Genomic DNA, 111,750 nt, shown 5'->3' with positions numbered 1-111,750 from the left:
CGGCGATCCCCGCGCGGTCCCGGCCCTGGCCCACCTCCTGGCCGGCCCGGCCGCACCGGTGGACCTGGGGGCCGAACTGACCCACCTGGGCGCCGCCGCGGCCCCGCTCGCCCCCATGCTGCGACAGCGGCTCGCCCGGATCCCGCCGGCCTCCACGACCGCCGCCCGGCTCGCCGGACCCCTGCTCACCGCGCTCGCCGCCGTCGGGGACCGGGACGCCGTTCCGGAGGTGCTGCGGCTGCTGTCGGACGCGCCCGGCGGACCGGGGCCACAGGACGCCGTCGCGGGCCAGGCCATCGCGGCGCTGGAGGCGCTGGGCGCCACCGCACAGGCGATACCGGTCCTGCGCACCCTCCTGCACACCCGGCACGCCGCCGCGGCGGCCGGCGCCCTGTGGTCGGCGCAGCGGGATCCCACGGCCGTACTCCCCGTGCTGCTGCGGGAGTTGACCCAGGGTGCTCCGGACAGTCGGCCGCCGGCCGCCTCGCGGCTCGCCCGCCTGGGTCCGGCCGCGCGCCCCGCCCTGCCCGCGCTGCGCCGCGCGGCGGCCCGGTCGCGGCCCGCGCCGGAGCGGGTGGCGGCCGCGTGCGCGCTCTGGCGCATCGACGCCGATCCGGAGCCGGTGCTGCCCGTCTTCCGGGACGCCTGGCAGCAGGACCCGCGCACCCGCCGCCGCATCGCCCGCTGTCTCACCGAGATGGGCCCGGCCGCCAGGCCGTTACGGCCCCTGGCGGAGGCCGAACTGGCCGCCCCACGCCGCCATTCGGCCCAGCCGGGCGCAGGGGGCGGCCAGGGCATACCGGAGGACGAGGACCTGCTGAGCGCGTGCCGGGAGGTGCTGGCGGCGGTGTAGGGGGTGTCACGGGCGGTCACTCGCCGAGAAGTCGGCCCTCCTTCGAACCGCCGGTTGCAGACCGGATTTGAGCCAAGGTGCCGTCAGCCGCATGGGCACTCCGGACCGGCGTGCCCGGGCGCGGTCAGACCATCCGCCCCCACTGCGGTCCGAGTCGCGCCCACTCGGTGTCCCAGGCGCGCATGCGGCGGCGTTCCAGGCGGCCGCGCAGGGCGAGGCCGCCGACGAAGGGGACGGCCGCGGCGCTCACGCCCACCAGGCAGCCGATCAGGACGCCCCGGAAGGTGGCCTCGGAGGCGGAGGTGGGGCGGCCGACGAGACGGCCGTGCGGGTCGGTCCAGACGGTGACCGGCGCGCCGGGCCTGCTGCCGGGCTCCACCCGGACCTGTCCGGTGTGGGCGGAGCCGTCGGGCACGGTCCAGCGCACCCTGGCCCAGACCCGTTCACCGGAGGAGGCATGGCTGTGCACGGGGGCCCTTCCCGGGACCCGCTCCACCACGTGGGCCACGACGGGCCGCCAGTCCGTCCGCTCCCGCGCGAGTCCGCTCTCCACCGACCCGTCCGCGATGAGGCCGGCCGCGACCCCGGCCAGGACGGTCAGCAGCCAGGCGCCGAGCACCACCCACGCCTCCACCACGTCGGCCCGGCGTTTGAGCGGGTTGCGCCGCCAGCGCCACAGCCACACCTTCGGACCACGGAACGCCTTCAAAGGCATCCTCCTCACGAGCGCACCGACCGGCCGGACCGCCCTCCCATACGCGGGAGACCGCTCCGTTGCTCACGACGAGCCGTCTCCCCGACGGTCGCACGAGCGTGCCCTCCCGCGCAGGCGCATGCCGCAACGAACCTCCGCCGATCTTCCCCGGCCGTCGGCGACACCGCTGTGACCTGCGGGAACACCCGATCCAGGGATGACTGTCAGTGGCGGGGTGCAGACTGGCCGATAACCGACGACTACCTGTCTCACGACTACCTGGACGAAGGCGTCCCGGAGGTGATCGGCATGACCGAGGTACTGCTGGCAGTGGGCACCCGCAAGGGCCTGTTCATCGGGCGGCGCAGGGGCGGCGGAGCCTGGGAGTTCGACGACAGCCCGTATTTCAACGCGCAGGCGGTCTACTCGGTCGCGATCGACACCCGCGAGGACCGGCCGCGGCTGCTGGCGGGCGGCGACAGCGCGCACTGGGGCCCGTCGGTCTTCCACTCCGACGACCTCGGCCGCACCTGGACCGAACCGCCGCAGCCGGCCGTCAAGTTCCCCAAGGACACCGGCGCCTCCCTGGAGCGCGTCTGGCAGCTGCACCCGGCCGCCGCCGAGCCCGGCGTGGTGTACGCGGGCACCGAACCGGCGGCGCTGTACCGCTCGGAGGACCGCGGGGAGAGCTTCGAGCTGGTGCGGCCGCTGTGGGAGCATCCGACGCGCTCCCAGTGGGTGCCGGGCGGCGGCGGTGAGGGACTGCACACCGTGCTCACCGACGCGCGCGACCCCAGAGCGGTGACCGTGGCCGTCTCCACGGCCGGGGTGTTCCGCTCCACCGACGGCGGCGCGAGCTGGGCCCCGTCCAACTCCGGTGTGTCCGCGGTGTTCCTGCCGGATCCGGACCCGGAGTTCGGCCAGTGCGTCCACAAGGTCGCGCGGGACGCGGCCGACCCCGACCGGCTCTACCTGCAGAACCACTGGGGGGTGTACCGCAGCGACGACGCGGGCGCGCACTGGACCGACATCGGCGCGGATCTGCCGTCCACGTTCGGCTTCGCGGTGGCCGCCCATCCGCGCCGGGGCGACACGGCGTACGTCTTCCCGATCAACGCCGACGCGGACCGGGTGCCCGCCGACCATCGCTGCCGGGTCTTCCGCACCGCGGACGCGGGCCGGACCTGGGAGCCGCTGTCCAAGGGCCTGCCGGAGGAGGATCATTACGGCACGGTGCTGCGGGACGCCCTGTGCACCGACGACGCCGATCCGGCGGGCGTGTACTTCGGCAACCGCAACGGCGAGGTGTTCGCCTCGGCCGACGACGGCGACAGCTGGCAGCAGCTGGCCGCGCATCTGCCGGACGTGCTGTGCGTGCGGGCGGCGGTGATCGGCTGAGACACGCGTGCGGGGGCGGGGGGCGTCCGGGCCGGGCTTCGGCCATCGGTTGATCACCGGGCCGGGTACGGCAGTAGGGTGACGCCCGTGGCTCCACGACCCTTGCATGAAATCGTCGAACCGGGCTGGGCGAAGGCCCTCGAACCCGTCGCGGACCGGATCGCCGGGATGGGCGACTTCCTGCGCACGGAGATCGCCGCGGGACGCACCTACCTCCCGGCCGGACCGAACGTCCTGCGGGCCTTCCAGCAACCCTTCGACGACGTACGGGTCCTGATCGTCGGTCAGGACCCGTATCCTACGCCGGGGCACGCGGTGGGTCTGTCGTTCTCGGTCGCGCCCGACGTACGCCCGCTGCCGCCAAGCCTCATCAACATCTTCCGGGAGCTGACCAGCGACCTGGGGGTGCCCCAGCCGTCCAACGGCGACCTCACGCCGTGGACCGAGCAGGGGGTGCTGCTGCTCAACAGGGCGCTGACCACGGCTCCGCGCAGTCCTGGCGCCCACCGCGGCAAGGGCTGGGAGGAGGTCACCGAGCAGGCGATCCGAGCCCTGGCGGCGCGCGGCAAGCCGCTGGTGTCCATCCTGTGGGGGCGGGACGCCCGGAATGTGCGTCCGCTGCTGGGCAGGCTGCCCGCGGTGGAGTCCGCGCACCCGTCGCCGATGTCGGCCGACCGCGGCTTCTTCGGCTCGCGTCCGTTCAGCCGCGCCAACGACCTGCTGATCCAGCAGGGTGGGCAACCGGTGGACTGGCGACTGCCGTGACCGCCCCCGGCCGCCGACGGTGGACCCGAGTGGCGTTCACCGACGGCCTGTTCCGTTACCGATCGCGGGCGACCGAGCGGCCGGCCGGCTCACCCTGCCGGGTGAACCGCCCTGCGCTCTCCGCGTTCCCGGTACCGGGCCTGCGAGGTCCCCGTAAAAGCTGATTGTTCTCCCTTGTCCCCGCTTTGTCGGGCATGTTCTCGGCACATGCCCGCAACACGTGTCCCCGTCGAGCACCTCATCAGACAAAACCGGACGGATACCGCTCACCTGCACCCTCCCCGAACGGAGTAACCCGGTAAGCCAGTAACATGCGGCGCCATGAGCACCCCCACTGGGCCCGCGTCCGGCCTGCCCGTACGAATGCCGCGACCCCGCCAGCCCGGACGGCACCGCCGACCGGAACCGCTGGTGGCTCCCGAGGGTGCGCCCGCGCTCGCCCTCGCGGTGCCCGGTGCGCCCAGCGCCGCCGCTCGCGCCCTCGCCGAGGAGGTCGTGAGCATCGCCCGCTCCGAGCTGCCCGGTCTGGACGCCCGGATCGGCTACCTGGACGGGGACGACAGCGAGTACCCCACGCTCCGGTCCGTGCTCGTGCGCGCGGCCGAGGAGCGCACGGCCCGTTATGAGCAGGCCGTCGCCGCCGGGGTCGAAGGGGTCAAGGAGCCCGACGGCCCGGTCGCCGTGGTGGTCCCGCTGCTGGCCGGTCCGGACAGCGCCCTGCTCCGGCAGATCCGCCAGTCCGTGATGGACAGCCGGGTCGCCGCCGAGCTGACCGACGTCCTCGGCCCGCACCCGCTGCTCGCCGAGGCGCTGCACGTGCGGCTGTCCGAGGCGGGTCTCGCCCGGGCCGACCGCGCGCGCCTGTTCACCGTGGCCACCGCGGCGGACGGCATCGTCCTGGCGTCCGTGGGCGGCGAGGAGGCCGTGCAGGCGGCCGGGATCACCGGCATGCTGCTCGCCGCGCGCCTGGCCGTGCCGGTGATGGCGGCGGCCCTGGACCAGGAGGGCTCGATCTCCTCCGTCGCCGAGCAGCTGCGTTCCGCGGGCTCGCAGCAGCTGGCGCTGGCGCCGTACCTGATCGGTCCGGAGATCGACCCGGCGCTGCTCGCGGCGGCCGCCGAGGAGGCGGGCTGCTCCACCGCCGAGCCGCTCGGCGCGTACCCGGCGATCGGCAAGCTCGCCCTCGCCAAGTACACGACGGCGCTGGGCATCGCCCCGCAGCAGGCACAGGGCGCGCCGGTGCGCTGACCCGTGCCTGTACCACCGGCACCCCGTACGACCCAGGGCCCGCTCCCCACCCGGAGCGGGCCCTTCGCCCTGCCCGGTGGCTTGACCGTGTTCTGTCCGCTGCCGGGGAGGAGACGGCCGTCCTGGAGCGCGGCCGCTCAGCCGAAGACGACGCAGGAGGCCGCGGTGACGGGCACCGAGCCTTCGTAGCGGGGCAGCCCCGTGGCCCGGTCCACGGCGAACCAGGTCACGTCCCCGGAGCGCTCGTTGGCCGCGTAGAGGAAGCCGTCGTGTTCGGCGAGCGCGCGCGGCCAGTGCCCGCCGCAGGTCACGGTGCCGATCAGCCGGAGGATCTCGCCCTCGACGGCGAGGACCGACAGGACGTCCTCGCCGCGGGTCGCGGTCCACACGAAGCGGCCGTCGGGGGAGACCACGATCCCGGACGGATAGGCGTCGCCGGCGGGTGCCGCGGGCAGCACGGGGACCTCGGCCAGCGGCCGCAGGGCGCCGTCCTCGGCGTCCCAGCGGCACACGGTGACCGTGGGGGTGAGTTCGTTGACGACGTAGGCCAGCGTGCCGCCCGGGTGGAAGGCCAGATGGCGGGGCCCGGAGCCGGGGCGCACGGCGACCTCGCGGTGCACGCTGGGAGCGCCGTCCGCGAGGGTGCAGACGCGTACCGAGTCCGTTCCGAGGTCGACGCTGACGGCCCACCGGCCGCTCGGATCGGGCTGCACCTGGTGGGCGTGCGGGCCGCGCTGGCGCCGGTCGTGCGGGCCGGATCCGGTGTGCTGGAGCCGGCCGGACGGCTTGGCGGCGAGCGAGCCGTCCGGGCGCACCGGTACGGCGGTGACGCTGCCGCAGCCGTAGTTGGCGGTCAGCACATGGCCGGCGTACAGGCCGAGGTGGGTGGGTCCGCTGCCGTCGACCTGCACGGGCGGCCCGGCGAGTTCCGGCCGGTCGCCGTCGACCCGGTAGGCGGCGACGGCGCCCTCGGCCGTCTCGCTGACCGCGTAGAGCGTCCGTCCGTCCGGCGACAGGACCAGGTAGGACGGGTCGGGCAGGTCGTTCACCGCGGTGCCCAGGAGGAGCGCGCCGCCCCCCGGGGCGATCTCCGCGGTGACCAGGCCGGGGCCGCCCGCCGCCGTGAACGAGCCGATGAACGCCCGGCGTCCGCCGGGCCTGCCGTGCTGTGCCACCGCTGTCCCCTCTCGGTCGAGCCCGTCCGGGGCCGACGGTAGCAGCCGAGCACGGCCGGTCTAGACCAAGAGGGCCGGGCGTGGCCGGAGTTCTTTGCCGTCGGGCCCTTGCGCCGCCCGGCGTCACACCAAGAACCCGCCCATGACCTCGAGCGATCCCGCTCAGGCGCCCACCAGAGGTGAGCCCGTGGGGGCCCGCAGGGGCTCGGCCAGGTCGGCGAGGGCACGTTCGAGGCCGTGCAGGTGGGCCAGGGCGGGCTCGGCCGGCGATTCGGCGGGGCCGCCGAGGGCGTCCGGGCGCCCCTCGGTCAGCGCCTCGACGGCGGCCTCGACGCGCCAGCAGGCCGCCGCCAGCCGGGCGTCGTGGGAGGCCACGGGGTCGGCGGCGACCGCCACCAGGCCGCGGACCTCGCGGGCGCAGTCGTCGAGGAGGGCGAGGACCCGGCGGGCGCGCCGCTTGCGGGCCGGCATCGGGTTCAGCGGGTGCACCAGCGGGGCCACGGCGAGCCGGACCCGGCCGAGCAGCTGCTCCAGTTCGGCGACGCGGGGCGCCGGGTCGGCCGTGGCCGAGCCCGCGAGCCGGGCGGCGGCCTCGGCCGTGCAGGCGTGGACGCAGCGCAGGGCGCGCCCGATCCAGGCGTCCGTGACGGCGTGCGTGGTGACCGGCAGCACCAACAGCACGGCGAGCGCGGCGCCGAGCGCGCCCACGCCGGTCTCGGCCAGCCGCAGCCCGAGCAGGCCGGGGCTCAGGACGCCGAACAGGCCGTAGAGCAGTTCGGCGAGCAGGGTCACGCAGAGCATCATCCAGGTGTAGGAGACGGCGGCCGTGTAGAAGATGCCGAAGACGGCGACGGCGATCAGGACGGCCGTCGGGAGCGGGGCGCCGCCCATGGGGACGGCGACGAGGAAGCCCAGGCCGATGCCGATCACGGTGCCGAGGACCCGGCGGAAGCCGCGCACCAGCGTCTCGCCGCGCGAGGCGGTGTTGACGAAGATCCACCAGGTGGCGCCCACGGCCCAGTACCAGCGCTGTCCGGACACCAGCTGGCCCACGACCAGCGCGAAGCCCGCGCCGGCGGTCGCCTGGACGGCCTGCCGCGTGGTCACCCGGGCCAGACCGCGCCCGGCCGGCGGGGCCGGTACGACGGCCGGGGGCAGCCGGCGCTCGTAGCACCACACGCCGAAGCGCACCGCGGCGGCGCTGAGTACGGACAGCAGGACGGCGGCGTACAGCTCGGGCAGCTGTGCCGGGGTGGCGTGCACGAACTGGGCCACGAAGAAGGTCATGAAGGCGAACACGCCCAGGCTGTGCCCGCGCGGACCCCAGCGGCGCGCGTACACCCCGGCGCCGACGACGGCCAGGAAGACGAAGTCACGCGCGACGGGCAGGGCGTGCAGCTCGGCCGCGGCGGCGAGCACGGGCACGCCCACGACGGGCAGCAGCGCCGTGGTGACGGCCTGCCCGCGCACGGTCGCGTCGGTGACGGTGAACAGGGCGAGCAGCGCGGCGAGGCCACCGGTCACCGCGCCGACGAGGGAGTGCCCGGCGAGGTAGCAGACGGCGACCGCCAGGCCGATGCCGAGGACGGCCCGCGCGGCGAAGCGCAGCCGCGCCCGCCTCGGGTCCGGAGCCACGAACATCCTCTTCAGCACTGATGCCCTCCCCTGGAAACGACGTGGTACATCGCACACAAAAGGCGCCGCGGGGTTCCGCAGCGCCATCGACGTGTCCATGAGAGCATCCCCGGGGTCACTGGCTCAAGTGAGACCGGAATCGCTGGTCCATTGGCCCAGCCGTATGGGTCACCGCCAAGGTCACCGGAAGGCCAACGGACCAGGTCGGACGGCACACGTGCCGGTGCGTGCGCTGAGCCATTGGTACAGTCGTCCATCATGGCCGTGGACGAACTCGACACCCGCATCCTGCGGCTGCTCCTGGAACAGCCGCGCACCAGCGTGCGCGAGTACGCCCGCATCCTGGGCGTCGCCCGCGGCACGCTCCAGGCCCGGCTCGACCGCATGGAACGGGACGGCGTCATCACCGGCACCGGTCCCTCCCTCTCCCCCGCCGCGCTCGGCCATCCGGTGCTGGCGTTCGTGCACATCGAGGTCACCCAGGGCCATCTGGACGACGTCGGGGACGCGCTGGCCGCCGTACCGGAGATCGTGGAGGCGTTCTCCATCACGGGCGGCGGGGACCTGCTCGCCCGGGTGGTGGGCCGGGACAACGCCCATCTGGAGGACGTCATCCAGAAGCTGATCAGCCTGCCGGGCGTGGTGCGCACCCGCACGGAGGTGGCGCTGCGCGAGCGCGTCCCGCACCGCCTGCTGCCCCTGGTGGAGTCCATCGGCCGCGCGGCCCGCGCCTGACCGTGGGCATGCTGGACCGCATGAGCGACCTCGGCACCCTCTCGGTCATCTTCGATCTCGACGGAACGCTGGTGGACAGCGAACCGAACTACTACGAGGCGAGCCGGCAGACCCTGGCCGGGCACGGCGTCCCGGACTTCACCTGGGCGGACAACGAGGCCTACGTCGGCATCGGCAACCAGGACGCGACACGGCTCTGGAAGGAACGCTACGGCCTGGCCGTACCCGCCGAGGACCTGCTCGCCGAGCTGAACCTGTGCTATCTGGACCTGGCCCGCGCCCGCACACCGGTCTACCCGGAGATGCGCAAGCTCGTGGAACTCCTGGCGGCCGACGGTGTGCCCATGGCGGTCGCGTCGGGGTCCTCGCCGGAGGCGATCGAGGCGATCCTCGAGGGAACGGGCCTCGGCGCGTATCTGCGTACGGCGGTGTCCGCGGAGGAGGTGCCGCACGGCAAGCCCGCGCCCGACGTGCTCCTGGAGGCGGCCCGGCGGCTCGGCGCGGACCCCGCCGACTGCGTGGTGCTGGAGGACGGGGCACCGGGCGCGGTCGCCGCCCACGCGGCCGGCATGCGCTGCATCGCGATCCCGTACGTGGCCGCCCAGGCCGACGCCCCTGGGTTCGCCACGGCGACCCTGCTGCTGCGCGGCGGCCAGACGGAGTTCACGGCCCAGTCGGCGTACGCCTGGCTCCGGGCCACGGCGCGGTCCCGCTGACCGCACGTACAGGCCTTCGGCCTCAGATCGCCGTTCACGCCAGGGACGCTCCTGCGGTGCGCCGGGCGCGGTGGCTGCCTAGCGTGATCCCATGACCACAGACCGGGCCGGACCGGCCCCGCACGACCGGCGGTGGCAGGCGCTCGCCGTCTGTCTGACCGCGGCCTTCATGACCTTGCTGGACACGTCGATCGTGAACGTGGCGCTGCCCTCGGTGGAGCGCGGACTGGGCGCCAGCACGGCCGAGCTGTCGTGGGTGATGTCCGGATACGCCCTCACCCTCGGTCTGGCCCTGGTCCCGGCCGGGCGGCTGGGCGACATGCGCGGGCGGCGCCGGACCTTCCTGACCGGGCTCGCGCTGTTCACGCTCGCCTCGGCGGCCTGCGGGCTGTCCACCGGCGCGGCCTGGCTGGTGCTGTTCCGGCTGGTCCAGGGGGCGTCGGCGGGACTGATCGCGCCGCAGACGTCGGCGCTGATCCAGCAGATGTTCCAGGGCCCGGAGCGGGCCCGCGCGTTCGGGCTGATGGGCAGCACCATCGGCATCTCCACGGCGGTCGGCCCGCTGGTGGGCGGCCTGCTGATCCAGGCGGCCGGCGGCCCGGAAGCCTGGCGCTGGGTGTTCTACGTCAACCTGCCCCTCGGGGTCGCCGTGTTCTGCGCGGGACTGCGGCTGCTGCCCCGCTCCCCCGGCTCGCCGGGCAGGCGCGAGTGCTTCGACGTGCCGGGCGTCCTGCTCCTCGGCTCGGGCGTACTCGCCCTGCTGCTGCCGCTGGTGCAGGACCAGCAGTGGCACGGCCGGCTCAAGTGGGCCCTGCTCCCGGCCGGCGCCGGGCTACTGGCCGCGTTCTGGGCGTGGGAGCGGCGCCAGGTGCGCCACGAGCGGGCTCCCCTGGTCGATCTGCGGCTCTTCCAGCTGCGCTCCTTCTCGCTGGGCGCGCTGCTGAGCCTGGTGTACTTCGGCGGCTTCACCACGCTGTTCTTCGTCTACACGCTGTTCCTGCAGAACGGCCTGGGCTACGGCGCGCTCGCTGCGGGCCTGTCGTCCATGCCGTTCGCGGCGGGCTCGGCGCTCGGTGCGGCGGCCGGCGGCCGGCTGGTGGTGCGCTTCGGGCGCAGGCTGGTCATCGCGGGGCTGTGCACGGTGGCGGCCGGGATGCTCGGCGCCGTCGCGGCCGTGCACTGGGTACCGGGACGGGGCGTGGCCTGGGCGGCCGCGCTGCCCCTGCTCGTCGCCGGGATCGGCTCGGGACTGACCATCTCCCCCAACACCACGCTCACCCTGTCCCTCGTGCCCGTCCGGCGCGGCGGCGCCGCCGGCGGGGTGCTCCAGACCGCCCAGCGCATCGGGTCCGCGGCCGGCGTCGCCGTGGTGGGCTCGGTGTACTTCGCCCACCTCGCCCACCACGGCGCCCCCGCCACGGCGCTCCAGTACGGCCTGCTCACGTCCGTCGCCATCATCCTGCTGGCCCTGTCCCTGGCCTACGCCGACCTGCGGGAACGCCGGGTCCGCCCACAGCTGGAGCCGGCGCGGGAGAGCGTGTAGGGGCTGGCTTACGGCCTTAAGGGTTCTCGGGCCTCAGGATCTCCGTCGCGGCTTGCCCCGCTTGGGGGCCTGCTTGGACCCCGCGGTGCGCGTGCCGCCACCCGTCGCGCGGGCGCGTGGCGTGCGGCCCGCGCTCTTCGGCGCCGACTTCTGCCGGGTGCCCTTCGATTCGGAACTCTTCGGTTCGGAACGCTTCTGCTTCTGCTCGGCCGGAGGCTGAGCACGGCCCCGGGTGCTGTTCACGGTGCGGCCGCGGACGATGCCGATGAAGTCCTCCACCAGGTCGGTGGTGGCCTCCTCCGGCCAGGACAGGGCGATGCTGGACTGGGGGGCGTCCGTGACCGGACGGTAGGTGAGGTCCTTGCGGTGGTAGAGGCGGGCCAGGGACTGCGGGACGACCAGCAGGCCGACGTTCGCGGCCACCAGCTCGATCGCGTCCGGTGTCGTCGCGGGGCGTTCGAAGGCGGGCTCGCCGGGCGGGCTGTCCCAGTCGAAGACGTCGTCCAGGGGATGGAAGAGCACCTCGTCGGCGAGGTCGGCCATGGTCACCTCGTCCGCGGCCGTGATCAGGTGGTCCTTGGGGACGACGACCACCGTGGTCTCGGTGTACAGGGGGATCGCGCTGAAGAACGTACGGTCCACGGGGAGCCGTACGAGGCCCGCGTCGGCCTCGCCCGCGCGCAGCACGTCCGGCGCGTCCGCGGCGGGAACCTGGACGAGAGTGAGCGGGATGTCCGGCAGGCGCTCGTTCCAGATCCTGACCCATTTGGCGGGCGTCACTCCGGGTACGTACGCGAGCCGGAACGACGGTGATTCCTCCGAGCCTGTCACCAGGCCAGGTTACCGGCCGTGGTCGGCCGCCCCGCACACGGCCGATACCCTTGGCCTCATGAGTTCGCAGCAGAGCACCCAGACGATGAAGCCCGCGACCGCGGCGAAGAAGCTGGGTGTGTACCTCCCCGCCACCCCCGCCTCGTTCCAGGAGGGCGTCGTCACGCGCGCCGAGCTGAACGAGCTGCAGGCGAACCCGCCGGAGTGGCTGAGCGAGCTGCGGCGCAACGGCCCCCACCCGCGTCCGGTGGTCGCAGCGAAGCTCGGCGTGTCGATCGCCGGCCTCGCCCGGGGCGGCGTGACGGAGCCGCTGACCACCGAGCAGATCGAGGCGCTCAAGCAGGAGCGGCCCGAGTGGCTGGAGAGGGAGCGCGCCACCCAGGCCGAGGTCCGCAAGGAGGCCGCGCGGATCAGGCAGCTGAACAAGGAGAAGCAGGAGCGCGCCGCCCGCCGCGACTGACCTTCCTCGCCTTCCGGGAATGGCCTTCCGGGAATCGCCTCCCGAGAACCGTTTTTCCACAACGCCCTCCGGCTACCCGGAGGGCGTTGTCGGTGGCCTGCCCGGCACCGGGCGGGCCGCCGCTCCCCCGCGTCGGCGGCCCGCCGGACTCCCGTCCGCCGCAGGCCGGTGCCGTCGGGTTGCAGTGTGCACCGGCCGGGGGCCGGGAGAGTATGCGTACAAGTACGTACGCGGATGGAGAAGAAGGGCCGCCGCGAGAGACCGGAGAGGAACAGGTGGCGCTGGAGAGGGCCTACGAACGGATGACGGCGGTCGCGGTGGCGGCGCTGCACGAGCGGGAGCCCGCGCGTCTGTGGCCGATGCTCGCCGGCGCCCTGGCGGACCTGTGCGGCGGCGAGGCGGTCCTCCACAAACTCGACGACTGGAGCGAGGACACGGGCACGATCGGTGCGGCGCCCGACGCCGTCGCCGCCGAGCTGGAGCGGCTCGGGGAAGCGGACCTGGCCCTGCTGCGCGGGGGCTACCCGTTGGCCCAGCACTACGCGAGCGGAACCGACCGCACGCCGGTCACCGCGCGGCGGGCGGCGGGGCGCGGCTGGCCCGACAGCGCGACGGCCCGCCTGCTCGACGCGGCGCTCGGCGTCGACCATGTGCTGGGCGTGCCGCTCCCCGAGAGCACCACGCCGATCACCGGCTGCCTGGTCTACCGCACCGGCACGGACTTCACCGACGACCATCTCGCGATGGCGGAGCGGGCGCAGCCGCTGCTGGCCGCCGTCGAGCGGCAGCGGCAACTGCTTCAGGAGTGGCGGCGCCGGCTCGGCGGGGGCACTGCGCCGGACGAGCGGGCGGCGGACTGCGCGCTGACGCCCCGCGAGACGACCGTCCTGCTGCTGCTCGGCGAGGCGCTCACCGCCGACGCGATCGGCCGCCGCCTCGGCATCTCCGTCCGCACCGTGCACAAGCACGTCGAGAACATCTACCGCAAGCTAGGCACCCGCGACCGTCTGGGCACCGTACTGAGGGCCCAGCAGCTCGGTCTGGTGCCGTCTTCCGGGTCGGCCTGAGCCCGGCCTGGCCGACCCCCGCACGGCGAGAGACCCAACGCGGCCTGCACCAAGCTCCCTTCGCCGACAGTGAGTCGCCGAACAGCGGCGTCACGCGCGCCCTTGGACGGACGCTGATGACACAAGGCCGTCTGCGCCGCACCGGCCCGTCGGCGTCGGCCCCGACCGCACCGGCGCGACCCCGATCAGCCCAGGAAGCTCAGCCGTACCTTGCGGTCGGTGTTGTCCTTGTTGGTGTCGACCAGGCAGACCGACTGCCAGGTGCCCAGCTCCAGGCGGCCGCCGATCACCGGGAGGGTCGCGTGGGGCGGGACGATGGCCGGGAGGACGTGGTCGCGGCCGTGGCCGGGGCTGCCGTGGCGGTGCTGCCAGCGGTCGTCGGCGGGCAGCAGGGTGTGCAGGGCGGCGAGGAGGTCGTCGTCGCTGCCGGCGCCCGTCTCGATGAGGGCGATTCCGGCGGTGGCGTGCGGGACGAAGATGCTGAGCAGACCGTCACGGCCCGCCGCCGCCTCACGCAGGAACTCCTCGCAGTCGGCGGTGAGATCCACCACGCGTTCCCGGGAACCGGTGGTGACGTGCAGCAATCGAGTGGTGAAGGCTTCTGGCATGCCCCCATCCTGACCCATACGCCGGGTTTCACACCCTGCGGCGCGGGCGGTTCGACGAGACGGCCGGTCCACAAGGCGAGACGCCGTTGACCCTGGCCCGACCATCTGGCTACTTTCTGCCGCATGTTGCGTTCAGCCCTGCTCACCACGCGCGGTCACATCGACCTGCTGCGGGTGGCCTCCGCCGCGTGTCGCAGCGGCCGCTGACGCCTTTCTCCGCTTCTCTTCGGGCTCCGCTGCCCCACCCCTGACCCCCTGACCCGGCCTTCTTTCCGAGGCGGGCATGACGCGTCTCGGGCCGGCGGGCGAGCCGGATCCCGCTTCCCCGTTCCCGTTCTCCCGTCCGTGGAGCACCCATGAGCATCAGCCATGCCCCTCCCAGCTCTCCGGAGCCGGATATTTCCGGTATATCCAAGCCTGACGGCACTGGATCAGAGCGATCCGACGGCGCCTCCGCCGGCCCGAAGGCCCTCGACACCCAGTCCCTCGATCTCCAGCCCGTCGTCCCCGCCTCCACCCGGCGCCTGCGCGTCCCCCGCTGGCTGCGCCGTACCGCGGGCCCGGTCCTGCTCCTCGCCCTGTGGCAACTCCTCAGCGCCACCGGCGTCCTGACCGCCGACGTGCTCGCCTCGCCGGGCAGGATCGCTCAGGTCGGCTGGGATCTGGTCAGCGACGGTTCGCTGCCGTCGGCGATGGGGACCTCGCTGCGGCGCGTGGCGTTCGGGCTGCTGTTCGGCACCGTGACCGGCACCGGACTCGCCCTGGTCTCGGGGCTGTTCCGGATCGGCGAGGACCTGGTGGACGCGCCGGTGCAGATGCTGCGGACGGTGCCGTTCGTCGGTCTCATCCCGCTGTTCATCATCTGGTTCGGCATCGGCGAGGCCCCGAAGATCGCCATCATCACGCTCGGTGTGACCTTCCCGCTCTATCTCAACGTGTACGCCGGGATCCGCGGGGTCGACGCCCAACTCATCGAGGCCGGTGAGTCGTTGGGGCTCTCCCGGTGGGGTCTGATACGGCACGTCGTGCTGCCGGGCGCGCTGCCCGGCGCGCTCACCGGACTGCGTTACTCGCTCGGCATCGCCTGGCTCGCGCTGGTCTTCGCCGAGCAGGTCAACGCCGACGCCGGAATCGGCTTCCTGATGGTGCAGGCCCGGGACTTCCTGCGCACCGACGTGATCGTCGTCTGCCTGATCGTCTACGCCTTCCTCGGCCTGCTCGCCGACTTCATCGTCCGCTCCCTCGAAAGGCTGCTGCTGCAATGGCGACCGACGTTCACCGGCCGGTGACCGAACACGCCGTCCACGTCGAGGGACTGACCCGCGCCTTCGACGGCCGTACCGTCATCGACGACCTCCGACTGGACATCGCCCCGGGCGAGTTCGTCGCCCTGCTCGGCCGCAGCGGCTGCGGCAAGTCGACGCTGCTGCGCATCCTGGCCGGCCTCGACCGCGACATCCAGGGCACCGCGCTGGTCCCGCGCCGCAGGGCCGTCGCCTTCCAGGCGCCCCGGCTCATGCCCTGGAAGAAGGTGTGGCGCAACGTGCTGCTCGGCCTGCCCGGCAAGCCGGAACGCGCCCTCGCCGAACGGGCGTTGGACGAGGTCGGCCTCGGCCACCGCAGGGACGCCTGGCCGAAGACCCTCTCCGGCGGTGAGGCGCAGCGCGCCTCCCTCGCCCGCGCCCTGGTGCGCGAGCCCGATCTGCTGCTGCTCGACGAGCCGTTCGGCGCCCTCGACGCGCTCACCCGGATCAAGGCGCAGCGACTGGTCGGGGAGTTGTGGCAGCGCCGTGGCTGCGCGGTGCTGCTGGTCACGCACGACGTCGAGGAGGCCGTGCTGCTCGCCGACCGGGTCCTGGTGATGGACGGCGGCCGTATCGCCCACGAACAGCGCATCGACCTCGACCGGCCGCGTGAGATCACCGACCCCCGCTTCGCCGAGCTCCGCGCCGGCCTGCTCGAACGGCTCGGCGTCAGCACCGCCGCCGAAGCCGCCTGACCCCCCTGGCCCCCCGCACATGAACGGAACCGCCATGCGACGACGACTCGTCCCCGCCGCCCTGCTCCTCCCCCTCGCCCTCCTGCTCACCGCCTGCGGCGGGAACTCGGCCGCCGACACCAGCACGGGCACCGGCACGGGCACCGACGGCAAGGGGTCGGTCACACTCAACGTCGGTGACCAGAAGGGCGGTTCGGAGGCCATCCTGCGTGCCGCCGGTGAGCTGAAGAATCTGAACTACAAGATCAAGTGGTCGACGTTCACCTCCGGGCCGCCCCTGCTGGAGGCCGTCAACGCGGGCGCCGTCGACATCGGCGGCGTCGGCAACACCCCGCCCGTCTTCGCGGCCGGGGCCGGCTCGAAGATCTCCGTGGTGGCGGCCTGGCACGGCACCTCCAGGGGCGACACGATCCTCGTGCCGAAGGGCTCCAAGCTGACCAGGACGGAGCAGCTGAAGGGCAAATCCGTCGCCGTGGCCCAGGGTTCGTCGGCGCACTACCAGCTGGTCGCGTCCCTGAAGGCGGCCGGGCTGACCCTGTCGGACGTCCACGTCAAGTACCTCCAGCCGGCCGACGCGCTCGCCGCGTTCACCTCCGGCAAGGTCGACGCCTGGGCGGTGTGGGACCCGTACACCTCGCAGATCCTCCAGGCGAAGCAGGGGCGCGTCCTGACCACCGGTGAGGGTGTCACCAACGGGCTCACCTTCCAGGTGGCCGCGCCGGCCGCCCTCAAGGACCCCAAGAAGGCCGCCGCCGTCAAGGACTACCTCGACCGGTTGCGGCGGGCGACGGCCTGGGCCGACGACCATCAGCAGGCGTGGGCCAAGGTGTGGGCGAAGGACACCGGGCTGCCCTACGACGTGGCACTCGCCTCCGTGCGGCGCACCAACTCCACCCGCGTCGCCGTCGCCGTCGACAAGCCGCTCGTCTCCTCCGAGCAGCAGATCGTCGACGCCTTCGCCGGGTTGAAGCTGATCCCGAAGAAGGTGGACTTCGGCGACTTCGTGGACACGCGGTACAACGGCGGGCTGCCGCCGTCGACGACCCCGGCCAAGGGCTGAGAACCGAGCGCTGAGAACCACGCTCCGAGAAAAGGAGAACAGCGGCATGACCGTACGACTGCACTGGTTCCTGCCCACCGGAGGCGACGGCCGCACCCTGGTGGACCGCCACGCCTACGGCCCGAACGACAAACGCAAGGTGACCGGGGTACGGGCCCCGGACATCGCGTACCTCGCGCAGATCGCCAAGGCCGCCGAACGGCTCGGCTTCGAGGCGGTGCTGACGCCGACCGGTACCTGGTGCGAGGACGCCTGGCTGACCACGGCCGCCCTCGCGCAGCACACCGAGCGGCTGAAGTTCCTGGTGGCGTTCCGGCCCGGGCTGATCTCGCCGACGCTGGCCGCGCAGATGGCGGCCACCTACCAGCGGGTGACGCGCGGGCGGCTGCTGCTCAATGTGGTGACCGGCGGCGACTCCGCGGAGCAGCGGCGCTTCGGCGACCATCTCGACCACGACAAGCGGTACGCGCGCACGGACGAGTTCCTGTCCGTCGTGCGCGGGGTGTGGCGCGGGGAGCCGTACGACTTCCACGGCGCCCATTACCAGGTCGAGGGCGGACTGACCGCGCTGCCGCCCGACCCGGTGCCGCAGCTGTTCTTCGGCGGTTCCTCGGCGGCGGCCGGACCGGTGGCCGCCCGGCACGCCGATGTGTATCTGACCTGGGGCGAACCGCCGGCCCAGGTGAAGGAGAAGATCGACTGGATCCGGTCGCTCGCGGAGCGCGAGGGGCGCACGGTGCGCTTCGGGATCCGGTTGCACACGATCTCCCGGGACTCCTCGGCCGAGGCCTGGGCGACGGCGGGCCGGCTGCTCGACGATCTCGACGCCGACACGATCGCCGCCGCGCAGGCCGCGCTCGGCCGCAGCGAGTCGGTGGGGCAGCGGCGGATGCTCGAGCTGCACGGCGGCTCCCGGGACCGGCTGGAGATCCACCCCAACCTCTGGGCAGGGGTCGGTCTGGTCCGCGGCGGCGCCGGCACCGCACTGGTCGGCAGCCACGCCGAGGTCGCCGACCGCATCGAGGAGTACCACGCCCTCGGCGTCGAGCACTTCGTCCTCTCCGGATATCCCCATCTGGAGGAGGCGTACTGGTTCGGCGAGGGCGTCGTCCCGGAGCTGTCCGCCCGCGGCCTGCTGGAGCGTACGGCGACCCCGGCGGCCGGGAACGGAAGCGGGAGCGCAGCGCCGCTACTGGTATCCAGCGGACGCTGAACCGGGTGGGCGGGGTGCCGGGCTCCGGGACAACCCGCGAGCCACGCCACAGCTCCCGGCTCCCGGCTCCCGGCTCCCGGCTCCCGGCTGCGGGCTGCGGACTGCGGACTGCGGACTGCGGGCTGCGGGCTGCGGGCTGCGGGCTGCGGGCTGCGGGCTGCGGGCTGCCAAGCTCCCACCTCCTGGCTCTGCGCTTCCAACTCCTCACTCCCGGGCTTGCCGGCCGCGGCTCACGGCCCCCAGCCCGCGGCCACCGGCCACCGTCTCCCCGGCCCCGGCCCCCGGGAAGATCCACGCCCGCGTCCCGGTTAGTAGAAAGGTGAACGAATCGCGTGAGGTCGAGGTCGTCGTCATCGGTGCTGGTCAGGCCGGGCTGTCCAGCGCTTTTCATCTGCGGCGCGCCGGCTTCGAGCCGGGTCGCGACTTCGTGGTCCTCGATCACTCCCCCGCACCGGGCGGCGCCTGGCAGTTCCGGTGGCCCTCGCTGACGTACGGCAAGGTGCACGGGATGCACGCGCTGCCCGGAATGGAGCTGACGGACGCCGATCCCGCGCGGCCCTCGGCGGAGGTGATCGGCGAGTACTTCGACCGGTACGAGCGCACCTTCGACCTGCGTGTGCGCCGGCCCGTGGACGTGCGGGCGGTGCGCGAAGGAGCCGGGGGGCGGCTGCTCGTGGAGACCTCGGACGGCGCCTGGTCGACGCGGGCGCTGATCAACGCGACCGGCACCTGGGACCGGCCGTTCTGGCCGCGTTACCCCGGTCAGGAGACCTTCCGCGGGCGGCAGCTCCACACCGCGCAGTACGCCGGGCCGGAGGAGTTCGCCGGCCAGCGGGTCGTCGTCGTGGGCGGCGGCGCCTCGGGCACGCAGCACCTGCTGGAGCTGGCCCCGTACGCGGCCACCACGACCTGGGTCACCCGGCGGCCTCCGGTGTTCCGCGAGGGACCGTTCGACCAGGAGGCGGGCCGTGCGGCCGTCGCGCTGGTCGAGGAGCGGGTGCGCCAGGGGCTTCCGCCGCGCAGTGTGGTCTCGGTCACCGGGCTGCCCCTGAACGACGCCATCCGGCAGGGGCTCGCGGACGGTGTCCTGGACCGGCAGCCGATGTTCGACCGGATCACTCCGGACGGCGTGGCATGGGACGACGGCCGGCACGTCACCGCCGACGTCATCCTCTGGGCGACCGGGTTCCGGGCCGCACTGGACCATCTGCGTCCGCTGCGGCTGCGGGAACCGGGCGGCGGTATTCGGGTCGAGGGCACCCGGACCGTGGCCGACCCGCGTGTCCATCTCGTCGGCTACGGCCCGTCGGCCAGCACCATCGGCGCCAACCGGGCCGGCCGCGCGGCCGTCCGGGACATCAGGCGGCTGCTGGCGCAGGACCAACCGGTCGCCGCGTGACGTCCCGCCCGCTCAGCCCGCCGAGGACGGCGGCGCGACCGGACTCGGCCCCGGTTCCCGGTCCCGCCCCGTGCGCCGGTGGAGGGCGTTGAACTCCGCCACGTTGCGCAGGTGCGTCGCGTAGTCGGAGGTGAAGCGGGTGTCTCCCGGCCTGACCGTGACGAAGTACAGCCAGTCGCCCGGCGTCGGATCGAGCGCGGCGCGCATCGCCTGCTCCCCGGGATTGTCGATCGGTGTGGGCGGAAGGCCCATGCGCTGATAGGAGTTGTAGGGGTTCTCGATGCGGGTGTCCTCCTGGCTGGTGCGGAGGGTGCTGCGGCTCAGCGCGTAGTTGATCGTCGAGTCCATCTGCAGCGGCATCCCGCGCTCCAGCCGGTTGTGGACGACCCGGGCGACCTTGCCCATGTCCGCCTTGGTCGCAGCCTCGGCCTGGACGATGCTGGCGATGGTGACGACCTGATAGACCCGCATCGCGGTGCGCTGCGCCCCGGCCGCGACCGGCGCCACGTCGAACTTGGCCTCCGCCGTGTCGACCATGGAGCGCAGCAGGGACTCGGGCGTCGCTCCCTTCCGCAGGGGATAGGTCGCCGGGAAGAGGTAGCCCTCCGGGTTGCCCGCGGCGTCCCGCGGCAGCTTCAGTCCGGCCCTTCCGACGGACCTGCGCGTGCTTCCGTCGGGCAGTCCGAAGGCCCTGTCGATCGCGTCGTACACCTGGCCGGCACGCCAGCCCTCCGGAACGACGAGCGTGGCGGTCCGCGCCTGCCCGGATCCGCCGTTCAGCGCCAGCAGCGGCACCGCCACGGCGGTGCCGGTCGCGACGGCGCCGGCCAGGACGAGGGCGAGCCTGCCCCGGCCTGTCAGCCGGATCCTGCTCCGCGGCGGAATCTTCGTCTGCATGCCGGAACGGTAATACGCATATCGCCACAATCCCGGCATCTCTTCAGCTTGCCCACCGCAGCGTCAGCTCGCCGGTTCCCCCTCGGCACACCCCTCCGCTCGCGCTCAGCTCGCCGGTTCCAGTTGTGCGTCCCGGCGCACCAGCGCGGCGTACCGCCCGTCCCGTTCCAGCAGTTCCTCGTGGCTGCCGCGTTCGGCCACGCGTCCGGACTCAAGGACCACGATCTGGTCGGCGTCGCGGATCGTGGACAGGCGATGGGCGATGGTGATCGTCGTCCGGTCGGCCGACAGGGCGTCGATCGCCTCCTGGACGGCGGCCTCCGTGCGGGTGTCGAGCGCGCTGGTCGCCTCGTCGAGGATGAGGACCGGCGGATCGCGCAGGATCGTGCGGGCGATCGCGAGGCGCTGCTTCTCACCGCCGGAGAAACGGTGGCCGCGTTCGCCGACGACCGTGTCATAGCCGTCCGGCAGCGCGGCGATGTGGTCGTGGATCTGCGCGGCTCTGGCCGCGGACCGCAGTTCGTCGTCGGTGGCGTCCGGCTTGGCGAAGCGGAGGTTGTCGGCGACCGAGGCGTGGAAGAGGTAGGTCTCCTGCGAGACGACGCCGACCGCGCGGGCGAGGGTGTCGAAGTCCAGGTCCCGGACGTCGACGCCGTCCAGGGTGACGCGGCCGCCGGTGACGTCGTAGAGCCGGGGCACGAGATAACCGAGCGTGGACTTGCCGGCGCCGGTCGGACCGACGACGGCGAGGCTGCCGCCGGCGGGCACGGTGACGTCGATGCCGTCGAGGACGGGGCGGACCGTGTCGTCGTTGTCGTAGCGGAACTCGACGTTCTCGAAGCGGACTTCGCCCTTGACCTGGCCGAGGTGGACCGGCCGTTCCCGCTCGGTGATGTCGATGGGCAGGTCGAGATACTCGAAGATGCGCTGGAAGAGCGCGAGGGAGGTCTGGATCTGGACCCCGGTGGCGAGCAGGCTCACGGCCGGGCGGAACAGGCCCTGCTGAAGCGAGACGAAGGCGACGATGGTGCCGAGCGAGACCTTGGGGCCGCCGAACTGGAGGGCCAGGCCCGCCGTCCAGTAGATGACGGCGGGCATCGCGGCCATGACGATGGTGATCACGGCCATGCGCCAGCGCCCGGCCATGTTCGACTTCACTTCCAGGTCGACCAGTCGCTCGGACTCCTCGGCGAAGGACGCGGTGAGCGAGTCGGAGCGGCCCATGGTGCGGCCGAGCAGGATGCCGCTGACCGAGAGCGACTCGGTGACGGTGGCCGCCATGGCGGCCATCTGCTTCTGCCGCTGCGTGGTGATCTTCTTGCGTTCGTTGCCGACACGGCGGCTGATCCACACGAACACCGGCAGCAGGAGCAGCGAGACGATCGTGAGCCGCCAGTCGAGGGCGACCATCGCGACGATCGTGGCGACGACGCTGGTGGCATTGGAGACCAGGGAGGTGGCGGTCGAGGTGACGGTGGCCTGCATGCCACCGATGTCGTTGGCGATCCGGGACTGCACCTCGCCGGTGCGCGTGCGCGTGAAGAACGCGAGCGACATGCGCTGCAGCCGGCCGTAGACGGCGGTGCGCAGGTCGTGCATGACGCGCTGGCCGACGGTGGTCGAGATCAGCGTCTGGAGCACGCCGAAGACGCTGGAGAGGACGGCGCTGAGAATCATGCCGAGTGCGAGCAGGCTCAGCAGGCCGGTGCGGCCGTGCGGGATCGCGACGTCCAGGGTCTCCTTGAGCAGGAACGGCGTGGCCACCGACACCAGCGAGGAGGCGCCGACCAGCAGGCCGACGATCGCGAGCCGCCCGCGGTAGGGACGGAAGAGCTTCAGGATGCGGCGCACCTGCCGGGGCTGTTCCTTGGCGTCGGCAGGCGGGGTCCAGGACGGGGCACGGTCGGGATGCATGGGCTCCTACGGAGGTGAACGGCGCCGGTCGGAGGTCGGCCGACGATGACGAACGGATCGTAGCTCATTGTTACCTATACTCACAATGAACGGCATCCTGATATTGTTCCCGCATGACCACCCCAGATTCCGACGGCCTGCTCGCCGAGCAGTTGCTGCGGCTGACCCGCCGGGTGCACCGCATCCAGAAACGCCATCTGGAACGGAACGACGTGGGTGTCACCCCGGCCCAGTCCCGGTTGCTGCGCACCCTGGCCCACTACCCCTCGCCCCCGCGCATGACCGATCTCGCCGAGCGCCTGGAAGTGGTGCCCCGAGCGGTGACGACGCTGGTCGACGGGCTGGAGGCGAGCGGGAAGGTACGGCGGGTACCGGATCCGGCGAACCGGCGGGTGACCCGCATCGAGCTGACGGACGAGGGCCGTACGACCCTGCGCGAGCTGCGCGGCGCCCGCCGCTCGGCGGCCGAGGAGATCCTCGCGCCGCTGACCGAGAAGGAGCGCCAGGTGCTCGGCGTCCTGCTGGAGACCCTGATCGAAGGCGACGGCGGAAAGAGCTGCTGAACCACGGCGGGCCGCGCACCACCCGGTGCACGGCCCGCCGGCGTGGGTCGACGCACTCGCGCACCCTTGTCACGACCGTGTCGATCGCAGTGCGCGCCACGCACTCCGAACGCACCGTACTCAGCAGCGCTCGCGGTCCTCCGTCAGCACTCCTTGAACCGTGGTCAGCGAACGGTCGTAGCAGCCGTCGGAGCCGTACAGCCGGTAACGCTCGCTCGATGTGCCGACCGCGTGCCGCTGGTCGCGCGGGACGTTGACCGTGTAGGCCGCGTCGCCACTGTAGGTGTCGTCGAGCCGCGACCACGCGGTGCGCCGGCCGTCCCGCAGTTCCACGAACGACGCTCGGTCGCCGAGGGTCAGCACGGTGCGCAGCCGGTCGTCCGTGCCGATGGTCGTGGCGCCGTTCATGGTGTACGTCCGGTCGGTGTGCGTCATCCGCGCGGGACCGTCTCCATGGACGGCGACCGTCTGGTCGTCGGTCCAGGTCGCGTCGAGTCCGTCCGTGTTCTCGCCGTCGGTCCAGCGGTGGACGGAGGTGTTGGCGAGCGTCCGGGTCACGGTGGTGGTCACGCGGCCGTGCGAGGTGTCGAGGTATCCGGAGACGGTGAGCCGGTGTCCGGCCCGGGTGTCGACACGGTTCTCAGAACCGGGCGTGTAGGTCGAGGTGTTGGCGATGTCCGTGGCCTTGTCCTCGGTCAGCGCTCCCGTCACCTGTGCGCGGTGGGAGTCCTGCCAGACCAGGACGTTCACCGGCGCGCTCCATCCCGGCTGGCCCGCGGGCACGCCGACGACGGAGACCTCGACGCGGTGCGGGCGGCCGTCGTCGAGCAGGCCCGCGAAGGGCGTGAGGTCGTAGGTGATCGGCCGGACGTCGAAGGCGCCCGGCGCCGGGATCACATACCAGAGGAACGGGTCGGACCAGCCGCCGGTCCACACGTTCGGGAACGGCGCGGCGATCCCGGCGAGTTGCCCGTCGACCTTGATCTGCACCTCGCGGTAGGGCCCGTGATCGGCCTTGCAGGAGTACGACGCCGGATCGGCCACGGTCAGATACCAGAACTCCTCGCAGCCGCCACCGGATCCGGTCGCGTAGACCTCGGCGAGGATCCGCTCGCTGTTGCGCGGCGTGGTCAGGGTCGTACCGTCGGGTGTGTCGGCGAGGGTGAGCACCCGGTCGGGGGTCCGCTCCGCGGGGCGGCCCGCGTAGAAGGTGAGGGTGACGTGCACGTCGATCACGCCGGTGTAGGTGTCGTCGACGACGTTGCCGATCAGCATCTCGACGTCCTGCGGGCTGCGGAACGTGTCGCTGTAGCGGGTGACGTCCTTCTCGACGTGCCACTCGATGCCGTCGGGCGAGGGCTCCGGGGTGGAGGTGCGCAGGATCTCGGCCCCGCCCACGTGCAGATAGCCGAGGCGGTCGTACTGACGGCCCTTCACCTTGCCGTCGAGTCGCAGCACGACCTTGCTCCAGCGGTCGCCGCAGCCCTGGGGCGGGGTGTACGCGCCACGGTACGGCGTGAAGTCGCGGAACTGGGCGTCGGCGAGGGTGACCTGGCAGGACTTGGTGTGCGGCCGCTCGACGGGCGGCGCCGCCGTGACCGGATCGTGCCAGTCGGTGCCGAACTCGGCCGGGACCTCGGCCGCTTGGGCCGCGGCTCCCGTGCCGAAGAGCGCGCTTGCCAGGAGGGTCGCCCCGGCGAGCATGGACATGACTATCCGTCTTCTCATGGCCGGTGTTCTACGGGGAGTCGGGGCCGGCCGCAATGACGCCTCCGGCAGAAGGGCGCGATCGGCGCCGGCCGGGCCGCGCGCGTCCGGCCGTGGAAGCTCCGTCAGGAGTGGAGGTGTCCGTGCGTCAGGCGCGCAGTTCCGCCCGGTCGCCCATCACCGCCACCGGATGCCGGGCCGGGTCGAGGGTGCGCAGCAGGAACTCCATGGCCTCCTTGGACAGGCTGACGCACGCGGACGTGCCGTCCCCGTGGTCGAGGTGCAGCCAGATGCCACCGCCCTTGTCGTCGCCCTCGGGGTGGGTGGGGTCGTGCGGCGGGGTGCCCGGGACACGGTTGTAGTCGATGGCGATGACGTAGTCGAAGTCGTGCTGATGCGCCTCGTCCCAGTCGTTCGGCGGCGCGTAGGCCTCCTCGTCCTGGTCGTACGGCAGCCTGGTTCCGGGGTCGGCGAGCACGCCACCGGCGTCGGAGAGGCCGAACACGCCGACGGGGCTGCGCTCGTCACCCAGATGATGGTCCGTGGTCCAGCCGTTCCGGCCATTGTGCGCGGCCCATCGGGCCACCGACCGCCACCGCGTGCCCTCCCGTGTGTACAGCACGGCGGTGGAGTCGGGCGCGTCCTCGCCTTCGCCGTACACCGCGAGGACCTGGCCGGAGTCACGGGGGATGTCCTGCAGCAGCCGGTCACCGATGCCCGGGATACGCGTCGGGTCGGTGGTGGGCGCGGTCGGCGCCGCCGGGCTCCGGGGGACCTGGCCGCGCGGGCCCTCCCCACCGGGGCGAGCCGGTCCGGACGCGTGGCTGCCGCACGCCGACACAGTGGCCAGCAGAGCCCCAAGAGCCGTCACCGCAACCGTCATTCGCCGCACGCCGTGGATCTTCACCCGGCCATCCTCGCATCACGTACCGGACGATAGTGCGATCTTCCAGACATTCGGGTGACGGCCGTCATGCGCGCGGTCGACCGGCCGGACAGCTGACCGGGGCCGCCCGGCCGACGCATCCGCGACGGCGCCGGAGACGGTGACCGGTGGTCGGTGGCCGGTGGACTTCGGCCGCCGCCGGGAAAACCGTTTGAAATTCACCACCCGGCGAGGCGAACCTTTCACGGCCTGTCACCGCTTCTCGCCGCCTCTCCTCCCCTTCCCCTTCCCCTCCCGCTCTCGCTCACCTTCCCTCTCCTCCCTCTTCCCTCCCTGACACGAGCCACTGGGACGCCATGCAGATTCAAGACCTTCCGTACTCCGATCCGGGCGTCCCGGACGCACGTTCGGGCCCCCGGTTCCTGTGGTGGCTCTGGCGGAACCAGCTGGGCGGACAGCTGAAGTCGCTCGCCTGGGGCCTGCTGCACTTCGTCTCCGTCTCGGCCCTGCCCTTCTGTGTCGGCCTCGCCGTCCAGGCGGTCGTCGACCGCTCCGGCACCCGGCTCGCCCTGACGGGTGGTCTGATGCTGCTGTGCGGCACGGGCATCGCCCTCGGCGACACCTTCCTGCACCGGGCCGCCGTGACCAACTGGATCACGGCGGCCGCCCGCGTCCAGCAGTTGCTGGCCCGCAAGGCCGCCGAGCTGGGCTCCGCCCTGACCCGGCGGGTCGCCGCGGGCGAGGTGGTGGCGGTCTCCACCGGCGACGTCGAGAAGATCGGCTGGTTCGTCGAGGCGGTCTCCCGGTTCACCGCGGCCGCCCTGACGGTCGTCGTGGTCGGCGTCGGACTGCTCGTCTACCAGCCCGCCCTGGGGATCGTCGTCGCCGTCGGACTGCCCGTCGTGGCGCTCGCGGTGCTGCCGCTGCTGCCCCGGGCCACGCGCCGCGCCGACGTGCAGCGCGAGAAGGCGGGCCGGGCCACCGAGCTGGCCTCGGACACGGTCGCCGGGCTGCGCGTGCTGCGCGGCATCGGCGGCGAGGAACTGTTCCTCGACCGCTACCGCCGCGCCTCGCAGGAGGTGCGGCACGCCGCGGTGCGCAGCGCCCGGATGTGGTCGCTGATCTCCGCCGTCCAGGTGCTGCTGCCCGGGCTGCTGCTCATCGCCGTCGTCTGGCACGGCATCCAGCTGGCCCGCCAGGGCCGGATCACCGTCGGCGAACTCGTCACCGTCTACAGCGCGGTGATGGTGCTGAACTATCCGCTGCGCCACTTCGAAGAGATCGCGATGGCCTACTCCTTCTCCCGCCCCTCGGCCAAACGGGCGGCCCGCGTGCTGTCACTGCAGCGGTCCACGGCCACGACGGGCACCCGCGAGGCGGAGGTGCCGGGCGGCGACCTGTACGACCCCGTCACCGGTCTGCTCGCGCCGGCCGGCCGTCTCACCGCCGTGGTCTGCGGTGATCCGGACGCCGCGGGCAGGCTCGCGGAGCGGCTGGGCGGCCACCCGACCGAGCCGGGCCGTTCGGTGCTGCTCGGCGGAGTCGCCCTGGACGAACTCCCCCTGGACAGCGCCCGCACCGCCGTCCTGGTCCAGGACAAGGACCCGGTCCTGCTGTCCGGCACGCTGCGCGACCTGCTCGACGTGCCCTCCTCGGGATCCGTGCGCGCCACGGACGCGCTGGCCGCGGCGCAGTGCGACGACGTCCTGGAGGCGCTCGTCCAGGGAGCACCGGCCGCCGCCGGCCCGATGGACGCCCATATCACCGAGCGCGGGCGCTCCCTGTCCGGCGGGCAGCGGCAGCGACTCGCGCTGGCCCGGTCACTGGTCACGGATCCCGGGGTGCTGGTGCTGGACGAGCCGACCTCCGCGGTCGACTCGCACACCGAGGCACGGATCGCGGACGGACTGCGCCAGGTGCGCTCGGGGCGTACGACCGTGGTGTTCACCTCCTCGCCTCTGCTGCTCGACCGCGCGGACCGCGTCGTCCTGGTCCACGGCGGCGAGGCGGTGGCGGTCGGCGCGCACCGCGAACTGCTCGACAGCGAACCGCGGTACCGGGCCGTGGTCACCCGGGAGACGGACGACGAACTGGCCGCGGCGGACGAGAGCGCCCTGGTGGGCGCCCGCCAGGAACTCGAAGCGATGGAGGAGCGCGCATGATCGGCGTTGCGCCACCGGCGTACGACCCGGCGGCCCCGACGACCGCCGCCACCCTGCCCGTCGGCAAGGCCGCGACCGTGCGCGCCTATGTCGCCGAGCTGTTCCGCCGGCACCGCCGGGCGTTCCTGCTGCTCATCGGCGTCAACACGGTCGCCGTGATCGCCTCCATGGTGGGTCCGTACCTGCTCGGCGGCCTGGTCGAGCGGGTGTCCGACCGGTCGCGGGAGCTTCATCTGGGCCTGACCGCAGGCCTGTTCGTGCTCGCGCTGGCCGTGCAGGCCGTATTCACCCGGCAGGTGCGGCTGCGCGGCGCGATGCTCGGCGAGCGGATGCTGGCCGACCTGCGCGAGGACTTCCTGGTGCGGTCGGTCGGACTGCCGCCGGGCGTGCTGGAACGGGCCGGCACCGGCGATCTGCTCTCCCGCATCACCACCGACATCGACCGCCTCGGCAACGCGATGCGTGAGGCCGTGCCGCAGCTGGCCATCGGGGTGGTGTGGGCTCTGCTGCTGCTCGGCGGGCTCGTCGTCACGGCGCCCCCGCTGGCGGCCGCCGTGCTGCTCGCCGTGCCGGTGCTGGTGGCCGGGTGCCGCTGGTACTTCAAGCGGGCGCCCTCGGCCTACCGCTCCGAGGCCGCCGGGTACGCCGCCGTCGCCGCCGCGCTCGCCGAGACGGTGGACGCGGGCCACACCATCGAGGCACACCGGCTCGGGGACCGGCGGGTCACCCTCTCCGAGCGGCGGATCAAGGAGTGGACCGCATGGGAGCGGTACACGCTCTGGCTGCGGTCCGTGCTCTTCCCGGTCATCAACGCCGTCCACGTCATCGTGCTCGGTTCGGTCCTCATGGTCGGCGGCGTGTTCGTCCTGCGCGGCTGGATCGGGGTCGGGCAGCTGACCACGGGCGCGCTCATCGCGCAGATGCTCGTCGACCCGGTGAACCTGATCCTGCGCTGGTACGACGAGGTGCAGGTGGCCCAGGTGTCGCTGGCCCGCCTGGTCGGTGTGCGGGAGATCGAGCCCGACGCCGGGGACGCCTCGCTGGCGCCGGACGGGCGGGACGTGCACGCCGACCGGGTGCGCTTCGGCTACCGGGAGGGCGTCGACGTGCTCCGCACGGTGTCCCTGGAGGTGGCCCCGGGCACCCGGCTGGCACTGGTCGGCCCCTCTGGCGCGGGCAAGTCCACCCTGGGCAGGCTGCTCGCCGGGATCTACGCACCCCGCGACGGCCGGATCACCCTGGGCGGCGCGGAGCTGTCCCTGATGCCGGCGGAACGCGTCCGCTCGCACGTCGCCCTGGTCAACCAGGAACACCATGTCTTCGTCGGCTCCCTGCGTGACAACCTGCTGCTGGCCCGCACCGCAGCCTCGGACGGCGAGCTGTGGGCAGCGCTGGACGCGGTCGACGCGGACGGCTGGGCGCGGGCCCTGGACGACGGCCTGGACACCGAGGTCGGCTCCGGGGGGCTGGCGCTGACCCCGGCGCAGGCCCAGCAGATCGCGCTGGCCCGGCTGGTCCTCGCCGATCCGCACACGCTGGTCCTCGACGAGGCGACCTCGCTTCTCGACCCGCGCGCGGCCCGGCACCTGGAACGCTCCCTTGCCCGCGTCCTGGACGGCCGCACCGTGGTCGCCATCGCCCACCGCCTGCACACCGCGCACGACGCCGACGTGATCGCCGTCGTGGAAAGCGGCCGCATCAGTGAGCTGGGCAGCCATGAGGAGCTGGTCGCGGCGGACGGCGCGTACGCCGCGCTGTGGCGGTCCTGGCACGGCTGAAGCTCCGGCGTGGTCTGGACGACCGGCACGGAGGCGCCGCACCGCCCGCTCACACCGGCCACCGGCATCCGGGCCGGTCACGGGGTGGGCGTTCTCGGCGGGGCCTGCCGACGCTCCCGGCAGCGGGGCTGAGGCCGGACCTGCCGGCGCCGCGGGCAGACGGGCCGCGCGCCCCGGCCGGGAAGCCAGATCTGGCGGCGCTGCGGGAAGACGGGGAAGACGCACCGCGCCCGGCGAGCACGCAGGCGCGTCCGCCGGTGCTTCTGGCAGCCAGGCCATGGCCCGCGGGCGCCTGTGAGGCCCGCAGCGGTGCCGGTGTCCTGGCCCAGGTAGTGACCCACGCTCGTGCCGGTGCCCCGGCCCCGGCGGTGACCCGCGCTCGTGCCGTTGCGCGGTCCCGACCAGGGGTGGAAGTCTGGAGAACGGCACAGGCTTGGGGAACGCCCCGCAGCCGCCCGGTTGGCGGCGTGTGACATCCGGGCCACGCGTGCCGGCGACCCACCGCCGCTTACGGTGGCGCACGGCCGTCCTCACCACCTGGAGGTACTCGTGGACAGCGTCGACGGCTGGGGGGACGACGTCTACCAGCCCGATCCCGATCCCATGGAGGTCCGGGAGGACACGGGTGTGCTCGACGTCGAGGACACACTGGACTTCGACGGCGTCGAGGAGCCGCTCGACCGCGGCTGGTCCCCTCCCGAGCGTCCTTGGGCGGTGAACCACGTCGGGGTGACGGCGGCCGAGCGCCAGGCGGGCGAGACCCTCGACCAGCGACTCGCGGAGGAACTGCCCGATTCGGTCGCCCCTGACGGTGACGACATCGGCGACCACGACACCGACGGGGAACTGCTCGACAACGAGGTCGGCAACCGCCGCTCCGGCCGGCTGGTGGCCCCGGACGAGGGAGCGCACGAGGACGAGGAACCCGCCCTCGTCGCCACCGACGTCGGCATCGACGGCGCCGCCGCCTCCGCCGAGGAGGCCGCGATGCACGTCGTCGACGAGGACTCCCTGCCCGGCTGATCCGCACTGCCCCTGCCCGCACGCCCCGCACCAGGAGCCGCCATGCAGCAGGACAAGCACCCCGACTACCACCCCGTGGTCTTCCGTGACCGCGCCGCCGGCTACGCGTTCCTGACCCGGTCCACCGCGCAGAGCGAGCAGACCATCGAGTGGGACGACGGCCAGAGCTACCCGGTGATCGACGTGGAGATCTCCTCGGAGAGCCACCCGTTCTACACCGGCAAGGCCCGCACGGTCGACACCGAGGGCCGTATCGCCCGCTTCGAGCGCCGGTACGGCGGAGCCGAGACCGGCGAGGCCACCTGATCCGCCGCCCGGCCGGCCGCTCCGGCACGGGCGCCTCAGATCACGTTGAGCGCCGCCGCGCAGCCCACCCCGCCGAGCAGCATGAACACGGGCATCAGCACCTTCAGCTCCACCCAGCTCCCGGCGCGGAAGCGCATGACCTTCGGCGGGCCGACGGGGTACCAGCGCTTGCGGCCCAGGGGGATGGGCCACAGGATCGGGCAGCCCGAGACCGTCAGCGCGTCCCCGATGTCGTGCACCAGCGCGCCGAGCACGATCGGCAGCCCCAGCCACAGGTACTCCTGGCCCGGCGCGGTGAACAGCCAGTCGGAGCCGTTGCCCGGCTTGTCCAGGACGCCCGCGAGGATCCACGCGGTGGCCGCCGCCAGCAGCCAGACCAGGACGTCGCTGCTGGAGCCGCGCGCCGCCCGCCACAGCAGGCCCTCGATCGCCAGCACCATGTGCACGAACAGGATCGCCAGCACCGCCCACCGGCCCCCCGCGATCGCCAGCGCCGAGCAGCCGGCGCCGATCAGCACCGCCCACACCCAGGTGTGCGTCAGCGTGCGGTGCCCTCCGGAGCGACGCGGGTCGCCCTTCATCCGGGTCGCCTTGTAGACGCCGTACGACAGTTTGTCCACGATCTCGCAGATCCAGCGGGAGAGCGGCCCGAAGGCACGGGAGATCGTGGCCGCCTTGTGGTCGAGGTCCGGGGCGAGCGCGGCACCGGCACAGATCAGGGCGCCGGCCAGGAGGACCGGCCAGGGCATCGCATGCCCGGCCGCGGCGGCGGCCGCTCCGACCCCGAGCCAGGCCGCGGCCCCCGACAGTGAGTGTGCTGGTCCCATCATGGCCGCTTTCCGCCCCATTCCTCGTGTACCGCTGTCCAGTTGACCTGGTGCGCTGACCTTGCGTCGGCGCCACAGCGTAGCTGCCGCGATCTTCGTGCCCGCAGCCGATTCCCCTCTCGGGGAGGAGGCCAGGCAAGATGGGTGCGTGACCCTCATCGATCAGCTGCCGCCGACCGCCGACCCCGACGCCCTGTACGAAGCCTTCGAGTCGTGGGCGCAGGAACGCGGCCTCACCCTCTACCCGCACCAGGAGGAGGCGCTGATCGAGGTGGTCTCCGGGGCGAACGTGATCGTCTCGACGCCCACCGGCTCCGGCAAGAGCATGATCGCCGCGGGCGCCCACTTCGCGGCACTGGCCCGGGACGAGGTCACCTTCTACACCGCCCCGATCAAGGCGCTGGTGTCGGAGAAGTTCTTCGAGCTGTGCAAGCTGTTCGGCACCGAGAACGTCGGCATGCTCACCGGCGACGCCTCCGTGAACGCCGACGCTCCCGTGATCTGCTGCACCGCCGAGGTGCTGGCCTCCATCGCGCTGCGCGACGGCAAGCACGCCGACGTCGGCCAGGTCGTCATGGACGAGTTCCACTTCTACGCCGAGGGCGATCGCGGCTGGGCCTGGCAGATCCCGATCCTGGAACTCCCCCAGGCGCAGTTCATCCTGATGTCGGCCACTTTGGGTGATGTGACCTTCTTCGAGAAGGACCTCACGCGCCGCACCGGCCGCCCCACCTCGGTGGTCCGCTCGGCGACCCGTCCGGTGCCGCTGTCCTACGAGTACAGGCTCACCCCGCTCACCGAGACGCTCACCGATCTGCTGGAGTCCAAGCAGGCCCCGGTCTACATCGTGCACTTCACGCAGGCGCAGGCCGTGGAGCGGGCGCAGGCGCTGATGAGCATCAACATGTGCTCGCGCGAGGAGAAGGACCAGATCGCCGAGCTGATCGGGAACTTCCGCTTCACCACCAAGTTCGGCCGCAACCTCTCTCGTTACGTACGGCACGGCATCGGCGTGCACCACGCCGGCATGCTGCCCAAGTACCGGCGCCTGGTGGAGAAGCTCGCGCAGGCCGGTCTGCTGAAGGTCATCTGCGGCACGGACACGCTCGGCGTGGGCGTCAACGTGCCCATCCGCACGGTGCTGTTCACTGCCCTCACCAAGTACGACGGCAGCCGGGTGCGCACGCTGCGGGCCCGGGAGTTCCACCAGATCGCGGGCCGGGCCGGGCGCGCCGGCTTCGACACGGCGGGGCTCGTCGTGGCGCAGGCGCCGGAGCACGTCATCGAGAACGAGAAGGCGCTTGCGAAGGCGGGCGACGACCCGAAGAAGCGGCGCAAGGTGGTGCGCAAGAAGGCGCCGGAGGGCTTTGTCGGCTGGACGGAGAACACCTTCCAGAAGCTGATCGAGTCGGAACCGGAGCCGCTGACCTCGCGTTTCCGGGTGACGCACACGATGCTGCTGTCGGTGATCGCCCGTCCGGGCAACGCGTTCGAGGCGATGCGTCACCTCCTGGAGGACAACCACGAGCCGCGCAAGCAGCAACTGCGCCACATCCGCCGGGCGATCGCGATCTACCGCTCGCTGCTCGACGGCGGCATCGTGGAGAAGCTCGACAAGCCCGACGCCGAGGGCCGCATCGTCCGGCTCACGGTCGACCTCCAGCAGGACTTCGCCCTCAACCAGCCGCTGTCCACGTTCGCGCTCGCCGCGTTCGAACTCCTCGACCCCGAGTCGCCGTCCTACGCCCTGGACATGGTGTCCGTCGTCGAGTCCACCCTGGACGACCCCCGGCAGATCCTCGTCGCCCAGCAGAACAAGGCGCGCGGCGAGGCCGTGGCCGCGATGAAGGCGGACGGCGTCGAGTACGAGGAGCGCATGGAGCGCCTCCAGGACATCACCTACCCGAAGCCGCTGGAGGAGCTGCTCTTCCACGCGTACAACACCTACCGCAAGAGCCACCCGTGGGTCGGCGACCATCCGCTGTCGCCGAAGTCCGTCGTCCGGGACATGTACGAACGGGCGCTGTCCTTCACCGAGTTGGTGTCCTTGTACGAGCTGGCGCGCACCGAGGGCATCGTGCTGCGCTACCTCGCCAGCGCCTACAAGACCCTCGACCACACCATCCCGGACGATCTCAAGTCCGAGGATTTGCAGGACCTGATCGAGTGGCTCGGCGAGACGGTGCGCCAGGTGGACTCCAGCCTGCTGGACGAGTGGGAGCAGCTCGCGAACCCGGAGGAGATGACCGCCGAGGAGGCCCAGGAGAAGGCCGACGAGGTCAAGCCGGTCACCACCAACGCGCGGGCCTTCCGGGTGCTCGTCCGCAACGCCATGTTCCGGCGTGTGGAGCTGGCCGCCCTCGACCAGGTCGAGGAACTGGGCGAGATGGACGCCGAGTCCGGCTGGGACGCGGACGCCTGGGGCGAGGCGATGGACAAGTACTGGGACGAGTACGACGACCTCGGCACCGGTCCCGACGCCCGCGGCCCCAAGCTGCTGGTCATCAACGAGGAGCCGGCGAACGGCATCTGGCGCGTCCGCCAGATCTTCGACGATCCGAACGACGACCACGACTGGGGCATCAGCGCGGAGATCGACCTCGCGGCCTCGGACGCCGAGGGCCGAGCCGTCGTCCGGGTCACCGACGTGGGCCAGCTGTGAACGTTTCCCGACCGGTTGTGAGCCAAGGAGATTCCCGTCGATGACGAACCCGGCCGAGAAGCTGGTCGACCTGCTCGACCTGGAGCAGATCGAGGTCAACATATTCCGTGGCCGGAGCCCGCAGGAGTCGCTGCAGCGGGTCTTCGGCGGCCAGGTGGCGGGCCAGGCGCTGGTCGCCGCCGGCCGCACCACGGACGGCGACCGCCCGGTGCACTCGCTGCACGCGTACTTCCTGCGACCGGGCCGGCCCGGCGTGCCGATCGTGTACCAGGTGGAGCGGGTCCGTGACGGCCGGTCGTTCACCACACGCCGGGTCACGGCCGTGCAGCAGGGCCGCACGATCTTCAATCTGACCGCCTCCTTTCACAAGCCTGAGGAAGGACCGTTCGAGCACCAGCTGCCGTCGGCCCGTAAGATGCCGGACCCTGAGTCGCTGCCCACGGTCTCCGAGGAGGTCCGCAAGCATCTGGGCGCGCTGCCGGAGCAGTTGGAGCGGATGGCGCGCCGCCAGCCCTTCGACATCCGCTACGTCGACCGGCTGCGCTGGAACGCCGAGGAGATCGAGGGAGCCGAGCCGCGCAGCGCCGTGTGGATGCGCGCGGTCGGACCGCTCGGTGACGACCCGCTGGTCCACACGTGCGCGCTGACCTACGCCAGCGACATGACCCTGCTGGACGCGGTCCGCATCCCGGTCGAACCCCTGTGGGGCCCGCGGAACTTCGACATGGCATCGCTGGACCACGCCATGTGGTTCCACCGGCCGTTCCGCGCGGACGAGTGGTTCCTGTACGACCAGGAGTCGCCGATCGCCACCGGTGGCCGCGGCCTGGCTCGCGGGCGTATCTACGACCGTCAGGGCCGGCTGCTCGTCTCGGTCGTGCAGGAAGGCCTGTTCAGGGCCCTGTGACGCACTGGCGCGGCAATCGGCGGGCGGCGTTCGCCGCCGAAGTCCGCGGCCGAGCGGCTCAGAGCCGCGCGGGGCGGGGACTTCTCCGCCGCAGCCACTCCCGCAGACCGCGGGTGGGGCGGCTCGGGGCACGCTCGGCCCGGCGGTTGTCCCGGTGGGGCCGCGGAGGCGGCGCAGCCGACCGCATCACCGGCGCGCCATGCCAGGCGAACGCCCGGCTCACGGGTTCGCTCGCCGGCTCGGGAGGGTCCGGCAGCGGCTCGGGCACCCGTGCCGCCGACGGGTTGTCGCCGGGTGCCGCCGAGGGAGGTGCCGCCGGCGCCACAGGTCGTGTGACCGTGGGAGCCATGGGCGGAATGGGCCGTGCGACCGCTCGGCGGACCGGCGCGGCCGCACCGCGGGGAAGGGGACGCGGGGCCGGTGTGAGAGCGCGTGCCTCCTGCAGCACATGGGCCAGGTCGCTGCGCAGCCACTCGATCTCGTCCGCGTCCTGCGCGGTCGTGATCCGCTCGGCGAGATGCGCGGCAGGCGATCCCGGAGCACCCTGGCCGGGTGGTGCGAGCCGGAAGCGGTGCAGATAGGCGCGCTCGTAGGGATCCTTGACGACGTCGGCGATCTCGACGGGCGAGAGGAAGGCGGCCACGGCTCCCGCCCGCACCCACGGGTCCTCGGCCTGGCGCAGCAGGAACCCGAGGTGTCGTCCCCGCCAGTTGCGGGCGCGCAGGTCCACCCCGGCCTCCAGCTGGCCGCGCAGATTCTCGGGCGTGCGCCCCTTGAGCAGGTGCACGTTGCTGCTGTCGGAGACGAACTGCCGCAGGTCCTCCGCCAGATAGAGCCAGACCACGGCTCGATAGCGGTTCAGGTACCACTTCACCGGCACGAGCAGGCCCAGACGGGCGAGGCGGCTGAACCGCCCGACCGGGATCTCCATGAGCGCGGCGCCCTCGGTGGTGCCCACCACCCGCACTCGCCCGCGCAGCGTCTCCGGGTGGTCCTCCTGTGCGCGAAGACGGTCGATCTCGGTCCGCTCCACCCTCCGGATCCCTCCCCCGCCCTCGTCGGGCACGGTCCGGACCAGGCCGAGGTGCACGGCGAGCTCGAACTCACCCCGCTTGAGGCCGAGTTCCCGAGCGGCATGGCTCGGCGTGCAGGTGGCGGAGCGGGGCTGACTGCAAGTGCTGGACGACATGGTCGTACTCCCCCGTGGAGTCATCGGCGCACACCCTGCGTGTGCGCCGTGCACCCACCGTAGCCGTAACCCCGCACAGCGTGTCAGCCCTGTGGATAACTCCGCGGGAGGACAAGAATCCGCTGGTCAGGCGTCTGCGATGGGGGTTCTTTCCGGTTGCCTGGCGTCGACGCCGAGGTGTTCGCCGACGCGATGGACGAGCAGCGTCATCTCGTAGGCGATCTGGCCGATGTCGGCCTCCGCCGCGCTGAGCACGCACAGACAGCTGCCGGTGCCGGCCGCGGTCACGAACAGCACCGCGTCGTCGTACTCGACCATGGTCTGGCGTACCCTGCCGGCGCCGAAGTGGCGTCCGGACCCCTTCGCCAGGCTGTGCAGCCCGGACGCGACGGCGGCCAGATGCTCGGCGTCCTCCCGGCGTAGTCCCGTGCTCGCGCTCGTGACCAGGCCGTCGTTCGACAGGACCAGCGCGTGCCGCACGTCGTCCACTCGCTCGGTCAGGTCGTCCAGGAGCCAGTCGAGTCCCTGGTTCTGCGCCATCTCCGTCTCCCCGTGTGATGTCTCCCCCTGGCTGGAGGAACTCTCCGCCAGCCTTCCCCAGCTCCGGCGTACGGGCAAGCAGGATGGGCGCATGGCACAGAAGATGACCGACGAGGAATGGCGAGCGTTCGTCTCGCACGGCACCAGGACGGGCAAACTGTCCACCGTTCGCGCCGATGGGAGCCCTCATGTGGCCCCGATCTGGTTTCTGCTGGACGGTGACGAACTGGTCTTCAACACCGGGAGGGAAACGGTGAAAGGGCGCAATCTCGCCCGCGACGGGCGCGTGGCCCTGTGCGTGGACGACGACCGGCCGCCGTTCCACTTCGTGGTGCTGAACGGCCGGGCACGGCTGTCGGAGGACCTGGACGAGCTGCGGCACTGGGCCACCCGGATCGCCGCCCGGTACATGGGCGAGGACCGCGCCGAGGAGTACGGCGCCCGCAACGGCGTTCCGGGTGAGCTGCTGGTCCGGGTGCCGGTCGACCAGGTGGTGGCCGTGAAGGATCTGGCGGCCTGAGGGGAGGGTTCAGCCGACCGAGTCCAGCAGCCGGGCGGTGTGCATCCGCCCGGCGTACTCCACGAGCCGGATCAGGACTTCCTTGCCGGAGTCCCGGTCGCGGGCGTCGCACAGCACCACCGGGGTGCCGCGGTCCAGATCGAGGGCGCGGGAGACGTCGTGGGCGCCGTAGTTGCGGGCCCCCGCGAAGCAGTTGACGGCGACCACGAACGGGATGCGCCGGTGCTCGAAGTAGTCGACCGCGGGGAAGCAGTCCTCCAGGCGCCGGGTGTCCGCGAGGACGACGGCGCCGAGGGCGCCCTGGGACAACTCGTCCCAGAGGAACCAGAAGCGGTCCTGTCCCGGCGTGCCGAAGAGGTAGAGGGACAGACCGGAGCGGATGGTGATGCGCCCGAAGTCCATGGCGACGGTGGTGGTGACCTTCTGGTCCACGCCGTCGGTGTCGTCCACCAGTTGCCCGGCCTCGCTGAGGAGTTCCTCGGTGCGCAGCGGCCGGATCTCGCTGACGGCCCCGACCAGGGTCGTCTTGCCGACCCCGAACCCGCCGGCGACCAGTATCTTCAGTGCCAGGGCGGAGGTGTCGCCGACGGCGTCGGAAGTCTCGGTGAGCATGATCACTTCTCTCGGGAGGACCGGCTGCGGTCGGCGTCCGTGTGCTGCGGGCGCGAAGGCAGCATCATGGCAACGGAGCGGCGTCTCGGGGTGGTGGGACCGAAACGCACCTGATCTGACCGGCCTGCGTCCGGTCGGGGGCGAAAGGAGCCCGGACCGGGTCGCTGCGCGGCGCACGGCGGCTTCGGAACGGTCATCTACAGCGCTCGCAGTCCCTCGATGACCTCGCGGAGAATCCGCTCGTCGGGCAGGTGCGCCGGCGGCACGGGACGGCTGATGACCACGCAGCCGAGTTCCAGGAGATCGCCGAGGAGCACCCTGACCACGCCGACCGGAAGGTCAGCGTCCGCGGCGAGTTCGGCGACGGACTGCGTCTCCGTGCGGCACAGCTCGATCAGGGCCCGGTGTTCGGGGCCGAGCGCGACGTCGTCGAGTGCCGGTGCCGCGGGGTCGAGGGTGACGAGGGCGATCAGGTCGAAGCGCACCCCGGTGGGACCCGGCTGGGTGCGCCCGCCCGTCATCGCGTAGGGGCGCACCAGTGGTCCGGCCTCGCCGTCGTACCACTGGCTGCCCGGCGGCTCCCAGGGGCCGCTCTGGTTCTCGTTCATCGGCGCCGCCTTACGGGGTCATCCGGCCGCGGGCGGCTGCGCGACGACGCGCGGCGGCGTGTAGAGGTGCTCGCCGACCCGCTTGACCAGGCGGGCCATCTCGTAGGCGACCAGTCCGATGTCGGCGGTGACGGCGGTGAGCAGGGCCAGGCAGGAGCCGTCGCCGGCGGCGGCGACGAAGAGGAACGCGTCGTCCATCTCGACCATCGTCTGGCGGACGCCCCCCGCTCCGAAGTGCCGTCCGGCGCCCTTGGCCAGGCTGTTGAAGCCGGAGGCGACGGCGGCGAGGTGCTCGGCGTCCTCCCGGGCGAGGCCGGTGGAGGCGCCGACGGCCAGCCCGTCGTTGGAGAGGACGACGGCGTGCCGTACCTCGCTGACGCGCATCACCAGGTCGTCGAGCAACCAGTCCAGTTCGCCGGAGCGCTGTCCGGCCCTCGTGTTCGGGTCCTGGATCATGCCGGGTCTCCTTCGCTGCTGTGCGTGCCCGTTCCGGGAGCGGGGGTGGCGCCGCGGCCGGGCCGTCTGCCGCCGCCGCGGACCCATCCGTCGCGGTAGGCCGCCATGCGGTCCCGTACCAGTTCGGGGGTGCGCCGTTCGTCGTCGTGCCGTGCGGTTTCCGGTGCGGGTGTTTCGGGGCGCTGCTTGCGGAGCTGGGGGGCGAGGTTCGCCTGACGCACCCGGCGTGGGAGGTCGTCGGTGTTCTGGGAGTCGCCGGGCGGTCGGTGCAGCCGCAAGGTGGTGACTCCGGGGGGCGGGGTTTCGTCGGCGATTGTGTGCGGGCCCGGCGGGTCGGCGGCGCCGTGCGGGCCGGGAGCGGTGGCCGCGAGGGCGGGCCGGTCCGACAGCGCGGCGACGGCCTCCTGACGCTCGCTCATGCCGGGCACACGCGCGTACTCGCGTTCCCGCTCGTGACGGGCCTGCTCGCCGTGGTGGGAGACGTGTTCGACCGCGCCGCCGTGCAGCAGGGCGGTCGGCAGCAGGACGACGGCGGTGGTGCCTCCGTAGGGGGAGGTCCGCAGATGCACCTTGACGCCGTGCCGGGAGGCGAGGCGGCTGACCACGAAGAGTCCGAGCCGGTCGCTGTCGAACAGGTCGAGGGCCTCGGACTGCTCGATACGGCGATTGGCCTCCGCGAGGGTCTCGGGGCCCATGCCGAGCCCCCGGTCCTCGACCTCCAGGGCGTAGCCGTTGCCGACGGGCTCGCCGGTGACGCGCACGCGTGTGTGGGGAGGCGAGAACTGCGCGGCGTTCTCGACGAGTTCGGCGAGCAGGTGGGTCAGGTCGGCGACGGCGGCGCCGATGACATGGGCCTCGGGGAGCTGACGCACCTCCACGCGCGCGTAGTCCTCGATCTCGGACACGGCGGCCCGTACGACGTTGGTCAGGGACACCGGCATGCGCCAGGCCCGCCCCGGCGCGGCGCCCGAGAGGATGATCAGGCTCTCGGCGTGCCGCCGCATGCGCGTGGTGAGGTGGTCCAGCCGGAACAGGTCGCCCAGCTCGTTGGGGTCCTCCGAGCGGCGCTCCATACTGTCCAGGAGGCTGAGCTGACGGTGCACCAGCACCTGGCTGCGGCGCGCCAGGTTGACGAAGACGCCGGAGATGCCGCTGGCGAGTTCGGCGCGTTCCACGGCGGCGTGCAGGGCGGCGCGGTGGACCGTGGTCAGGGCCTCCGAGACCTGACCGGTCTCGTCCTCCGCGGGCGGTCCTACGGGTGCCTCGGCCTGGATGTCGATCTCCTCGCCGGCGCGCAGTCTGCGCATCGCTTCGGGGAGTTTGCGGCGGGCGATCTCCAGGGCGTCGTTGCGCAGGCTGACGAGTTCGATCACGAGGCCGCGGCCGATGCGGACGGAGATGACGAGGGAGGCGGCGACGGCGACCAGGCCGAGGAGCACGGCGGCGCCCGCGGTGCTGAGCAGGCCGCGCGTGAACGGGTCGGCGCGGCCCGCGACGGCGCGGCCGGTGTCCGCCGCGATGCCCTGCATCCCGTCCCGCACGCGCGCGTGGGCGGCGTTCCAGGCGTCCGCGTCGGCCGCTCCGGCACCCGGTCCCGACGCGATGATCTTGTCCTCGGCGGTGCGGAGGGCGGTGTAGGAGTCGCTGTCGGCCAAGCTCTGCCAGGCGGTGCGCTGGGCTTCGGGCAGGTCGGCGACGGCGGCCTCGGTGAGGGTACGGCGCGCGGCGACGGCGGCGTCGAACAGGCGGAGGCGTTGGCCCTGCAGCCGCCCGCTGCCGATCAGGGTGTCCTCCTGGGCCAACGCCTCGGCGGCCCGGCCGAATTCGAGCAGCACGCGCGCGTCGGAGCCGATGTCGGCGCGCTGGATGCCGCTGAGGGCTCCGTCCACGGCGAAGGCCGCGTCGATGGTCTTCGTGTACTGCCCGTACGCCGTGTCCCAGCCGGCTCGGCGGTCGAGCACGGAGGTGCGCAGGGCGCGCAGGTGCCCGGCACCGGTGACGAAGGCGCTGAGGCGCCCGGAGACGCCTGCGGGCAGGTCCTCGCTGTCGGCGACGGTGTTGTCGCCGCCGAGCCGCAGCTTGGCCACGGCCCGGTCGGTGCGGGCGGCCAGACCCCGCAGGTCGCTGCCGTCGGCGCTCGGCGCGGTGGCGTGACGCACGGCCGCGGTGCGCTCGGCCTCGAGGGCGGTGACGGCCGCGGCCAGCGGGGTGCGCAGTTCGGCGTCGACGCGCTGGGACTGCCGCAGCCGGGCGACGTCCTGGGCGGTGGTGACGGTGGCGTACCCCCACAGGGCGAGCAGGGAGACGACGGGCACCATCAGCAGGCTGACCACCTTGGCGCGTACGGTGCGGGGGCGCAGGCGCAGGCGGTCGCCACGCGCGCGTGGCATGGCGGCGGATGTGCCGAGCGGGCGGCCGGCTCCCTCGGCGGCGGGCGGTCCGGCGTGTGCGCGGCGGCCGCGCGGCGGGTGCGCGGGGGCGCCGGCTTTCGGGCTGGTACGGGGTGGGCGCATGGCCTCCTCGCTCGGGACGTGGGTCGGGGCGCTCTCTCCGGGCTCCCGCTAGCGGGCGATGCTTTCGACGGGCCGCTGGGCGGACGCGGAGGCCTCCCGCTCGCCCGCCGTGGGTGAGAGCGCGACGAAGGCGGAGGTGATGAACAGGTAGGACCCGAGGCCGACGGCGAGGGGGAAGATGAACTGCATCGCCGTGGCCCCGGGCAGGGGCTCGCCGGAGGGGTCGACACGCACGCTCACCGCGAACATCCCGGTGTAGTGCATGCTGCTGACGGCCGCTCCCATGAGGAGGGAGGCGACGGTGACCGCGAGGGGCGACTTGATGTTGAGGCCGGCCCACAGGGCCGCGGTCGCCGCCACGACGGCGATCAGCACCGACACGCCGACGAGAAGCGGGTCGTACCTGATGTCGCCGTGGAGCCGGACGGCCGCCATGCCCAGGTAGTGCATGCTGGCGACGCCCAGCCCGGTGGTGAGGCCGCCGACGATGAGCGCCCGGTTGCGGTCGCGGCTGTAGCCGACGGTGAAGACGCCGGCGCAGACGACCGCCATGGCGACCAGGAGGCTGAGGATGGTCAGCGGCACGTCGTAGCGGATGTCGGTACCGCTCACGCGGAAGCCGAGCATGGCCACGAAGTGCATGGTCCAGATGCCGGTCCCGATGGCGGAAGCGGCGGTGATGAGCCAATTCCGGCGTGAGCGGCCGGTGGTGGCGAGCGCGCGGACGGTGCAGCGCAGACCGAGAGCGGCGCCCGTGCACGCCATGACGTACGACAGCACGGGGGTCAGCCAGCCGAAGGCGGCGTGGTCCAGGTGTCCCATGGCCAAGGGACGCTAGGGGGGCACGGGCGCACACAGGGGGCGCATTTCGAAAGCTGTTGGAATATGACACCGGATGCGACGGAACGACCGGGTCCGGCCCGAACATGTGCGCCTATGGATCCCCCGTGACGGTGAGGAATCATGCGCAACATGAGCGACGACCACACACATGTGCAGAAGTTCTTCACCGCACGCGCGACCGACTGGGACACCCGGTTCCCCGACGACGGCCCCGCCTACACGGCCGCGGTCGCCGACATCGGGCTGCGGACGGGCGACCGGGTGCTGGACGCGGGGTGCGGCACGGGGCGCGCTCTGCCACCGCTGCGTGCCGCCGTGGGCCCCTCCGGGGTGGTGCTCGGCGCCGACCTGACCCCGGCGATGCTCGACGCCGCCGTACGGGCCCGCCGGCACCGGGAGGGGCGGCTGCTGCTGGCGGACGTCACCGCGCTGCCGCTGCGGTCGGCGGCGCTGGACGCCGTGTTCGCGGCCGGCCTGATCTCCCACCTGCCGCGGCCGGAGCAGAACCTGCGCGAACTGGCCCGTGTCGTACGGCCCGATGGCGTGCTCGCGCTGTTCCACCCCATAGGACGGGCGGCGCTGGCGGCGCGTCAGGGCCGCCGGATCACCCCGGACGACCTGCGCGCCGAGCACAACCTGCGTCCGCTGCTGGCGCGTTCGGGGTGGCGCCTGACGTCGTACGTCGATGAGAACACGCGTTTCCTCGCGGTCGCGGTGCGCGGGGACCGCTCGTCATAGCGTCGAGGGCCGGCCGGGTCAGTCCGTGCCGGCGACGGCCGCCGCGAAGGCGTCGGGGTTGTCGAACATGACGTTGTGCCCGGCGCCGGGCACCGTCACCACGCGCACTCCGGCGGCCTCCAGGGTCTCCCGGCCCGGCAGTTCGCCGCTGTGCTCCCCCTGGAGGTAGACCCGGTCGACGGGCAGCTTCTCCAACAGGGTGCGCATCACCGGGTCGGAGCCCCGGCACAGCCCGACGGCGCTGCGGTGCAGGGCTCGCGGGTCGGCCAGCCGCATGGTGGCCGCCCACAGCGGGCCGACGCGCTCCAGCACACGCGCGTACTGCACGTCGACGAAATCGTCCTCTTCATAGGAGGCGATTGCACCGCTGCCGGCCGTGAGCGGCGGGAAGGCGTCCAGGTTGGCCTCGGTGAGGACGAGCCGGGAGACGAGGTCGGGCCGCCGGTGGGCGAGCACGATGGCCACGGCGCCGCCCATGCTGTGCGCGATCAACTCCGCGCCGCGGACCCCGGCTTCGTCCAGGGCGGCCGCCACGGCGTCGGCGTGCTCCTGCAGCGTGTAGCCGAACGTGCCGGGCCGGTCGCTCAGGCCGTGTCCCGGCAGGTCGATGAACAGGCTGCGTCGGCCCGCCAGTTCGGGCCGGGCCGCGATGTGGGCGTGATACACGGCGGACATCGAGCCGAGCCCGTGCAGATACACCCGCGCCGGCTCCGCCCCCGGCGCCTCGGTCCAGCGGATCCGGCTGCCCTCACGGTCGAACACGGCCTGCTTCACATCACCCTCCCCTGCCGTCCTGCGACACGGCGACTATACATCGGTCTCGAGGTATGACGACGAAGGAGTATGACATTGCCGAAGTACCTCGCCCTGCGCGAGACTGCGGTCGTGCTCGAACTCGCCATCCTCGGTTTCCTCTACGACGCCCCGCTGCACGGATACGTCCTGCGCCGGCACATCGCGGCCCTCACCGGGCATGTGCGACCGGTCGCCGAGAGCACGCTGTACCCGGCGATCAAACGGCTGGAGAAGGCTGGCCTGCTGGTCCGGGCCACCGAGCCGGGCGCCGTGGCGGCACCGCGGCATGTGCTGAGGCTGACCGAGGAGGGCAGGCGAGAGCTGAAGCGCCGGCTGGCCGAGCCCGCGCAGCGCGAGATCACCGACGAGAACCACTGGTTCACGCTGCTCGCGTTCCTGCGGCACCTGGAGGACCCCGTCGCCCAGGCGGCCGTACTGCGCCGCCGGCTGGCCTTTCTGCAGGAGCCGGCGAGTTTCTTCTACGACGGTGACCGGCCGCTTCGCGCCGAGGAGCTGGACGACCCGTTCCGGCGCGGTGTCCTCACCATCGCGCGTGCCACGAGCCGGGCCGAACTGGCCTGGCTGCGCGACACCCTGGCCTCACTCGGCGACGTCGGCCGCTGACGCGCCCGTGTGCCGCACCGGGCAGCCGCGCAGCCCGGGAACCGGCCGGGTGCCCAGGTCGGCCACCCGGTAGCCGTCCGGGTAGCCCTTGACCTCCCAGTTCTGACGTGCGAAGTGCGGCGAGCGGCGCGGTGGCAGCAGCCGGACGAGCCGGCCACGCGCGCGTACGGCCCGGCGCACCGACGCCGTCGTCGCCGCGCCGGGCGGGGTGTAGCGGAACGCGCGCAGCAGCGGCTCGTCGAGCAGGGCGAGCGTCGCGGTGCGCAGCAACGGTGCCAGTGGGCGCGGATACCAGGACGCCATCAGAGCGAGTGTGGCGTCGGAGACCCGCCGGGACCGCTCGTCCCAGGCGAAGTGCTCCTTCTCGTACGCGTCGAGCAGGTCCTCGAACTCCTCGTAGGTAGCGGGGATCCCGGGGATGCCCATGTGCCGGCCGAGGGTGCGGTAGTACTCGGTGGCGGCGACGATCTCATGCCGGGACAGGCGGCGCCAGCCGTAGGCGTCGATCCAGCGCCTGGGCATCACCACGAAGGTGCTCAGCACGTACCGCATGTCGTCGTCGCTGATGTCGTAGCTGCGGTGCATCTGGTTGATGCGGCGGATCGCGGTACGCCCCTCCGCGCCGGCGAAGCCGTGCTCGACGACGGTGTCGAGGAGCAGCACGGTGTCGTCGTACCGCTTCTGGGTGCGCTCGGTCAGCTCCGCCGTCTCGGCGAGCAGCCGGCCGATGCTCGGCACGGCGTAGGTGCGGTACAGGGCCAGTTCCAGTGCACGGGTGTAGTCCCAGGGAAACTCGAACGCCACACTGAGCCGGTAGATCTCCAGCGCGTCCGCCACCGGGTCCAGCCGGCGGATCTGCCCGAGCCGCTCGAAACGCTTCACTGCGTCGTCCCCCTTCTGCCGCAGAAAGTCCAACTCTACGTTGAGAGGGAGCAGATGAGCGATCGACGACGACCCCGTTCGGGGGGAGGGCGGTCCGCGTGTTCGGCCTGATACGCAAGTACGCCACGAGACTCCGCACCGCCGCGCACCCGCAGCCGGCGGGCACTCGGCAGAGGCGCGCGCACAACTTGTTCGAAGCCGCGGCCGCCTATGTCGTGGCCCGCGCGGAGGACGATCAGGACCGGATCGAGGAGGCGGCGGGCTGGGTGCCGCCGGAAGCGCTGTCGTTCGGGGTGAGCGAACTCGCCTGCCGGGCCGTCGTCGCGCTGGCCCGGGAGCGCGACCAGTCGCCCGCGTCGGTGGCCCGCGATCTGCTCGGACTGCCCACGGGCTGAGCGGACAGGCCCTGGTCCCACCGTGGTCGTTTCGCCCCCGTCCAGGCGGAAACCTGCAGGTCCGCGTGGTGTGAGGAGTCGTGACAAGCGGCTTGCGCTCGCACTAGGGTGCGCGCCGTTGGACGAACCACTGGGAGGCAGGGATGGCCGGAGCCGACGACGAAGCCGGCGCCGCCGCGGACGATGCGCTGTACGTGCTGACGGCGGTGCTGCTGACGCCGGCGCAGTTTCCGAGCGTTCTGGGCGACGACTATCCGGAGGCGTGCGCGGCGCTGGGTCTCGCGCCCCTCGCCGACGGGTACGGCCTGGTGCTGGGCCAGGACGGCACGGGCGCCCGCTGGACGGTCGTGATCGACGACGTCTCGCTGGTCGCCGTGGCGATCGCGTCCTGGGACTGCGGCATGGAGTACGAGCTGTCCCCGGACGAGCGCGCGGTCGTGGCCGCCCTGCCGGGCTGGCCGCTGGCCGTCGCCGTCGCGGCTCCCGGTGTCCCCGCCCCGCACGACCCCGGTCCCGAGGTGGCGGACCGGCCCGCGCTGAGGCCGCCGGACACGAGCTCCTGGGGACCGGCCCAGCGCCGGCTGGGCGCCGACGAGATAGCCCTGCAGTGGGCGCAGTGGCGGGAGCAGATCGACGACGCGCAGTTCTCCACGCCCGACGGGGACACGCCGGAGGCGCGGGAGAAGGCCGAGGAGTCCTCGCCGGAGGGCGAGCGGGCCGTGCCGCAGAGCGGCCACCGGGGAGTCAGGCGGGTGCTCGCGGAGGCCCGCGCCTATGTCGACTCGCCGCCGCCGCTCGGCCGGGTGCGCTCGTCGTTCGCCCCGGGGGACGCCCGTACGCTGCGCGCCGACGGCCCCGGCTGGTCGATCGTGGCCCGCACCGACGACATCGCCTTCGTCCTGCTCGACGAAGAGCCCGGCGAGGTCCTGCCGGTGGGCCGGGGGCCCGAACTGCCGGGCCTGCTGGAGGCACTCGACAAGATGGCCGTACGGCCCCTCTAAGTCGGCCGGGGCCCGGCTCGCCGCCCCCCGGCGAGGCGAGCCGGGCCCCGCGGCTCGTCCACGGCGGACGGCGTCCGGGGTCCGGGGCCGGCATCGCAGCCGGGCGACGGCCGTGCGGAAGCAGCGCCTCGCCTCGACCGGACGACTCTCGCGGCGAACCGGTGCCTCCCTCGACCGGGCGACGCCCGAGGCGAACCGGTGCCTCCCTCGACCGTACGACGTCTGCCAGGAACCGGCGCCTCCCGCACCCGGCGACGACCGCCGGCCACCCGCGGGCCGGACCGCCGCCCCCGCCCAGACGGCCGCCCGGCGTGCAAGGAGGCGTGAGGGCCCGGCAGGGCCGCCCTCTACGGCGTCCGCCGCCCCCTCAGCGGCCCAGCTCCTTGCGGGTGACCCTGCGGAGCCTGCGCCGCTGCGCGGGGTCCAGCGCCAGATACCCGGCCACCGGAACACCCACCACGATCAGGAACGCCACCCACCAGGGCAGCCAGATCAGCAGGAGCAACCCGACCGCCACTCCCCCGACGGCGATCTTCGCTGTGTTGGACATGAGCGTTGCCTCCTTCGCGGCCTCTGCCGCTCTCTGCACTGGAAACGGCCCCCCGCTCCCCGCGGTTCCGCATTCCGCCCCTGAGACATCCCCGAGACCCGCCCCCTAGTGGATGAGGCCGCCCCCCGCGGGACGTCCGGACGCCGCCGCTCCCTCACGGACCGTCGCACGGCGTCCTCACGTACGCCATGAAGCAGGGCCACCACTCGAACAGATTGTGAAGTGCCCCGATCACGACGCCGGCATTCCGCTGACCGCCCTCCCGACGTGCTGCACCCCGTGATCCGATGAGCGGCCGACACCGGCCGTTGATCCCGACACCGTGCGGCGTTCCTCATGGGGCCCAGACCTGGCCGCTGTCAAGGAACTTGTCCCCCGGGAGGCCCGATGTCCACCCCTGATTCCGGCCGGCGCCGCATCCCCCGTTCCGTCGCCACTGGTCTGCCGCTGGCTCTGGCCGCGGTCCTGGTGGCCGCGGGAACGGCGACCGCGGCGCTGTCCCGGGGCGCCCGCGTCGTCCGCACGGCGACGCTCGGCGAGATCCCGCTCGGCGCGTTCAGCAACGCCCTGCTGCCGGGCAGCGTCGACGACGACCACGGGGTGAAGCTCGGCGGCATCGGCAGCGACATCTACCCGGCGGGCCGCAAGGGCGAGTACTGGACCGTGACCGACCGCGGCCCCAACGGGCAGATCAAGGTCGACGGCACCAAGCGCCGCACGTTCCCAGTGCCGGGATTCGATCCGGCGATCGTCAAGATCCGGGTCTCGGGAGACACGATCCAGGTCGTCGACGCGATCCCGCTGACTACGTCCTCCGGCAAGGCCGTCACCGGGCTGCCCGACCAGCAGGGCCGGGACGAGGCGCCGTACACCTACGACGCGAAGACGCCGCTGCCGTACGACCCGAACGGGCTCGACACGGAGGGCATCGTGCGCGCCGCGGACGGGACGTTCTGGCTCGTCGACGAGTACGGTCCCTCGCTGATCCACGTCTCCGCGCGCGGGAAGGTGCTCACCCGCTACGTGCCCAAGGGCCTCGGCCTGACCGGCACGGACTATCCGGTGGTGGAGGCGCTGCCGTCGGTCTTCCTGCACCGCAAGGTCAACCGGGGGTTCGAGGGGCTGGCGCAGCTTCCCGACGGCGACCTGGTGATGGCCCTGCAGAGCCCCCTGTCGCTGCCGGACACGGACACCGGGGACGCCTCACGCACCACGCGGCTGCTGCGTTTCTCGCCGCGCGCGAAGGCCGTCACCGCCGAGTACGCCTATCGGTTCGACCCGGTGAACGTGGTCGACCCGGGCGAGGACGACACTTCCGAACTGAAGATCCCCTCGCTGGTGGCCGTGGGCGGCGACCGGCTCCTCGTCGAGGAGCGCACGGACAAGGCGGCCCGGCTCCAACTGGTCCGGCTGAAGCGCACGTCGAGCATTCTGGGCGGCCCTTGGGACGACGGCTCGACCTCGCCGTCCCTGGAGCAGCTGGACGATCCGGCGTCCGCCGGAGTGCCGTTGCCGGCCAAGCGGCTCGTGGTGGACCTGAACACGGTCGGCGGCGTGCCGCAGAAAGTCGAGGGCATCGCGCGCGTGGACCACGACACGCTCGCCCTCGCCAACGACAACGACTTCGGGATGACCGACGGCGCGGGCGCCTTCGACGCGCAGGGCCGGCTCGTCGACAGCGGGATCAGGACGACCGTGGTGGACGTCCGGCTGCCCAGGGGTCTGTGAGCAGTCCGAACGAGAGCTGACCGCAGGGCCGGGGCGGCGACGGGTGCCGCCCCCCGGCCCTCGGTGCGCTCAGCCCCGGGCGCCGAGCAGGTGGTCCATGGCGAGCTGGTCGAGACGCTCGAAAGCCATCCCGCGCGCGGCGGCCGCATCGACGTCGAAGTCCTCGAAGGCGGCGCGGTCGGCGAGCAGCGCCTCCAGGCCGTCCGCAGCCGTCGGCTGGGCGAGCTGGTCCAGGCGTGAGGCGCGCAGGGCCTCCTGGACCTCGGGGTCGGCGCGGAAGGCGGCGGCGCGCTCCTTGAGGATGAGGTAGTTGCGCATGCAGCCCGCGGCCGAGGCCCACACACCGTCCAGGTCCTCGGTGCGCGGCGGCTTGAAGTCGAAGTGGCGCGGGCCTTCGTAACCGGCGCTCTCCAGCAGGTCGACCAGCCAGAACGCCGCCCGCAGGTCGCCGGCGCCGAAGCGGAGGTCCTGGTCGTACTTGATGCCGGACTGGCCGTTGAGGTCGATGTGGAACAGCTTGCCCGCCCACAGGGCCTGCGCGATGCCGTGCGGGAAGTTCAGGCCCGCCATCTGCTCGTGCCCGACCTCGGGGTTGACGCCGTACAGCTCCGGGCGCTCCAGGCGCTCGATGAAGGCCAGCGCGTGGCCGACGGTGGGCAGCAGGATGTCGCCGCGCGGCTCGTTCGGCTTCGGCTCGATGGCGAAGCGGATGTCGTAGCCCTGGGCGGTGACGTACTCGCCCAGCAGGTCGAAGGCCTCCTTCATGCGGTCCAGGGCCGCGCGCACGTCCTTCGCGGCGCCGGACTCGGCGCCCTCGCGCCCGCCCCAGGCGACGTACGTCTTGGCGCCCAGTTCGACCGCCAGGTCGATGTTGCGGATGGTCTTGCGCAGCGCGTAGCGGCGCACGTCGCGGTCGTTGGCGGTGAACGCGCCGTCCTTGAAGACGGGGTGGGTGAACAGGTTGGTGGTGGCCATCGGCACGGTCATGCCGGTGGCGTCCAGGGCCTGCCGGAACCGCTTGATGTGCGACTCGCGCTCGGTGTCCGAGGACCCGAAGGGGATCAGGTCGTCGTCGTGGAAGGTCACTCCGTGGGCACCCAGCTCGGCCAGGCGCTGCACCGTCTCGACCGGGTCGAGGGCGCCGCGGGTGGCGTCACCGAAGGGGTCCCTCCCCTGCCAGCCGACGGTCCACAGACCGAAGGTGAACCTGTCCTCGGGGGTGGGCTGGTAGCTCATGCGACGGCTCCTTGCTGCGTGGCGGCTATTTCGTCATGGCCGTTTACAAATTAGTATGCGCTCGCGTCCCTGGGAAGAGCCAAGATGTCTTTGTCCCGCAGAGTCGTAGAAAGTCACGAAGTCGCGGAACGTCGCGGAAAAGGGAGAGCCCCATGTCAGCAGCCGAGGGTCCGCTCGTCGTCGGCGTGGACACGTCCACCCAGTCCACGAAGGCACTGGTCGTCGACGCGGCCACCGGCCGCGTGGTGGCGAGCGGCCAGGCGCCGCACACCGTGTCCTCCGGCGCGGGCCGCGAGAGCGATCCGCGCCAGTGGTGGGACGCGCTGTGCGAGGCGCTCAGCCAGTGCGGCGACGCGGCGCACGAGGCCGCCGCTGTGTCGATCGGCGGCCAGCAGCACGGACTGGTCACGCTGGACGAGCGGGGCGAGCCGGTACGTCCGGCGCTCCTGTGGAACGACGTCCGCTCGGCGCCGCAGGCCCGCCGCCTGGTGGAGGAGCTGGGCGGGCCGAAGGCCTGGGCGGAGCGCACGGGCAGCGTGCCCGGCGCGTCGTTCACGGTCACGAAGTGGGCGTGGCTCGCCGAACACGAGCCGGAGTCGGTCCGCGCGACGAGGGCGGTCCGGCTCCCGCACGACTACCTCACCGAGCGCCTGACCGGGCAGGGCACGACCGACCGCGGCGACGCCTCCGGCACCGGCTGGTGGTCGTCCGGCACGGAGGCGTACGACCCCGAGACCCTCGCGCACGTGGGGCTCGACCCGGCGCTGCTGCCCCGGGTGGTACGGCCGGGTGAGGTGGCCGGCACCGTGCGCGACAGCCACGACCTGCCGTTCTCCAAGGGCACGCTGGTCGCTCCGGGCACCGGCGACAACGCGGCGGCGGCGCTCGGTCTCGGCCTGCGGCCCGGCACCCCGGTGCTCAGCCTCGGCACGTCCGGCACGGTCTACGCCGTCTCCCGGCGCCGCCCGGCCGATCCGACCGGCACGGTGGCGGGCTTCGCCGACGCCCACGGCGACTGGCTGCCCCTGGCCTGCACCCTGAACTGCACGCTCGCTGTGGACCGCGTCGCGGCGCTGCTGGGCCTGGACCGCGAGGCGGTGGAGCCCGGCGGCTCGGTGACCCTGCTGCCGTACCTGGACGGCGAGCGCACCCCGAACCTGCCGAACGCCTCCGGCCTGCTGCACGGCCTGCGCCATGACACGACTCCCGGGCAGCTGCTGCAGGCCGCGTACGACGGCGCCGTGCACGCCCTGCTCGGCGCGCTCGACCTGGTCCTGGACGAGGACGCGGACCGCAGCACCCCGCTGATACTGATCGGCGGCGGGGCCCGGGGGACGGCCTGGCAGCAGACGGTACGGCGGCTGTCCGGCCGGCCGGTCCAGGTCCCCGAGGCCAGGGAACTCGTCGCCCTAGGGGCAGCGGCACAGGCCGCCGGCCTGCTCACCGGCGAGGACCCGGCCGCGGTGGCCCGCCGCTGGAACACGGCCGCGGGCCCCGTGCTGGAGGCCGTGGAGCGGGACCAGCGGACGCTGGACCGGATCACCGGGGTACTCTCCGACGCGGCCCCGCTGCTGGACCGGGGGACGCAGACCACATCGCGCGCCTGAGACCGGGCGGCAGACACGGAGGATCGACGCCAGGCATGACCGCACCGCCGCACGAGGCACACCCGCCGGCCGCCGGCCGCGCCCTGCCGGACACCCAGCAGGGCATGCGCCGGCGCAATCTGGCACGCGTGATGCACGCCGTGAGCGCCGAGGGCTCGCTGTCGCGGGCCGCGGTCGCCACGCGCATCGGGCTGACCAGGGCCGCCGTGTCGACGCTGGTGGACGAGCTGATCCGGTGGGGTCTGCTGGAGGAGCTGGGCCCGGAGCGGCCGGGCCGGGTGGGCCGGCCCGGTTCCGCGCTCGCGGTGTCCGGCCGCGGTCCGGCGGGGATCGGCGCGGAGATCGGCGTCGATCATCTCGCGGTCTGCGCGGTGGACCTGCGCGGCACGGTGCGCGCCCGGGCGGTGCGGCACACGGCGAACCGGGGCCGGGCGCCGGAGCCGGTGATCGGGGAACTCACCGAGCTGGTGCGCCAGGTCGTCGCGGAGGCGGAGCGGGAGGCCCTCTGGCCCGCCGGGCTCGCGGTCGCCGTGCCCGGACTCGTGGCGCGCGACGGCCGCACCGTCGTGCGCGCCCCGAACCTCGAATGGCAGCACACCGACCTCGGCGCCCTGCTGCCCGGAGAGTGGCCGCTGACCGTGGGCAACGAGGCCAACTTCGGCGCGCTCGCGGAGCTGTGGCTCGGCGAGGGCACACCGCGCGACTTCCTGCACGTGTCGGCCGAGATCGGCATCGGCGCGGCGGTCGTGGTGGACGGCGGGCTGCTGCACGGCACCCGCGGCTTCGCGGGCGAGCTGGGCCATGTGCCGGTACGGCCGGACGGGCCGCCCTGTGCGTGCGGTGGCCGCGGCTGCCTTGAGCAGTACGCGGGCGAGGAGGCGGTGCTGCGCGCGGCCGGGCTGGAACCGCGCGAGGACCTGGTGGGGCTGCTCGCCGGGCGCGCCGAGCAGGGCGACGAGAGCGTACGGGCAGCCCTGCGCGAGGCCGGTACGGCGCTCGGCATAGCCCTCACCGGGGCCGTGAATCTCCTCGACCCCGAGACGGTGGTCCTCGGCGGCGCCCTGGCCGGACTGTCCCCCTGGCTGCTGCCGTCCCTGGAGACGGAACTGACGAGCCGCACGGCGGGCCCCGCGTGCCCGGTCACCGTGTCCCGACTGGGCTCGCAGGGCCCCCTGCTGGGCGCCGCGCACTCGGTCGTCCGGGGCGTACTGGACGACCCTGCGCTCGTCGCGGAACACGCCTGACGCCTCGAGCCCCCGCGACCTCCGACCACCGGGCCTCGATGCCTGCCGGGCCCCGGTGCCTGCCGACGCCCGGTGTTCACCCGATCGGGTGGCCGGGTTTTCCACAAGCGGAGGCTTCTCCACGGAACCGGTGCGTGCTCTTCTGCCCAACCCGCCCGCGCCGTACCGTGATTCACGCGAGGCACGGCCGACGCTCCGTCAGTGTCGCCCTGCCTCGAGCGGTTGACGGTACTTCACACGCATCGGGTGGCAGTGGGCTGACAGACATCGGGGGACGCACATGCACGAGGAGACGACCGGGACGCTGCGCCGCGATGCCGTCGGCCTGCGCGAGGTGCTGTTCCAGAGCGTGACGGCGATGGCGCCGGCCGCAGCGGTGGCCGCGTCGATTCCCGCCGGTGCCGCCTTCGCGGGCGGCAGCCTGCCGCTGGCGGTGCTGATCGCCCTGGTGGCCTGTCTGTTCACCGCGTCGTGCGTGGCCGAGCTGGCCCGGGAGCTGCCGGCCGCCGGCTCGGTGGCCACGTATGCCGCGCACGGGCTGCACCCCGCGGTCGGATTCCTCGTCGGCTGGGGTTACGTCTTCGTGGAGATGCTCGTCCCGCCCCTGCTGCTTCTGCAGCTGGGCTTCACGGCGGCGGGCACGCTCCACGAGGAGTGGTCGTCGTATCCGGCGGACCTGTGGTGGCCGTGGTCCCTGGCGGGCGCCGGTGTGATCGCCGTCGCCGGCTATCTCGGCGTCCGGGCTTCGGCCCGCTTCGGCACCGTCCTCGGCGTCTTCGAGATCCTCGTCTTCCTGGTGTTCGCGGCCCTGCTCATCGGCAAGGCCGGTGACGCCAACACCCTGTCGGTCTTCGGCACTTCGCACACCGCCGACGGTCACGCCGGGATCAGCGGCGTGTTCGCCGGGTCCGTCTACACGGTGCTGGCGTTCGCCGGGTTCGAGGCCGCGGCGCCGCTCGCCGAGGAGACCCGGAACCCGCGGCGGACGATGCACCGCGCGGTCCTCGGGGCGGCTCTGGGCATCGGCCTGTTCTATGTGATCACCACCTATGCGATGACGGTCTACTTCGGCCCCGACCGCTTCGCGAAGTTCGGTACGTCGGGCGCTGCCTCCTGGGACGGAGTGGCCCGGGCCTCCTTCGGCCTGTTCTGGGTGCTGGTGTTCCTGGCGGTGGTCAACTCCACGATCGCCAACGCCAACGCGTGCGCCAACGTCTCCACCCGTACCGCCTTCGCTCTGGCCCGCATCCGGGTCCTGCCCCGGCTTCTCGCCACCCTCCACCCCCGGCATCGCTCCCCCGTCGCCGGTATCGCGCTGCAGACCGTGGTGGCGGTCGCGGCCGTGCTGGGGCTCGGGTTCGGCTACGACCCGGTGACCGCCTTCCTGCTGCTCGCCACGGTGATCGTCACGGTCGTCGTCGGCGTCTACATCGTCGTGAACCTCGCCTGCGCCGGCTACTTCCTGCGGGACGGCCGGGCCGCCTTCGCGCCGGTACGGCATCTGCTGTTCCCGGTGCTCGGCATCGCGGCCTTCGTCCCGGCCCTGCTGACGGCCGCCGGCCTCCCGGTCTTCGACTTCGTCACCGCGCTCACGGCCCCGGTCTCCTACGCCGGTCCGATCGTCGCAGTCTGGATGGCGGTGGGCGTGGTGGTGCTGATCCTGCTGATACGGCGTCATCCCGAGCGCATAGCCGAGACCGCCCGGGTGCACCTCGACGCGTACGACCCCGCCGGGCCACGGCGGGACGGGACCGTACCCCGGTGACCTGCGGGCGCACCGTCCGCTGCTCCCCCTCTCCCCGGCCTTCCGCCTTCCCGCCTTCCCGCCTTCCCCGCAGAAGGGACCACCTCCGCGATGACCGACCCCCGCATCCTGACCGTGCGCCCGGAACCGGACGCCTACGCCTGGACGTTCGGCGGTGCGCCTCCCGTGGCGCGGATCGCGCCCGGCACGGTCCTCGACCTGTACACGGAGGACTGCTTCGCCGGCCGGGTGCGGTCCGAGAAGGACCTCGTCTCGGAGGTCTGCGAGTTCCCGTTCCTCAATCCGCAGACCGGCCCCTTCCACATCGAGGGCGCCGAACCGGGTGACACCGTGGCCGTGCACTTCGTGTCGATCGAACCGGCCCGCGACTGGGCGGCGTCCACGACGGTCCCGCTGTTCGGCGCGCTCACCTCCACGCACACCACGGCCTCGCTGCAGCCGCCGCTGCCGGAGCGCGTCTGGATCTGGCAGCTGGACCGCGCGCGGCGCACCGCCCTGTTCCAGGCGCGGGACAGCGACATCGAGGTCGAGCTGCCCATGGATCCCATGCACGGCACCGTGGGCGTGGCGCCCGCCAATCTGGAGGTGCGCTCGGCCCTGGTCCCGGACGCGCACGGCGGGAACATGGACACGCCCGAGATGCGGGCCGGTGTCACCTGCTACCTGGGGGTCAATGTCGAGGGCGCCCTGCTCAGCCTCGGCGACGGGCACGCCCGGCAGGGCGAGGGCGAGACCTGCGGGGTGGCGGTGGAGTGCGCCATGAACACCGTGGTGGTCGTGGAGCTCCTCAAGGACGTCGCCACGCCGTGGCCCCGGCTGGAGTCGGACACCCACATCGTTTCCACCGGCTCGGCCCGCCCGCTGGAGGACGCGTTCCGGATATCGCAGCTGGACCTGGTGCAGTGGCTGGTGCGCGACTACGGGTTCAGTGAGCCGGACGCATACCAATTCGCAACCCAGGCGGTCGAGTCGCCGTTGGCCAACGTGTGCGACACGAACTACACGTGCGTGGCCAAGATCCGCAAGGAGTGGCTGCCGGCCCGGGAGACATACCGGGGCGTGCACGCGCGGCTGCGGGAGACCGCGCAATCCCTGCGGAGCTGACACCGGCGGCGTTCCCCGGCGCCGCTCGGCCGGACCGCTGTGCCCAGGCCCCTCACGCCGCCGGCCCGCCCGAGCACCCCACCACTCGCGCGAGACCACAGCTCCCGACGTCCACACCACTCCCCCACCCCCACACCGAAAGGCACCCGCCGATGGACCTGGACCCGGCCGGACCCGTACAGCGAAGAGAGCCGGCCCAGCCGGCGACCGCGCCACAGCCGGCGAGCCCGGCACAGCCGCGCCTGAGCAGGCGCCGGCTGCTGAAGGGCGCGGCGCTCGCCGCCGTTCCCTACGCACTGCTGCCCGACCCGAGGGCCGGTGCGCAGACCGCGTCCGTGGACTACCCGCCCGCCGAGTGGCAGCCGGCGAGCAGTTCGAACTACACCGCCTCCGACCGCCCCGGCACCTACACGGTCGACCGTGTGATCATCCATGTCACGCAGGAGACGTACGCCAACACGCTGGCGATCTTCGGCAATCCGGAGAAGAAGGTGTCCGCGCACTATCTGGTCCGCTCGGCGGACGGGCACGTCGCGCAGTGCGTGCACGAGGCCGACATCGCGTGGCACGCGGGCAACTGGGACTACAACACGCGCAGCATCGGCATCGAGCACGAGGGATGGGTGGACCAGCCCGCCTACTTCACAGACGCCCTCTACCAGGAGTCGGCGAGACTCACGGCGGCTATCTGCGACACCTACGGCCTCCCCAAGGACAGGGAGCACATCATCGGCCACTACCAGGTGCCCGGCACCGACCACACCGACCCCGGCCCGAACTGGGACTGGGTCCGCTACCTGAGACTGGTCAACTTCGCCTAGCCGGAAGACGATGGGCGCGGGACCGACATCACTGTTTCACCGTCCGGGGAGGCCGAAGTGACCGATCCGTGGGTGGCCCTGGAGCCGGGGGCCGACCCCGTCGAACGGGTCCGTGCGCTGCGCCGCGCGCACGAGACGTTCACCACGGTGGGCACGGTGCCGCGCCCGGTGCGCTCGGTGGTGGCGGAGTCGTGGCGGCGCAGCGCGCGGGCCGGTGTCCTTCCGGACGGCACCGCCGGCGTGGAGCTGACCGACGGCGACCTCGGCGCGTACCGGGCGGAACACCCGCTGGCCAGGGTGATGCCGCTGTTCCGGGAGCTGATGGGCACGTTCGCCGCCGACGGCGAGCACCTGCTGGCGGTGTGCGACGCGCACGGCAGGCTGCTGTGGGTCGAGGGGCACCCGGCGACCCGGCGCCGGGCGGACGGGATGAACTTCGTGCCGGGAGCGCGCTGGTCGGAGAGCGCGGTCGGCACCAACGCGCCGGGGACCGCGGTCGCGGTGGACCGGCCGGTGCAGGTCTTCGCCGCCGAGCACTTCATACGGCGGGTGCAGCCGTGGACGTGCGCGGCGGCGCCGGTGCACGATCCGCGCACCGGCCGGGTCCTGGGCGCCGTGGACATCACCGGCGGGGACGGGCTGGCGCATCCGCACAGCCTCGGGTTCGTGCAGGCGGTGGCGCGCGCCGCCGAGACGCAGCTCGCGTTGCTCGAACCGTCCGGCAGCGCGCTCGGCACGCCGCTGCTCGGCGCGCTGGGCCGGGACGAGGCCGAACTGGTCCTGGACGGCAACCGGATCCGGCTCAGCCGCCGGCACAGCGAGATCCTCGTGCTGCTCGCCCGGCACCCCGAGGGCCTCAGCGGCGACGAGCTGCTGTGCGCGCTGTACGCGGACGAGTCGGTGACACCGGTGACGCTGCGGGCCGAACTGGCCCGGCTGCGCAGACTGCTGGGCCCGGGGCTGCTCGCCTCGCGGCCGTACCGGCTGACCGCCGCGGTCGAGTCGGACGCCACCGTGGTGGAACGGCGGCTGCGGGCGGGGGCGGTGACGTCGGCGGCGGAGGCGTACACCGGTCCGCTGCTGCCCGGTTCGCAGGCGCCGGCGATCGTACGGCTGCGGGAGCGTCTCGCCGGAGAACTGCGCTCGGCGCTCATCGCGCACCGCGATCCGGACCTGCTGGCGGACTGGGCGCACGCGCCGTGGGGCGAGGACGACCTGGAGGTGTGGCGGGCGCTCGCCGCGGTGCGGCCCACGGCGCAGGTGCGGGCGCGGCTCGCCGCGCTGGAGGCCGAACTGACGGCGCCGCCCGGCCGGACCCGGGGAAGGACCAGCGACGCAACGTGGTTGCAACGTCCGCCCGCCTAGCCTCGCCGACGGGAGCTGCCCAACGGCGGGCGGCACTGCACCGGGAGGCAGACCAGCATGACTCGTTACGCGGCGCCGGGCACCGAAGGCGCGATCGTCTCCTACCAGTCGCGCTACGACCACTTCATCGGTGGCGAGTACGTGCCGCCGCTGCGCGGGCAGTACTTCGAGAACCCGTCGCCGGTCAACGGGCAGCCGTTCACCGAGATCGCGCGCGGCACCGCGGAAGACGTCGAGCGGGCACTGGACGCGGCGCACGAGGCCGCGCCGGGGTGGGGCCGTACGCCGGTGGCGGAGCGCAGCGACATCCTGCTGAAGATCGCCGACCGCATGGCGGCCAACCTCGAAGCCCTCGCGGTGGCGGAGAGCTGGGAGAACGGCAAGCCGGTGCGGGAGACGCTGGCGGCCGACATCCCGCTGGCGATCGACCACTTCCGGTACTTCGCCGGGGCGATCCGGGCGCAGGAGGGGTCGCTCGGCGAGATCGACGACGACACGGTGGCCTACCACTTCCACGAGCCGCTCGGGGTCGTCGCGCAGATCATCCCGTGGAACTTCCCGATCCTGATGGCGGCGTGGAAGCTGGCGCCGGCGCTGGCCGCGGGCAACGCGGTGGTCCTCAAGCCGGCCGAGCAGACCCCGGCCTCCATCCACTACTGGGTCAGCCTGATCGCGGACCTGCTGCCGCCCGGTGTGCTGAACATCGTCAACGGCTTCGGCGTGGAGGCGGGCAAGCCGCTGGCGTCCAGCCCGCGTGTGGCGAAGGTGGCGTTCACCGGGGAGACCACGACCGGACGGCTGATCATGCAGTACGCCTCGGAGAACATCAAGCCCGTCACCCTGGAACTCGGCGGCAAGTCGCCCAACATCTTCTTCGACGACGTGTGGGCGCACGACGACGACTTCCGGGACAAGGCGCTCGAGGGCTTCACCATGTTCGCGCTCAACCAGGGCGAGGTGTGCACCTGCCCGTCCCGGGCGCTGGTCCAGCGCGGCCACTACGCGGAGTTCCTGCAGGCGGCCGTGGAACGCACCCGGCAGATCAAGCCGGGCCACCCGCTGGACACGGACACGATGATCGGCGCCCAGGCCTCCAACGACCAGCTGGAGAAGATCCTGTCCTACCTGGACATCGGCCGGCAGGAGGGCGCGAAGGTCCTCACCGGCGGTGAGCGCGTCGAGTACGACGGCGAACTGAAGGGCGGCTACTACGTCCAGCCGACCATCTTCGAGGGCGACAACCGCATGCGGATCTTCCAGGAGGAGATCTTCGGCCCGGTCGTCTCGGTGACCTCCTTCGACGACTTCGACGACGCCATCAAGATCGCCAACGACACGCTGTACGGCCTCGGCGCGGGCGTGTGGACCCGTGACGCCAACACCGCGTACCGCGCGGGCCGCGCGATCCAGGCGGGCCGGGTGTGGACCAACTGCTACCACGCCTACCCGGCGCACGCGGCCTTCGGCGGCTACAAGCAGTCCGGCATCGGCCGCGAGACGCACAAGATGATGCTGGAGCACTACCAGCAGACGAAGAACCTCCTCGTCTCCTACTCACCGAAGAAGCTGGGCTTCTTCTAGGCCACAGCAAGGGGCGCCTGACCTGGGCCTGTGCCCGTCAGGCGCCCCTCGCCGAGCCCCCTCGGAGGGCGGCGCTCGGCCCGCGCACCGCTGTCAGTTGTTCTCGGTGTCGAAGGTGCGCAGCAGGTCGGCGGCGACGCTCACCGCGATGGTCGCCGGTTCCTTGCCGGTGATGTCGGGGAGGCCGATCGGGGTCTTGATCCGGTCGATGGCGGTCTCGTCGTGGCCTCCCTCGGTGGCGAGGCGCTTGCGGAACCTCGCCCACTTGGCGGCCGAGCCGATCAGCCCGATGGAGCCGAGGTGGCTCGTGCGCAGGGCGGCGTCGCACAGTGCGGCGTCCTCGGCGTGATCGTGGGTCATGATCAGGACGTGGGCGCCGCGCGGCAACTCCTCCAAAACCTCCTCGGGCAGCAGCGGCGTGTGATGCACGTGCACCTGTGCCACCGCGTCCGCGAGCACGTCGAGCCGCTCCTTGGCGAGGACGTCGGAGCGGGTGTCGATCAGATGGAGGTCGAGGTCGTGACGGGCCAGGATGCGCGCCAGTTCCAGCCCGACATGACCGACGCCGAAGATCGCCACCGCGTGTACGACCGGCAGCGGTTCGAGCAGCACCGAGACCGTGCCGCCGCAGCACTGCACGCCGTGCTGGTTGGTCACCTTCTCGTTCAGGGCGAAATCCATCAGCTCCGGCTCCGGCTTGGACGCGGCGATCATCTCCCGGGCCCGGTCGATGGCGACGGCCTCGACATTGCCGCCGCCGATCGAGCCCCAGGTCCCGGTCCGCCCCACGACGAGTTTCGCACCGGCGTCGCGCGGGGCATGGCCGCGCACGGTGGCGACGGTCACCAGCACGCCGGGCTCCCGGCATGCCCGCAACCGTGCCACCGCTGCGATCCACGTCATGTCAGGCACCGTTCAGCGCTTGTGCGTCGGTGCGGACCCTGCCGTTCCTGCCGCCCTTCACCTGCCCGTTTCCAGGATGGCCGTTGACGGCGAACCCGTCCACGGCGTGGCCGTTGCGGGAGGCACCGTCCTGGCGAGCCGCCTGGATCGCCCAGTACACCGCCTCCGGTGTCGCGGGCGAGGCCAGCTCGAGGCTGACCCCGCTCGGCCCGAACGCGGCGGCGGCCTGGCGCAGCGCCTCGCGCACCGAGAACGCCAGCATCAGCGGAGGCTCGCCGACCGCCTTGGACCCGTAGACGGCGCCCTCCTCGGTGGCGTTCTCCAGCAGGGTGACGTTGAACTCCTCGGGCATCTCCGAGAAGCTCGGCAGCTTGTAGGTGCTCGCGGCCTGGGTCAGCAGCCGGCCGCGGTGCGGGCCGTCACCGGTGTCCCAGCGCAGGTCCTCGAGCGTCAGCCAGCCCGCGCCCTGCACGAAACCGCCCTCGACCTGGCCGATGTCGATCAGCGGGGAGAGGCTGTCGCCGACGTCGTGCACGATGTCCACGCGCCGGATGCGGTACGCGCCGGTGAAGCCGTCCACCTCGACCTCGGTCGCGGCGGCGCCGTGGGCGAAGTACTTGAACGGCGAGCCCCGGAACGTCTTCGCGTCCCAGTGCAGACCCTCGGTCCGGTAGAAACCGGCCGCCGACAGCTGGACGCGCTGGAAGTACGCGGCGCGCACCAGGTCGTCCCAGGCCAGCTCCTTGTCGCTGCCCAGGGCGCGCGCGACGCCCTCGACGATGCGCACGTCCGAGGCGTTGCCGCCCAGCTGGGTGGCGGCCACCTGCAGCAGTCGCTCGCGCAGCTGCTCGCAGGCGTTCTTGATCGCGCCGCCGTTGAGGTCCGCGCCCGAACTGGCGGCGGTGGCGGAGGTGTTGGGCACCTTGTCGGTCCGTGTCGGGGCCAGGCGGACCTTGTGCAGCGGGATGCCCAGCGTGGTCGCGGCCACCTGGAGCATCTTGGTGTGCAGGCCCTGGCCCATCTCGGTGCCGCCGTGGTTGATCAGGACGGAGCCGTCCTTGTAGATCAGCACCAGCGCGCCGCCCTGGTTGAAGGCGGTGAGGTTGAAGGAGATGCCGAACTTGATGCCGGTGACCGCGAGGGCCCGCTTGGTGTGCGGGTGCGCGGCGTTGAAGGCGGCGATCTCGCGCTTGCGGTCGGCGATGCCGGCGTTCTCCTGCACCTGCCGCCAGACGGTGGAGATCCGTTCGGGCTGCGTGACCGGCTGGCCGTACGGCGTCGTCTGGCCCTGACCGGGCCGGTAGAAGTTGCGTTCCCGCAGCTCCATGGGGTCCAGGCCGAGCAGCGGCGCGCAGCGGCCCAGGATGTCCTCGATGACGAGCATGCCCTGGGGTCCGCCGAAGCCGCGGAAGGCGGTGTTGGAGACCGTGTTGGTCTTGGCGATGCGGCCGGCGACGCGGGCGTTGGGAATCCAGTAGGTGTTGTCGATGTGGCACAGCGCTCGCGCCAGCACCGGCTCGGAGAGGTCCAGGCTCCAGCCGCCGTCCGCGGTCAGCGTGGCGTCCAGGGCCTGGATACGGCCGTCCGCGTCGAAGCCGATCTTCCACCGGGCGTGGAACCCGTGCCGCTTGCCGGACATGGTCAGGTCCTGGGTCCGGTTGAGCCGGAAGCGGACGGGCCGGCCGGTCAGCTTGGCGCCGAGCGCGGCGACGGCCGCGAACCCGTGCGGCTGCATCTCCTTGCCGCCGAAACCGCCGCCCATGCGCAGGCACTGCACGGTCACCTCGTGGGCGGGCACGCCGAGCACGTGGGAGACGATCTCCTGGGTCTCCGACGGGTGCTGGGTGCTGCTCTGGATGAACACCTGCCCGTTCTCGTCGACCTGGGCCAGCGCCGCGTGCGTCTCGAGGTAGAAGTGCTCCTGGCCGGAGAACTGGAACTCGCCGGTGAACACGTGCGCGGAGTCGGCGAAGCCCGCGTCGGTGTCGCCCTGCTCCATCACGGGCTGGGCGCCGTGGTAGCTGCCGGCGGCCATGGCGTCCTGCAGCGTGACCAGGGAGGGCAGTTCGTCGATCTCCACCTCGACGGCGGCGGCTCCGAGCCGGGCCGCCTCGAGGGTCTCGCCGAGCACCCACGCGACCGCGTGGCCGTAGAACATGACCTCGTCGGGGAACAGCGGCTCGTCGTGCTTCATCCCGGCGTCGTTGACGCCGGGCACGTCGGCGCCGGTCAGCACCCGGACCACGCCGGGCACGGCGAGCGCGGGCTCGGTGCGCAGCGCGGTGATCCGGCCGTGGGCCTTCATCACCTGCACGGGGTAGGCGTGCAGGACGTCCTTGGTGCGGTGGACCAGGTCGTCGGTGTAGAGCGCGGTGCCGGTGACGTGCAGGGCGGCGCTCTCGTGGGGCATCGGGACGCCGACGACGGGCTTTTCGGGGCGTTCGGACAGATGGCTCATGACGAGACCGCCTCGTTGGTGTGCGCGTACAGCTTCAGCAGGCTCTGGCCGAGCATCGCGGAGCGGTACTCGGCGCTGGCGCGGTGGTCGTTCATCGGCGTGCCCTCGGCCCGCAGCACCTGGGCCGCGGCCTCGACGGTCTCGGCCGCCCACGGCTTGCCCTCCAGGGCGGCCTCGGTGCCGAGGGCGCGGATCGGGGTGGCGGCCACGCCGCCCAGGCCGATGCGTGCCTTGCGCACGATGCCGTCCTCGATGTCCAGCGCGAAGGCGACGGCCACGCTGGAGATGTCGTCGAAGCGCCGCTTGGCGATCTTGTGGAAGGCCACGACCGGGGACAGCGGCTTGGGGATGCGCACCGCGCGGATCAGCTCGCCGGGACGGCGCACGCTCTGCCGGTAGCCGGTGAAGTAGTCCGCCAGCGGCACCACCCGTTCGCCGTCGGCGTCGGCGAGCACCACCGACGCCTCCAGCGCGAGCAGCGCGGGCGGGCTGTCACCGATGGGCGAGCCGGTGCCCAGGTTGCCGCCGAAGGTCGCGCTGTTGCGGATGAGACGGGATGCGAACTGCGGGAACAGCTCTGCCAGCAGCGGGACGCTGCCGTCGAGGCGGCGTTCGATCTCGGTGAGGGTCAGCGCCGCCCCGATCTCGATGTGGTCGGACTCGACGCGCAGTTCCCGCAGTTCGGGCAGCCGGTCGACGGCGATGACGCAATCCGCCCTACGGGAACGGATGTTGACCTCGACACCCCAGTCGGTGGAGCCGGCGACCACCGCGGCGTCGGGCCGCTCGCGCAGCAGCCGCAGCGTCTCCGCCAGGGTGCTCGTGCGCAGGAACGTCCCGCCGTCCTGGGTGTACGCGGTGGCGACCGGCGCGGGCGGGGCCTGCTCGCGACGCCGCGCCAGCGGGTCGTCGTCGGTGGGCGTGCCGACGGCGAACGCGGCGTCGCGGATCGGGCGGTATCCGGTGCAGCGGCACAGGTTTCCGCTCAGGGAGTGCAGGTCGAACCCGTTCGGGCCGTGCTCGGCGTCCTCGCCGCCGGCCGGGTCCGCGTGCGCGCAGCGGTCCGGCCGGTAGTACTCGGCGGCCATGCTGCACACGAATCCGGGCGTGCAGTAACCGCATTGGGAGCCGCCGCGGACCGCCATCTCCTCCTGCACCGGGTGCAGGGTGGGCGCCGTGCCGGCTTCGCCCGGGGTGGCGAGCCCCTCGGAGGTGACGATCTCCTGGCCGTCGAGCGCCGCGACCGGGACCAGGCAGGCGTTGACCGCCACCCAGTCGGTGGGCTTGTTCACTCCGGGCCGGGCCACCAGGACCGAACAGGCGCCGCACTCGCCCTCGGCACAGCCCTCCTTGGTGCCGGTGAGGCCGCGCTCGCGCAGGAAGTCCAGCACTGTGGTGTGGGGCGCAGCCGGTGCGATCGGTGCTTCTTTCCCATTGACCGTGATCCGCGCTTCTACCATGACGGGCCTACATTTCGGGACGCGAGGGGCCGATTCATCATGTTCGCCAATTTTCAGGCACTTTCTGTGTTCAGACGCGCCGCGGGAGAACAGCAGGCGCGGGACGGCACGCGTCAGAGACGTGCCGGAAGGTGGTGACGGGAGACCCGGAATGTGCCGCGCAGGGGCACATCAGAAAACGGCGCGTTCAGCAGCCGTGCGCGATCCGACCCGGAACCCAGGCGGTGAGCTGGGCGAGGCGACCGAGATCAGAGCTGGTGTTCATCCGCTGGTCGCCTCCTTTCGGTAGTTAGGGATCGGCTATCGCAAGCTAGTGGCTGGGGCCACCGAGGTCAAGAGGTCGGGCGGCCGACCCGGCATGCGGGACTGAGGAGGCTGGTGCGACGGCTCGCGCCTTCTCGGGGTACCCGTCCGTGGCACGTCCCGTCCCTCTCCGCCGGGGCGGTTTCCGGCCGGGCGGGTGATGCTGGTGGCGGGGAGCCCTGCGAGGAGGCCAGGAGGCGCGGCGAGGTGATGGCCGTCAACCCGATGAACAGCGCCTCGGTGCTGGCCGCCTTCGGCGCGCTCGGCGTCCTGGTGGTGATCTTCGCGGAGTCCGGTCTGCTGGTCTTCGGCTTCTTCCTGCCCGGGGACACCCTGCTGTTCCCGGCCGGCGTGCTGTGCGCGGGCAGCGCGGACCAGCCGCCCCGGCTGGCTCTGTGGCAGGTGCTGCTGTGCGCCGCGGTGGGGGCGGTGGCCGGCGGGCAGGTCGGGTATCTGATCGGGCGGCACGGCGGACGGGCGCTGCTGGCCCGCACCTCCAGCCGGCGGGTGAAGGGGGCGGCCGCCCGGGCCGAGGAGCTGCTGGCCCGGTACGGCCAGGGGAAGGCGCTGGTCATCGGCCGGTTCGTGCCGTTGCTGCGGACGGTGCTGCACCCCGTGGCCGGCGTCCTCGACGTGCCCGTGCGGACCTTCACGCTCTGGCAGACCGTCGGCGGGCTGCTGTGGTCGCAGACGCTCGTCCTCGCCGGTTACACCCTCGGCACGTCCGTCCCGCACGTCGAGGACTATCTGCTGCCGCTGGTCGCCGTGGTCGTCGTCCTGTCCCTGCTGCCCCTGCTCCTGGAGGCCCGCCGCGCCCGCCGCGAGCACCGCCAGGAGTCCCGCTGACGGCGCCACGCCTTCTCTTTGGCCCGGGCCCGCCGCGAACGACGGCAGACGCTCCGCAGAGGGCGTGCCAGTCGCACCCGTCGCTCGTTGCCCGAGCCGCCGCGAGCGCCGCCAGACGCTCCGCAGAGGACGCCACGCCCAGCCGCGCCCGCCGTCCTCGCCGGGGCCCGTCGCGCGCGCCGCCAGGCACCCCGCTGAGAGCGCCACACCCAGCCGCACCACGCCGCCATTGACCCGGGCCCGCCGCGCGCACCACCAGGCAGCCCGCTGAGAGCGTCACACCCAACCGCGCCACGCCGCCATTGACCCGGGCCCGCCGCGCGCGCCACCAGGCAGCCGGCTGAGGGTGCCACGCCCAGCCGCGCCCAGTGTCCTTGCCCGGGCCCGCCGCGAACGCCGCCAGGCGCCCCCGCTGAGAGCACCACGTCCAGCCGCACCCCCGCCGTCCCGGGCCCGCGGCGGCACCGTCGCCGGGACCGGGTCACACCCCCGTCACCCGGTGCGTCACCCGGCCCCCGACGGCCGTGAGCAGCACCGGAAGCTGGGCCAGGTCGGTGTCGGCGACCTTCAGCGGGTCGTCGGCCAGGACCGTGAGGTCGGCCCGCCCGCCGACGGTGAGGCGGCCGGCCAGGGTCTCCTCGCCCGCGGCCCAGGCGGGGTTGACGGTCATGCCCTGGAGGGCCTGCAGGGCGGTCAGGGCCTGGTCGGGACCGTGCGGCGGCAGGGAGAGGTCGGCGGGACGGCGGTGCCGTGCGCCGGCCATCACCTGCAGCGGCGGGTACGGCGCGATGGGCCAGTCGGAGCCGAGCACGACCCGCGCCCCCGCCTCCCAGAGGTCACGGCAGCGGAACGCCCGCCCGGCACGCTCCGCGCCGAGCCGCCGCGACCAGTTGTCGGTGTGGTCGGCGCGGGTGAACTCGCAGCAGTGCGTGGGCTGCATGGAGGCGGCGACGCCGAGCGGCGCGAACCGCCGTACGGTGTCGTCCGGGACGGTCTCGATGTGCTCGATCCGGTGCCGTACCGCGCCCGCGCTCTCCGTCTGCGCCTTCTCGACGGAGTCGAGCACGTGCCGCACCGCCGCGTCGCCGATCGCGTGGGTGGCCGTGGGCACGCCGGCCCGGTGCAGGGCCGTGACGACGTCGGTGTAGCGCCGGGGGTCGGGCCAGTGGGCGTGCGCCGACTCGCCGTGGCAGTCGGGGGTCTCCAGCCAGGCGGTGCCGTTGTCGATGGTGCCGTCCATGAACAGCTTCACGCCCGCCACCCGCCACAGAGCGCCGCCGGTGCCCTGGAGCCGGATCAGCTCGGCCACGCCGGCGTCGTCCGCCTCGGGCCGGCACCAGGGGGCGATCCGCAGGCGCAGGGGGAGGGCGTCCTCGGCCTCCAGCGCGGCGTAGACGGCGAGGCTGTCGCCGTTGGCGTCCATGGCGTGGCCGCCGGTGAGGCCGGCCGCGGCCATGGCGCTGAGCACCTCGGCGGTACGGGCCCGTACCTCGGCCTCGGTGGGGCGGGGTGCGACGGCTTCGACGAGTTCACAGGCGGCGTCCTCCAGCAGCAGGCCGGTGGGCCGGCCCTGCGCGTCGCACACGATCTCGGAGCCCTGGTCGAAGTGCCGGGGCCCGTCGACGCCGGCGAGTTCGAGCGCGCGCTCGCTGGCCAGCGCCGAGTGCGCGTCGAACAGGTCGATGAGCGCGGGGATGCCGTGAAGGACCTCTCCGAGGGCGGCGCTCGTGACCGGGGCGGTCCCGAAGGCGTTGGGGTCCAGGCCCCAGCCGCGCAGCCAGGCGCCCGGCCGCAGCGCGCGTGCCGCCGCGGCCAGGGCGGTCCGTACGGCGTCCAGGTCGCGGCAGCCGGAGAGGTCCACGCCCATGGTGCGCTCGGCGCCGGACACCGGGTGCAGATGGCCGTCGGTGAGGCCCGCGGTCACCACGGCCCCGCGCAGGTCCACGACCGTGCTGCCGGGACCGGCGAGGGCGCGGGCGTCCCGGTCGTCACCGAGGAAGCTGATCCGCCCGTCCCGCGCGGCGAGCGCGGTGTGCGGAAGGAACTCGCCGGTGCCGGGGTCGAGCAGCCGGGCGGAGAGCAGGACGAGGTCGGCGGGCACGGGGGCTCCTTTTCAGCGGGAAACGGTAGGGCGGGTCGGGTCAGGCAGCGGGGTCCAGGGCCCCGTAGGACGGGCCGGGTCGGCGGCGGCATCCCGGGCACCGGCGGGGCGAGCCGGGTCAGGCGGCCGGATCAAGAGCACCGGCGGCGCGCGCCGCGCCAGGCAGCTGGATCCAAGGCACCGACGGGGCAGGCCGGGCCAGGCCCCGGAGTCCAGGACGCCGGTGGCGCAGGACGGGCCAGGCCGCGGAGTCCAAGGCACCGGCGGGCAGGCCCGGGCCACGCCCCGGAGTCCAGGACGCCGGTGGCGCAGGCCGGGCCAGACGACCCCAGCCAAGGCACCGGCGGGGCGCGCCGTACCAGGCGGCCGGATCCAAGGCGCCGGCGAGACGGGCCGAGCCAGGCGGCCGGATCCAGAGCGCCAGCGGGGCGCGCCGAGCCAGGCGGCCGGATCCAGAGCGCCAGCGGGGCGCGCCGGGCGAGGCCGCCGGATCCAGGGGCGGCGCAGGCCGCGCCAGGCGGCTGGATCCAAGGCACCGGCGGGGCAGGCCGGGCCCAGGCCGCGGAGTCCAGGACACCGGTGGCGCGGGCCGGGCCAGGCCCCGGAGTCCAAGGCACCGGCGGGACGGGCCGCGCCAGGCCGCCGGATCCAGAGCACCGGCGGGGCGCGCCGCGCCAGGCGGCCGGATCCAGAGCGCCAGCGGGGCGCGCCGGGCGAGGCCGCCGGGTCCAGGGGCGGCGCAGGCCGCGCCAGGCGGCCGGATCCAAGGCACCGGCGGGGCGCAGGCCAAGGCGGCCGGATCCAGAGCACCGGCGGCGCGCGCCGCGCCAAGTGGCCGGGCCCAGGGCGCCAGTACGCCGGGCCAGGCTGCGGAGTCCAGGACGCCGGTGCCGGAGCCGCGCCAGCCCGCGAGGGCCAAGGCACCGGCGGCACAGGCCACGTCAGGCGGCCGCGTCCGCGGTACCGGCGGCACAGCCCGCGTCAGGTGGCCGGATCCAAGGCACCGGACGGCAGGCCCAGTTCCCGTTCCGCGGTGGTCACGGGCATGCGCAGTACCGCGGCCGGCCGTTCAGGCGTGACGGTGTTGGCGTGGGCGCCCAGGCCGTCGAGGACGACGAGGATCTGGACGGTCGCGGCCAGGGGGTCGTCGGCGCGGAACTCGCCGGCGGCGACCCCGGCCCGGATCAGGTCCTCGAGCCGGCCGCGCCAGGCGGCCTCCTGCTCGGCGACACGGGTGCGCAGCACCGGCCGGTAGCGGCTGAGGTGGCGGGCGTTGATCCACAGCCGGCTGACGGCGTCGTACGCCTCTCCCGTGGTACGGGCGAGGAAGCGGGCGAGGCGGCCGGTGGGGCTGCCCTCGGGGCGCTCGGCGGGCAGCAGCCGGTCGAGTTCGGCGGTCGCCGCGCTGCCGAACGCCTCGGCGACGAGGTCCTCGGCGGAGGGGAAGTAGTGGCTGATCAGCCCCGGGCGCACCGCGAGTTCCTCGGCGATGCGGCGCAGGGTGATGCATTCCAGGCCCTCGGTCAGGGCGATGGCGGCAGCCGTGCCGACGATCTCCGCCCGGCGGGCGGCGGGGTCTTTGCGAATCCGTGTGCGCTGAACGCTTGACGACATACCGGCGATGCTATTGAGTGTGCGACCAATAAGCAACTGGTCAGGCGCCCAATAAGCGTCCGGGCCGGTCCCCCAGCTCCCGGAGGGCCTCATGGCGTCCACGCTCCCCGACCCGATTCCCGACGCACACGCGCACCGCGCGGCCGCGGACGCGCACACCTCCGGCGGCTCCGTCCGTTCCGGACGGGCCGGCGGCATCGAGGCGCACGGCATCGACCACATCCCCGACGCCGAGCGGCGCGGGCGGCCGCGCGAGCTGTTCTCGGTGTGGGCGGCCGCGAACGTGAACTACCTCAGCCTGGTGGTCGGCGGCGCGCTGGTGCTGATGGGGCTGAGCCTGTGGCAGGCGCTGGCGGTGATCGTCGCCGGGAATCTGTTCTGGCTGCTCACCGGGCTGCTCGCGGTCTCGGGACCGGCGGCGGGCGCGCCGAGCGAGGTCATCACGCGGGCCATGTACGGGGTGCTCGGCAACCGGGTCAACAACGCGGTCACCGGCTGGATGATCTCCGTCTGCTACTTCGCGCTGAACCTGGCGGCCGCCGCGACCGCGGCCTTCTCGCTGGTCGCCCGGACCGGTCTGCCGGTGAACACCGCGGTGAAGGCCCTCGTCGTGGTGGTCATCGCCGCGCTCACCCTCGCCATCAGCGTCTGGGGCCACGCCGCGATCATCCGGCTCTACGTGCCCATCACCCTCGCGCTGACCGCCGTCTTCGCCGCGGTCGGCTTCGTCGTCGTACGGCACGCCGACTTCGGCTACGTCCCGGACCGGCCGCTGACCGGCACGCCGCTGTGGGCGGCCCTACTGGCCGGTGTGGCGCTGATCGCCTCGGGCCCGCTGTCGTACACCACCAGCGCGGACTTCTCCCGCTACCTGCCGCGCACGGCGTCCGCCAGGGCGGTGGCCGGATGGACGGCGCTCGGCGGATTCCTGGCCAGTGTCCTGGTCTGCGGCATCGGCGCGCTCGCCGCGACCGCCGTCGACATGAGCGACCCGGAGTCCTCGCTCCAGCGGCTGCTGCCCAGCTGGTTCCGCCCGCTGTTCCTGCTCGCCCTCGTCCTCGGCACCGTCGCCCTGAACGCGCTGACCGCCTACAGCGCCGGTCTCGCCCTGCAGGCCGTCGGCATCCGCATCCGGCGCTCGCGCAGCGTCCTCGTCGACGGCACCGTCTCCGTCTGCCTGACCCTGTACGCGCTGCTCGTGTCGGACTTCCTCGACACGGTCGGCAACGTGCTGCAGCTGACCGTGGTGCTGCTCGGCCCGAGCACGGCCGTCTACGCCACCGACATCGTGCTGCGCCGCAACCGCTACGACGGCCTCGCCCTCGGCGACGAGTCCCGCACCGGGCCCTTCTGGTACGCGGGCGGCTTCAACCCGGCCGGGGTGCTGGCCCTCGGGGCGGGCGTGGCCGCGGCCGCGGTGTGCGTCGACAGCGTCTACACCGGGCCCGTCGCCGCCGCCCTGGGCGGGGTCGACCTGGCCCTGCCGGCGGGCCTGGTCGTCACGTCGGCGGTGTACGCGGTACTGGCGCGCCGGACCCGCGTCACCGGCTGACGCCCGGCCGTGCGCCACCTCGACGGCCCGGTGGTGAACCTCTTCAGCCTCCCCTGCCGCCTCCCGATGTCCAACCAGGCCTTCTGGACGGTCCGGTGACGATCCGTGAGACTGGACCGCATCCGATGGCCCCGCGCCCCGGCTCTCCAGGACGGTGACCCATGGACGACGAAGTCCCCCGCGTCGAACTCACTCCTCAGGCCGCGGACCTGGTCCGGCGGCTGCACGCCGAGCACGGTCCGCTGATGTTCCACCAGTCCGGCGGCTGCTGCGACGGCAGCGCGCCCATGTGCTACCCGGACGGCGAGTTCCGCACCGGCGGATCCGACGTGCTGCTGGCCGAGCTGACGGTGGACGGCGTGGCCGAGCCCGTCACGTTCTGGATGTCCCGGAGCCAGTACCAGGCGTGGCGCCACACCCGGCTGATCGTGGACGTCGTGCCCGGACGGGGCAGCGGCTTCTCACTGGAGGCACCCGAGGGGGTGCGTTTTCTCACCCGTTCTCGCGTAGTCGACGCCTAGTCGGCCCGGCGGTCGCCGCACTCTGGTCCACTGCCCCGTACAACCCGTACGACAGCCCGTACGGCAGGGACAGTTGACGAGACATCAGGGAGCACGGTGACCAGACCTCGCAGGCGTGCGGCAGCGGGCAGAGCGGTTCTCACGGTGGTCACGGCGTTCGGTGTGCTGGCCGGTGCGGCCCTCGCGGGGGCGGCACCGGCCGGCGCCGTACCGGACGGCAGACGGATCGCACCGGGCGTCACCTACCGGCAGTTCGACGTCGCCGCGGGCGCGGGCACGGCACACGCCCATCTCCTCACGGTCGACCTGGGCGATCCGCACGTCCGCGTGGATCTGCTGCATCCGGGCGCGGTGGCGGCCCGGGCGACCGTCTCCCGGATGGCGGACGCGGCCGGGGCGGTCGCGGGCGTCAACGGCGACTTCTTCGACATCAGCGAGAGCCAGCACCCGGGCGTGGACGCCACCGGCGCGAGCGTCGGACCGGCCGTCGCGGACGGGCAGGTGCTCAAGGCGGCGGTGCCGGACGGCCAGCGGTTCGGGCCCGCGCTGCCACCGGGCGCCCGTACGCGGGACGTGCTCGGCGTGGGCACCGACCGGCGGGCCCGGCTGGACCGCCTCACCCTCACCGGCAGAGTGACCACACCGGAGGGCTCGTTCCCGCTGCAGGGCCTCAACCAGTACGCGCTCGCGGAGGACTCCGTCGGCGCCTTCACCTCCCGGTGGGGCAGCGTCTCCCGGACGCGTGCCGTCTGCGGCACCGACACCGAGCGGTCGGCGCCGTGCAGTTCGGACGCCTACGAGGTGACGGTGCGGGGCGGGCGGGTGGCCTCCACCGCCGACGCACCGGGTAGCGGCCCGATCCCGGCGGGCACCACGGTCCTGGTGGGCCGGGAGGAGGGCGCGCAGCGGCTGCGCAAGCTGTCCGTCGGTGACCGGGTGACCGTGACCCACACTCTGGTGGCGGCCTCCTCCGGCGTGCCGTACACGTTCGCGATCGGCGGTTTCCCGGTGCTGAGGGACGGCCGGGCGCTGCCCGGCCTGGACGACGCCGCCTCGACGGTGCGCACGGCCGTGGGCGTGGCCGACGGCGGACGGCGGCTGCTCATCCTGGCGCTGGACGGCGCCGCCGCCTACCGGACCGGGATGACGGTCGCGGAAGAGGCGGACACCATGCGCTCGCTGGGCGCGTCGGACGCGTTCAACCTGGACGGGGGCGGCTCGACGGAGCTGGTCGCCCGCGAGGAGGGCGCGAGCGGCGTCACGGTCCGCAACCATCCGAGCGGTGGCGCCGAGCGTCCGGTCGCGAACGGCATCGGGGTGTTCTCGGCCGGCTGAGCTTCACGGCCGCAGGCTGCTCACCAGGTCGGCGGTGGTGGCGATGCCGCTGTGGATGGTGGGCGCCAGACACGTACCGGCCAGAAAGAAGCCGAGCAGCACGCAGACCACGGCGTGGGACAGCTTCAGCGCGCAGTTACGGACGAAGATCACGGCCAGGACCAGGAGCAACAGCACCGCAGAGACGGGAATGACCACCGGGAAACCTCCTCCGCCACGCCTCGTGAGCGGCGTTCGGCCGCAAGTCTGACGCAGCGGAGGGTTCGAGCGGGCGGCTGACGTGTCCCCCGAACGTGTGGTGTCACACGGTGGGGTGGGCGTCGAGGAAGGCTTCGAGGCCGGCCAGGTCGTCGGTGTTCAGATAGTCGACACCGGCGGCGAGCAGTTCCGTCCACAGGGCGTCGCGGGCCGGGCCCGCGGCGTCCGGGGCGGACCAGAACCGCACCTGCTGCCCGCGGGCGTGGGCGGCGGCGGTGATCCCGTGCAGCTTCTGCCGTTCGGCGTCGGGGAAGGCGCCCTCTCCCGTCCAGGTGAAGTTCTGCGTCCAGTTGTCGCTGATCAGCGGGATGAAGGTGGCGGGGGCGGCGCTGCGGAGGTCGGTGAGCCGGCCGTCGTAGAAGGCGCGCCGCTCGTCCTGCGCCTCCATGGGGACGCGGGCGGCCCGGTCGCCGGAGACGACGGCGGTGACCGGTCCCGGGTGCACCCGGCCGTGCGCGTACCGGGTGAACAGGTGCGGGTAGCGGCGCAGATGGCGGTCGAGTTCGAGGTACGTCGACGAGCCCTCGGTCTTGATGTCGATCAGGAGCTGCAGCGGCCGGCGCCACCCCCGGTACACCGTGCCGTGGTGGGCGCGGACGCGGGCGGCGAGCGGGTCGAGGTAGAGGGACTCCAGGGTGCGGGACGGGTCCAGCTCGGAGCTGTCGTGGCCGATGAGGAGCTGGTCGCCGACGAGGAAGATGTCGGCCTCCACGCTGCCGAAGCGGTGGTCGAGCGCGTCGGACAGCGGCCGGGGGTGCTCGTAGTCGTTGTGGGCGTGGGCGTTCCACAGCGGGCGCGGGCCACGCGGGGCGCCGCCCGCCCAGGCCTGTGAGGCGGGCAGGGCGACCGCGCCGGCGAGGGCGGCGCCGAGGGTGGTGAGGGCTCTGCGGCGGGTGGTGAGGGCCATGCGCTGCCTCCCTTGAGGTGCCGGATGGGACCGAAGGGAGTATGCGGTGCCTCACCGCCCAACGGGCAGCCTCTCGCGGGGAGTTGGCGCGTTGTTCACTTCTCGGCGAAAGGGCGCGGAAAAGCCCGCCCCGGGCGGGGCGGGCTTCACGCAGTCCGGCGTCAGGGCGCCTGGAGGCCGACCAGTGCGGCCAGCGCCTCCCGGTGGGCTCCCGCCGTGCCGTGGGCGATCGAGTCGGCCTTGGCCCGCTTCAGATACAGGTGGATCGGATGCTCCCAGGTCATCCCGATCCCGCCGTGCAGTTGCAGCGCCTCCTCGGCGGCGTGGACGGCGACGGGAGCGGCGTAGGCCTGGGCGACCGCGACCGAGACGTCCGTGTCCTCACCGGTGGCCAGCGCGTCCGCTGCGGCGCGGGCGGCGGCGCGGAGGTTGACGACCTCCAGCCACAGCTGGGCGAGCCGGTGCTTGAGCGCCTGGAAGCCGCCGACCGGCCGGTTGAACTGCTTGCGCTCCTTCAGATGGCGCACCGTCTCGGTCAACGCCCAGTCGGCGACGCCGAGTTGCTCGGAGGCGAGCAGTCCGGCGGCGGCCCGCAGGGCGCGTCGTACGGCGGGTTCGGCGTCGCCGACGCGGCGGCCGGGCGCACCCTGAAGGCGCAGGGTCGCCAGCGGCCGGGTCAGGTCGAGGGAGGTCTGCGGGAGGACCGTCACGGCGTTCGCGGCCACGGCGTACAGGCCGCCGTCGTCGGCGGGGACGAGCAGGACGTCGGCCACGGCCGCGTCGGCGATGCCGGTCAGCTCCCCGTGCAGCGCGCCGTCCTCCAGCCGTACGGTCTTGACTGCGGCGCCCGAAGCCGTGTGCAGGCCGACCGCGAGGGCGCCGATGGCGCGCCCGGCGGCCAGCTGTCCGAGCAGCTCCTCGTCCCGGCAGGCCAGCAGGGCCTCGGTGGCCACGACCGCGCTGGTGAGGTACGGCACGGGCGCGACGGCCCGGCCCAGCTCCTCCAGGACCACGGCGACTTCGCGGGCGGAGGCGCCCTGGCCGCCCTGCTCCTCGGGCACCAGGAGTCCGGCCAGGCCCATGCCCTCGGCGAGGGACTTCCACAGGGCGAGGTCGTGCGGGGTGTCCGACTCGATGCGGGCGAGGACGTCCGCCGTGGAGCAGTGGTCCGTGAGCAGGTCGCGTACGGCGGCCCGCAGCGCCTCTTCCTCCTCCGAGTACAGCAGGTCGGTCATCGGGCGAGGTCCTTCCAGGCGACGTCCTTGTCGGTGCGCGGCTCGGCCGGCAGGCCGAGGACCCGCTCGGCGACGATGTTCAGCAGGACCTCGCTGGTCCCGCCCTCGATGCTGTTGCCCTTGGCGCGCAGATAGCGGTAGCCGGCGTCACGGCCGGTGAAGTCGACCAGCTCGGGGCGGCGCATGGTCCAGTCGTCGTACAACAGGCCCTCCTCGCCGCGGAGTTCGACCTCCAGGCCGCTGATCTCCTGGTTGAGACGGGCGAAGGCGAGCTTCATGCCGGCGCCCTCGGGGCCGGGCTGGCCGACGGCGAGCTGCTGGCGCAGGCGTTCGCCGGTGAGCCGGGCGACCTCGGCCTCCACCCACAGCTTCAGCAGCCGCTGGTGCAGATCGTGGGTGCGCAGCTCGGGGCGTTCGCGCCAGGTCTTCGCGACCGGGCCGATCATGCCGCCCTCGCGGGGCAGCCGCATACCGCCGATGGCGACGCGCTCGTTGTTCAGCGTGGTCTGCGCGACCCGCCAGCCGTCGCCGGTCTCGCCGAGGCGGCGGGAGTCGGGGATGCGGACGTCGGTGAGGAAGACCTCGTTGAACTCGGCCTCGCCGGTGATCTGCCTGAGCGGGCGGACCTCGACACCGGGGTCGGTCATGTCGCAGATGAAGTAGGTGATGCCCGCGTGCTTGGGCACGGTCGGGTCGGTGCGGGCGATGAGGATGGCCCAGCGGGCGTTGTGCGCCCCGGACGTCCACACCTTCTGCCCGTTGACGACCCACTCTCCCCCCTCCTCACGCACGGCCCTGGTCCCGAGCGCGGCCAGGTCGGAGCCGGCGCCCGGCTCGCTGAACAACTGGCACCAGATCTCCTCGCCGATCCACAGCGGGCGCAGATAGCGCTGCTTCTGCTCCTCGGTGCCGTACTTGAGGATGGTCGGCGCGGCCATGCCGAGCCCGATGCCGTTGCGCCGCGCGTCGTTGTCGGGGGCGCCGGCGGCCTCCAGTTCGGCGTCCACGACGGCCTGCAGGGAGCGCGGGGCGCCCAGTCCGCCGAGCCCTTCCGGGTAGTGGACCCAGGCGAGGCCGGCGTCGAAGCGGGCGCGCAGGAAGTCCAGGCGCTCGGTGTCGGCGGGCGGGTGCGCGGCCAGCAACTCCCTGGTGCGGCGGCGCAGTTCCTCGGCGTCGGTCATGCCGCTCCCTCCATCACCACGGCGATCCGGCCGGTGGAGCGGCCGTCCGCCACCTTCTGCACGGCCGCGGCGGCCTCGCCGAGCGGCACCCGCTCGCTGACCAACGGCTTGATCGCGCCGCGGGCGGCCAGGTCGGTCAGCTCCTCGTGGCAGCGCAGGACCAGCTTGGGGTTCTTGGTGTTGTACAGGCCCCAGTGCAGGCCCATGATCGAGTAGTTCTTCACCAGCGCGTGGTTGAGGGCCGGGCTGGGGATGGTGCCGCTCGCGAAGCCGACGACGACGATCCGGCCCTCGAAGGCGACGAGCTTGGCGGACTGGGCGTAGGCCTCGCCGCCGACCGGGTCGTAGATCACGTCCGCGCCCCGGCCGCCGGTGGCCTCCTTGACGGCCGCGATCACGTCCTCGCTGCTGCGGTCGACCACGACGTCGCAGCCCAGCTCGCGCGCCACGGCGGCCTTCTTTGCGCCGCCGACGACGCCGATCACGGTGGCGCCGGCCGCCTTGCCGAGCTGGACGGCGGCACTGCCGACACCTCCGGCGGCGGCGTGCACGAGCAGGGTCTCCCCCGCCTCCAGCCGGGCCCGGCGGTGCAGGCCGAACCAGCCGGTCTGGTAGCCGATGTGCAGCGCTGCGGCCTCGGCGTCGTCCAGCGACTCGGGCGCGGGCAGCAGGGCGCGGGCGTCGGCGAGGGCGTACTCGGCGAAGCCGCCGTACGGCAGCGCGGGGTTGGCGATCACCCGGCGGCCGTCCTCGGTCTCGCCGCAGATCTCCACGCCGGGCGTGAACGGCAGCGGCGGACGCACCTGGTACTGGCCGCGGCACAGCAGCGCGTCCGGGAAGTTGACGTTGGCGGCCCGCACGCGCAGGCGCACCTGGCCGTCACCGGGGGTGGGGGGCTCCACCTCCGCCAGGCGCATCACCTCGCTCGGCTCGCCGTTCTCGTGCACTTGCCATGCCTGCATGCGGGGCCTCCACGGGACTGCTTCGTCTGACCGGGTCCGCCTGCATACTAAGCGGTCGCTTGCCCATCAGGGAACACTCAGCCCGGTCACGTGCACGGCATCACGTCCGGGACGCCGGCCGGGCCCGGACATGCATCCGCTCGCCCTGCGGCCCGAACAGGCTGAGGAACTCCGCCGGCCCCTCCCCCGTCGAGCCGAACCAGTGCGGCACGCGCGTGTCGAACTCGGCGGCCTCCCCCGCCGTCAGCACCACGTCGTGCTCGCCGAGGACCAGCCGCAGCCGGCCGGAGAGCACGTACAGCCACTCGTAGCCCTCGTGCGTGCGCGGCTCCGGTTCGAGCCTGCGCTGCGGCTCCAGAACCTTGAAGGCCTGCAGGCCGCCGGGCTGGCGGGTCAGCGGCCAGTGGGTGCGCCCGCCGTGGACGATCGGCTTGGACCGCACCCGCGGGTCCCCCACCGGCGGCGCGCCGACCAGCTCGTCCAGCGGCACCTGGTGGGCCTGCGCGATCGGCAGCAGCAGTTCGAGGCTGGGCCTGCGCAGGCCGGACTCCAGCCGGGACAGGGTGCTGACGGAGATGCCGGTGGCCTCGGACAGGGCGGCCAGCGTCACCTCGCGTTCCTTGCGGATGCGCCGCAGCCGCGGCCCCACGTCCGCCAGTACGTCGTCTGTGCTCATGCCCTCCATTGCAGAATCGGCAAATGCGTTTGTCAATGCGGCAGGCTCGGAGCGACCGTCGCGTCATGAGTGAGAACACCGAGAGCAACAGGTACGACGTGGTCGTCGTCGGCGGTGGGGCCGCCGGGCTGTCCGCCGCGCTGGTCCTCGGCCGGGCCCGGCGCCGCACGCTGGTGGTCGACGCGGGCGAGCCGCGCAACGCACCGTCCGCGCACATGCAGGGCTATCTCTCCCGCGACGGCATGTCACCGGCCGAGTTCCTGGCAGTCGGGCGCGAGGAGATCGCCCGCTACGGCGTGGAGCTGGTCCGGGACCGGGTCGTGGACGCCGGCCGGGACGCCGGCGGCTTCACGGCGCGGCTGGCCGGCGGACGGCCGGTGCGGGCCCGGCAGCTGGTGATCGCCACGGGCCTGAAGGACGAGCTGCCCGAGGTCCCGGGGCTGGCCGAGCGGTTCGGCCGGGACGTGATCCACTGCCCGTACTGCCACGGCTGGGAGGCCCGCGATCTGCCGACCGGGGTGCTCGCGACCTCGCCGCTGAGCGTCCACCAGGCGCTCATGGTCACCCAGTGGTCCAAGGACGTGCGGCTCTTCCTGCACGAGGTCGGCGAGTCGGAACTGACGGACGACGACCTGCGCCGGCTGGCCGCGGCCGGGGTCGCGGTCGTCCCGGGAAAGGTCGCGGAACTCGTCGTCACCGACGACCGGCTCACCGGGGTGCGGCTGGCGGACGGCACGGTCCACGACCGCGAGGTGCTGTACGCCGCCCCGCGCGCCGTGCCGAACAACGACCTGCTCCTGCGGCTGGGCGCCGAGCTGCGCGAGACCCCGTTCGGCGCGTACCCGGTGATCGACGAGCGCGGCCTGACGACCGTCCCCGGTCTGTGGGCGGCGGGCAACGCGAGCGGCTTCGCCGAGCAGGTGATCAACGCGGCGAGCCGGGGCTACCGGGCAGGGGCGGCGATCAACGGGGAGCTGCTGATGGCGGATCTCGACTCCGTCCGGGTGTAGCCGCCGCTCCCCCGGTGCACGATGACTTCATGTTGCTCACCCGGCTCGCCCAGGTGTCACGGGAAGTCGCCGCGACAGCGGCCCGGTCCCGCAAGACCGCGCTGCTCGCGGAGCTGTTCCGGGAGGCGGAGGCGGACGACGTGCCGGTCGTCATCCCGTACCTGGCCGGGCGGCTGCCGCAGGGCCGGCTCGGCGTCGGCTGGAAGGTGCTGAGCAGGCCGGTGCCGCCCGCCGCCGAGCCCTCCCTCACGGTCCGCCAGGTCGACGCGCTGCTCACCGCGCTGGGCAAGGTGTCCGGGCCGGGCTCGCAGGCGGAGCGGGTCCGGCTCGTCGGCGAGCTGATGGGCGCCGCCACCGAGGAGGAGCAGCGCTTTCTGCGGGGGCTGCTCACCGGCGAGGTACGGCAGGGCGCCCTGGACGCGGTCGCGGTGGAGGGCCTCGCCCAGGCGACCGGCGCCGACCCGGCGGCCGTACGCCGGGCGGTGATGCTCGCCGGGTCGCTGCAGACGGTCGCCCAGGCCCTGCTCGCCGAGGGACCCGGGGCGCTGGAGCGGTTCCGGCTCACCGTGGGCCGGCCGGTGCTGCCGATGCTGGCGCACAGCGCGTCCTCGGTCGCCGAGGCGGTCCAGAAGCTGGGCGCCTGCGCGGTGGAGGAGAAGCTGGACGGGATCCGGGTGCAGGTCCACCGGGACGGCGACACGGTCCGGGTGCACACCCGCACCCTGGACGACATCACCGGCCGGCTGCCCGAAGTGACCGCCGCCGCGCGGGAGTTGCGGGGCGAGCGGTTCATCCTGGACGGCGAGGTGATCTCCTTCGACGCGGCCGGGCGGCCGAGGTCCTTCCAGGAGACGGCGGGCCGGGTCGGCTCGCGGACGGACGTGGCGAAGGCCGCCGAGGAGACCCCGGTCTCCCCCGTCTTCTTCGACGTCCTGTCGGTCGACGGCACCGATCTGCTGGACCTGCCGTTCGCCGAGCGGCATGCGGAGCTGGCCCGGCTGGTGCCCGAGCCGATGCGGGTGCGGCGCACGGTCGCCTCCGGTCCGGCGGACATCCCGGAGGCGGAGCGGTTCCTCGCCGAGACCCTGGGCCGCGGTCACGAGGGCGTGGTGGTCAAGGCGCTGGACGCGCCCTACAGCGCGGGCCGGCGCGGCGCCGCCTGGCTGAAGGTCAAGCCGGTCCACACGCTCGACCTGGTGGTGCTGGCCGCCGAGTGGGGCCACGGCCGCCGCACGGGCAAGCTGTCCAACCTCCACCTCGGCGCTCTCAACCCGGACGGCACCTTCGCCATGCTCGGCAAGACCTTCAAGGGCATGACCGACGCGATGCTCGCCTGGCAGACCGAGCGGCTGCGGGAGCTGGCCGTCGAGGACGACGGCTGGGTGGTCCGGGTCCGCCCGGAACTCGTCGTGGAGATCGCCTACGACGGCCTCCAGCGCTCCTCCCGCTACCCGGCCGGCGTCACCCTCCGCTTCGCCCGGGTGGTCCGCTACCGCGAGGACAAGCGGCCCGAGGAGGCCGATACCGTGGATGCCCTGCTGGCGGCCCACCCGGAGGTCATGCCGTGACGGTGCGTGCGACGAGACGCAGCGCGGGACTGCTGTTGTTCCGGCATACCGCCGAGGGACTTGAGGTGTTGCTCGGCCATATGGGTGGTCCGCTCTGGGCGAAGAAGGACGCCGGGGCGTGGACCGTCCCCAAGGGCGAGTACGACCCCGGCGAGCCCGCCTGGGAGGCCGCCCGGCGCGAGTTCCGGGAGGAACTGGGGCTGGCGCCGCCCGACGGGGAGGCCGTACCGCTCGGGGAGGTCGCGCAGAAGAACGGCAAGATCGTCACGGCGTGGGCCGTCGAGGCGGACCCCGACCTGAGCGGCTTCCGGCCCGGCACCTTCACCATGGAGTGGCCGCCGCGCTCCGGCCGGATGCGCCGGTTCCCGGAGCTGGACCGCGTGGAGTGGCTCGGTCTGGAGCGGGCCCGCGAGCTGGTCATCACGGCGCAGGCCGCGTTTCTCGACCGGCTGGCGGAGCACTCGGCCTGAAGGGATGCCACGCGTTGCGGACGGCCGTAGCGCGCGCGAAGGTGAAGCAAGCCCGCTCCCAGGGAGGTCAGCCATGCCCATCGCGACGGTGAACCCGGCGAACGGCGAGACGCTCAAGACGTACGAGCCCATGGGGGAGGAAGAGCTGGGACGCCGGCTCCAGCTCGCCGAGGCCACCTTCCGTACGTACCGGACGACCACGTTCGCCGACCGCGCCCGGCTGCTGCGCAAGGCCGCCGACCTGCTGGAGGAGGACCAGCGGGAGATCGGCCGGGTGATGACCACGGAGATGGGCAAGCCGATCAGGCAGGCCTGGGCGGAGGCCGCGAAGTGCGCCAGGGCGATGCGCTGGTACGCCGAGCACGCCGAGGCGCTGCTCGCCGACGAGGAGCCCGCCGAGGCCGACGTACGCGACTCGGGCGCGTCCCGGGTCCGGGTGCGGTACCGGCCGCTCGGTCCCGTGCTCGCGGTGATGCCCTGGAACTTCCCGCTGTGGCAGGTGATCCGGTTCGCCGCGCCCGCGCTGATGGCCGGCAACGTGGGCCTGCTCAAGCACGCCTCGAACGTGCCGCAGACGGCCCTGTACCTGGAGGACCTGTTCCACCGGGCGGGCTTCACGGAGGGCTGCTTCCAGACGCTGCTGATCGGCTCCGGCGCGGTGGACGACATCCTGCGCGACGAGCGGGTCAAGGCCGCGACGCTCACCGGCAGCGAGCCGGCGGGCCGTGCGGTGGCCTCCACCTGCGGCGAGATGATCAAGAAGACGGTGCTGGAGCTGGGCGGCAGCGACCCGTACGTGGTCATGCCCTCCGCCGACCTGGACCGGGCGGCCGAGGTCGCGGTCACCGCGCGCGTGCAGAACAACGGGCAGTCCTGCATCGCCGCCAAGCGGTTCATCGTGCACGCCGACGTCTACGACGCCTTCGCCGAGAAGTTCGTCGCCGGGATGCAGGCGCTGAAGGTCGGCGACCCGCTGGAGGAGGACACCGACGTCGGGCCGCTGTCCAGCGAGCGGGGCCGCGACGACCTGGAGGAGCTGGTCGACGACGCGCGGCGCGGCGGGGCCGAGGTGCTGTGCGGCGGTGAGCGGCCGGACGGGCCGGGCTGGTACTACCCGCCGACCGTGCTCGCCGGCATCACCCGGCAGATGCGCATCCACCGGGAGGAGGCGTTCGGGCCGGTCGCCACGCTGTACCGGGCCGGCGACCTGGAGGAGGCGCTGCTCATCGCCAACGACTCGCCGTTCGGGCTGAGTTCCAACGTGTGGACGCGTGACGACGGCGAGGTGGAGCGGTTCACCCGTGACCTGGAGGCCGGGTCCGTGTACGTCAACGGGATGACCGCCTCCCATCCGGCGTTCCCGTTCGGCGGGGTCAAGCGCTCCGGGTACGGGCGTGAGCTGTCCGGGCACGGAATCCGCGAGTTCTGCAACATCACCACGGTTTGGCAGGGTGCGTGAGCGCTGCGCGGCTACCATCCCCTTTTGTGAACCGCGAAGTGACCCTGCCTCTGATCGTCGACGACCGCGGTACCTTGCAGGTGGCGGCGGCGGACGTGAGTAAGCTGCTGCGGACCGTGGGCGGTCGGTGGCTGCGGCTCGTCGAGGCCGGGGAGCAGGGGCTGGACGAGGACACGGTCGCCGCGTTGACCATCGAGCTGGCCAAGCTGGCCGACCGAATCGACGTGGCCTGCATCGCGCACAGCAGCGGGGCGCCCTAGCACGGCGACGTGAAGGACATCGCCTCGTACGCCTTCACCAGGCTTCCGTAGGCCGGCCCGCGACGCCACCCCGGCGGACGTGGCGCTCGCCCTCCCCGTGAACTTCTCCGCCCGGGGCGGCTGCTGCGCCCGCATCGCGACCGCCCTGCGCACCCACTACGGCTTCGAGCCCCCCGCCTGCGCGTTCTTCGACCTCTCCGGGGACGTACGTCCGGCGTAGCCCTCGCTCATCCCGCAGGCCTGTGCGAAGGCGCTCAGGTGCCGTGCCGCCGGTTCCTCGCCCGTCACGGAGCGCCCGGCCAGGTGCGCGAAGGAGCGGCGGTCGGCAGGGATCACCCACCGCTGTTCCAGGGCCGGACGGGCTAGGGCCTCGCGGGGCGCCTCGCCGCGTTCCATTCGGGGGGCGAAGGGGTTGGCGCCCTGGTCGGGGGCGAGTGCCCCGGTGGCCTTCTGCAGCAGGTCCCGGGCCGATGCCGTCATGGTGTTCACCCTCCCGTGCGCACGCCGATTCCCACCCGGTCCTGATGCCGCGTCCCCGATCTGGAGTAGTTCGGCGCGAGATCGCCGCCGTACCGAGTGATCGTGGGTGGACACCCCCTGAGGTGAACGACCCTCTGACCGGCGGGCGCAGGCCTTCCGGAAGGCTGAAAGCAGGCACGGTTCATGGCGACTTTGTGCAGACCCTCGGTATCGGTTCCGGAACACGTGATCACGATGGAGGAGACGCTGGAGCTGGCGCGCTCCCGCCACGCGGACCACCCCCAACTGCCCCTCGCACTGCGGCTGATAGAGAACACGGGTGTCAAGACCCGGCACATCGTGCAGCCCATCGAGGAGACCCTGAAGCACCCCGGCTTCGAGGAACGCAACAAGCTCTACGAGGCCGAGGCCAAGGCGCGGGTCCCCGCGGTGATCCAGCGTGCCCTCGACGACGCGGAACTCCTCACCACCGACATCGACGTCATCATCTACGTCTCGTGCACGGGCTTCATGATGCCCTCGCTCACGGCGTGGCTGATCAACGAGATGGACTTCGACCCCACCACCCGACAACTTCCCATAGCCCAGCTGGGCTGTGCGGCAGGCGGCGCGGCGATCAACCGGGCGCACGACTTCTGCACGGCCTACCCGGAGGCCAACGCGCTGATCGTGGCCTGCGAGTTCTGCTCGCTGTGCTACCAGCCCACCGACCTCGGCGTCGGCTCGCTGCTCTCCAACGGCCTGTTCGGCGACGGCATAGCCTCCGCCGTGGTCCGCGGCAGGGGCGGCACCGGCATCGAGCTGGAGCGCAACGGCTCGTACCTGATCCCCAAGACCGAGGACTGGATCAGTTACGACGTCCGGGCGACGGGCTTCCACTTCCTGCTCGACAAACGGGTGCCGGCCACCATGGAGCCGCTGGCCCCGGCCCTGCAGGACCTCGCCGGGACGCACGGCTGGGACGCCTCCGACCTGGACTTCTACATCGTCCACGCCGGCGGGCCCCGCATCCTCGACGACCTGAGCAAGTTCCTGCACGTCGACCCGCACGCGTTCCGGTTCAGCCGGGCGACCCTCACCGAGTACGGCAACATCGCCTCCGGCGTCGTGCTGGACGCGCTGCGCCGGATGTTCGACGAGGGCGGCGCCGAGCACCGGGCGCGCGGGCTCCTCGCCGGGTTCGGACCCGGCATCACCGCGGAAATGGCGCTGGGCCGCTGGCGCACCGACCGAGAGACGGCGTGAGTACGGCATGACCGAAGAGACGCTCACCGAGACCCTGCCCCCCATCCGGCACTGGCCGGCGCTCGACCTGACCGGGACGGACTTCGACCCGGTGCTCAGAGAGCTGATGGAAGAGGGACCGGTCACCCGCATCCAGCTGCCCAACGGCGAGGGCTGGGCGTGGCTGGTGACCCGGTACGACGACGTGCGGATGGTGACCAACGACCCGCGGTTCAGCCGCGAGGCGGTGATGGCGAAGCCGGTCACCCGGCTGGCCCCGCACTTCATCCCCGATCCCGGCGCGGTCGGCTTCCTCGACCCGCCCGACCACACCCGGCTGCGCCGCTCGGTGGCGGCCGCGTTCACCGCGAAGGGTGTGGAGCGGGTGCGCGAGAAGGCGCGCGCCATGCTCGACGAACTGGTCGACGAGCTGCTGCAGGACGGTCCGCCCGCCGATCTCACGGCCACGATCCTCAGCCCGTTCCCGATCGCGGTGATCTGCGAGATCATGGGCGTCCCGGCCGCGGACCGGCACACCATGCACTCCTGGACCCAGCTGATCCTGTCCTCCTCGAACGGCAAGGAGGTCAGCGAGAAGGCCAAGCGGGAGATGGCCGCGTACTTCTCGGACCTGATCGGGTTGCGCGAGAACAGCACGGGCGAGGACGTCACCTCCCTGCTCGGCGCCGCGGTGGGCCGGGGCGAGGTGACGCTCGAGGAGGCCGTCGGGCTGGCCGGGCTGCTGCAGATCGGCGGCGAGGCGGTCACCAACAACAGCGGGCAGATGTTCTATCTGCTGCTCACCCGCCCCGGCCTGGTGGAGCGGCTGCGCGCGGAGCCGGAGATCCGCCCGCGGGCGATCGACGAGCTGCTGCGCTACATCCCGCACCGCAACGCGGTCGGCCTGTCCCGGATCGCGCTGGAGGACGTGGAGATCCGGGGCCACCGGATCCGCGCCGGCGACCCGGTGTACGTCTCGTACCTGGCCGCCAACCGCGACCCGGACGTCTTCCCCGACCCGGAGAGGATCGACTTCTCCCGCAGCCCGAACCCGCATGTGTCGTTCGGCTTCGGCCCCCACTACTGCCCCGGCGGCCAGCTGGCCCGGCTGGAGCAGGAGCTGCTCGTGGACACCCTGCTGGACCGGATCCCGGGACTGCGGCTGTCCGTGCCGCCGGAGCGGGTGCCCTTCAGGAAGGGCGCGCTGATCCGGGGTCCCGAGGCGCTTCCGGTGACCTGGTGAGCGAGCGATGACGGAGACCGAGGGACTGTACGTACCGCCGGGCCACGGCCGTGTCGTGGAGACGCCGGCCCAGCGGGTGACGTTCAAGGTCACCGGCACGCATTCGCGGATGGCCTCCACCTTCGAGGTGGAGGTCCCGCCGGGCTTCGACGTGGGCGCCCATGTGCACACGCGCAGCGAGGAGCTGTTCTACGTCCTGGAGGGCGAACTGGACGTCCTCGCCTTCGAGCCGCGCATCCGCACCCCCGACAACTGGCGCAAGTGGGAGTCGCCTTCGGGCAGCCGGGTGGTGCGGGCGACTCCGGGCACGGTCGTCGTCGTACCCCCGGGGTGCCCGCACGCGTTCGCGAACCCGACGGACACCCCGGCGAAGATGTTCTTCCAGGCGAGCCCGCCGCCGGATCACGAGCGGTACTTCGAGGAACTGCTGGAGATCCTGCGGAACGGGGGCCCGCCCGACCAGGAGGCGATCGAGGCGCTGCGGGCCAAGTACGACATCGAGCAGCTGACGCCGCTCAGGCACCGCTAGCGGATCGGCATCCCCGAGAGGGTGCGGGCGATGACCAGGCGCTGGATCTCGCTCGTGCCCTCGAAGATCGTGTAGATGGCGGAGTCCCGGTGCATGCGCTCGACGGGGTACTCCCTGGTGTAGCCGTTGCCGCCGAGGATCTGGATCGCCTGGGCCGTGACCTTCTTGGCCGTCTCACTGGCGAACAGCTTGGACATGGACCCTTCGGCGGCGGTGAACGGCTTGCCGTTGACCGCCATCCAGGACGCCCGCCACACCAGCAGCCGGGCGGCGTCGATCTGCGTCCGCATGTCCGCGAGCTGGAAGGCGACGCCCTGGTTGTCGATGATGGGCCGCCCGAACTGCTCGCGGGTCCTGGCGTAGTCGAGGGCGACCTCGTACGCGGCCCGGGCGGTGCCGACCGCCATGGCGCCGACGGCCGGGCGGGACGCCTCGAAGGTGGCCATCGCCGCGTTCTTCACCCGCTCGCCGCCCTTCGCGGCCTTCTCGCGGGCCCGGGCGAGCCGCTCGTCCAGCTTCTCCTTGCCGCCGAGCAGGCAGGAGCCGGGGACGCGCACGTTGTCGAGGACGACCTCGGCGGTGTGCGAGGCGCGGATGCCGTGCTTCTTGAACTTCTGGCCCTGGGCCAGGCCCGGCGTGCCCGGCGGGACGATGAAGGAGGCGTGGCCCTTGGAGCCCAGCTCGGGGTCGACGCTGGCGACGACCACGTGGACGTTGGCGATGCCGCCGTTGGTCGCCCAGGTCTTCGTGCCGTTGATCACCCACTCGTCCTTGGCCTCGTCGTACACGGCACGCGTGCGCAGCGAGGCGACGTCGGAGCCGGCGTCGGGCTCGGAGGAGCAGAACGCGGCGACCTTGACGTCGTTGACGTCGCCGTACATCTGCGGGATCCAGGTGCCGATCTGCTCCTCGGTGCCGTTGGCGAGCACGCCCACGGCGGCGAGCCCGGTGCCCACGATGGACAGGGCGATGCCCGCGTCCCCCCAGAACAGCTCCTCCATGGCCATCGGGATGCCGAGGCCGGTGGGGTCGAAGTACTGCTGCGCGTAGAAGTCGAGGGAGTAGATGCCGACCTTGGCGGCCTCCTGGATGACCGGCCAGGGCGTCTCCTCGCGCTCGTCCCACTCGGCGGCCGCGGGGCGGATCACGTCGGCGGCGAAGCCATGGAGCCAGTCCCGGACTTCCTTCTGCTCGTCGTTCAGCTCCATGGTGAACTCGGCCATGTCCCCTCCAGCGGCGGATCTGATGTTACTAGCGGTAACACGAGTCTGTTACCGACCGGTAGGAAAAGTCAACCGGGGACGACCTCGGCATCCCGTTCGATGTCAGGGGCGCGGTCAGTGTTAGTTTGCGCAGGCGTCAGCGAATCAGCACGGGTGGGGAGAGCACATGGACACCACACAGCGGACCGACCAGCAGCGGTCCGCCGACCGCCGACGGCGCGAGCTGCTGGAGGCCGCCGACCGGGTGGTGCTCCGCGACGGTCCGCAGGCCTCGATGAACGCGATCGCCGCGGAGGCCGGCATCACCAAGCCGATCCTCTACCGCCACTTCGGCGACAAGGGCGGCCTGTACGCCGCGCTGGCCAAGCGGCACACCGACGCGCTGCTCGACTCCCTGCGGGCGGCGCTGGACGCCCCGGCGGACCGGCGGGAGCGGGTGGAGTCCACGCTGGACACCTACCTCGCCGCGATCGAGGCACGTCCTCAGGTGTACCGGTTCCTGATGCATCCGGCGGAGGGAGGCGGGAGCGGAGACCAGGGCTTCGACGTCGGCAAGCACTCGGCCCCGCTGCTGCGGCGGATGGGCGAGGAGCTGGCCCAGGTCATCGAGGAGCGGGTCGACCTCGGCCCGGAGAGCCAGCAGCTGGCCCGGGTGTGGGGGCACGGGATCGTCGGGATGATGCACGCCGCCGGTGACTGGTGGCTGGGGGAACGCCCTTGTTCCCGGAGCGAGTTGGTGCGCTCTCTCGCCGACCTGCTGTGGGGCCGTCTCGCGGCCGCCGGGGACAAGATCGGCGGTCCGGGGTTCTGACGTCACCGGCGCCATGAAGCCCGCTCGACCTGCCGGGCCAGCCTGCGCTTGCGCCACCCCGTCACGTGGTCCGCGTACACCCGGCCCTCCACGTGGTCCCACTCGTGCTGCAGGCACCGTGCGAAGAACCCCGTGCCCTCGATCACGACCGGCTCCCCCGTCACCGTGAAACCCTCGACCACCGCACGGTCGTGGCGCTCGGTGCCCGCCTCCAGGCCCGGCAGGGACAGGCAGCCCTCCGGTCCCCGGACGACCACGCCGTCGGCCTCCACCAGCCGGGGGTTCACCACATGCCCGAGATGCCGCACGTCCTCGTCGTCCGGGCAGTCGTACACGAACACCCGCAGCGGCACTCCCACCTGATTCGCCGCCAGGCCGACCCCCTGCGCCGCGTACATCGTGGCGAACAGGTCCTCCACGAGGGCCGCCAGCTCAGGCCCGAATTCGGTGACTTCCCGGCATTGTTCGCGCAGGCCCGCGTCGCCGAGCAGGGTGAGGGGCCGGACGCGCCCGTGGGCGCCCGGAATGGAACGGTGTCGCATGGCGGCAAGGGTACGGTTCGTATCGCCCATGTCCGCCGCTCAAGGCGTGGGCCGGGATTCGGGTGTGGATTCGGATCTCGATAGGCTGAGGCCACACCACGCTGCCGGATGGCCCCAGGCGCGGCGCGTACGCAAGGAGGATCGAGAACTGATGGCAGGCAACTCGGACCCGCTCTCGCCGCGGGCCAAGCTGGCCGTGACCGCGGGCAAGGCGGTCGCTGCGGCATCGCGCGCCGCGGGGCGCGGCAGCGGGTCGGTGATCGGTGGCCGGGTCGCGCTGAAACTCGACCCCGATCTGCTCGCACGGCTCGCCCAGAACCTGGACGTCGTCCTGGTGTCCGCCACCAACGGCAAGACCACCACCACCCGGCTGATCGCCGAGGCGCTGCGCGCCGCGGGCCCGGTGGTGTCGAACGCGCTGGGCGCCAACATGCCGGCCGGCATCACCTCCGCGCTCGCGGGCGGCTCGGACGCGAAATTCGGTGTCATCGAGGTCGACGAGAAGTACCTGGCCGGGGTGGCCCGGGACACCGACCCGAAGTGCATCGCCCTGCTCAACCTCTCCCGCGACCAGCTCGACCGCGCCGCCGAGACCCGGATGCTCGCCGAGAACTGGCGCGAGGGTCTCGCCGGCTCGAAGGCCGTCATCGTCGCCAACTGCGACGACCCGCTGGTGGTGTGGGCCGCCTCCTCGTCGCCGAACGTGGTCTGGGTCGCGGCCGGGCAGATGTGGAAGGACGACGCCTGGTCCTGCCCGTCCTGCGGCGGCGTGATGCAGCGCCCCGGCGAGGACTGGTTCTGCGGCGAGTGCGGGTTCCGGCGGCCGACGCCGACCTGGGCGCTGTCCGGGGACCACGTCCTCGACCCGCACGGCTCGGCCTGGCCCATCCATCTGCAGCTGCCGGGCCGCGCCAACAAGGCCAACGCCACCAGCTCGGCCGCCGTGGCCGCCGTCTTCGGGGTGCCGCCGCAGGTCGCCCTGGAGCGGATGTACCAGGTGCAGGCGGTCGCCGGACGGTACGACGTGGTGCAGTTCCAGAACCGCGACCTCAGGCTGCTGCTGGCGAAGAACCCGGCCGGCTGGCTGGAGACCTTCTCCCTGATCGACCCACCGCCCGCCCCGGTGATCCTGTCCGTGAACGCGCGCGGAGCCGACGGCACCGACACCTCCTGGCTGTGGGACGTCGACTACACCCGGCTGACCGGCCACCCGATCTTCGTCGTCGGCGACCGGAAGCTGGACCTCGCCGTCCGTCTGGAGGTCGCGAACCAGCACTTCCAGGTCTGCGACAACCTCGACCAGGCCGTGCAGATGTGCCCGCCGGGCCGGATCGAGGTCATCGCGAACTACACCGCGTTCCAGGACCTGCGCCGCCGCGTCGGCAACTGATCTTCTGATCCTCGAAGGGCGATCACCTCATGAGCGACAACCAACTGCGGCTGGTGTGGATCTACCCGGACCTGCTGAGCACCTACGGCGACCAGGGCAACGCGCTCGTCGTGGAGCGGCGGGCCCGGCAGCGCGGCCTGGACGTGGCCCGGCTCGACGTGCGCAGCGACCAGCCGATCCCGACCTCCGGCGACATCTATCTGATCGGCGGCGGCGAGGACCGCCCGCAGCGGCTCGCGGCCGAGCGGCTGCGCCGGGACGGGCATCTGCACCGGGCGGTGGAGAACGGCGCGATCGTCTTCTCCGTCTGCGCCGGCTACCAGATCCTCGGCCACGAGTTCATCAACGACCTCGGCCAGCGTGAGCCGGGTCTCGGCCTGCTCGACGTGGTGTCGGTGCGCGGCGAGGGCGAGCGGTGCGTCGGCGACGTGCTGGCCGACATCGACCCGCAGCTCGGACTGCCCCAGCTGACCGGATTCGAGAACCACCAGGGCGTCACCCACCTCGGCCCGACCGCCCGCCCCTTCGCCCGGGTGCAGATCGGCAAGGGCAACGGCACCGGGGACGGCACGGAGGGCGCGTACAACGGAACCGTGTTCGGCACCTACATGCACGGCCCGGTGCTCGCCCGGAACCCGCAGATCGCCGATCTGCTGCTGAAGCTGGCGCTCGACGTCAACGCGCTGCCGCCGATCGACGACCGCTGGTACGAGGCGCTCCGCAACGAGCGGATCGCCGCAGCTCAGCAGCCCGCGTAAGCGCCGCCTCAGCGCCGTCTCAGCGCACTTCGGCAGGGTCGTGGCGGGCCCGCCTGACAGGCCGTCCGCTCACATGTGCGGGCGCGTCCAGCAGGCGGACGCCCGCTACGGAGCCACCCCCTCACGCCGGTAGGGTGGCCGGGAATTCGCCGGACAGCGTGGTCCGGTCCTCCCGGCCCACGTTGAGAAGGTAATTCGGGCTATGCGCATTGGTGTCCTCACCTCCGGCGGCGACTGCCCCGGCCTGAACGCCGTCATCCGGTCCGTCGTGCACCGTGCCGTCGCCGACCACGGCGACGAGGTCATCGGTTTCCGGGACGGCTGGAAAGGCCTCCTGGAGTGCGACTATCTCAAGCTCGACCTCGACGCCGTGGGCGGCATCCTGGCCCGCGGCGGCACCATCCTCGGCTCCTCCCGGGTGCGCCCGGAGCATCTGCGCGACGGCGTGGAGCGGGCCAAGGGCCATGTCGAGGAACTCGGCCTGGACGCGATCATCCCGATCGGCGGCGAGGGCACGCTCAAGGCGGCCCGGCTGCTGTCGGACAGCGGGCTGCCGATCGTGGGCGTGCCCAAGACCATCGACAACGACATCGCCGTCACGGACGTCACCTTCGGTTTCGACACCGCGGTGACCGTGGCGACGGAGGCCCTGGACCGGCTGAAGACCACCGCCGAGTCGCACCAGCGCGTGCTGATCGTGGAGGTCATGGGCCGGCACACCGGCTGGATCGCGCTGCACTCCGGCATGGCGGCCGGCGCCCACGCCGTCGTCGTACCGGAACGGCCCTTCGACATCGACGAGTTGACGCGGAAGGTCGGCGAGCGGTTCGAGGCGGGCAAGCGGTTCGCGATCGTCGTCGCGGCCGAGGGCGCCAAGCCCAGGCCCGGCACGATGGACTTCGACGAGGGCGGCAAGGACGTCTACGGCCACGAGCGCTTCGCCGGCATCGCCCGGCAGCTGTCGGTCGAGCTGGAGCAGCGGCTCGGCAAGGAGGCGCGGCCGGTGATCCTCGGGCATGTGCAGCGCGGCGGCACGCCGACGGCGTACGACCGGGTGCTCGCCACGCGGTTCGGCTGGCACGCGGTGGAGGCCGTGCACCGCGGCGAGTTCGGCCGGATGACCGCCCTGCGCGGCACCGACATCGTGATGGTGTCGCTGGCCGAGGCCGTGGAGACCCTGAAGACCGTGCCCGTGGAGCGGTACGACGAGGCCGAGTGCGTCCTGTAGTCCGCCCGGGAACAACCCGCCCCCGGTCACGGCCGTGACCGGGGGCGGTTCTACTCTGGGGGCGGACAACTCGTACAACCCCCACGAATCAGGAGCCGCCGGATGGACCACAGCGGGCACGGCATGATGATGGATCTGCCGCCGTTCACGCTGGCGCGGGGGCTGGCGTGGTCGGCGGATCCGTTCTTCCTCGTGGCGTGCGTGGCCGGGCTCGCCCTGTACGGCTGGGGTGTGGCACGGCTGCGGCGGCGCGGGGACGCCTGGTCCGTCTGGCGCACGGTGGCGTTCACCGTGGGCGTGCTGACCGTGGGGCTGGTGATGTGCACCCGGCTGAACGACTACGGCATGGTCATGTTCAGCGTGCACATGGTCCAGCACATGATCATCAGCATGCTGTCGCCGATCCTGATCCTGCTCGGCGCTCCGGTGACGCTGGCGCTGCGCGCGCTGCCGACCGCCGGCCGCGGCCGCAAGGGCCCCCGGGAGCTGCTGCTGGCGCTGCTGCACAGCCGGTACACGCGGATCGTCACGCACCCGGCGTTCACGATCCCGATGTTCATCGCGAGCCTGTACGTGCTGTACTTCACCCCGCTGTTCGACTTCCTGATGGGGTCGAGGACCGGGCACATCGCGATGATGGTGCACTTCTTCGCCGTGGGCATGGTGTTCTTCTGGCCGATCATGGGCGTCGACCCGGGCCCGCACCGGCCGGGTTACGTGATGCGGATGCTGGAGCTGTTCGCGGGCATGCCGTTCCACGCGTTCTTCGGCATCGCGCTGATGATGGCGAGCGCGCCGATGGTGGACACCTTCACGCACCCGCCGGCCTCGCTCGGCATCGACGCGCTGTCCGACCAGAACGCGGCCGGCGGCATCGCCTGGGCGTTCAGCGAGATCCCGTCCGTGCTGGTGCTGATCGCGCTGCTGTTCCAGTGGTACGGCTCCGAGCAGCGGCAGGCCAGGCGCAAGGACCGGGCCGCGGACCGGGACGGCGACAAGGAGCTGGAGGCCTACAACGCCTACCTGGCCTCCCTGAACGCCCGCGAGGGCTGACCCGGAGGCCGAGGGGCTGCGGCGGAGACCGAAGGGCTGCGGGGGGACCGAGGGGCTGCCGCGGGGACCGAGGGGTTGCCGCGGAAACCGAAGGGCTGCCGCGGGGACCGAAGGGCTGCGGCGGAGACCGAAGCGTTGCCGAACGGGGATCGAAGGGCCGCCGCACGGAAACCGAAGGGCCGCCACGGAGACCGAAGGGCTGCCGAGCGGAGACCGAAGCGTTGCCGAACGGGGATCGAAGGGCCGCCGCACGGAAACCGAAGGGCCGCCACGGAGACCGAAGGGCCGCCGCGGAGACCGAAGGGCCGCCGCGGAGACCGAAGGGCTGCCGAGCGGGGATCGAAGGGCCGCCGCGGAAACCGAAGGGCCGCCGAGCGGGGACCGAAGGGCCGCCGCGGAGACCGAAGCGTTGCCGAACGGGGATCGAAGGGCCGCCGCACGGAAACCGAAGGGCCGCCACGGAAACCGAAGGGCCGCCACGGAAACCGAAGGGCCGCCGCGGAAACCGAAGGGCCGCCGCGGAGACCGAAGGGCTGCCGAGCGGGGATCGAAGGGTTGCGGCGGAGCCGTGCCCTCCGGGCGGAAAACGGGGCACCATGGTCATGGACAGACCATGAGGAGGGTGCCGAGATGCCCGGTTCCACGAACGGTTCCACCAAGGCGATGGGGGCCCTCACGGTCGGCGGGCTCGTCGTCGTGACCGCCTACACGGTCGCGCTCGGCAGCAACGGCTGGCTGTGGTTCGGATGGGTCGTCCTGGGACTGCTGACGCTCGCCATGGTCGTCACCCAGTCCTGAGCACCGCTGGGGCGGCCTGACTACAGTGCCCGCATGAACAGCAGGACGCCCTCGTTCGACGACCTCGACCGCAGGATCATCACGGCGCTGATGGCGAACGCCCGGACCAGCTTCGCCGAGATCGGCGCGGGGATCGGGCTGTCCGCGACCGCGGTCAAGCGGCGCGTGGACCGGCTGCGGGAGACCGGGGTGATCACCGGGTTCACGGCGACGGTGAAGCCTTCGGCGCTCGGCTGGCGCACGGAGGCGTACGTCGAGGTGTACTGCGAGGGCGCGGCCCCGCCCCGCCGCCTCGCGGAGGTCGTGCGCAACCACCCGGAGATCACGGCGGCCATGACGGTCACCGGCGGCGCGGACGCGCTGCTGCACGTGCGGGCGCGGGACGTGGAGCACTTCGAGGAGGTGCTGGAGCGGATCCGGGTCGAGCCGTTCATCCGGAAGACGATCAGCGTGATGGTGCTGTCCCACCTCCTCCCGGAAAGCCCGGAGGCCGGCGCGACCCACGCCGCACCCGAGTGACCCGGAACATGCGCAGCAACCGTGCGCGTGGGTCCCGAAGAACGCAGCAATGCTGCGCATCTACGCAGCTCTTCGCGCTTGTCGGGCCTGCCCCCGTGTTCCTACCGTGGTGAGCACCCCCTCAGTGACACACCGCAAGCGGAGGAAACCCTCTGTGTCCGAAAGCCGTGTACAGCGTCCTCGGCGCTTTCTCGTCTGCGAACCCAGACACTTCGCCGTGCAGTACGCGATCAATCCCTGGATGAACCCCGACCGGCCCGTCGACGTGGACCTCGCCCAGGAGCAGTGGCGCACGCTGATCAGCGCCTACCGCGCCCACGGGCACGCCGTCGACTCGGTCGAGCCGGTGCCCGGCCTGCCCGACATGGTCTTCGCCGCCAACGCCGCGTTCGTGGTCGGCGGCCGGGTCTTCGGCTCGCTGTTCCACGCGCCGGAGCGGCGCCCGGAGTCGCTGCACTACGACACCTGGTTCAAGACGGCGGGCTACGACGTGTACCGCCCGGAGTCGGTGAGCGAGGGCGAGGGCGACCTGGTGTGGACGGGCCGCTACGTGCTCGCGGGCACCGGGTTCCGCACCAGCCGCGCGGCGCACCGGGAGGCGCAGGAGTTCCTCGGCCACCCGGTGATCGGCCTGACCCTGGTGGATCCGTACTTCTACCACCTGGACACGGCGCTGTTCGTCCTCGACGACGACAACATCTGCTACTACCCCGAGGCGTTCTCGCCCGGCAGCCGCGAGGTGCTGCGCCGCCTGTACCCGGACGCGGTGCTCGCCACCCGCGAGGACGCGTTGGCGTTCGGCCTGAACTCCGTCTCCGACGGCCGCAACGTCTTCATCGCACCCCAGGCCGAGGCGCTCGCCGAACGCCTCGCCGGCCACGGTTACACCCCCGTCCCCGTCGACCTGTCCGAGTTCCACAAGGCCGGCGGCGGCATCAAGTGCTGCACCCAGGAGATCCGTACATGACCGCACCCGCGCGCACCCGCACCTCCGACGACCTGATCCGTGCCGAGGAGCCGGTCCTCGCGCACAACTACCACCCGCTGCCGGTGGTGGTGGCGCGCGCGGAGGGCACCTGGGTGGAGGACGTCGAGGGCCGCCGCTACCTCGACATGCTCGCCGGGTACTCGGCGCTGAACTTCGGCCACCGGCACCCCGCGCTGATCGAGGCCGCCCACCGCCAGCTCGACCAGCTGACGCTGACCTCCCGGGCCTTCCACAACGACCGCCTGGCCTCGTTCGCCGAGCGGCTCGCCGCGCTGACCGGCCTCGACATGGTGCTGCCGATGAACACCGGCGCGGAGGCCGTGGAGAGCGGCATCAAGGTGGCCCGCAAGTGGGCGTACGACGTCAAGGGCGTCCCCGCCGACCGGGCGACGATCGTGGTCGCCGCGGAGAACTTCCACGGCCGTACGACGACCATCGTCAGCTTCTCCACCGACGAGACGGCCCGCACGGGCTTCGGGCCCTTCACGCCCGGGTTCAGGATCGTGCCGTACGACGACCTGGCCGCGCTGGAGGAGGCCGTCGACGAGACGACGGCGGCCGTGCTGATCGAGCCCATCCAGGGCGAGGCGGGCGTGATCATCCCGAGCGAGGGCTATCTCGCCGGGGTGCGGGAGCTGACCCGCCGCAAGGGCTGCCTGTTCGTGGCGGACGAGATCCAGTCGGGCCTCGGCCGTACGGGCCGTACCTTCGCCGTCGAGCACGAGGACGTCGTCCCGGACGTGCTGCTGCTGGGCAAGGCGCTCGGCGGCGGGATCGTGCCGGTGTCGGCGGTGGTGGCCCGGCGCGAGGTGCTGGGTGTGCTGCACCCCGGCGAGCACGGCTCGACCTTCGGCGGCAACCCGCTAGCGGCGGCGGTCGGCACGGCCGTGGTCGAACTGCTGGAGAGCGGCGAGTTCCAGCGGCGGGCCGCCGAGCTGGGCGTGGTCCTGCGGGACGGGCTGACCGAGCTGGTCGGCAAGGGCGTGGTCGGCTTCCGCTCCCGCGGCCTGTGGGCGGGCGTCGACGTCGACCCGGCGATCGGCACCGGCCGTGAGATCAGCGAGCGGTTGATGCGGGAAGGGATCCTGGTGAAGGACACCCACGGTTCCACGATCCGGCTCGCTCCCCCGTTGACCATCACGGCCGAGGAGCTGCGCTCCGCGCTGGCGGCGCTGGAGAAGGTCCTCGCCTCGTGACGGGAGGAGCGTGACGCGAGGAGCGTGACGCGAGGGGTGTGACGCCCGAAGGAACGGGTTCGTGACCCAGGGGGGTGGCCGCAGGCCGCCCCCCGGCCCGTTTGCGTCTCCGGCCCGATGCCCGAAGGGTGAAGATTGAGCCACGAGGGGGTAGACCACTCTCAGCTACAGAGAGGCCGGCCGTGAGCACTGACGAGGACCCGGACGCCGCCCGGCGGCGGTTCGACGTCGCCGACGCCGCCCCTCTTCTGCTCGACGCCCAGGGCGTGGTGACGAGCTGGACGCGGGGCGCCCAGCACCTGCTGGGATACCCGGCCGGCGAAGTGGTGGGCACCAAGGCGACCGGTCTGCTGTCCGCCGACGACGCCGCGCGGGCGCCCGAGCTGGCCGAGCGGTGCCGCAGGGACGGGGGCTGGGCGGGGCTGCTGACCGCCCGGCGCAGGGACGGGCAGCCGGTCCCGGTGATGGTGCGGATCACCCCGGCGCGGGAGCCCGGCGGCGCCGCGCAGTGGCTGGTTCTCGTCTCCGACGCGGCCGAGGCGCGCGGCTGGGACATGAGCCGCGCGGTGCTGGAGCAGATGGTGGCCGGCTCTCCCATCGGCATCGCGATCGTGGACACCGATCTGCGCTGCGTGTGGTCGAACGCGGCCCTGGAGCGATACGGCGGAGGCTCTCCGCGCGAGCGGCTGGGGCGCAGGATGGCCGAGATCCAGCCGGGCATCGACACCGCGGGCATCGAGGCGCAGATGCGGCGCGTACTGCGCACCGGAGAGCCGGTGGTGGGGTACGAGCACGTGGGCCAGGTGCGGTCCGCACCGCACCGGGAGACGGCGCACATGATGTCGTTCACCCGCCTCGACGACGACCGGGGCCGGCCGATGGGCGTGTACTACACGGTGGTCGACATCACCGACCGGCACCGCGCCCGGCAGCGGCTGGCCCTGCTGGACCGGGCAGGCGAGCAGATCGGCCGCAGCCTGGACACCGTGCGGACCGCGCAGGAACTGGCCGACGTCGCCGTGCAGGACTTCGCCGACTTCGTCAGCGTGGACCTGCTGGACTCCGTGCTGCGGGGCGCGGAGCCCGAGTCGCTGGACGCCTCGGACCAGGTGGTGACGCTGCGGCGGGCCGGGCACCAGTCGGTGAACCCCGGGGTCCCGGAGGCCGTGGTCGAGATCGGCGGGGTGTCCACCTACCGCGCCGGGTCGCCGCCGATCCGCAGTCTGACCACGGGCCGGTCCTGGTGTGCCCAACGGCTCGACCCGCTGGCCAAGGCATGGGCGACGGACATCCCCGGCGGCAAAGGGGCGACCTTCCGGGACCTGGGCCTGCACAGCGCGATGATCGTGCCCGTCCGCGCCCGGGGCGTCACCATGGGCGTCACCAGCTTCTACCGGCGCCGCCGCCAGGAGCCCTTCGACGCCGACGACCTGAGTCTCGCCGAGGACCTGGTGTCCCGGGCGGCGGTCTGCGTGGACAACGCCCGCCGCTACACGCGCGAACGGGACGCGGCCCTCGTCCTGCAGCGCAGTCTGCTGCCGCGCCGGCTGCCCGAGCAGGACGCGGTGCAGGTGGCCGCCTGCTACCGGCCGGCGGACGAGCTGACCGGCCTCGGCGGCGACTGGTACGACCTGATCCCGCTGTCCGGCGCCCGGGTGGCGCTGGTGGTGGGCGAGGTGCCCGGGCACGGGATCGACGCCGTGGCGGCCATGGGGCGGCTGCGCACCGCCGTGCACACCCTCGCCGCGCTCGATCTCTCGCCCGAGGAGGTGCTCGCCCACCTCGACGACCTGGTGGGGCGGATGGCCCGGGAGGAGGGCGTCGGGCCCGAGGGCTCCTCGGCGGCCGGCATCCAGGCGGTGGGGTCCGGGTGCGTGTACGTCGTCTACGACCCGGTCGACGGGCGGTGCACGATGGCGACGGCGGGCCATCCCTCGCCCGCCCTCGTCCTGCCCGGCGGCGCCGTCAGCCTCGTCGACCTGCCGCAGGGTCCGCCGCTCGGCGCGGGCGGTCCGCCCTACGAGGCGGTCGAGCTGGTGCTCGCCGAGGGCAGCGCGCTGGCCCTGTACACCGACGGGCTGCTGGTCCACGGGGACGGCGGCGACGCCGCGGACCGCGACCGGGTGCGCGTCGCGCTGGAGCAGCCCGCCGCCACGCTCGAGCTGTGCTGCCGGGCCGTGGTCGACGCGCTGGTCCCGAACCGTCCGCACGACGACGCGGCCCTGCTGATGGCCCGCACCAGGCTGCTCGGCGCCGACCAGGTCGCGGACTGGGACCTGGTCGCCGACCCGTCCGTGGTCGCCGACGCCCGCAAGCTGGCCACCCGGCAGCTGACCGAATGGGGGCTGGAGGAACTGGCGTTCACCACCGAGCTGGTCGTGAGCGAGCTGGTCACCAACGCCATCCGGCACGCGGAGAGCCCGGTCCGGCTCCGGCTGATCCGGGACCGGACGCTGACCTGCGAGGTCTCCGACGGCAGCGCCACCGCACCCCATCTGCGCCATCCGCGCGCCACCGACGAGGGCGGCCGCGGGCTGCTGCTGGTCTCCCAGTTCTCCGAGCGCTGGGGAACCCGCTTCGTCCCCGGCGGCAAGGTCATCTGGGCCGAGCAGTCCCTCACGGAGCCTCCGGCCTGAACCGGCGGTCAGGGGCGGCAGCGCGGCCGAGACCAGCAGGGTGACCAGGCCGAGCAGCACGACGGCCGAGGCGGGGGTGCCGCGGCCGTCCACAGGCCGGTGCCGCGCCCGCGGTCGGCGAAGTCGAGCCGCGAGAGCGCCACCGTCAGCAGGGAGGGCAACGGCAGCCCCGTACCGACGCAGTTGACGACGGCGCCGGCGATGAGAAGCGCGGGGTGGCCGGTCGCGCCCATCAGGACGAAGCCCAGGGCGCGGCGGAGGCCGAGGCTCTAGCCGGGGAGGGCGCCCGTGTCGTCCCACCGACGTGGCCGAGGCGCCCGGCTGCCGCCGGCTCGACGTGAGCAGCGAGCGGGAGTGGGCGGAACTCGCCGTCGAGCTGTGGGAGTCGTAGGGCCGGGTGCACGCTCTGGCGCGCCTCGGCGAGGTGCGGCCCGAGGACATGGCGCGGGTCCACGCGGTCGACGTCACCGGCCCGCTCCTCGGCATCCACCACCTGGCCCCGCTGAAGCCGACCGGCTCCTCCGCGGCCCCGACCGCCCACTACCCGGTCGCCCACACCACCAGCAAGGGGGCGCTGCGCGGCCTGTCGGAGGCCGCCGCGCTCGAACTCGGCCCGCGCTGCGTCCGCGTGAACACCATCCAGCCCGGCTACGTCGAGGCCGGGATGGCCGCCTCCGCCGCGGCCGCGTTCCGCGAGGCGAACATCCGCGAGACTCCGCTCGGCCGTACCGGAACCGTTCAGGAGGCGGCCCCCCTGGTCGTCTTCCTCCTGTCGGACGAGTCGTCCTTCATCACCGGCGCCGAGATCCCCGTCGACGGCGGGCCGACGGCGCACGGCGGCGTGAAGTCCGTGTCGGACGCCTTGCGTTCGCCGGCCTCGTGAGGCGGCTGCGAGGTCCGCCCCGCCGCGGGACGCGCACGGCCGGCGGCATCAGCATGACGGTGAGCGAACATGGCTACAGATGACGACAGGTGCACATCGGCCGATCGCCCGCCATCAGCGAGCCGACCTGCCAAGCCGCCGGATCCGAGGGGAGCCGGTGAAGTGAGGAGTGAGCCGTGTTCTACTACCTGCTCAAGTACGTGCTGCTGGGCCCCTTGCTGAGACTGGTGTTCCGGCCCCGGATCGAGGGCCTGGAGAACGTGCCGGCCACCGGCCCGGCGATCGTCGCCGGGAACCACCTCTCCTTCTCCGACCATTTCCTGATGCCGGCGATGCTGGGGCGCCGGATCACCTTCCTCGCCAAGGCGGAGTACTTCACCGGCCCGGGGCTCAAGGGCCGGCTCACCGCGTTCTTCTTCCGCAGTGCGGGGCAGATCCCGGTGGACCGCTCGGGCAAGGATGCCGGTCAGGCGGCGATCCGGGAGGGGCTGAAGGTGCTGGCCCGGGGCGAGTTGCTCGGGATCTATCCGGAGGGCACCCGGTCGCACGACGGCAGGCTGTACAAGGGCAAGGTCGGGGTGGCCGTGATGGCGCTGCGGGCCGGTGTGCCGGTGGTGCCGTGCGCGATGATCGGCACGTTCGAGGCCCAGCCGCCCGGGAAGGTGGTCCCGAACATCCACCCCGTCACCATCCGCTTCGGCAAGCCGCTCGACTTCTCGCGCTATGCCGGGATGGAGGGGCAGAAGGCGATCCTGCGGGCCGTCACCGACGAGATCATGTACGCCATCCTCGCCCTGTCCGAGCAGGAGTACGTCGACGAGTACGCGGCCGTCGTCAAAGAGCGGCAGGCGGCCGAGAAGGGCGCCAAGGAGCGCAGGTTCCCCAGGGCGCCGCTCAGCTGAACACGCAGACGAGGGGCGGCCGGAGTGTCCGGCCGCCCCTCGTCACCACAGGAACGCGGTCGTTACGGCTTGGGCGTGGCGTGCGGGGTGCAGGTCACGTCCGCGCCGTCCAGCTTGCCGTCGATCAGGTAGGCGTCGACGCGCTGGTTGATGCAGGGGTTGACCAGGCCCGTCACACCGTGGGAGCCCGCGTCCTCCTCGGTGATCAGGCGGGAGCCCTGGAACCGCTTGTGCAGTTCGACGGCGCCCTCGTACGGGGTGGCGGCGTCCCGGGTGGACTGCACGATCAGCACCTGCGGCAGGCCCTTGCCGGTCCTGACCTCGACCGGGTTCTGCTGCTTGACCGGCCAGGTGGCGCACGGCAGGTTCATCCAGGCGTTCGCCCACGTCATGAACGGGTACTGCGCGTTGAGCCGGGTGTTGTCCCGGTTCCAGGTCTTCCAGCTGGTCGGCCACTTGGCGTCGGTGCACTCGACGGCCGTGTAGACGGCGTTGCCGTTCTCGGCGGAGATGTTGCCCGCCGTGTCGGACAGGTCGGGGGCGGCGGCGTCGACCAGCGCCTGGGTGTCACCGGCGACGTACTTGCTGAACACCGTGGCGACCGGCACCCACGAGGAGTCGTAGTACGGCGCGCTCTGGAAGAAGGAGATCAGCTCGGCCGGGCCGACGACTCCGCCGATGGGGTTCTTCTTGGCGGTGGCGCGCAGCTGCAGCCACTTGGCCTGGACGGCGTCGCGGGTGGTGCCGAGGTGGAAGGCGGCGTCGTTCTTGGCGACCCAGTCCTCCCAGTCCTTCCAGCGACCCTCGAAGGCGATGTCCTGGTTCAGGTTGGCCTGGTACCAGATGTTCTCGCGGGCCGGGTTGACCACGCTGTCCACGACCATGCGGCGCAGGTGGCCCGGGAAGAGGGTGCCGTAGACCGCGCCGAGGTAGGTGCCGTAGGAGACGCCCAGGTAGTTGAGCTTCTTCTCGCCCAGGGCGGCGCGGATGACGTCCAGGTCGCGGGCGGTGTTCGGCGTGGTCATCTGCTGGAGCATGGCGCGGCCGGTGCGCTCCAGGCAGCCGTCGGCGTACTCGTGGGCCAGCTTGCGCTGCGCGAGCTTGTCCGCCTCGCTGTCCGGCACCGGGTCCGACTTCGGCGCCTTCACGAACTCCTGCGGGTCCTCACAGGAGATGGGCGCGGAGTGGCCGACGCCGCGCGGGTCGAAGCCCACGAAGTCGTAGGCCTTGGCGGCGTTCGCCCAGACGGGGTTCTTGTTGGTGACGCGCGTCGGGAAGCGCAGCCCGGAGCCGCCGGGGCCGCCGGGGTTGTAGACGAGCGCGCCCTGACGCTCCTCCTTGGTCCCCGTGTTGCCGATACGGTCGACGGCGAGCTTGATCTGCTTGCCGTACGGGTGGGCGTAGTCGACGGGCACGCTGACCCAGCCGCACTGGATGGGCTTGGCCAGCCCCCAGTCGGCCGGGCAGTCCTGCCAGTCGATGCCGGCCTTGGCGGCGCGGGCGGCGGCTGTCTCGGCGCCCTTGGCCTCCCGGTCCGGCGCCGGCCGGCCGGCGGCGCTGGCCGCGGGCGCCGAGACGGCGCCGGCGACCAGGGTGGCGGTGACGAGTGCTCCGGCCGAACCGAGCGCCATCAGGCGCCTCTTCGGTCTGTTCTCCCTCAAGTGGGCCCCTCCCCCTGCATCAGGATCGCTGTGAGTGGTCAGGTGGGGGATCCTCTCGGCTGTGAGCCGCCTGAGAACAGGGGTCGCCTGCCATCTTTACCAATCCGATAAACGGATGGTCATGTTCGACCCATGAGCCTTGCCAGAGAGGCGTCCAGGACTCGCCGCAACCGCAGGGCGTCCGGCGCCAGGGCGCTGACCAGGACCGCCGGTCCGGCCAGCGGCATCAGGGCGGCGCACTCGTCCAGCACCGCGGGCCCGGGCGGATTCCGGTCGAACTCCGGTCGTACGACGACAAGTTGACCCACCGCACGATGCCCGGCCAGCACCGCGGGACCGTCCCAGCCGCCCGGTGCCCCGGGCCCGCAGGCCAGTTCCTGGTCCAGCACCGTGCGGCCCGCGATCCGCACGGTCAGCCGGCTGCCGAGCCGGCCGGGCTCCTCCCCCGCCCGCCCGAGCACCTGCTCCTCCCGCAGCACGAGCCGGGCGCCGGCGGCGAGTTCGGCCCGGGTGACGACGCGCAGGTCGCTGCCCCGGGCCGAGATCAACTGCTCCGGCAGCCAGTGCAGTTCGGCTCCGTCGGCCACGTCGAGCCGTACGTCGTAGCGGGCCTCGCCCTTGGTCTGGCCCGGCAGGGCGAGGGTGGCGGCGGCCGAGCCGACGTGCAGCCGGGCGCCCTGCGCCGCGCTCGCCGTGAGCGAGAAGCGGTCGCCGCCGAGCGGGCCGCTCATCGCGCCGACGACCATGACCCGCGCCTCGGCGCCGCCGGACCGGACGCGGCGCAGGGCCAGCGGGCCGTCGCTCTCCAGGACGGGCAGCGCGGTGCCGCCCCGGCCGTCGGCGCGGGCGACGATCCGGGCGTCCGCCCGTACCCCGGTGGCGGTCACGCCGTCCACGCGGCCAGCCGCCCGCGCACCCAGGCGGCCACGTCGGCGACGCCCCGCTCGCTGCGCAACGACTGGAGGACGACGGGGAGTTCGGCTCGCTGGGCCTTGGCGTCGGCGGCCATCCGGGCGAGGTCGGAGCCGACGTACGGGGCGAGGTCGGTCTTGTTGACGACGAGCAGGTCGGCGGTGGTGACGCCGGGGCCGCCCTTGCGCGGGATGTCGTCGCCGCCGGCCACGTCGATCACGAAGATCTGGGCGTCCACGAGCCCCTTGGAGAAGGTCGCGGTGAGGTTGTCGCCGCCGGACTCGACGAGGATCAGGTCCAGCGGGCCGACCGCGTCCTCCAGGTCCTCCACGGCTTCGAGGTTGGCGGAGATGTCGTCGCGGATCGCGGTGTGCGGGCAGGCGCCGGTCTCCACGGCCGTGATCCGCTCGGGCGGCAGCACGGCCTCCCGCAGCAGGAACTCGGCGTCCTCACGGGTGTAGATGTCGTTGGTGACGACCGCGAGCGACAACTCCTCGCGCAGGGCCCGGCAGAGCGCGGCGACGGTGGCGGTCTTCCCGGACCCGACGGGCCCGCCGAGCCCGATGCGCAGCGCGCGGCGCGATCCGTCGGGCCGGCGCGCGTCCGCGCTGAGGGCGGCGGGGCCGGGATGGGTGTGATCGAGGTGCATGTACGGCTCCTGGTTGGCGAAGCGCGGCCGTTCAACCGGTCCGGCGCTTGAGGACGAGGCTGTTCGGGCCGATGGGGGCCAGGGGGCGGTGCTCCCCTGGCGGGGTCGAAGGGGCAGGGCCCCCGGGGGACGGCGGGGGCGGGCTCTATGACGCGAACAGCCGCACGGGCCAGGCCGCGTGCCACTCCGCGCCGACCTCCAGCAACGGCCCGGACGCCGCCGGCAGTGCGTCGACGCCCTCGTCGCGCACGCTCCGCGCCGCCTCCACGGCTCGGTCCACGACGCGGTCCAGCTCCGGCGCCAGCCGCGCCAGCACACCGGTCGCGTCGAACGGGTCGAGGCTGAGCAGCCGCACCGTGGCCGTCGCGGGCCCGCTGACGCTCTCGTACGCCGCGCAGTACGCCGCGTCCTCGGGTCCGAGACCGGCGGCCCGCGCCACGCACCCGAGCACCACCGGCTGATGCGCCCCCTTGGGGAAGCTCCGTGCCAGCGCGTCGAGTTCGTCGCACGGCCAGCTGGCCCGGGCGGCCCGCAGCAGCTGACGGCCGAGGCGCCGCGCGGCGGCCCGCAGGGCGGGTGACGGCGTACGGGCGTCCGCCGCCGTGTCCAACTCCTCCGGATCGACGCCGAGTACGGCCGCGGCGGCCAGCGCGCCCGCGACGGCTCCCGCGGTGTGCAGCCGGCCCCGGCAGAAGTCCTCCAGGCTCGCGGCGGAGGTGATCCGGCCCGCCTTGACGGCGGCCTCCGCCCCGCCGGAGTGCGCGTGCCCTCCGGCGGGGAAGCGGCCATCGGCCAGGACGAGCAGTGCGGCCCGTGACATCACGACCCCATCAGAAGAGGAAGTAACGCTGGGCCATGGGCAGTTCGGCGGCCGGGGTGGCCTCGACCAGTTCGCCGTCGATGTGCACGGCGAAGCTGTCGGGGTCGATCCGGACGTCGGGCCGGGCGTCGTTCTCGCGCATGTCGGCCTTGGTCACCGCGCGCGTGGAGGCGATCGCCTGGAACCGCTTGCCGAGCCCCAGCCGCTCCGGCAGCCCGTCCTCGATCGCCGGCTCCCCGACGAAGTTGACCGAGTTGGCGGCCGGGGCACGGCCGATCGCGCCGTACATCGGGCGGGGCAGGATCGGCTGCGGGGTGGGGATGGAGGCGTTGGCGTCGCCCATCTGCGCGTAGGCGATCTGCCCGCCCTTGAGGACGAGGAGCGGCTTGACGCCGAAGAACGCCGGCTCCCACAGCACGAGGTCGGCGAGCTTGCCGGTCTCGACGGAGCCGATCTCGGCGGCGAGGCCCTGCGCGAGCGCCGGGTTGATCGTGTATTTGGCGACATAGCGACGTACCCGGTGGTTGTCCGCGCGTCCGTCGCCGGGCAGCGCGCCGCGCCTGCGCTTCATCACATGGGCGGTCTGCCAGGTGCGCAGGATCACCTCGCCGACGCGGCCCATGGCCTGGGAGTCGGAGGAGATGATCGAGATGGCGCCGAGGTCGTGCAGGATGTCCTCCGCGCCGATGGTGGACGGCCGGATCCGGGACTCGGCGAAGGCCAGGTCCTCGGGGACCGCCGGGTTGAGGTGGTGGCACACCATCAGCATGTCGAGGTGTTCCTCGGTCGTGTTGACGGTGAAGGGCCGGGTCGGGTTGGTCGAGCTGGGCAGCACGTTGGGCTGCGAGACCACGGTCATGATGTCCGGCGCGTGCCCGCCGCCGGCGCCCTCGGTGTGGTACGAGTGGATGCCCCGGCCGGCGATCGCGGCGAGGGTGTCGCCGACGAACCCGGCCTCGTTGAGGGTGTCGGTGTGGATGGCGACCTGGATGCCGGTGCGGTCGGCGACCGTCAGCGCGGCGTCGATGACGGCCGGGGTGGAGCCCCAGTCCTCGTGCAGCTTCAGGCCGGCCGCGCCGCCCCGGATCTGGGAGAGCATCGCCTCGTGGCTGACGGTGTTGCCCTTGCCGAGGAAGCCGACGTTGACCGGGTAGGCCTCCATCGCCTCGAACATCCGGGCGAGGTGCCAGGGGCCGGGCGTGACCGTGGTGGCCTTGGAGCCCTCAGCGGGGCCGGTGCCGCCGCCGACCAGGGTGGTGATGCCGGAGGCGAGGGCCTCGTCGGCGACCTGGGGGCAGATGAAGTGCACGTGCGCGTCGATGGCGCCGGCGGTGAGGATCCGCCCGTTGCCCGCGATGATCTCGGTCTCGGGGCCGATGACCAGGCCGGGGTGGACGCCGTCCATGGTGTCGGGGTTGCCGGCCTTGCCGATCGCGGTGATCCGGCCGTCGCGGATGCCGATGTCGGCCTTGACGACGCCCCAGTGGTCGACGACGACGGCTCCGGTGATCACGGTGTCGGGGGTGCCGTCGGCGCGGGTGGCGCGGGACTGGCCCATGGACTCGCGGATGACCTTGCCGCCGCCGAAGACCGCCTCGTCCCCGGACGCGCCGGGTCCGCCGGAGCGGTCCTCCTCGATCTCGATCAGCAGATCGGTGTCGGCGAGCCGGATGCGGTCACCGGTGGTGGGGCCGAAGAGGTCGGCGTAGGCGCCGCGGGAGATCTCAGGCATCGAGCGCGCCTCCCGTCTCCCCGCGCAGCCCCGGCACGATCCGGGCGCCGGCGAGGGGCACCAGTTCGACGTCGACGGGGATGCCGGGCTCGAAGCGCACGGCGGTGCCGGCGGCGACGTTCAGCCGCTTGCCGCGGGCGGCGGCGCGGTCGAACTCCAGGCCGGGGTTGGCCTCGGCGAAGTGGTAGTGGGAGCCGACCTGGACCGGCCGGTCGGCGGCGTTGAGGACGGTGAGGCGGGTGACCTCGCGGCCCTCGTTGCACAGGACGGGGTCGTCCGCGAACAGGATCTCTCCGGGAATCATCGCGGCCCCCTCAGACGATCGGCTCGTGGACGGTGACGAGCTTGGTGCCGTCCGGAAAGGTGGCCTCCACCTGGACGTCGTGGATCATCTCGGGGACGCCGTCCATGACGTCGTCCCGGGAGAGGAGCTTGCGGCCGGAGGACATGAGTTCGGCGACCGTACGGCCGTCACGCGCGCCTTCGAGGATGTGCGACGTGATGAGGGCGACCGCTTCCGGGTGGTTGAGCCTGAGCCCCCGGGCCCTGCGCTTCTCGGCCACGTCGGCCGCCACGTGGATCAGCAGCCTCTCTTGCTCGTGCGGGGTCAGTTGCACGTCCCACCTCACAGTCCTTGCTCCGGACCGTGCGGGGTCCGGTTGCCGCAGCCATCACGACGGGGATAGGTGTAACACACAGACAAATCCCCGGATCGTCCTCAATCCCGGGCAGAAAAACCCCTGATGGCGTGGATCGGCAGGTTAGAGCGCCGGAGTTTCGGCGACGTTAACCAGACCTTGATCCACCGATGACCGCGCGATGGGACCGCCGATACCCGCGCGGGTCAGGAGACCCCGGGACCGCGGTGCTCGGCGGCGATGCCGAAGCGCTGCCGTTCGCGCGCGGCGGAACCGGCCTCGCGGACGCCCGAGACCGAGCTGACGACCTGCTCCCCGGCCTGCTCCTCGAGGGCGTCCAGCCGCTCCAGATCGGCGGCCGACACCAGCGCGACCAGCGGCTTGCCGTGCCGGGTGACCACGACGCGCTCACCGCCGTACACCACGCGGTTGATCAGGTCGGCCAGCTCAGCCCTGGCTTGCGTCACCGGAATCTCGTAGGCCATACCACCATCGTACGTCAGGTACGTCCTGTACATTTTTTACAGAAGCCGGGTCCGCCGGGGACCCGTGCGAGAGAAGGGGTGTCCCATGTCCCGCGCGTTCGCCCGTCATGTCCTGCCCGAGTTCACCGAGCGCACCGGCAGCGGCGCGCGCACCCTGGACCCCTACGGCAAGCTGTTCGAGGACCGGATCGTCTTCCTCGGCACCCCGCTGGACGACGCGGCCGCGAACGACGTGATGGCGCAGCTGATGTACCTCGAACACGCGGCGCCGGAGCGGGACATCACGCTGTACGTGAACTCCCCCGGCGGCACGTTCAGCGCGTTGACGGCGGTCTACGACACGCTGCGCTACGTCAGTTGCGACGTGGCGACCTACTGCCTGGGCCAGGCCGCCTCCCAGGCCGCGCTGCTGCTCGCGGCCGGCACGCCGGGCAAGCGGTTCGCCCTGCCGGGCGCGCGCATGGTCCTCTCGCAGCCCCAGCTGTCCGAGCCGGTGCAGGGCCAGCCCAGCGACCTGCTCATCCAGGCCGAGGAGCTGGCCCGGCTGCGGGCGCTGACGGAGGAGATGCTGGTACGGCACACCGGGCGCACGGCGGAGCAGGTTCACCGCGACCTGGAGCGGGACTTGGTGCTGGACGCCCCCGCAGCGGTGGACTACGGCCTGGTGGACGCCATCGTGCCCGCCCGGCGGGGCACTCCCGGCGCACCGGACGGGAGGTGAGCCGCCGATGCTGCCGGACCTGCCGCCGCTGCCCGCGCTCACGCGCGCCGAGGGCGACCTGATCGACCGTTACCTGGAGGCCGCCGACCTGCTGGGCCGCGTCAATCCCGCGCACGGCGGCGACACCTATCGCGGGCTGCGTGCGGCCCAGGCCCTGGTGCGCAAGGCCGCAGAGCTGCGTGACGCCCTCGCGCTGATGCACCAGCGGGGCGAGACGGAGCTGCACGGGGACACGCTGGCACGGGCCCTGCGGGTGCTGGACGGTGAACGCCGGACCGCGCGCGTCGCGCTCCCGCCGGACGGCGTCGGCTGATCCGGACGCCCGAGCGGCCGTACGGCATCCGGGCGTCGACCGGGGCCGCCCGGACGGGAGTTGAAACGGCCCGAACGACGTACCGCCGACCGGTGTATATCCGGATCGCTTTTCCGGCCTCCCGACTTGCGCTCCGCGCCCGTCCCGGGCTCGCGGGAAAGCGCTTCGTCCCAGGTCCGAGGGTACGTCGGGGATCTGACGATGTCTCGAACGTCACGTGGTCCACCCGAACGGGTGAGTGGTGAGTAACGCCACAAATTCCCGGATGCGTTGGGATTTTCGGACCGGCGTGGGTGAAGATCCCGTCCGACGACAAGCCCCCGCCGACCGCGGCGGGGCGGTCCGGGCGGACGCCGAGTCCTGCCGCCGCCCGGATGACCGGTCGACAGGAGTGGATCGGCAGGAGTGGAGGACCCAGGCAAGACGGGTCGCCGGGACGGATGTCCGTCCGCGCGTCACAGAGCCCTCTGTGCGCCGCGGCCGGGCGGAGGTTCCGAGCAGCCCTTGGGGTGAAGCCGCGGCAACGCGGCCGGGCAACTTCGCCAGCCCGAATCCGACAGGTCATCCTTCACAGGCGGCTGACGAAGGGTTGCGCATGACTGCGCTCAATCGTGTCCCGTCGCTCATGGCCCGGGCCGGTACGGCCTCGGCCCTCACCCTCGCCGCCGTGGGCGGCTCGATCGCGGTCCCCGGGCTCGCCACCGACGCCTCGGCCGCGACCCTGGCGACGAAAGCACTGCACATCGCGGCCTCCAAGAAGGGGGCGCCGTACCAGTACGGGGCCACCGGGCCGCGCAGGTTCGACTGCTCGGGGCTGACGCTCTACTCGTTCAAGAAGGCGGGCAAGAGCCTGCCACGTACCGCCGCCGCGCAGTACAACAGGACGCACCACATCTCCGCCCGCAGCCGCAGGGCCGGCGACCTGGTGTTCTTCCACTCGGGCTCCTACGTCTACCACGTCGGCATCTACGCCGGGCACGGGAAGATCTGGCACGCACCGAGGACCGGGGACGTGGTGCGGCTCCAGAAGATCTGGACCAGGAGCGTCTGGTACGGCCGGGTCGGCTGACCCGGTCCATCGCGGCGGGTCGGCCCGACGGTCCGGCAGGGCGACGCCGGCTGCCCCGGCCCGGCCCAGGTCGGCCGACCCGCCGTAATGGGAGGAGCGGCTCCAGCAGCAGGGCCGCTTCCGAGCACCGTCGGCGCCACCCCGGTGCCCGCCTGGAGCCCACGGGCGGCCCGGGGCCGACGCACTCACTGCACAGACGCCGAGGCACCTCGGCGACCCGGCGCGGATGCCGTGCGAAGCCCCGAGGGCTCGTTCCGTCGGGCCGGCCGTACGAACGGGGCATGAACGCCCTCGACGCGCCGTCACCCCCTCGCGGCACCCGGGACAACGCCTCCCCACCACCCCGCCCCGCCCGGAGGGCTGCCGTGCCCCTGTCGGCCGGCTAGCGGGTCTGTTCGGCCGGGAGGATCCAGGGGAGTTCGATGAAGACCGTCTTGCCGCCCTCGCGGGTGGGGCGGACCCGGAGCTTGCCTCCGCACTCCGCGGTGAGCCAGCGGATGATGACCATGCCGCGCCCGTTGTCCTGCTGGACGGCTGCGGGCAGTCTCTTCGGAAAGCGCGGGTGACTGTCCGTCACGCCGATGCGGAGCTGTTCGTCGCGCTCCAGGGCGATGTCGACCGTGAAGGTGGGTGACTGACCGAAAGTGTGCTGTACGGCGTTCGTGGCGAGTTCGGAGACGATGAGTCGCACCGTGTCGGCCGTCTCGGTGTCCGACGGCAGGCCCCACTCCGCGAGCGTGCCCACGACATACGTGCGGGCCGCGGAGACCGAGGCGGGATCGCTCGGCAGAGTGACGGATGCTTCCAGATGGTCTGCCATGGCGAGGTCGTCCCTTTCCCACGGGACCGCAGTCCGACACGGCGCGGATGGTTCGAGTACGGTCCCGGACTGGTGCTTGCTCGTCAGCCTGCCACCACCGGGCCGGTCACGGGGAGCGATCCACCAAGATATGCATATATCTGTCGCTCGAAGCGGTGAACTCTGCGACGCGAGACCGTATTCGGGCGGCCCGGAAGGAGTAAGGAGGAGCCCATGCAGAACGGGCCGGCCGTGCGCCGCCGCAAACTGGGCGCCGAACTGCGCACGCTGCGTACCGGTGCCGGGCTCACGAGCGGTGAGGCGGCCCGGCTGGTGGGCTGGCACCAGTCGAAGGTCAGCCGTATCGAGACCGGCGCCAGCGGCGTGAAACCAGCGGATGTGCGGTTACTCCTCGACGCCTACGAGGTGCACGACCGGCAACTGCGCCAGCTGCTGCTGATGCTGGCCGGCTCCGGCGACACCGGCGACCGGCACCGCTGGTGGCACGCCTACCGCGGGGTGCTGCCGCCCACCTACCGGGACTTCATCAGCCTGGAGTCGCAGGCGAGCACGATGCGCACCCTGGAGACCACGGTCGTACCCGGCCTGCTGCAGACCCCCGAGTACGCCCGCGCGGTGACCCGGGCGGCCGTGAAGGACCTGGACGACAGCGACCGGGACACGCTGGTGGAGGTGCGGCTGGCCCGGCAGGACGTGCTGC

The 111,750-nt window shown here is 72.8% G+C and carries 105 protein-coding genes, 2 pseudogenes and 1 riboswitch (2 of these 108 cut by a window edge); of the genes and pseudogenes, 63 read left to right on the top strand and 44 right to left on the bottom strand.

Translation table 11 applies throughout. The features are described 5' to 3' along the window. Positions 1 to 853 carry the end of a HEAT repeat domain-containing protein gene (locus AB0950_RS10270; protein ID WP_366778283.1) on the top strand. Its footprint begins 1,130 nt before the window's first position, so 853 of the gene's 1,983 nt are visible here — the last part of the coding sequence; its start codon lies beyond the left edge, outside the window; its stop codon occupies positions 851 to 853. A gap of 124 nt (positions 854 to 977) precedes the next feature. On the opposite strand, the gene AB0950_RS10265 is transcribed toward AB0950_RS10270, so the two are convergent. Further along, on the bottom strand, positions 978 to 1,568 hold the full coding sequence (locus AB0950_RS10265) for a hypothetical protein (RefSeq protein WP_360574978.1): 591 nt from the start codon (positions 1,566 to 1,568) through the stop codon (positions 978 to 980). Between the two features lie 288 nt (positions 1,569 to 1,856). Between AB0950_RS10265 and AB0950_RS10260 the strand changes: the two genes are divergently transcribed. From AB0950_RS10260 to AB0950_RS10250, 3 genes are all read left to right on the top strand, one after another. After that, complete coding sequence (locus AB0950_RS10260; protein ID WP_360146464.1) at positions 1,857 to 2,945, top strand: sialidase family protein; 1,089 nt, start codon at positions 1,857 to 1,859, stop codon at positions 2,943 to 2,945. Between the two features lie 87 nt (positions 2,946 to 3,032). Further along, positions 3,033 to 3,710 carry a uracil-DNA glycosylase gene (locus AB0950_RS10255; protein WP_360146467.1) on the top strand — a complete coding sequence of 226 codons (678 nt, stop codon included), beginning with the start codon at positions 3,033 to 3,035 and terminating at the stop codon, positions 3,708 to 3,710. A 321-nt stretch (positions 3,711 to 4,031) separates the two neighbouring features. Further along, entirely contained in the window at positions 4,032 to 4,958 is a 927-nt protein-coding gene (locus AB0950_RS10250) for a hypothetical protein (protein WP_360146470.1), read from the top strand. A gap of 137 nt (positions 4,959 to 5,095) precedes the next feature. Here the strand turns inward: AB0950_RS10250 and AB0950_RS10245 are convergent, their stop codons facing one another. After that, positions 5,096 to 6,133, bottom strand: coding sequence for a lactonase family protein (locus AB0950_RS10245; RefSeq protein WP_360146473.1), 1,038 nt, complete (start codon positions 6,131 to 6,133; stop codon positions 5,096 to 5,098). 162 nt (positions 6,134 to 6,295) lie between these two features. Next, a complete protein-coding gene (locus AB0950_RS10240) occupies positions 6,296 to 7,786 on the bottom strand; it encodes an FUSC family protein (protein WP_366778281.1) in 1,491 nt (496 codons plus the stop codon). Positions 7,787 to 8,026: 240 nt separating this feature from the next. Between AB0950_RS10240 and AB0950_RS10235 the strand changes: the two genes are divergently transcribed. The 3 genes from AB0950_RS10235 (at position 8,027) to AB0950_RS10225 (ending at position 10,762) form a co-directional block, all read left to right on the top strand. Then, entirely contained in the window at positions 8,027 to 8,503 is a 477-nt protein-coding gene (locus AB0950_RS10235) for an Lrp/AsnC family transcriptional regulator (RefSeq protein ID WP_360146479.1), read from the top strand. Between the two features lie 20 nt (positions 8,504 to 8,523). Beyond that, positions 8,524 to 9,219: an HAD family phosphatase gene (locus AB0950_RS10230; RefSeq protein WP_360146482.1), complete on the top strand. Its 696-nt coding sequence runs from the start codon at positions 8,524 to 8,526 to the stop codon at positions 9,217 to 9,219. 91 nt (positions 9,220 to 9,310) lie between these two features. After that, positions 9,311 to 10,762 (top strand): MFS transporter, encoded by a 1,452-nt coding sequence (locus tag AB0950_RS10225; protein WP_360146485.1) that lies wholly within the window; start codon positions 9,311 to 9,313, stop codon positions 10,760 to 10,762. A gap of 33 nt (positions 10,763 to 10,795) precedes the next feature. Here AB0950_RS10225 and AB0950_RS10220 read toward each other — a convergent pair whose 3' ends face one another. Further along, positions 10,796 to 11,593: a LysR family substrate-binding domain-containing protein gene (locus AB0950_RS10220; RefSeq protein ID WP_360146488.1), complete on the bottom strand. Its 798-nt coding sequence runs from the start codon at positions 11,591 to 11,593 to the stop codon at positions 10,796 to 10,798. Positions 11,594 to 11,651: 58 nt separating this feature from the next. On the opposite strand from AB0950_RS10220, the gene AB0950_RS10215 reads away from it, so the two are divergent. Together AB0950_RS10215 and AB0950_RS10210 are read left to right on the top strand one after the other, a co-directional pair. Next, complete coding sequence (locus AB0950_RS10215) at positions 11,652 to 12,053, top strand: DUF5997 family protein (RefSeq protein ID WP_360574982.1); 402 nt, start codon at positions 11,652 to 11,654, stop codon at positions 12,051 to 12,053. 275 nt (positions 12,054 to 12,328) lie between these two features. After that, positions 12,329 to 13,120, top strand: a complete 792-nt coding sequence (locus AB0950_RS10210; protein ID WP_360574983.1) for a LuxR C-terminal-related transcriptional regulator — start codon at positions 12,329 to 12,331, stop codon at positions 13,118 to 13,120. A gap of 185 nt (positions 13,121 to 13,305) precedes the next feature. Here the strand turns inward: AB0950_RS10210 and AB0950_RS10205 are convergent, their stop codons facing one another. Continuing rightward, a complete protein-coding gene (locus tag AB0950_RS10205) occupies positions 13,306 to 13,728 on the bottom strand; it encodes a secondary thiamine-phosphate synthase enzyme YjbQ (protein WP_360146497.1) in 423 nt (140 codons plus the stop codon). 123 nt (positions 13,729 to 13,851) lie between these two features. On the opposite strand from AB0950_RS10205, the gene AB0950_RS10200 reads away from it, so the two are divergent. The 6 genes from AB0950_RS10200 (at position 13,852) to AB0950_RS10175 (ending at position 19,399) form a co-directional block, all read left to right on the top strand. Continuing rightward, positions 13,852 to 13,935, top strand: a complete 84-nt coding sequence (locus AB0950_RS10200; RefSeq protein ID WP_360147178.1) for a putative leader peptide — start codon at positions 13,852 to 13,854, stop codon at positions 13,933 to 13,935. Between the two features lie 149 nt (positions 13,936 to 14,084). Then, positions 14,085 to 15,017, top strand: coding sequence for an ABC transporter permease (locus AB0950_RS10195; protein ID WP_366778280.1), 933 nt, complete (start codon positions 14,085 to 14,087; stop codon positions 15,015 to 15,017). Beyond that, positions 14,990 to 15,727, top strand: coding sequence for an ABC transporter ATP-binding protein (locus AB0950_RS10190; RefSeq protein ID WP_360146503.1), 738 nt, complete (start codon positions 14,990 to 14,992; stop codon positions 15,725 to 15,727). Before AB0950_RS10195 ends, AB0950_RS10190 begins: the two co-directional genes overlap by 28 nt. 34 nt (positions 15,728 to 15,761) lie before the next feature. Then, complete coding sequence (locus AB0950_RS10185) at positions 15,762 to 16,787, top strand: ABC transporter substrate-binding protein (protein ID WP_360574985.1); 1,026 nt, start codon at positions 15,762 to 15,764, stop codon at positions 16,785 to 16,787. A 46-nt stretch (positions 16,788 to 16,833) separates the two neighbouring features. Beyond that, the gene (locus AB0950_RS10180) at positions 16,834 to 18,000 is read left to right on the top strand and encodes an LLM class flavin-dependent oxidoreductase (RefSeq protein WP_360574986.1); all 1,167 of its coding nucleotides are present in this window, start codon (positions 16,834 to 16,836) and stop codon (positions 17,998 to 18,000) included. Positions 18,001 to 18,319: 319 nt separating this feature from the next. Next, positions 18,320 to 19,399 (top strand): NAD(P)-binding domain-containing protein, encoded by a 1,080-nt coding sequence (locus AB0950_RS10175; RefSeq protein WP_360146512.1) that lies wholly within the window; start codon positions 18,320 to 18,322, stop codon positions 19,397 to 19,399. A gap of 12 nt (positions 19,400 to 19,411) precedes the next feature. Here the strand turns inward: AB0950_RS10175 and mltG are convergent, their stop codons facing one another. Both mltG and AB0950_RS10165 read right to left on the bottom strand, forming a co-directional pair. Continuing rightward, positions 19,412 to 20,296 (bottom strand): endolytic transglycosylase MltG, encoded by an 885-nt coding sequence (mltG, locus tag AB0950_RS10170; RefSeq protein WP_366778279.1) that lies wholly within the window; start codon positions 20,294 to 20,296, stop codon positions 19,412 to 19,414. 105 nt (positions 20,297 to 20,401) lie between these two features. Then, complete coding sequence (locus AB0950_RS10165) at positions 20,402 to 22,210, bottom strand: ABC transporter ATP-binding protein (protein WP_360146518.1); 1,809 nt, start codon at positions 22,208 to 22,210, stop codon at positions 20,402 to 20,404. 113 nt (positions 22,211 to 22,323) lie between these two features. On the opposite strand from AB0950_RS10165, the gene AB0950_RS10160 reads away from it, so the two are divergent. After that, the gene (locus tag AB0950_RS10160) at positions 22,324 to 22,773 is read left to right on the top strand and encodes a MarR family transcriptional regulator (RefSeq protein WP_366778278.1); all 450 of its coding nucleotides are present in this window, start codon (positions 22,324 to 22,326) and stop codon (positions 22,771 to 22,773) included. A gap of 120 nt (positions 22,774 to 22,893) precedes the next feature. Here AB0950_RS10160 and AB0950_RS10155 read toward each other — a convergent pair whose 3' ends face one another. After that, positions 22,894 to 24,501, bottom strand: a complete 1,608-nt coding sequence (locus tag AB0950_RS10155) for a peptide-N4-asparagine amidase (RefSeq protein ID WP_366778277.1) — start codon at positions 24,499 to 24,501, stop codon at positions 22,894 to 22,896. A 127-nt stretch (positions 24,502 to 24,628) separates the two neighbouring features. Further along, positions 24,629 to 25,387 (bottom strand): L,D-transpeptidase family protein, encoded by a 759-nt coding sequence (locus tag AB0950_RS10150; RefSeq protein ID WP_360574990.1) that lies wholly within the window; start codon positions 25,385 to 25,387, stop codon positions 24,629 to 24,631. Positions 25,388 to 25,722: 335 nt separating this feature from the next. Between AB0950_RS10150 and AB0950_RS10145 the strand changes: the two genes are divergently transcribed. The 4 genes from AB0950_RS10145 (at position 25,723) to AB0950_RS10130 (ending at position 30,635) form a co-directional block, all read left to right on the top strand. Next, positions 25,723 to 27,528, top strand: coding sequence for an ABC transporter ATP-binding protein (locus tag AB0950_RS10145; protein WP_366778276.1), 1,806 nt, complete (start codon positions 25,723 to 25,725; stop codon positions 27,526 to 27,528). Further along, positions 27,525 to 29,306 (top strand): ABC transporter ATP-binding protein, encoded by a 1,782-nt coding sequence (locus tag AB0950_RS10140; protein ID WP_360146533.1) that lies wholly within the window; start codon positions 27,525 to 27,527, stop codon positions 29,304 to 29,306. Before AB0950_RS10145 ends, AB0950_RS10140 begins: the two co-directional genes overlap by 4 nt. A gap of 549 nt (positions 29,307 to 29,855) precedes the next feature. Then, on the top strand, positions 29,856 to 30,329 hold the full coding sequence (locus AB0950_RS10135) for a DUF5709 domain-containing protein (RefSeq protein WP_360146536.1): 474 nt from the start codon (positions 29,856 to 29,858) through the stop codon (positions 30,327 to 30,329). Between the two features lie 42 nt (positions 30,330 to 30,371). Further along, positions 30,372 to 30,635, top strand: coding sequence for a type B 50S ribosomal protein L31 (locus tag AB0950_RS10130; protein ID WP_360146539.1), 264 nt, complete (start codon positions 30,372 to 30,374; stop codon positions 30,633 to 30,635). Positions 30,636 to 30,670: 35 nt separating this feature from the next. Here AB0950_RS10130 and AB0950_RS10125 read toward each other — a convergent pair whose 3' ends face one another. After that, positions 30,671 to 31,465 carry a metal-dependent hydrolase gene (locus AB0950_RS10125; protein WP_360146542.1) on the bottom strand — a complete coding sequence of 265 codons (795 nt, stop codon included), beginning with the start codon at positions 31,463 to 31,465 and terminating at the stop codon, positions 30,671 to 30,673. Between the two features lie 145 nt (positions 31,466 to 31,610). Here AB0950_RS10125 and AB0950_RS10120 point away from each other — a divergent pair, with 145 nt between their 5' ends. Together AB0950_RS10120 and AB0950_RS10115 are read left to right on the top strand one after the other, a co-directional pair. Continuing rightward, the gene (locus AB0950_RS10120; protein WP_360146545.1) at positions 31,611 to 34,124 is read left to right on the top strand and encodes a DUF3516 domain-containing protein; all 2,514 of its coding nucleotides are present in this window, start codon (positions 31,611 to 31,613) and stop codon (positions 34,122 to 34,124) included. A gap of 40 nt (positions 34,125 to 34,164) precedes the next feature. Then, positions 34,165 to 35,031 (top strand): acyl-CoA thioesterase II, encoded by an 867-nt coding sequence (locus tag AB0950_RS10115; RefSeq protein ID WP_366778275.1) that lies wholly within the window; start codon positions 34,165 to 34,167, stop codon positions 35,029 to 35,031. Positions 35,032 to 35,437: 406 nt separating this feature from the next. Here the strand turns inward: AB0950_RS10115 and AB0950_RS10110 are convergent. Both AB0950_RS10110 and AB0950_RS10105 read right to left on the bottom strand, forming a co-directional pair. Beyond that, a pseudogene (locus tag AB0950_RS10110) lies at positions 35,438 to 36,220 on the bottom strand (DUF6397 family protein); the annotation flags it as partial. A 126-nt stretch (positions 36,221 to 36,346) separates the two neighbouring features. Further along, positions 36,347 to 36,760 carry a roadblock/LC7 domain-containing protein gene (locus AB0950_RS10105; RefSeq protein ID WP_360146551.1) on the bottom strand — a complete coding sequence of 138 codons (414 nt, stop codon included), beginning with the start codon at positions 36,758 to 36,760 and terminating at the stop codon, positions 36,347 to 36,349. A 91-nt stretch (positions 36,761 to 36,851) separates the two neighbouring features. Between AB0950_RS10105 and AB0950_RS10100 the strand changes: the two genes are divergently transcribed. Then, positions 36,852 to 37,280 (top strand): PPOX class F420-dependent oxidoreductase, encoded by a 429-nt coding sequence (locus AB0950_RS10100; protein WP_360146554.1) that lies wholly within the window; start codon positions 36,852 to 36,854, stop codon positions 37,278 to 37,280. A 9-nt stretch (positions 37,281 to 37,289) separates the two neighbouring features. On the opposite strand, the gene AB0950_RS10095 is transcribed toward AB0950_RS10100, so the two are convergent. From AB0950_RS10095 to AB0950_RS10075, 5 genes are all read right to left on the bottom strand, one after another. Then, positions 37,290 to 37,892 carry an ATP/GTP-binding protein gene (locus AB0950_RS10095; protein ID WP_360146557.1) on the bottom strand — a complete coding sequence of 201 codons (603 nt, stop codon included), beginning with the start codon at positions 37,890 to 37,892 and terminating at the stop codon, positions 37,290 to 37,292. A 197-nt stretch (positions 37,893 to 38,089) separates the two neighbouring features. Further along, positions 38,090 to 38,500: a DUF742 domain-containing protein gene (locus AB0950_RS10090; protein ID WP_360146560.1), complete on the bottom strand. Its 411-nt coding sequence runs from the start codon at positions 38,498 to 38,500 to the stop codon at positions 38,090 to 38,092. 18 nt (positions 38,501 to 38,518) lie between these two features. After that, positions 38,519 to 38,956: a roadblock/LC7 domain-containing protein gene (locus AB0950_RS10085; protein WP_360146563.1), complete on the bottom strand. Its 438-nt coding sequence runs from the start codon at positions 38,954 to 38,956 to the stop codon at positions 38,519 to 38,521. Then, complete coding sequence (locus AB0950_RS10080) at positions 38,953 to 41,469, bottom strand: nitrate- and nitrite sensing domain-containing protein (protein WP_366778274.1); 2,517 nt, start codon at positions 41,467 to 41,469, stop codon at positions 38,953 to 38,955. The genes AB0950_RS10085 and AB0950_RS10080 overlap by 4 nt, the downstream gene beginning before the upstream one ends. 48 nt (positions 41,470 to 41,517) lie before the next feature. Next, positions 41,518 to 42,291, bottom strand: coding sequence for an MHYT domain-containing protein (locus AB0950_RS10075; RefSeq protein ID WP_360146569.1), 774 nt, complete (start codon positions 42,289 to 42,291; stop codon positions 41,518 to 41,520). A gap of 150 nt (positions 42,292 to 42,441) precedes the next feature. Between AB0950_RS10075 and AB0950_RS10070 the strand changes: the two genes are divergently transcribed. Continuing rightward, positions 42,442 to 43,050 carry a class I SAM-dependent methyltransferase gene (locus AB0950_RS10070; RefSeq protein WP_360146572.1) on the top strand — a complete coding sequence of 203 codons (609 nt, stop codon included), beginning with the start codon at positions 42,442 to 42,444 and terminating at the stop codon, positions 43,048 to 43,050. A gap of 18 nt (positions 43,051 to 43,068) precedes the next feature. Here AB0950_RS10070 and AB0950_RS10065 read toward each other — a convergent pair whose 3' ends face one another. Beyond that, positions 43,069 to 43,824, bottom strand: coding sequence for an alpha/beta hydrolase (locus AB0950_RS10065; protein ID WP_360146575.1), 756 nt, complete (start codon positions 43,822 to 43,824; stop codon positions 43,069 to 43,071). A 111-nt stretch (positions 43,825 to 43,935) separates the two neighbouring features. Between AB0950_RS10065 and AB0950_RS10060 the strand changes: the two genes are divergently transcribed. After that, positions 43,936 to 44,469 (top strand): PadR family transcriptional regulator, encoded by a 534-nt coding sequence (locus AB0950_RS10060; RefSeq protein WP_360147181.1) that lies wholly within the window; start codon positions 43,936 to 43,938, stop codon positions 44,467 to 44,469. On the opposite strand, the gene AB0950_RS10055 is transcribed toward AB0950_RS10060, so the two are convergent. After that, positions 44,446 to 45,351: an oxygenase MpaB family protein gene (locus AB0950_RS10055; protein WP_366778273.1), complete on the bottom strand. Its 906-nt coding sequence runs from the start codon at positions 45,349 to 45,351 to the stop codon at positions 44,446 to 44,448. The two genes, AB0950_RS10060 and AB0950_RS10055, sit on opposite strands and share 24 nt — an antisense overlap. 110 nt (positions 45,352 to 45,461) lie before the next feature. Here AB0950_RS10055 and AB0950_RS10050 point away from each other — a divergent pair, with 110 nt between their 5' ends. Then, the gene (locus AB0950_RS10050) at positions 45,462 to 45,746 is read left to right on the top strand and encodes a hypothetical protein (protein WP_366778430.1); all 285 of its coding nucleotides are present in this window, start codon (positions 45,462 to 45,464) and stop codon (positions 45,744 to 45,746) included. Between the two features lie 143 nt (positions 45,747 to 45,889). Beyond that, a complete protein-coding gene (locus AB0950_RS10045) occupies positions 45,890 to 46,747 on the top strand; it encodes a hypothetical protein (protein ID WP_360146581.1) in 858 nt (285 codons plus the stop codon). 367 nt (positions 46,748 to 47,114) lie between these two features. Here the strand turns inward: AB0950_RS10045 and AB0950_RS10040 are convergent, their stop codons facing one another. Beyond that, positions 47,115 to 47,297 carry a hypothetical protein gene (locus tag AB0950_RS10040; RefSeq protein ID WP_330341434.1) on the bottom strand — a complete coding sequence of 61 codons (183 nt, stop codon included), beginning with the start codon at positions 47,295 to 47,297 and terminating at the stop codon, positions 47,115 to 47,117. A gap of 387 nt (positions 47,298 to 47,684) precedes the next feature. Between AB0950_RS10040 and AB0950_RS10035 the strand changes: the two genes are divergently transcribed. Then, positions 47,685 to 49,025: an esterase-like activity of phytase family protein gene (locus AB0950_RS10035; protein ID WP_366778272.1), complete on the top strand. Its 1,341-nt coding sequence runs from the start codon at positions 47,685 to 47,687 to the stop codon at positions 49,023 to 49,025. A gap of 69 nt (positions 49,026 to 49,094) precedes the next feature. Here the strand turns inward: AB0950_RS10035 and xylA are convergent, their stop codons facing one another. Continuing rightward, the gene (gene xylA, locus AB0950_RS10030; RefSeq protein WP_360146588.1) at positions 49,095 to 50,261 is read right to left on the bottom strand and encodes a xylose isomerase; all 1,167 of its coding nucleotides are present in this window, start codon (positions 50,259 to 50,261) and stop codon (positions 49,095 to 49,097) included. 152 nt (positions 50,262 to 50,413) lie between these two features. On the opposite strand from xylA, the gene xylB reads away from it, so the two are divergent. The 7 genes from xylB to adh all read left to right on the top strand — a co-directional run bounded on the left by xylB (position 50,414) and on the right by adh (position 59,748). Continuing rightward, entirely contained in the window at positions 50,414 to 51,868 is a 1,455-nt protein-coding gene (xylB, locus tag AB0950_RS10025; RefSeq protein WP_360146591.1) for a xylulokinase, read from the top strand. A 35-nt stretch (positions 51,869 to 51,903) separates the two neighbouring features. Then, the gene (locus tag AB0950_RS10020; RefSeq protein ID WP_366778271.1) at positions 51,904 to 53,112 is read left to right on the top strand and encodes an ROK family transcriptional regulator; all 1,209 of its coding nucleotides are present in this window, start codon (positions 51,904 to 51,906) and stop codon (positions 53,110 to 53,112) included. Positions 53,113 to 53,392: 280 nt separating this feature from the next. Then, on the top strand, positions 53,393 to 54,877 hold the full coding sequence (locus tag AB0950_RS10015; protein WP_366778270.1) for an APC family permease: 1,485 nt from the start codon (positions 53,393 to 53,395) through the stop codon (positions 54,875 to 54,877). A gap of 90 nt (positions 54,878 to 54,967) precedes the next feature. Further along, on the top strand, positions 54,968 to 55,981 hold the full coding sequence (locus AB0950_RS10010) for an acetamidase/formamidase family protein (protein ID WP_360146600.1): 1,014 nt from the start codon (positions 54,968 to 54,970) through the stop codon (positions 55,979 to 55,981). A gap of 152 nt (positions 55,982 to 56,133) precedes the next feature. Further along, positions 56,134 to 56,802: an N-acetylmuramoyl-L-alanine amidase gene (locus tag AB0950_RS10005; protein ID WP_360146603.1), complete on the top strand. Its 669-nt coding sequence runs from the start codon at positions 56,134 to 56,136 to the stop codon at positions 56,800 to 56,802. A 57-nt stretch (positions 56,803 to 56,859) separates the two neighbouring features. After that, a complete protein-coding gene (locus AB0950_RS10000; protein ID WP_366778269.1) occupies positions 56,860 to 58,167 on the top strand; it encodes a GAF domain-containing protein in 1,308 nt (435 codons plus the stop codon). A 57-nt stretch (positions 58,168 to 58,224) separates the two neighbouring features. Further along, a complete protein-coding gene (gene adh, locus AB0950_RS09995) occupies positions 58,225 to 59,748 on the top strand; it encodes an aldehyde dehydrogenase (RefSeq protein ID WP_366778268.1) in 1,524 nt (507 codons plus the stop codon). A 93-nt stretch (positions 59,749 to 59,841) separates the two neighbouring features. Here adh and xdhC read toward each other — a convergent pair whose 3' ends face one another. The 3 genes from xdhC to AB0950_RS09980 are packed head-to-tail and all read right to left on the bottom strand — an operon-like array spanning position 59,842 to position 64,569. Continuing rightward, complete coding sequence (xdhC, locus tag AB0950_RS09990; RefSeq protein ID WP_366778267.1) at positions 59,842 to 60,651, bottom strand: xanthine dehydrogenase accessory protein XdhC; 810 nt, start codon at positions 60,649 to 60,651, stop codon at positions 59,842 to 59,844. A 1-nt stretch (position 60,652) separates the two neighbouring features. After that, positions 60,653 to 63,109, bottom strand: a complete 2,457-nt coding sequence (xdhB, locus tag AB0950_RS09985; RefSeq protein WP_366778266.1) for a xanthine dehydrogenase molybdopterin binding subunit — start codon at positions 63,107 to 63,109, stop codon at positions 60,653 to 60,655. Next, complete coding sequence (locus tag AB0950_RS09980) at positions 63,106 to 64,569, bottom strand: FAD binding domain-containing protein (protein ID WP_366778265.1); 1,464 nt, start codon at positions 64,567 to 64,569, stop codon at positions 63,106 to 63,108. The genes xdhB and AB0950_RS09980 overlap by 4 nt, the downstream gene beginning before the upstream one ends. 510 nt (positions 64,570 to 65,079) lie before the next feature. Between AB0950_RS09980 and AB0950_RS09975 the strand changes: the two genes are divergently transcribed. Then, positions 65,080 to 65,718: a DedA family protein gene (locus AB0950_RS09975; RefSeq protein ID WP_360575004.1), complete on the top strand. Its 639-nt coding sequence runs from the start codon at positions 65,080 to 65,082 to the stop codon at positions 65,716 to 65,718. A gap of 481 nt (positions 65,719 to 66,199) precedes the next feature. Here the strand turns inward: AB0950_RS09975 and AB0950_RS09970 are convergent, their stop codons facing one another. Together AB0950_RS09970 and AB0950_RS09965 are read right to left on the bottom strand one after the other, a co-directional pair. Further along, complete coding sequence (locus tag AB0950_RS09970) at positions 66,200 to 67,819, bottom strand: amidohydrolase (RefSeq protein ID WP_360146624.1); 1,620 nt, start codon at positions 67,817 to 67,819, stop codon at positions 66,200 to 66,202. A 981-nt stretch (positions 67,820 to 68,800) separates the two neighbouring features. Next, positions 68,801 to 69,433: a TetR family transcriptional regulator C-terminal domain-containing protein gene (locus AB0950_RS09965; protein WP_366778264.1), complete on the bottom strand. Its 633-nt coding sequence runs from the start codon at positions 69,431 to 69,433 to the stop codon at positions 68,801 to 68,803. Positions 69,434 to 69,524: 91 nt separating this feature from the next. Here AB0950_RS09965 and AB0950_RS09960 point away from each other — a divergent pair, with 91 nt between their 5' ends. The 3 genes from AB0950_RS09960 (at position 69,525) to AB0950_RS09950 (ending at position 72,841) form a co-directional block, all read left to right on the top strand. Beyond that, a complete protein-coding gene (locus tag AB0950_RS09960) occupies positions 69,525 to 70,985 on the top strand; it encodes a cytosine permease (RefSeq protein WP_366778263.1) in 1,461 nt (486 codons plus the stop codon). Positions 70,986 to 71,146: 161 nt separating this feature from the next. Then, the gene (locus AB0950_RS09955; protein ID WP_360146633.1) at positions 71,147 to 71,506 is read left to right on the top strand and encodes a DUF779 domain-containing protein; all 360 of its coding nucleotides are present in this window, start codon (positions 71,147 to 71,149) and stop codon (positions 71,504 to 71,506) included. A 96-nt stretch (positions 71,507 to 71,602) separates the two neighbouring features. Further along, positions 71,603 to 72,841, top strand: a complete 1,239-nt coding sequence (locus AB0950_RS09950) for a phosphodiester glycosidase family protein (protein ID WP_366778262.1) — start codon at positions 71,603 to 71,605, stop codon at positions 72,839 to 72,841. Positions 72,842 to 72,844: 3 nt separating this feature from the next. Here AB0950_RS09950 and AB0950_RS09945 read toward each other — a convergent pair whose 3' ends face one another. From AB0950_RS09945 to AB0950_RS09920, 6 genes are all read right to left on the bottom strand, one after another. After that, positions 72,845 to 73,039 (bottom strand): hypothetical protein, encoded by a 195-nt coding sequence (locus AB0950_RS09945; RefSeq protein ID WP_360575009.1) that lies wholly within the window; start codon positions 73,037 to 73,039, stop codon positions 72,845 to 72,847. Between the two features lie 103 nt (positions 73,040 to 73,142). Further along, entirely contained in the window at positions 73,143 to 74,006 is an 864-nt protein-coding gene (locus AB0950_RS09940) for a phosphatidylinositol-specific phospholipase C/glycerophosphodiester phosphodiesterase family protein (protein WP_366778261.1), read from the bottom strand. 161 nt (positions 74,007 to 74,167) lie between these two features. Next, positions 74,168 to 75,241, bottom strand: coding sequence for an acyl-CoA dehydrogenase family protein (locus AB0950_RS09935; protein WP_366778260.1), 1,074 nt, complete (start codon positions 75,239 to 75,241; stop codon positions 74,168 to 74,170). Further along, a complete protein-coding gene (locus tag AB0950_RS09930) occupies positions 75,238 to 76,422 on the bottom strand; it encodes an acyl-CoA dehydrogenase family protein (protein WP_360146648.1) in 1,185 nt (394 codons plus the stop codon). The genes AB0950_RS09935 and AB0950_RS09930 overlap by 4 nt, the downstream gene beginning before the upstream one ends. Continuing rightward, positions 76,419 to 77,384 (bottom strand): NADPH:quinone oxidoreductase family protein, encoded by a 966-nt coding sequence (locus AB0950_RS09925; RefSeq protein ID WP_366778259.1) that lies wholly within the window; start codon positions 77,382 to 77,384, stop codon positions 76,419 to 76,421. The genes AB0950_RS09930 and AB0950_RS09925 overlap by 4 nt, the downstream gene beginning before the upstream one ends. Positions 77,385 to 77,484: 100 nt before the next feature. Continuing rightward, the gene (locus AB0950_RS09920) at positions 77,485 to 78,060 is read right to left on the bottom strand and encodes an XRE family transcriptional regulator (protein WP_366778258.1); all 576 of its coding nucleotides are present in this window, start codon (positions 78,058 to 78,060) and stop codon (positions 77,485 to 77,487) included. A gap of 65 nt (positions 78,061 to 78,125) precedes the next feature. On the opposite strand from AB0950_RS09920, the gene AB0950_RS09915 reads away from it, so the two are divergent. From AB0950_RS09915 to AB0950_RS09895, 5 genes are all read left to right on the top strand, one after another. Continuing rightward, positions 78,126 to 79,070: an NAD(P)/FAD-dependent oxidoreductase gene (locus AB0950_RS09915; RefSeq protein ID WP_360575012.1), complete on the top strand. Its 945-nt coding sequence runs from the start codon at positions 78,126 to 78,128 to the stop codon at positions 79,068 to 79,070. Between the two features lie 29 nt (positions 79,071 to 79,099). Next, positions 79,100 to 80,638: an ATP-dependent DNA ligase gene (locus AB0950_RS09910; RefSeq protein ID WP_360146660.1), complete on the top strand. Its 1,539-nt coding sequence runs from the start codon at positions 79,100 to 79,102 to the stop codon at positions 80,636 to 80,638. After that, positions 80,635 to 81,108 carry an NUDIX domain-containing protein gene (locus AB0950_RS09905; RefSeq protein WP_360146663.1) on the top strand — a complete coding sequence of 158 codons (474 nt, stop codon included), beginning with the start codon at positions 80,635 to 80,637 and terminating at the stop codon, positions 81,106 to 81,108. Before AB0950_RS09910 ends, AB0950_RS09905 begins: the two co-directional genes overlap by 4 nt. 73 nt (positions 81,109 to 81,181) lie before the next feature. After that, complete coding sequence (locus tag AB0950_RS09900) at positions 81,182 to 82,567, top strand: NADP-dependent succinic semialdehyde dehydrogenase (protein ID WP_360146666.1); 1,386 nt, start codon at positions 81,182 to 81,184, stop codon at positions 82,565 to 82,567. 26 nt (positions 82,568 to 82,593) lie between these two features. Beyond that, positions 82,594 to 82,827 carry a DUF6213 family protein gene (locus AB0950_RS09895; RefSeq protein WP_079048970.1) on the top strand — a complete coding sequence of 78 codons (234 nt, stop codon included), beginning with the start codon at positions 82,594 to 82,596 and terminating at the stop codon, positions 82,825 to 82,827. A gap of 156 nt (positions 82,828 to 82,983) precedes the next feature. On the opposite strand, the gene AB0950_RS09890 is transcribed toward AB0950_RS09895, so the two are convergent. After that, a complete protein-coding gene (locus AB0950_RS09890; protein WP_360146670.1) occupies positions 82,984 to 83,307 on the bottom strand; it encodes a hypothetical protein in 324 nt (107 codons plus the stop codon). A 183-nt stretch (positions 83,308 to 83,490) separates the two neighbouring features. Here AB0950_RS09890 and AB0950_RS09885 point away from each other — a divergent pair, with 183 nt between their 5' ends. Genes AB0950_RS09885 through AB0950_RS09875 form a run of 3 tightly spaced genes read left to right on the top strand, consistent with a single transcriptional unit; the run spans position 83,491 to position 86,303 of the window. Beyond that, positions 83,491 to 84,552, top strand: coding sequence for a type III polyketide synthase (locus AB0950_RS09885; protein ID WP_360146673.1), 1,062 nt, complete (start codon positions 83,491 to 83,493; stop codon positions 84,550 to 84,552). A 7-nt stretch (positions 84,553 to 84,559) separates the two neighbouring features. Next, entirely contained in the window at positions 84,560 to 85,774 is a 1,215-nt protein-coding gene (locus AB0950_RS09880; protein WP_366778257.1) for a cytochrome P450, read from the top strand. A 7-nt stretch (positions 85,775 to 85,781) separates the two neighbouring features. Further along, a complete protein-coding gene (locus tag AB0950_RS09875) occupies positions 85,782 to 86,303 on the top strand; it encodes a cupin domain-containing protein (protein WP_360146679.1) in 522 nt (173 codons plus the stop codon). Here AB0950_RS09875 and AB0950_RS09870 read toward each other — a convergent pair. Then, positions 86,300 to 87,526, bottom strand: a complete 1,227-nt coding sequence (locus AB0950_RS09870; protein ID WP_360146682.1) for an acyl-CoA dehydrogenase family protein — start codon at positions 87,524 to 87,526, stop codon at positions 86,300 to 86,302. The genes AB0950_RS09875 and AB0950_RS09870 overlap by 4 nt on opposite strands. A gap of 166 nt (positions 87,527 to 87,692) precedes the next feature. Between AB0950_RS09870 and AB0950_RS09865 the strand changes: the two genes are divergently transcribed. Next, positions 87,693 to 88,337 (top strand): TetR family transcriptional regulator, encoded by a 645-nt coding sequence (locus AB0950_RS09865; protein ID WP_360146685.1) that lies wholly within the window; start codon positions 87,693 to 87,695, stop codon positions 88,335 to 88,337. Between the two features lie 2 nt (positions 88,338 to 88,339). Here AB0950_RS09865 and def read toward each other — a convergent pair whose 3' ends face one another. Further along, positions 88,340 to 88,879 carry a peptide deformylase gene (gene def, locus AB0950_RS09860; RefSeq protein WP_360575018.1) on the bottom strand — a complete coding sequence of 180 codons (540 nt, stop codon included), beginning with the start codon at positions 88,877 to 88,879 and terminating at the stop codon, positions 88,340 to 88,342. A 151-nt stretch (positions 88,880 to 89,030) separates the two neighbouring features. On the opposite strand from def, the gene AB0950_RS09855 reads away from it, so the two are divergent. The 11 genes and pseudogenes from AB0950_RS09855 to AB0950_RS09805 all read left to right on the top strand — a co-directional run bounded on the left by AB0950_RS09855 (position 89,031) and on the right by AB0950_RS09805 (position 101,230). Next, positions 89,031 to 90,269 (top strand): MurT ligase domain-containing protein, encoded by a 1,239-nt coding sequence (locus AB0950_RS09855; RefSeq protein WP_360146691.1) that lies wholly within the window; start codon positions 89,031 to 89,033, stop codon positions 90,267 to 90,269. A gap of 29 nt (positions 90,270 to 90,298) precedes the next feature. Then, entirely contained in the window at positions 90,299 to 91,027 is a 729-nt protein-coding gene (locus tag AB0950_RS09850; RefSeq protein WP_103815672.1) for a type 1 glutamine amidotransferase, read from the top strand. A gap of 202 nt (positions 91,028 to 91,229) precedes the next feature. Next, positions 91,230 to 92,255 (top strand): 6-phosphofructokinase, encoded by a 1,026-nt coding sequence (locus tag AB0950_RS09845; RefSeq protein WP_360146695.1) that lies wholly within the window; start codon positions 91,230 to 91,232, stop codon positions 92,253 to 92,255. Between the two features lie 102 nt (positions 92,256 to 92,357). After that, on the top strand, positions 92,358 to 93,308 hold the full coding sequence (locus tag AB0950_RS09840; protein WP_360146698.1) for a cytochrome c oxidase assembly protein: 951 nt from the start codon (positions 92,358 to 92,360) through the stop codon (positions 93,306 to 93,308). A 630-nt stretch (positions 93,309 to 93,938) separates the two neighbouring features. Continuing rightward, entirely contained in the window at positions 93,939 to 94,106 is a 168-nt protein-coding gene (locus AB0950_RS09835) for a hypothetical protein (protein WP_107093214.1), read from the top strand. Positions 94,107 to 94,139: 33 nt separating this feature from the next. Continuing rightward, entirely contained in the window at positions 94,140 to 94,625 is a 486-nt protein-coding gene (locus tag AB0950_RS09830) for an Lrp/AsnC family transcriptional regulator (RefSeq protein ID WP_360146701.1), read from the top strand. 106 nt (positions 94,626 to 94,731) lie between these two features. Next, positions 94,732 to 95,592, top strand: a complete 861-nt coding sequence (ddaH, locus tag AB0950_RS09825) for a dimethylargininase (RefSeq protein WP_360146704.1) — start codon at positions 94,732 to 94,734, stop codon at positions 95,590 to 95,592. Further along, complete coding sequence (rocD, locus tag AB0950_RS09820; protein WP_360146707.1) at positions 95,589 to 96,809, top strand: ornithine--oxo-acid transaminase; 1,221 nt, start codon at positions 95,589 to 95,591, stop codon at positions 96,807 to 96,809. Before ddaH ends, rocD begins: the two co-directional genes overlap by 4 nt. Before the next feature lie 182 nt (positions 96,810 to 96,991). Continuing rightward, positions 96,992 to 99,445, top strand: a complete 2,454-nt coding sequence (locus AB0950_RS09815) for a SpoIIE family protein phosphatase (RefSeq protein ID WP_360575020.1) — start codon at positions 96,992 to 96,994, stop codon at positions 99,443 to 99,445. Between the two features lie 215 nt (positions 99,446 to 99,660). After that, a pseudogene (locus tag AB0950_RS09810) lies at positions 99,661 to 100,328 on the top strand (SDR family oxidoreductase). A 176-nt stretch (positions 100,329 to 100,504) separates the two neighbouring features. Further along, positions 100,505 to 101,230: a lysophospholipid acyltransferase family protein gene (locus AB0950_RS09805; RefSeq protein WP_360146713.1), complete on the top strand. Its 726-nt coding sequence runs from the start codon at positions 100,505 to 100,507 to the stop codon at positions 101,228 to 101,230. A 62-nt stretch (positions 101,231 to 101,292) separates the two neighbouring features. Here the strand turns inward: AB0950_RS09805 and AB0950_RS09800 are convergent, their stop codons facing one another. The 8 genes from AB0950_RS09800 to AB0950_RS09765 form a co-directional block, all read right to left on the bottom strand. After that, positions 101,293 to 102,861, bottom strand: a complete 1,569-nt coding sequence (locus tag AB0950_RS09800) for an alpha/beta hydrolase (RefSeq protein WP_360146716.1) — start codon at positions 102,859 to 102,861, stop codon at positions 101,293 to 101,295. A 149-nt stretch (positions 102,862 to 103,010) separates the two neighbouring features. Next, a complete protein-coding gene (locus AB0950_RS09795) occupies positions 103,011 to 103,787 on the bottom strand; it encodes an urease accessory protein UreD (RefSeq protein WP_366778256.1) in 777 nt (258 codons plus the stop codon). Continuing rightward, on the bottom strand, positions 103,775 to 104,452 hold the full coding sequence (gene ureG / locus AB0950_RS09790) for an urease accessory protein UreG (RefSeq protein ID WP_361978016.1): 678 nt from the start codon (positions 104,450 to 104,452) through the stop codon (positions 103,775 to 103,777). The genes AB0950_RS09795 and ureG overlap by 13 nt, the downstream gene beginning before the upstream one ends. A 145-nt stretch (positions 104,453 to 104,597) precedes the next feature. Further along, positions 104,598 to 105,272 (bottom strand): urease accessory UreF family protein, encoded by a 675-nt coding sequence (locus AB0950_RS09785; protein ID WP_366778255.1) that lies wholly within the window; start codon positions 105,270 to 105,272, stop codon positions 104,598 to 104,600. Between the two features lie 10 nt (positions 105,273 to 105,282). Further along, a complete protein-coding gene (locus AB0950_RS09780; RefSeq protein WP_360146728.1) occupies positions 105,283 to 107,004 on the bottom strand; it encodes an urease subunit alpha in 1,722 nt (573 codons plus the stop codon). Beyond that, positions 106,997 to 107,308 carry an urease subunit beta gene (locus tag AB0950_RS09775; protein WP_360146731.1) on the bottom strand — a complete coding sequence of 104 codons (312 nt, stop codon included), beginning with the start codon at positions 107,306 to 107,308 and terminating at the stop codon, positions 106,997 to 106,999. Before AB0950_RS09775 ends, AB0950_RS09780 begins: the two co-directional genes overlap by 8 nt. A gap of 10 nt (positions 107,309 to 107,318) precedes the next feature. After that, complete coding sequence (locus AB0950_RS09770; RefSeq protein WP_360146734.1) at positions 107,319 to 107,621, bottom strand: urease subunit gamma; 303 nt, start codon at positions 107,619 to 107,621, stop codon at positions 107,319 to 107,321. Between the two features lie 227 nt (positions 107,622 to 107,848). After that, a complete protein-coding gene (locus tag AB0950_RS09765) occupies positions 107,849 to 108,127 on the bottom strand; it encodes a type II toxin-antitoxin system Phd/YefM family antitoxin (RefSeq protein WP_330341388.1) in 279 nt (92 codons plus the stop codon). Positions 108,128 to 108,212: 85 nt separating this feature from the next. Between AB0950_RS09765 and AB0950_RS09760 the strand changes: the two genes are divergently transcribed. The 3 genes from AB0950_RS09760 (at position 108,213) to AB0950_RS09750 (ending at position 110,230) form a co-directional block, all read left to right on the top strand. Then, positions 108,213 to 108,848 (top strand): ATP-dependent Clp protease proteolytic subunit, encoded by a 636-nt coding sequence (locus AB0950_RS09760; RefSeq protein ID WP_360146737.1) that lies wholly within the window; start codon positions 108,213 to 108,215, stop codon positions 108,846 to 108,848. Positions 108,849 to 108,855: 7 nt separating this feature from the next. Further along, a complete protein-coding gene (locus AB0950_RS09755) occupies positions 108,856 to 109,161 on the top strand; it encodes a hypothetical protein (RefSeq protein ID WP_330341386.1) in 306 nt (101 codons plus the stop codon). Between the two features lie 462 nt (positions 109,162 to 109,623). Continuing rightward, positions 109,624 to 109,753: riboswitch (cyclic di-AMP (ydaO/yuaA leader) on the top strand. A gap of 3 nt (positions 109,754 to 109,756) precedes the next feature. Further along, the gene (locus tag AB0950_RS09750) at positions 109,757 to 110,230 is read left to right on the top strand and encodes a C40 family peptidase (protein WP_360146740.1); all 474 of its coding nucleotides are present in this window, start codon (positions 109,757 to 109,759) and stop codon (positions 110,228 to 110,230) included. Between the two features lie 382 nt (positions 110,231 to 110,612). Here the strand turns inward: AB0950_RS09750 and AB0950_RS09745 are convergent, their stop codons facing one another. Beyond that, positions 110,613 to 111,050, bottom strand: a complete 438-nt coding sequence (locus tag AB0950_RS09745; RefSeq protein ID WP_360146743.1) for an ATP-binding protein — start codon at positions 111,048 to 111,050, stop codon at positions 110,613 to 110,615. Positions 111,051 to 111,263: 213 nt separating this feature from the next. On the opposite strand from AB0950_RS09745, the gene AB0950_RS09740 reads away from it, so the two are divergent. Continuing rightward, on the top strand, positions 111,264 to 111,750 hold the 5' portion of the coding sequence (locus AB0950_RS09740; protein ID WP_360146746.1) for a helix-turn-helix transcriptional regulator. It continues 374 nt past the right edge of the window; 487 of the gene's 861 nt are visible here — the first part of the coding sequence; the start codon lies at positions 111,264 to 111,266; its stop codon lies off the right edge, out of view.

It is taken from the genome of Streptomyces sp. NPDC007189 (assembly GCF_040703635.1).
Classification (GTDB): domain Bacteria; phylum Actinomycetota; class Actinomycetes; order Streptomycetales; family Streptomycetaceae; genus Streptomyces.
Note: the sequence above shows the minus strand (reverse complement) of the source record. Positions and strands in the feature narration are given on the sequence as shown.

Coding starts and splice junctions, on each gene's coding strand:
- AB0950_RS10265 (WP_360574978.1), bottom strand. CDS start 1,568: ATGCCTTTGAAGGCGTTCCGTGGTCCGAAGGTGTGGCTGTGGCGCTGG.
- AB0950_RS10260 (WP_360146464.1), top strand. CDS start 1,857: ATGACCGAGGTACTGCTGGCAGTGGGCACCCGCAAGGGCCTGTTCATC.
- AB0950_RS10250 (WP_360146470.1), top strand. CDS start 4,032: ATGAGCACCCCCACTGGGCCCGCGTCCGGCCTGCCCGTACGAATGCCG.
- AB0950_RS10235 (WP_360146479.1), top strand. CDS start 8,027: ATGGCCGTGGACGAACTCGACACCCGCATCCTGCGGCTGCTCCTGGAA.
- AB0950_RS10230 (WP_360146482.1), top strand. CDS start 8,524: ATGAGCGACCTCGGCACCCTCTCGGTCATCTTCGATCTCGACGGAACG.
- AB0950_RS10225 (WP_360146485.1), top strand. CDS start 9,311: ATGACCACAGACCGGGCCGGACCGGCCCCGCACGACCGGCGGTGGCAG.
- AB0950_RS10215 (WP_360574982.1), top strand. CDS start 11,652: ATGAGTTCGCAGCAGAGCACCCAGACGATGAAGCCCGCGACCGCGGCG.
- AB0950_RS10205 (WP_360146497.1), bottom strand. CDS start 13,728: ATGCCAGAAGCCTTCACCACTCGATTGCTGCACGTCACCACCGGTTCC.
- AB0950_RS10200 (WP_360147178.1), top strand. CDS start 13,852: ATGTTGCGTTCAGCCCTGCTCACCACGCGCGGTCACATCGACCTGCTG.
- AB0950_RS10195 (WP_366778280.1), top strand. CDS start 14,085: ATGAGCATCAGCCATGCCCCTCCCAGCTCTCCGGAGCCGGATATTTCC.
- AB0950_RS10190 (WP_360146503.1), top strand. CDS start 14,990: ATGGCGACCGACGTTCACCGGCCGGTGACCGAACACGCCGTCCACGTC.
- AB0950_RS10185 (WP_360574985.1), top strand. CDS start 15,762: ATGCGACGACGACTCGTCCCCGCCGCCCTGCTCCTCCCCCTCGCCCTC.
- AB0950_RS10180 (WP_360574986.1), top strand. CDS start 16,834: ATGACCGTACGACTGCACTGGTTCCTGCCCACCGGAGGCGACGGCCGC.
- mltG (WP_366778279.1), bottom strand. CDS start 20,296: ATGCAGACGAAGATTCCGCCGCGGAGCAGGATCCGGCTGACAGGCCGG.
- AB0950_RS10165 (WP_360146518.1), bottom strand. CDS start 22,210: ATGCATCCCGACCGTGCCCCGTCCTGGACCCCGCCTGCCGACGCCAAG.
- AB0950_RS10160 (WP_366778278.1), top strand. CDS start 22,324: ATGACCACCCCAGATTCCGACGGCCTGCTCGCCGAGCAGTTGCTGCGG.
- AB0950_RS10155 (WP_366778277.1), bottom strand. CDS start 24,501: ATGAGAAGACGGATAGTCATGTCCATGCTCGCCGGGGCGACCCTCCTG.
- AB0950_RS10145 (WP_366778276.1), top strand. CDS start 25,723: ATGCAGATTCAAGACCTTCCGTACTCCGATCCGGGCGTCCCGGACGCA.
- AB0950_RS10140 (WP_360146533.1), top strand. CDS start 27,525: ATGATCGGCGTTGCGCCACCGGCGTACGACCCGGCGGCCCCGACGACC.
- AB0950_RS10130 (WP_360146539.1), top strand. CDS start 30,372: ATGCAGCAGGACAAGCACCCCGACTACCACCCCGTGGTCTTCCGTGAC.
- AB0950_RS10125 (WP_360146542.1), bottom strand. CDS start 31,465: ATGATGGGACCAGCACACTCACTGTCGGGGGCCGCGGCCTGGCTCGGG.
- AB0950_RS10115 (WP_366778275.1), top strand. CDS start 34,165: ATGACGAACCCGGCCGAGAAGCTGGTCGACCTGCTCGACCTGGAGCAG.
- AB0950_RS10105 (WP_360146551.1), bottom strand. CDS start 36,760: ATGGCGCAGAACCAGGGACTCGACTGGCTCCTGGACGACCTGACCGAG.
- AB0950_RS10100 (WP_360146554.1), top strand. CDS start 36,852: ATGGCACAGAAGATGACCGACGAGGAATGGCGAGCGTTCGTCTCGCAC.
- AB0950_RS10095 (WP_360146557.1), bottom strand. CDS start 37,892: ATGCTCACCGAGACTTCCGACGCCGTCGGCGACACCTCCGCCCTGGCA.
- AB0950_RS10090 (WP_360146560.1), bottom strand. CDS start 38,500: ATGAACGAGAACCAGAGCGGCCCCTGGGAGCCGCCGGGCAGCCAGTGG.
- AB0950_RS10085 (WP_360146563.1), bottom strand. CDS start 38,956: ATGATCCAGGACCCGAACACGAGGGCCGGACAGCGCTCCGGCGAACTG.
- AB0950_RS10080 (WP_366778274.1), bottom strand. CDS start 41,469: ATGCGCCCACCCCGTACCAGCCCGAAAGCCGGCGCCCCCGCGCACCCG.
- AB0950_RS10075 (WP_360146569.1), bottom strand. CDS start 42,291: ATGGGACACCTGGACCACGCCGCCTTCGGCTGGCTGACCCCCGTGCTG.
- AB0950_RS10070 (WP_360146572.1), top strand. CDS start 42,442: ATGAGCGACGACCACACACATGTGCAGAAGTTCTTCACCGCACGCGCG.
- AB0950_RS10045 (WP_360146581.1), top strand. CDS start 45,890: ATGGCCGGAGCCGACGACGAAGCCGGCGCCGCCGCGGACGATGCGCTG.
- AB0950_RS10040 (WP_330341434.1), bottom strand. CDS start 47,297: ATGTCCAACACAGCGAAGATCGCCGTCGGGGGAGTGGCGGTCGGGTTG.
- AB0950_RS10035 (WP_366778272.1), top strand. CDS start 47,685: ATGTCCACCCCTGATTCCGGCCGGCGCCGCATCCCCCGTTCCGTCGCC.
- xylA (WP_360146588.1), bottom strand. CDS start 50,261: ATGAGCTACCAGCCCACCCCCGAGGACAGGTTCACCTTCGGTCTGTGG.
- xylB (WP_360146591.1), top strand. CDS start 50,414: ATGTCAGCAGCCGAGGGTCCGCTCGTCGTCGGCGTGGACACGTCCACC.
- AB0950_RS10020 (WP_366778271.1), top strand. CDS start 51,904: ATGACCGCACCGCCGCACGAGGCACACCCGCCGGCCGCCGGCCGCGCC.
- AB0950_RS10015 (WP_366778270.1), top strand. CDS start 53,393: ATGCACGAGGAGACGACCGGGACGCTGCGCCGCGATGCCGTCGGCCTG.
- AB0950_RS10010 (WP_360146600.1), top strand. CDS start 54,968: ATGACCGACCCCCGCATCCTGACCGTGCGCCCGGAACCGGACGCCTAC.
- AB0950_RS10005 (WP_360146603.1), top strand. CDS start 56,134: ATGGACCTGGACCCGGCCGGACCCGTACAGCGAAGAGAGCCGGCCCAG.
- adh (WP_366778268.1), top strand. CDS start 58,225: ATGACTCGTTACGCGGCGCCGGGCACCGAAGGCGCGATCGTCTCCTAC.
- xdhC (WP_366778267.1), bottom strand. CDS start 60,651: ATGACGTGGATCGCAGCGGTGGCACGGTTGCGGGCATGCCGGGAGCCC.
- xdhB (WP_366778266.1), bottom strand. CDS start 63,109: ATGAGCCATCTGTCCGAACGCCCCGAAAAGCCCGTCGTCGGCGTCCCG.
- AB0950_RS09980 (WP_366778265.1), bottom strand. CDS start 64,569: ATGGTAGAAGCGCGGATCACGGTCAATGGGAAAGAAGCACCGATCGCA.
- AB0950_RS09965 (WP_366778264.1), bottom strand. CDS start 69,433: ATGTCGTCAAGCGTTCAGCGCACACGGATTCGCAAAGACCCCGCCGCC.
- AB0950_RS09960 (WP_366778263.1), top strand. CDS start 69,525: ATGGCGTCCACGCTCCCCGACCCGATTCCCGACGCACACGCGCACCGC.
- AB0950_RS09955 (WP_360146633.1), top strand. CDS start 71,147: ATGGACGACGAAGTCCCCCGCGTCGAACTCACTCCTCAGGCCGCGGAC.
- AB0950_RS09940 (WP_366778261.1), bottom strand. CDS start 74,006: ATGGCCCTCACCACCCGCCGCAGAGCCCTCACCACCCTCGGCGCCGCC.
- AB0950_RS09935 (WP_366778260.1), bottom strand. CDS start 75,241: ATGACCGACCTGCTGTACTCGGAGGAGGAAGAGGCGCTGCGGGCCGCC.
- AB0950_RS09930 (WP_360146648.1), bottom strand. CDS start 76,422: ATGACCGACGCCGAGGAACTGCGCCGCCGCACCAGGGAGTTGCTGGCC.
- AB0950_RS09925 (WP_366778259.1), bottom strand. CDS start 77,384: ATGCAGGCATGGCAAGTGCACGAGAACGGCGAGCCGAGCGAGGTGATG.
- AB0950_RS09920 (WP_366778258.1), bottom strand. CDS start 78,060: ATGAGCACAGACGACGTACTGGCGGACGTGGGGCCGCGGCTGCGGCGC.
- AB0950_RS09915 (WP_360575012.1), top strand. CDS start 78,126: ATGAGTGAGAACACCGAGAGCAACAGGTACGACGTGGTCGTCGTCGGC.
- AB0950_RS09910 (WP_360146660.1), top strand. CDS start 79,100: ATGTTGCTCACCCGGCTCGCCCAGGTGTCACGGGAAGTCGCCGCGACA.
- AB0950_RS09900 (WP_360146666.1), top strand. CDS start 81,182: ATGCCCATCGCGACGGTGAACCCGGCGAACGGCGAGACGCTCAAGACG.
- AB0950_RS09890 (WP_360146670.1), bottom strand. CDS start 83,307: ATGACGGCATCGGCCCGGGACCTGCTGCAGAAGGCCACCGGGGCACTC.
- AB0950_RS09885 (WP_360146673.1), top strand. CDS start 83,491: ATGGCGACTTTGTGCAGACCCTCGGTATCGGTTCCGGAACACGTGATC.
- AB0950_RS09880 (WP_366778257.1), top strand. CDS start 84,560: ATGACCGAAGAGACGCTCACCGAGACCCTGCCCCCCATCCGGCACTGG.
- AB0950_RS09875 (WP_360146679.1), top strand. CDS start 85,782: ATGACGGAGACCGAGGGACTGTACGTACCGCCGGGCCACGGCCGTGTC.
- AB0950_RS09870 (WP_360146682.1), bottom strand. CDS start 87,526: ATGGCCGAGTTCACCATGGAGCTGAACGACGAGCAGAAGGAAGTCCGG.
- AB0950_RS09865 (WP_360146685.1), top strand. CDS start 87,693: ATGGACACCACACAGCGGACCGACCAGCAGCGGTCCGCCGACCGCCGA.
- def (WP_360575018.1), bottom strand. CDS start 88,879: ATGCGACACCGTTCCATTCCGGGCGCCCACGGGCGCGTCCGGCCCCTC.
- AB0950_RS09855 (WP_360146691.1), top strand. CDS start 89,031: ATGGCAGGCAACTCGGACCCGCTCTCGCCGCGGGCCAAGCTGGCCGTG.
- AB0950_RS09850 (WP_103815672.1), top strand. CDS start 90,299: ATGAGCGACAACCAACTGCGGCTGGTGTGGATCTACCCGGACCTGCTG.
- AB0950_RS09845 (WP_360146695.1), top strand. CDS start 91,230: ATGCGCATTGGTGTCCTCACCTCCGGCGGCGACTGCCCCGGCCTGAAC.
- AB0950_RS09840 (WP_360146698.1), top strand. CDS start 92,358: ATGGACCACAGCGGGCACGGCATGATGATGGATCTGCCGCCGTTCACG.
- AB0950_RS09835 (WP_107093214.1), top strand. CDS start 93,939: ATGCCCGGTTCCACGAACGGTTCCACCAAGGCGATGGGGGCCCTCACG.
- AB0950_RS09830 (WP_360146701.1), top strand. CDS start 94,140: ATGAACAGCAGGACGCCCTCGTTCGACGACCTCGACCGCAGGATCATC.
- rocD (WP_360146707.1), top strand. CDS start 95,589: ATGACCGCACCCGCGCGCACCCGCACCTCCGACGACCTGATCCGTGCC.
- AB0950_RS09800 (WP_360146716.1), bottom strand. CDS start 102,861: ATGGCGCTCGGTTCGGCCGGAGCACTCGTCACCGCCACCCTGGTCGCC.
- ureG (WP_361978016.1), bottom strand. CDS start 104,452: ATGCACCTCGATCACACCCATCCCGGCCCCGCCGCCCTCAGCGCGGAC.
- AB0950_RS09785 (WP_366778255.1), bottom strand. CDS start 105,272: ATGTCACGGGCCGCACTGCTCGTCCTGGCCGATGGCCGCTTCCCCGCC.
- AB0950_RS09780 (WP_360146728.1), bottom strand. CDS start 107,004: ATGCCTGAGATCTCCCGCGGCGCCTACGCCGACCTCTTCGGCCCCACC.
- AB0950_RS09775 (WP_360146731.1), bottom strand. CDS start 107,308: ATGATTCCCGGAGAGATCCTGTTCGCGGACGACCCCGTCCTGTGCAAC.
- AB0950_RS09765 (WP_330341388.1), bottom strand. CDS start 108,127: ATGGCCTACGAGATTCCGGTGACGCAAGCCAGGGCTGAGCTGGCCGAC.
- AB0950_RS09760 (WP_360146737.1), top strand. CDS start 108,213: ATGTCCCGCGCGTTCGCCCGTCATGTCCTGCCCGAGTTCACCGAGCGC.
- AB0950_RS09755 (WP_330341386.1), top strand. CDS start 108,856: ATGCTGCCGGACCTGCCGCCGCTGCCCGCGCTCACGCGCGCCGAGGGC.
- AB0950_RS09750 (WP_360146740.1), top strand. CDS start 109,757: ATGACTGCGCTCAATCGTGTCCCGTCGCTCATGGCCCGGGCCGGTACG.
- AB0950_RS09745 (WP_360146743.1), bottom strand. CDS start 111,050: ATGGCAGACCATCTGGAAGCATCCGTCACTCTGCCGAGCGATCCCGCC.